Origin of the sequence: Bacillus sp. B25(2016b) (genome assembly GCF_001679765.1) — a bacterium.
Classification (GTDB): Bacteria; Bacillota; Bacilli; order Bacillales; family Bacillaceae_G; genus Bacillus_A; species Bacillus_A thuringiensis_K.
On the sequence record NZ_CP016285.1, the window covers coordinates 3,594,601 to 3,709,943 of the forward strand.

Sequence of the window (115,343 nt, forward strand, 5' to 3'; positions counted from 1 at the left end):
CATCCAAAAACAACTACATAATTACGGAATCGACGGGTTACTTATTACAAAGAAAGAAAACCGTCAATATGCAACAGGCTTTACAGGTAGCGCTGGCGGCGTCTTAATCTCTGCCGATCAAGCTGTTTTTATCACTGATTTCCGCTATGTAGATCAAGCGAAATCACAAATAAAAGATGCTGAAATTATTATGCATAAAGGAAATTTAGAAAAAGAAATTGCACATCAAGTATCGAAATTAAACATTCAAAAACTTGGAATTGAAGAAAACAACATGATATTGCAACAATATAAAAACTTGCAAAAATACGTGCAGGCGGAAATGATTCAAGTGTGCGAAATTATCGAAAATATTCGTATCATTAAAGACACGCCTGAAATAGAAACAATGAAAATTGCAGCTAATATCGCGGACGAAGCATTTCACCACATTCTTACGTTTCTAAAACCAGGAATAAGTGAAAATGCTGTACGAGATGAATTAGAATTTTTCATGCGAAAAAAAGGGGCTACATCTTCTTCATTCCAAATCATTGTAGCCTCAGGCGTTCGTTCTTCACTTCCCCATGGAGTTGCATCAAATAAAATAATCGAACGAGGGGATATCGTTACATTAGACTTCGGTGCACTTTACGACGGATATTGTTCCGATATAACACGTACTGTAGCAATAGGGGAACCATCGGAAGAATTCAAAAAAATATACAATGTTGTACGAGAAGCGTTAAAACGTGGGACTGAAGCGATTAAGCCTGGAGAAACTGCGAAAAGTATCGATGATGTAACAAGAAAATACATTACAGATTGTGGATATGGTCAATATTTTGGACACTCTACTGGTCATGGTCTTGGGTTAGAAATACATGAACCTCTTCGCTTATCTCAAGAAAGTACGGCTACTTTAGAAGAAGGTATGGTTGTTACCGTTGAACCTGGTATTTACATTCCGAACTGGGGCGGTTGTAGAATTGAAGACGATATCGTCATTACAAAAGAAGGCTATGAAGTTATTACAAAATCAAATAGAGAACTAATTGTTATTCCTTGTTGAAATCACGACCTTTTTTAAAGGAGTTTTTCGTTGCACATAGAATTCTTTCTCTGGAGTCATCGTTTAAGAGGGGGAATTTAAATTGAATTTTGTAATTGATAAGATAGATGGGTTACAGTCTGAATTTTCAAATCTTGTTTCCATGATGAATTACGCTCGCTATACAACAATGCAAGCGGTGGAAGGTTTAACAATTGAGGAACTTGATTATTTATATGATAAGGACACAAATTCAATTGGCATGTTATTGTACCATATGGCCGCTATTGAATTTTACTACCAGATTCATACTTTTGAAGACCGTGAACCAACGGAGGCTGAATTAGAACGCTGGTTACCTGGCATTGAATTAGGCGATCTTGGACGTGAGAAAATAAAAGGAAACGCTATAGAATTTTACATCAATACATTACAAGAAGTACGTTCCAAAACAATCGAGACTTTTCAATCGTTACCTGATGAATGGTTATTTAAAACGACAGACTTTTGGTATGACAAACCAGCAAATAACTATTTTAAGTGGTTTCACGTTTTTGAAGATGAAATCAATCATCGTGGACAAATTCGTTTAATTAAAAAGATGCAAAAAGCTCATGCAGTAAAATGAGGAAATGCCACCGAATAAGGTGGCATTTTCTTTTATTCATTAACGAATAGCTTTTCGTTTACTATTTTAGTGACTACCACTACCAACATTAAAATGCATATTAAATATAGCATTTTCGCAATAAACAACCACCCTTGAAACATTACAATTCCATCTATTATCTCATTTCCTTTCCATAACAAAAACGGAATTGTGCTGATTATAATGACAAATTCGATGCTGAAAACCATTTTCTTTTTTCGACTATATGCTTTCCATTCATTCCAGCGATACATAGGAGCAAAAATCAATACGCCTATACATAATATAACTGGTACCCATTCACTGTTAAGAAATTGTCCTGAAATAACTGATAATAGTAAACAAACTAGCACACCATAATATCCTATTTTTTCTCTCATTCGTACTCCCCCATTCCCCTTCTCCTCAAATCCCATTTTTAGGATTAATTGTATTGTATCATCCATTTTTTATTCTTATCATTACAGTACATGAAATTTCACTTTTTTCTTTTTCCTATACTCACATACTTTCACCGCTTTCATACAATACACTACACGAATGCCTAAAGGATGTGAATGTTATGGGAGTTGAATTAACGCTATTACACGCTCTCTACATTATTTGTTTACTCACTATTATTACCTTTTTTATTCTCCGAAAAGATACGACTATCATTTGTATCGTTTTTATCTTTTTATTAGCATTAACTGCAACAAGTTCTATCCCTCTTGCCATTAGCGGAATTTTTCAAAGTTTCATTTACGCCATTACTGAGCTATTACCAACTATATTAATCATCTCCATTATCGTATCAATGAGCAATTTACTCGTTCATACTGGCATAAATGATACGATGATTTCACCATTTACAAAAATGATTCGTACACCTACACTCGCCTACTGGATTATCGGCCTTTTAATGATGACCATTTCTTTCTTCTTTTGGCCTTCTCCAGCTGTCGCCTTAATGGGAGCTATTTTATTACCGGTTGCTGTACGTGTCGGCCTTCCTCCAATTGGGGTTGCAATTGCTATGAACTTATTCGGTCATGGGATTGCTTTATCCGGCGACTTCGTTATACAAGGCGCACCAAAATTAACCGCAGACGCTGCTGGTCTCCCTGTTTCCAGCGTCGTATCTGCAAGTGTTCCACTCGTTATCGTTATGGGCGTTGTGACAACTTCCGTCGCTTTTTTCTTCTTACGAAAAGAGTTTCATACAGGCTTAGCTATACAAGAATCTATTCTATCAACTGAGTCTTCTAAAACGCTCACTTCATTATCTCCTCGCACAAAGAAATGGCTCGCTATTTGTATCCCTATCGTATATATCATTGATATCCTTTGCATGATTCAATTTCAACTACAAGGAAGCGACGCAACTGCACTTATCGGTGGAACAACTGTTATTATGATTATCATCATTTCTCTCATCGCCTACAAAGGTAATGGACTGAATAAAACGACCGATTATTTCATAGAAGGGCTCCAATTTGGCTTTAAAATTTTCGGACCAGTTATTCCTATCGCTGCACTCTTTTATTTAGGAGATAGTGGCTTTGTGAAAATTATCGGGGACTATTTACCGAAAGGTTCACACGGAATCATTAACGACTTAGGCATCGCTTTATCTCAAACTGTTCCTTTAAATCAATATGTATCGGCAGGGACATTAACCATCGTTGGTGTCATTACCGGCTTAGATGGATCAGGTTTTTCAGGTATATCACTTGCTGGTTCCATTGCCAATCTTTTTGGAACAGCACTTGGCCATGGAACAGCTACATTAACAGCACTCGGGCAAATTGCAGCTATATGGACCGGGGGCGGGACGTTAATTCCTTGGGCACTTATTCCTGCTGCTGCGATTTGTAAAGTCGATCCATTTGAACTTGCACGCCGAAACTTTTTACCGGTTGTTATCGGTTTAATTGTCACCACGATCGTTGCGATGTTTATCCTATAACGTAAGCAAGTGTTCTCTTGCTTACGTTTTTTGCTTGTAAAATTCATCATGAATTATCAGTTTTCAAGAGGGATTCGTTATTACTTAGCGAAATTATATTAGGAGAGTAATTATTTCAAAACGTTTACGAGAAACAGATTACTGCAATTAGAAAAGGGGACATACCTATGAATGAATTGATTTTCGTCTTATTAATTTGTCCATTATTTATCTTTATCGTATCTGTTATTGGAACACGCAAAACGAAAACGTATTACGTAATGCCGATTGTAACGTTTGCTAGTTTTTTAATAATAGGTGTTATCGCCTTTACTCCAAAATTTTTCTTTTGGGTCGGCATGTATAGCATTTTCTCATTTATTGTTTCTTATGTGACTCTATTGTTTGTAAGAGGATATAAGCTTGCAGAAAGCACTAAGTAGTTAAGGAGATTGTAATATGATTTTCTTTAATATTGATGGAACTTTACTTGAATTTTTAACAATAATATAAAAAACGACCGCGTTCCCCCGCGGTCGTTTTTTTGTATTACGCTGTGATCCAAGCTTCGTTAGCTGGATTTTTACGCCACTCTTGTAATTTTTTCGTTTCAGCTTGTCCGATCATACCTTTTTCTGCTGCAACTTCAGTTAATGCACTGTAATCACTTAAAGAATATGATGCTACGTTAGCTGCTTCTAGCTTTTCTTTTCCTGCTTCTAGCTCGTATGTGAAGATTGATACGATTCCTAATACTTCACATCCAGCTTCGCGAAGTGCTTCTACACATGTAATTGCACTACCGCCAGTTGAAATTAAGTCTTCTACTACTACGACTTTTTGACCTTTTTCAGTTTTTCCTTCGATTTGGTTCCCTTTACCGTGCCCTTTTGCTTTACTACGTACGTAGCACATTGGTAAATCCATACGATCGCTTACCCATGCAGCGTGCGCAATACCAGCAGTTGCTGTTCCTGCAATAACTTCTACAGTTGGGAAGTGCTCTTTAATTAACTCTTCTAATCCAGCTGCAATCGCTTGACGTACTTTTGGATAAGATAAAGTTAAACGGTTATCACAATAAATTGGTGATTTCATACCTGAAGACCAAGTGAATGGATCATTCGGTTGTAAAAATACTGCTCCAATTTCTAATAAATGCGATGCGATTTCTTTTTTCATACTGTTACACCTTCCCACTGTTGTTTTACTGTTTTATACGCTTCAAGCGGATTTTCTGCTTTTGTAATACTACGTCCGACTACGATGTAGCTTGAACCAAGTTCCCTCGCACGTTTCGGTGTTGCTACGCGCACTTGGTCATTTACATCATCGCTTGCAAGACGAATCCCCGGTGTTACTGTTACAAATTCATTTCCGCATACTTCACGTAATTTTGGAACTTCAAGTGTTGAACAAACAACGCCATCAAGTCCACTTTCTTTCGTTAGTTTTGCATAATGAGCAACCGCTTCTTCTAACGTTTTCTCAATGCCAATCTCTTTTTTCATCATAGCTTCCGAAGTGCTTGTTAGTTGTGTAACTGCAATACAAATCGGTCTCTCTTTTCCTTCTTGCTTACCTTCCTCTAATCCCTCAATCGCAGCTTTCATCATGCTGCTTCCCCCAGCAGCATGAACATTTACCATATCGACATCTAGACTAGCTAGGCTACGCATAGCGCTTTTTACTGTATTCGGAATATCATGAAGTTTTAAATCTAAGAAGATCTTATGTCCCTTTTCTTTTAAGTACGTAATAATCGCAGGGCCTTCTTTGTAAAATAACTCCATACCTACTTTGACAAATAACTCTTCCCCTTCAAAGTGTTGTAAGAATTGTTCTACTTCTTGTTTCCCTGGAAAATCTAGTGCAACAATTAACGACTGTGACATGTTTGCTTCCAGCTCCTTCCTTGACATTCCGAAATGTGATCAAATCCTAACTCATCTAATAATGCTGGTAACTCTTCAATAATTGTCGGACATACGAACGGATCGATAAAGTTCGCTGTACCTACTGCAACTGCGCTTGCGCCAGCATAGAAGAATTCAATTACATCTTCAGCTGTTTCAATACCACCCATTCCGATAATTGGAATGTTAACCGCTTGGCTTACTTCATGGACCATGCGAATTGCTACTGGCTTAATCGCAGGACCTGATAATCCGCCTGTACGGTTTGCTAAAATTGGTTTAGCTGTTTTTAAATCTAGACGCATACCAAGCAATGTATTAATCATCGTTAAACCATCTGCACCTGCATTTTCAATCGCTTTTGCAATTTCCACTATGTTTGCCACGTTCGGTGACAATTTCACGTATACAGGCACTTCAGAAACCTCTTTTACTCGCTTCGTTAAATCAGCAGCAATTTCAGGATTTGTACCAAAAGCGATACCACCTGTTTTTACGTTCGGACAAGAAATGTTTAATTCTAGTGCATGGACATTAGGCGCTTTAGAAATTTCCTTCGCAACCGCTACGTAATCCTCAGCTTGTGAGCCTGCAACGTTCGCAATAATTGGAAGGTCAAATTGTTCTAACCATGGTAATTCCGAATTCATTACTTTGTCTAATCCCGGGTTTTGAAGTCCAATTGCATTTAGCATGCCGCCTGGTGTTTCAGCAACACGAGGCGTTGGATTTCCATAACGTGGTTGTTCTGTCGTCGCTTTAATCATGATTGATCCTAGTACACTTAAATCGTAAAACTGTGCATATTCACGACCAAACCCAAAGCATCCAGATGCCGGTATAATTGGATTTTTTAATGATAATCCTGGTAATTCAACTTGCAATCTGTTCATAGTACAACCTCCCCGATTGGAAATACTGGTCCGTCGCTACACACCTTCTTGTAAGAATGTCCACTTGGATCTTCTTGTAAGTGGCATACACATGCGAAACAAGCTCCAATACCACAACCCATACGCTCTTCTAATGAAATATAGGCTTTTTTCTCTTTGTAACGTCCTTCTAATGCACGAAGCATCGCTAACGGGCCACATGAGTAAAGAATATCAAAGTCGATTCCGTAATTATCAATTACATCTGTGACAAATCCTTTTGTACCGTGTGTACCGTCTACTGTCGCAACGTACGTATCACCAAGTTCTGCAAATTTTTCTTCATAGAAAACAACATCTTTCGTTTGAAAACCTAAGATGTGAATAACACGTACACCCCTTGCAACGAGGCGCTGTGATAATTCATAAAGTGGTGGTACACCAATTCCCCCGCCTACTAATAAAGCTGTTTGGCCAGCTTCTGCTTCTTCTACAGGAAAACCGTTTCCTAATGGTCCCAGTACATCTACCATTTCACCTTGTTTTCTAGTTGCTAATGTTTTTGTCCCTTGTCCTTCGGCACGATATAGCATTGTAAATTCGTTCTTCTCTTGATCTACATTACAAATACTAATTGGGCGGCGCAGAAGGGGCGCAATGCCCTCTGCTACCTTAATGTGTACAAACTGCCCTGGTTCGTTCATTTGCTGTACTAACGTTCCTTGAAGCACTAATTCGTAAATATTTTTTGCGATTTCTTTTTGGTTAACGACGATCATATTTTGCTTTTGCATCATGCATGTACCACCTCGTGACGCTTTGTTTGCGTAATTTCTTTCATTGAATGAGCTGAGAATGTCATAGATTCTAATACTCGTAAGATTGCTCTCGTTGTATCAAGTGATGTTAAGCAAGCTACACCATTTTCTACTGATTCACGGCGAATGCGGAAACCATCACGCGCTGGTTGTTTTCCTTTTGTTAATGTATTGATTACAAACTGCGCTTTTCCTTGACGGATAATATCAAGTAAGTTGTAGTCTTCAGAATCAATTTTGTTTACAACTTGCACTGGAATATTTTGCTCCGCTAACGATTTTGCTGTTCCAGCTGTTGCTAATAAGTTATAACCGATTTCGTGGAAACGTTTTGCAATTTCCATTGCCTCTTCTTTATCTTTATCCGCTACTGTGATAATTACTGATCCGTGCGTTGGGATGTTAATTCCAGAAGCAACTAATCCTTTGTATAATGCTTTTTCAAGTGTTAAGTCTTTACCCATTACTTCCCCTGTTGATTTCATTTCAGGTCCTAATGTTGTATCAACTGAGCGTAGTTTCGCAAACGAGAATACCGGTGCTTTTACATATACTTCTTTCTCTTCTGGGTGATAACCAGTTCCGTATCCTTGCTCAACTAAGTCTTGACCTAAAATAACTTTCGTTGCAACATTCGCCATAGGTACGCCCGTAATTTTACTTAAGAACGGTACTGTACGACTCGCACGTGGGTTTACTTCAATTACGTACACTTGATCTTTGAATACTACAAACTGGATATTTAGTAATCCAACAATGTTTAAACCTTTTCCAAGTGCAATTGTATGTTCAATAATTTGTTCTTTTAGTTTTTCAGATAAGCTTTGTGGTGGGTATACTCCAATTGAGTCACCAGAGTGAACTCCAGCGCGTTCAATATGTTCCATAATACCTGGAATGAATACATTCTCGCCGTCTGAAATTGCATCTACTTCAATTTCTTTACCAACCATGTAACGGTCAATTAATACCGGATGCTCCGCATGAACTTTAACTGCATTTTTCATGTAGTGCAGTAGTTCTTCTTGACGATATACGATTTCCATCGCACGTCCACCTAATACGTAAGATGGTCTTACTAATACTGGGTAACCAATTTCTTCAGCGATTGCTACCGCCTGTTCTACAGTTGTTGCTGTTTTACCAACTGGTTGTGGGATACCTAATTGTGTTAGTGCAGCTTCGAATTTATCACGATCTTCTGCACGGTCTAGATCTTCAAGTGATGTTCCTAAAATTTTCACACCGTGTTCTTCTAGTTTCGCTGCTAAGTTAATTGCCGTTTGTCCACCGAACTGAACGATAACACCTTCTGGTTTTTCTAAATCGATAATGTGCATTACATCTTCAATCGTTAATGGTTCAAAGTATAATTTGTCAGAAATACTGAAGTCTGTTGAAACTGTTTCTGGGTTGTTGTTAATAATAATTGCTTCATATCCAGCTTCTTTAATTGCCCATACTGAGTGAACTGTTGCGTAGTCAAACTCAACACCTTGACCAATGCGGATCGGACCAGATCCTAGAACTACTACACTCTTACGATCTGTTACAATCGATTCATTTTCGTCTGCATATGTGCTGTAGTAATATGGCGTTGCAGATTCAAACTCTGCCGCGCAAGTATCTACCATTTTGAATACTGGCATCATATTATTTTCTTTACGCATATCATAAATTTCGCGCTCCGTTTTGTTCCAAGCTGCTGCAATGTAGTGATCGCTGAAGCCCATTTCTTTTGCAGTTTGTAGTACTTCCATATTTCCTACATTCGCTTTTACTTCACGTTCCATATTTACGATGTTTTCAACTTTTTGTAAGAAGAAGAAGTCCATTTCACACCATTCATTGATTTCTTCTTTCGTTACACCTTGGCGAATTGCTTCTGCTACAATAAACAGTCGTTCATCATCCGCTTTAATGATACGTTTTTTCATCGTTTCTTTATCAAGTTCTTTTAAGTGGTCTAATTCTAAGTGATAAATGCCAAGCTCTAAAGAACGAACTGCTTTTAGTAATGATTCTTCTAAGTTACGTCCGATTGACATAACTTCACCAGTTGCTTTCATTTGTGTTCCAAGCGTTCTGTTCGCTGATTCAAACTTATCAAACGGCCAACGTGGAATTTTTGAAACAACATAGTCTAACGCTGGCTCGAAGCAAGCGTAAGTTTTTTGTGTTACTGGGTTTACGATTTCATCTAACGTTAAACCGACTGCAATTTTTGCTGCTAATTTCGCAATTGGATATCCAGTTGCTTTAGATGCTAGTGCAGATGAACGACTTACACGTGGATTTACTTCGATTACATAGTATTGGAAGCTATATGGATCAAGCGCAAGCTGAACGTTACATCCGCCTTCAATTCCTAGTGCACGAATAATTCGTAATGAAGTGTTACGTAACATTTGATATTCACGGTCGCTTAGCGTTTGGCTCGGTGCTACTACAATCGAATCACCTGTGTGAACACCAACTGGATCGATGTTTTCCATGTTACATACTACAATCGCGTTATCATTTGAATCACGCATTACTTCATATTCAATTTCCTTACAGCCAGCAATACTTTTCTCTAATAAACATTGTGTTACTGGACTATGTTTTAAACCGCTTGTTACGATTTCAATTAGCTCTTCTTCGTTATGGCAAATTCCGCCGCCCGTTCCTCCTAATGTGAACGCTGGTCGAACGATTACTGGATAACCAATTTCATTTACAAATCCATATGCTTCATCAAGGTTATGAATAATTTCACTTGGTGGTGTTGGTTCATTTAAATCTTGCATTAATGTACGGAATAAATCACGATCTTCCGCTTGCTCGATTGCTGATAATTTTGTTCCTAAAATTTCAACTCCGCACTCGTCAAGTACGCCTGATTTTGCAAGTTCAACAGCCATGTTTAAACCTGTTTGACCACCTAATGTTGGTAGGATTGCATCAGGACGTTCTTTACGAATAATACGGCTTACGAATTCTAATGTTAATGGCTCGATGTATACTTTATCTGCTGTTGCAGTATCCGTCATAATTGTTGCTGGGTTAGAGTTAACAAGGATTACTTTGTAACCTTCCTCTTTAAGAGATTGACAAGCTTGTGTGCCAGAGTAGTCAAACTCCGCTGCTTGCCCAATTACAATTGGTCCTGATCCGATTACTAAAATTGTGTTAATGTCTAGGCGTTTTGGCATAACTCTTCCCCTTCTTTCTTGAAGTTTTCAATCATTGTTAAGAAATCTTCGAATAAATCATTTGCATCTTCTGGTCCCGCTGAAGCTTCTGGATGGTATTGTACTGTAAATGCTGGGAACTTCTTATGACGAAGACCTTCTACCGTTCCATCGTTTAAAGCAACATGTGTAATTTCAAGATCTGTATTTTCAACTGATTCTTCTTCTACTGCGTATCCGTGGTTTTGAGATGTAATTGCTACTTTTCCAGTTGCAAGATTTTTTACTGGATGGTTTAAACCACGGTGACCAAATTTCAACTTACTTGTATTTGCACCTGATGCTAGAGCGAACAATTGATGTCCTAGGCAAATTCCGAATAAAGGAACTTTACCGATAATGTCTTTTAACATTTCAATTGCTTCTGGTACATCTTTCGGATCTCCAGGTCCATTACTTAACATAATTCCATCTGGGCTAAGGCGTAAAATTTCTTCTGCTGTTGTGTTGTAAGGAACTACAATTACATCACAGTCACGCTTATTTAATTCTCGTAAAATACCATGTTTCATACCGAAGTCTACTAGTACAACTCGGTGACCACGACCTGGGCTTGGGTATGGATCTTTCGTTGATACGCGTTTTACATGATCTGTAAATACTGTCGCTTTTAATTGGCTTACAATGTACTCTACATCTGCATCCATGTTACAAAGGCGTCCGCGTAATGTACCGTATTGACGAATTTTTCTCGTTAATTTTCTCGTATCAATCCCTGCTAATCCTGGAATATTTCTTTCTTTCAAGTAATCATTTAACGAAATTTCATTACGGAAGTTTGATGGGTGATCACAAATTTCGTTTACGATTAAACCATTTACAGATGGGTGAATGGATTCAAAATCGTCACGGTTAATGCCGTAATTTCCGATTAATGGGTACGTGAATGTTACGATTTGACCGCAATATGATGGATCAGATAATGTTTCTTGATATCCAGTCATTCCTGTTGTAAATACAACCTCACCTGACTTTTCGATTTCGCCTCCGAAACCTGTTCCAATTAATACTGTTCCATCTTCTAAGATAAGTTGTCTTTTCATACTAATGCACTCTCCTTTTGCCATGCGATCTTACCACCAACGATTGTCATTACCGGCCATCCTTGGCATTTCCAACCTGCGAATGGTGTATTTTTTCCTTTTGATAAGAATGTTGTTGGGTCAATCTCTTCTTCTTGTTCTAAATCAATGATTGTAATATCAGCTGCTCTACCTTCTTTTAGGCGACCTGCTTCTAAGCCGAATGTATCAGCTGGCTTTTCTGTTAAGAATTGAATTAACTGTTCTAGCGTAATGACTCCCTTTTTCACAAGGTTTGTGTATAGAAGCGGGAATGCTGTTTCAAAACCAGTAATTCCAAACGGTGCTCTTTCAATTCCTTGTGCTTTCTCTTCCGCTGTATGCGGTGCATGGTCAGTTGCGATCATATCGATCGTTCCATCTAATAAACCTTCAATTAATGCTGCATGGTCTTCTTTTCCACGAAGTGGTGGGTTCATTTTAAAGTTAGGATCAGCTGATGGGATATCATCTTCACATAACACTAGGTGATGCGGTGTTACTTCTGCTGTTACTTTAATTCCAGCGCGTTTCGCATCACGGATTACACGTACAGAACCTTTCGTACTTACGTGACATACGTGATAGTGGCAATCTGCTGCTTCAGCAAGCAGTATATCCCTTGCAATATGTACAGATTCACATACTGATGGGATACCGTTTAATCCGTGTTTCTCAGAAAACTTCCCTTCATGTACACAACCTTTATTAATAAGCGTATTCTCTTCACAGTGCGCAACTACTGCCATATCTAATTTTGCTGCACGTTTCATAGCCGCTAACATCATGCTCGCATCTTGTACGCCTACGCCGTCATCTGTGAAAGCAAATGCTCCAAGTTCTTTTAATGTTTCGAAATCTGTCATTTCAGAACCAGCTTGACGTACTGTAATTGCTCCGTATGGTAGTACGTTAACATGAGCTTTTTCTTCAATACGTTTTTGCAAGTCTTCCATATGTTCTCTGCAATCTGGTACCGGGCGTGTATTTGGCATTGCGCAAATTGTAGTGAATCCACCTTTTGCCGCTGCTAGTGTACCTGTTTCAATTGTTTCTTTATGTTCACCACCTGGTTCACGAAGATGTACGTGTACATCTACTAATCCAGGTGCGATTAACTTTCCGTTCACATCGATTACTTCAGCATTATCTGCCGTAATATTTTCTGCTACCTTAGCGATTTTACCGTCTTGTACGAGAAGATCCGTTGCTACGATTTTTCCTTCTTCATTCATATAACGACCATTTTTAAACAAATAATTCATGTTTCATTCCTCCTAATACATTTGGTAAGGCGCGTTTTAGTACAGCCATTCTTACGTAAACTCCATTTTCCATTTGTTTAAATATGCGTGAACGCTCACACTCAACAAGTTCACTTGCAATTTCAACATCACGGTTTACAGGAGCTGGATGCATAATAATGCTTCCTTCTTTCATACGCTTTTCTCTTTCTACTGTTAATCCGTGTTTCTCATGATATTCTTTCATAATGTCTGTTTCATAATGATCATGACGCTCATGTTGTACACGGAGTAACATCATTACATCAACTTCTGGAACAAGTTCATCTAATGGTTTGTATGTTCCAAATGTGTTGTCTTCATCTTTCCACTCTTCTGGACTTGCAAAGTAAATCGTTGCACCAAGCTTCGTTAATGCTTCTGCATTAGAACGTGCTACTCGGCTATGACGAACATCTCCTACTATTGCAATCTTCAAACCTTCAAATCTTCCAAAATCTTGTTTAATTGTAAGAAGGTCCAGTAGGCACTGTGTTGGGTGGTTTCCGCATCCATCTCCAGCGTTTAAGATTGGAATATTCACCTGATCTTTTAGTTCATCGAAGTAGCGATCTTGCTCGTGGCGGATGACCACTGCTTTTGTTCCGATTGATTCTAGTGTTCTTATCGTATCGTATAGAGTTTCTCCTTTTTGTACGCTAGATGCATCAGCTGAAAAGTTTAAAACATCAAGTCCTAATCTCTTCTCAGCAACTTCAAAGCTAAATCTCGTTCTCGTACTATTCTCAAAGAACAAGTTCGCAACAAAAGTTTGCTCTGTCGTTTTGCTCTCTTTTCCATTCACAAAATCTTCTGCATCTTTTAGGATTTCTGAAATTTCTACTTCTGATAATTCACTCATCGTTAACAAATGGCTCATCGTCATCCCTCATCTTTCTGATTTTTATGTTACCACTTTTGAATTTTTATAACAACCTTTGCATAAAAATACCCTAGTCATGTGAGACTAGGGTGCAAGAAAGAAGCCACCCTTTTCGGTCTCACAGGACTGAATTAAAAGGTTATTATTATGAAGCAATCTGCTTAGATTGTTTTATTTGTTTCGTTTCCGGTAGTAGTAGATTTAACAGTACACCTACAATTGCTGCTAGTGCCATTCCTTCTACTTGGAATGATTCTCCTACGTGAAGTACCGCTCCACCAATACCGATTACTAATATTACTGATGCAATCATTAGGTTTCGTTTGTCACTTAAATCTGTTTTATCATCTACCATCATGCGTAATCCGCTTGATGCGATTACACCGAATAGTAAGATTGATACACCACCCATAACTGTTGTTGGGATCGAATGAATCAGTGCAGAAATCTTACCGATAAATCCGAACATGATTGCGAATACTGCTGAACCGATGAATAAGTATACACTGTATGCTCTCGTAATTGCTAGCACACCGATGTTTTCACCATACGTTGTATTTGGTGGCCCACCGATTAGTGACGCGATTAATGTTGCTACTCCGTCACCGAAGATTGAACGGTGTAAACCTGGTTTTTCAATTAAATCTCTTTTAATAACATTTCCAAGAACAATTTGATGTCCGATATGTTCTGATATTGTTACTAGTGCAACTGGTACCATCAAGAGTACAATCTTCCATGAAAACTCTGGTGTGTATGTTACAAATGGTACTGTGAAATCTGGTACAACAAACCATTTTGCCTCAGCTACCGGCTTTAAGTCTACTAGCCCTTGGAAGTAAGCGAAGATATATCCGCCGATAATGCCAAGTAACACTGGTATTATACTGAAAAATCCTCTTCCAAATATCGAGCATATAATTGTAATTGCTAATGTTACTAACGCTACTGAAAAATGTGTAAAGCTATATTTGCCATCCGCATCGTTCATCGCCATGTTAACTGCTGTATGTGCTAAAGCTAGACCGATTACCATTACTACTGGACCAACTACGATTGGTGGTAGTAATTTCATAATCCACTCTGATCCTGATTTCTTAATTCCGAGTGAGATTAAAATGTACACAAGTCCTGCTAGCAAACCACCAAGCATTGCCGCTCCCGGTCCACCTGCCGTTTTGGCTGTTATAATCGGTGCGATAAAGGCGAATGATGATCCTAGATAAGCAGGTACTTGGCCTTTCGTTATAAGAAGGAACGCTAACGTTCCTAATCCACTTGATATTAATGCTACTGATGGATTCAATCCTGTTAAAAATGGAACAAGCACTGTTGATCCAAACATCGCGAACAAATGTTGTATACTTAAAAATAACCATTTTCCCGGTTTCGGTACTTCATTAACGTCTAACACTGGCTTTTGTTCCATTGTTACATCCTCCTTCAGTTTAAATCTTTGCAATAAAAAAACTCTTTGTGCCTGTGCACAAAGAGTCCTACACTTTCGTATGCCAAATTTGACATATGAAAGCCAAGACCCTTTGGCAGCCTCACAGGACTACATTTAAAAGGGCTTTACTTATCGTATATGCTTACTCGATCTTGTTGATCTGTCTCTTGCAAATCAACTTCGATACGCTCTTCACTTGATGTTGGAATGTTCTTCCCTACATAATCAGCGCGAATTGGTAATTCGCGATGACCTCTATCAACAAGAACCGCCAATTGGATTTGAGATGGTCTACCTAAATCCATAAGAGCATCCATTGCTGCTCGAACTGTTCTTCCTGTATATAATACGTCATCCACAAGGATAACTTTTTTCTTCGTAATATCTACAGGGATATCAGAACCTTTTACAAGTGGTTCTTTATTTTTCGATTGTAGTGTTAAATCATCACGATATAACGTAATGTCTAACTCTCCAACTTCCATTTCTTTTCCTTCAATTTGACCAATTCGTTCTGCCAAACGTTGTGCAATAAAAATTCCACGAGTTTTAATTCCGACAAGAACACAATTATCGACACCTTTATTTCGTTCCACGATTTCATGACTAATTCGTGTTAAAGCGCGGCGAATCATTTGGTCATCTAAAACGACAGCTTTCTCTTGCATGCTCTACACCTCCAAGCTTTTTTCTTGCGTGAGAGTAATGGTATAAAAAAAGTCCTCTCAGCGTGTGCGAGAGGACTTTTGAAAAAAGGGTACAACATACCCTAAGTATTTCAAACCGTTACCTTCTCAACCTCACGGGGCTGTGTTAAAGGATCGTTATTTAACTGTTGTCAGTATCTCAGTTTTCTTATGATTTGTCAATACTATTTTCGTAAAATATTTAATGCGTCTTCAAACACTTCTGGAATTGGTGCCTCAAACTGAATATATTCACCAGTACGAGGATGATCAAAGCCTAAAATACCCGCATGAAGTGCTTGTCCATTCATATCTAACGTTTTCTTCGGACCATACTTCGGATCTCCTGCAAGTGGATAGCCAATATATTTCATATGAACACGAATTTGGTGCGTACGTCCCGTTTCTAAGCGACATTCTACAAGTGTAAAGTCTTTAAAGCGTTCTAACACTTGGAAGTGCGTAACAGCGTTCTTACCATTTTCATCAACTGTCATACTTTGACGCTCTTTCTTATCACGAGCAATCGGAGCATCAATCGTTCCCTTATCATGCGGAATCACACCGTGTACAATCGCTTTGTAACGTCTCGTTACTGTTTTTGCTACAAGCTGATTTACAAGCGATTCATGTGCCATATCATTTTTAGCAACCATTAATAGTCCAGATGTATCTTTATCAATACGATGCACGATACCTGGACGCATTATACCGTTAATGCCTGATAAGTCTGTACAATGGTGCATGAGGCCGTTTACAAGTGTACCACTTGTATGCCCTGGTGCTGGATGTACAACCATACCACGTGGCTTATTTACAACAAGCACATCTGCATCTTCATAATAAATTTCTAAATTTAAATCTTCTGGTTGAATATCTAACTCTTCTGGTTCAGGAATTGTTACTGTAATTTCATCTTCTTCTTTTACTTTATAATTTCCTTTTACAGCTTTCCCGTTTACTGTCACAACGTCATCTTTAATCCATTGCTGCACTTGCGTACGTGACCATTCGTTATTTATCCCTGCAACGAATTTATCAATTCGCTCGTTTTTTTGCTCTGCTGCAACTGTTACTTGTACTACTTCACTCATTCAATTACTCCTTCGCTTTCTTGCCTTCTAATAATGTTTGAATAATAATTAATACAACACCAATACATAATGCTGAATCAGCTATATTGAATACTGGATAGTTGTACGAGAAAATATACACGTGAATGAAATCCACTACTTCTTGTCTAAATACACGATCAATAAAGTTACCAATTGCCCCGCCCAAAATTAGGCCTAACGAAATACCTAGAAGCTTGTCTGTTTTCGCATACTTTTTCATATAAAATACAATAAATACTACAAAAACAACTGTAATAATGTAGAAGAACCACATTTTATTTTCTAAAATACCCCAAGCAGCACCTCTATTTCGATGTGATGTTATGTATAATACATTGTCTATAATCGGAATACTCGTACCCAATTCCATGTTCTTTACAATTAACCACTTCGATATTTGATCGATAGCAATGACGAATAACGCTATTACATAATATATCATTTTCATTTCCCCCACAAAGACAGTGTACCTCAAAATTTTAGCATAGCTGCTACCTTTTCACAATGAACCTTTATAGAAGAATAAAATAAATTAAAAAAAGGTAATATAATATCGTTGTGCGTATTCATACATTTACCTTTTCATAGAAGAATTCATGAATCGTACGGGCAGTCGGCATTGTCTTCATTTGCTTTGTCGAAATTAATCTCCCCGTCTCTTCACAAATACCATACATGTCTATTTCCATCTTAAATAATGCGCGTTCTACATCCTTTAAATCCTCTTTTATATCATGTAATAGCAATTTTTTCTTTATCTCTTCCTTAATTTCATATCCAAGTTCTTGGCTGAACTCGACATCATATTCGTGCATTACTTCTTTAGCTAGTCTCTCTTGCAACTCTTTTCTCATCAATTGCAATTCTTCTTTTATTTCCATGTAAATTTCATTCACGTGTACATTCCTCCTAGCTGTAATGTACAGTTAGTGTGTCCGAAATTTATTTGCTTACCTCACACACATTTTTCCTTCACAGGAAAGAGTCTGAAAGTGATTTTGATATACCATCAACAAAAAAACTGACTGCATCAATAGCAGTCAGCTTTTTTATTATTTTACATAGTTTTCTTTAACAACTGTTGCACAACGCTCACATAATGTTTCATGTTCAGTATCTTTACCAATTGTTTCTGAAACTACCCAACAACGTTCACATGTTTCACCAGTTGCTTGGGCAACAACAACCGCTGTATGTTCATACTTCGGTGCATCTGCTGGCGCTTCATCCATCATACCACCAAGTTTATACTCAGAAACGATGAATAATTGCTTTAAGTCTTCGCTAATAGACTCCAACATAACTTTCATTTCTGCAGTTGGATATAGTGTAATGCTTGCATTTAATGACTTACCGATTACTTTTTCATTACGAGCTACTTCTAGTGCTTTTAACACGTCATCACGTAATGTCATAAATGCATCCCATTTTGTTTTTAACGCTTCCGCGTCATCTAATTGTACAGCTTCTGGCATATCAGTTAATTGTACACTTTCTTCTGTTACGCCTGGAATATATGGCCATACTTCATCAGCTGTATGCGGTAAGATTGGTGTTACAAGTTTCGTTAACGCAACAAGAACATCATATAATACAGTTTGAATTGCACGACGATCTTCGTGGTTTGCACCTTCAATGTATAAAATGTCTTTTGCAAAGTCTAAGTAGAATGAACTTAAATCAATTGTACAGAAGTTATGAATTGCATGATATACAGCAGCGAAGTCGTATGTCTCATATGCTTCTTTTACTTTTGTAATTAAGTCATTTAATTTCACTAACATGTAACGATCTACTTCACGAAGTTCAGCTACAGCTACTGCATTTTCACTTGGATTAAAGTCGTCTAAGTTTCCTAATAAGAAACGGAATGTGTTACGGATTTTACGATACACTTCTGCTACTTGTTTTAAAATATCATCTGAAATACGTACGTCAGATTGATAGTCAACAGAAGATACCCATAAGCGTAAAATGTCTCCACCTAATTGATCCATAATTTTCTTCGGTACGACGATGTTTCCAATCGACTTACTCATTTTACGTCCTTCACCGTCTAGTACGAAACCGTGGCTTAATACGCCTTTATATGGTGCTTTACCTGTTACAGCAACTGCTGTTGATAATGAAGAGTTAAACCAACCACGATACTGGTCAGATCCTTCTAAATATAAATCAGCTGGACGCTGTAAATCTTCGCGCTCTTCTAATACCGCTTGGTGAGAAGAACCTGAATCGAACCATACATCCATGATGTCTGTTTCTTTACGGAATTCGCCATTTGGGCTACCCGGATGTGTAAACCCTTCTGGTAATAGATCTTTCGCTTCACGCTCGAACCATACGTTAGAACCGTGTTCACGGAATAAATCTGCTACATGGTTAATTGTTTCATCCGTAATAATTGGATCACCATTCTCAGCATAGAATACCGGAATTGGCACACCCCATGCACGCTGACGAGAAATACACCAGTCACCACGGTCACGAACCATATTATGAAGACGAGTTTCTCCCCATGCTGGTACCCATTTTGTTTCCGCTACAGCTTCTATTAATTCTTTACGGAATGCTTCAATAGACGCAAACCACTGTGCTGTCGCACGGAAAATAATTGGTTTTTTCGTTCTCCAATCATGTGGGTATGAATGTGTAATGAATGTTAGTTTCAGTAACGCGCCGACTTCTTCTAATTTTTCTGTAATTGGTTTGTTAGCTTTATCATAGAATAAGCCTTCAAATCCAGGTGCTTCATTTGTTAACACACCTTTATCATCGACTGGGCAAAGTACTTCTAATCCATACTTTTTACCAACAACGAAGTCATCTTCCCCGTGTCCTGGTGCTGTATGAACACAACCTGTACCTGCATCTGTTGTTACGTGATCTCCTAGCATAACTAATGAATCACGATCGTAGAATGGGTGTTTTGCAACTGTGTACTCAAGTTCGCTACCTTTTACTGTTTTCACAACTTCAGCATTTTCCCACTCTAACGTTTTTGCAACTGTCTCAAACAGCTCAGAAGCAATGATATATTTCTCATCATTTACTTTTACAATGCTATATTCAAGCTCTGGGTGAACAGAAATACCTAAGTTTGCAGGTAATGTCCAAGGTGTTGTTGTCCAAATGATGTACTTTTCATCACCTTCTAATACGTTCTTTCCATCTTTTACAGGGAATGCTACGTAAATAGATGCTGATTTTTTATCTTGATATTCAATTTCAGCTTCCGCTAAAGCAGATTCACTCGTTGGAGACCAGTAAACTGGTTTTTGACCTTTATAGATATAACCTTTTTTCGCCATGTCACCAAACACTTTAATTTGTTGTGCTTCATAAGCTGGCTCTAAAGTAATATATGGATTATCCCAATCTGCACGTACACCTAGACGCTTAAATTGTTCACGTTGACGTTCTACTTGTTCATATGCATACTCTGCACATAACTTACGAAACTCAGCAACTGTCATTTCTTTACGTTTTACACCTTTATTTGTTAAAGCTTGTTCAATTGGTAAACCGTGCGTATCCCATCCTGGAACATATGGTGCACTAAAACCAGTCATTGATTTATAACGAACAATAAAGTCTTTTAATACTTTATTTAATGCATGTCCCATATGAATGTCACCATTCGCATATGGAGGTCCATCATGCAATACAAATAAAGGACGACCTTTTGTATGTTCTTGTACTTTTTCGTAAATATTCATTTCAGCCCATTTTTCTTGCATTGCAGGCTCACGTTTTGGTAAATTCCCACGCATTGGGAACTCAGTTTTTGGCATCAGTAATGTATTTTTGTACTCCATGCTCAATTCCTCCTTACATGTATAAAAGAAATACTTAAAAAACGGAATAAAAAAGAGACTTTCTCATCCCAAAAAGGGACGAGAAAGTCTCCCGCGGTACCACCCTAGTAGATCATATACATATGTATAGAATCCTCTTTATATTCTTAACGCGAATACACGCCTACGCTTACTCTATTTGTTCAGCGCGGAACTCCAGGGTGATATTCCCACTATCTCCTTATCCTGAGCTTACACCATCCTCAGTTCGCTATATAAGGTTTGAAAAGGTACTTATCCCTATCTTCGTTTTTCTTAATAAATATGTTGTTTAAAATTATATGTAATAATGAGAAAAACGTCAAGCTTACACTGTTTCTTCTTTTTTCAACAGTTCATCTACTTCGTCTTCTAATTCAATTAGTTTATCCCAATCATCGTTGTTTAACATCTCAAGCTGTGTTTCTAATAACATACGGAAACGAGTTCGGAATACTTTCGCTTGTTTCTTTAGCTCTTCAATATCAAAAGCAACTTTTCTTGATTTTACTAATGCTTCGTTAATAATACGATCAGCATTCTTTTCAGCTTCACGCACAATTAATTTCGCTTCTTTTTGCGCATTACGTTTTACTTCTTCCGCTGCTTCTTGTGCAACAACGATAGATTTGTTTAACGTATCTTCAATATTAGAGAAATGATCTAACTTCCCTTCTAACTGCGCAACTTTTTCTTCTAAAGCTTTTTTCTCACGAATGACCAATTCATAATCTTTGATAATTTGATCAAGAAACTCATTTACTTGATCTTCATCATAGCCACGGAATCCGCGACCAAATTCTTTGTTATGAATATCTAATGGTGTTAACGGCACAACGCCACCTCCAAGTAGTTATCTAAATTTCCTCTTTCAATTATATCTTTTCTTCGACAAAATAGGAGGATTTCCTTCTAAAAAACCAATCATTTTAGTATACCATACAAAATTCTCCATTTGTCGCGTTTTGTTCTACCTTCTACAGAAAATAATTTACTTCGGCCATATCCTCTAACAGAAAAAACATCTCCTGGATAACATTCATACGAAGTTTGCTCCACTGTTTTCCAATTGACTTTTACTAAACCATTTTTTATGAAAGGTTGTACTTTCTGTCTAGATAAATGTAACATTTCAGCTAACATAACATCTAAACGAAGTGAAGAAACCGTTCCAGATTTCTCTCCCCACGTTTCATGTATCTGTAGAATTTTTTCTCCTTGCACTGACGCTAAAGAGACTTTTACTTTCCCTATTGATTGTAAGTTCATCTCAATATACGATACAATTTCTTTCGCAACTACAATTTGTGCACGATTTTCTCGCAGCAAAATATCACCACATTTTTCTCTTGTTAAACCAAGAGACATAAATGTACCTAATATTTGCCTATGTTCTAGCGTATAAAACTTGGAAGGATAGTCAATTTCTAATACTTCTACTTGAAATTCTTCTTCATTTAATTCTAGATAGTCTGGATAAATAAGTGCTCTTTTACGCTCTGCATTAGGCGTTGCACCACCAAATTGCACAGCAACATCACCTTGTCCTATTACCATAGAAACAATTTGTTGTTGCCTAGGATCAAGAAAATCCGTTAACTTCACTTGATGGTACTCCGCCGCTCGCTTCCACTCTAGCACTTTATCCACAAAGACCTCCTCATCAGGCCTAAAATGTTCGTAGATGCTCATGTATTTACCTTCTTACTATAAGAAATAGCTTAATAAACTGAACAAACCAGTTTTAGCAAGTTTCAACGCAAAGATTGCAACGATTGGAGAAATATCAATCATTCCAAGCGGCGGAATAAAGCGGCGGAATGGTTCTAAATACGGTTCACAAATACGTGCCAGGAACTCTCCAAAAGATGATTCCTTTGCACCAGGAAACCATGATAGGAGAATGTAAATAATAAGTGCCCACGAGTAAATCTCGATAGCATAACTTAACACTATAAAAACTGTTGTCATGGCGTATTACCACCTCTTTATATTTGTTTCTTCTTCTTCACCGAATAACTCTGAAATTGCACCAACAATATCTACATTTTCAGGTGTACACATAAATGTTTTCGGTCCTATTTTTTGAATGTCCCCGCCTATAGCGTATACAGTACCACTTAAAAAGTCAACGATACGCACCGCTTGATCAGTAGACATTCTCTGCAAATTAATTACAACAGCTCGTCTACCTTTTAAGTGGTCCGCAATCCCTTGCGCTTCCGAATATGTGCGTGGTTCTAATAAAACAACTTTTGAAGATTGTTTTGCTGTTTCAATACTAACAACATTTTGCTTCGGTTGTGCTTTCGGAAACGTAACGTCTTGTTGTTCTGGTGGATCTTGCTGCTTTTTCATGTCTGTTTGCTCCTTTTCATAACCATATTGAGCTGCTTCTTTTTCTTCCGGTGTATCAAAAAAGAAGTATTTTACTTTTGACCAACTCATAATAAGATTCTCCTTCCTTTTACGCTTTTCCTACTAAAATCGTTCCCAAACGAATATATGTAGCCCCTTCTTCAATTGCAATCGTGTAATCGTTGGACATTCCCATTGATAATTCTTTACATGGCGCATGTAATAACTCTAGCTCCTGCACCTCTGTTTGCAGCATACGTAATTCCTTAAAACAGCATCTGATTTCTTCCTCTTCTTCTGTAAATGGAGCCATCGTCATTAGTCCAACCACTTCAATTTTATCGAATTCTTGCAAACTTTGAATAAAAGAAACAACCTCTTCTATTGCCAATCCTTGCTTCGATTCTTCAGATGAGGTTTTCACTTGAATAAAGCATTTTACTTTCTTATCAGCACGTTTCTGAATTTCTTTCGCCAGGGAAAGACGATCTAACGAATGTAAATAATCAATTTCATTAATAATTTCTTTTACTTTTCTCGTTTGTAATGAGCCAATAAAGTGCCAATTAACTTTTGAACCGAAATGCTCGTATTTCTGTAAGAAACCTTCATTTCTATTTTCACCTAAATCGATAATTCCAGCTTCAATTACTTCGTTTGTTTTTTCAATCCCTACAGTTTTTGTAACTGCAACAAGTTTAATATCTTGCAACGAACGTCCAGCTCGAGCGCAAGATTCTTTAATAGCTTCGTTTACAATTACTAAATTTTCTTGTACTGTCACTTGCTTCCTTCCTCCTTAAAACCTATGAAACTCAACATTCTTCCTGTCTTACCTTGATCACGACGATGAGAGAAAAATAGTTGCTCTTCACAGCTTGTACAAAGAGATGACATTACAATATGCTCTTCTTTTATGCCTGCTTGTACACATAATATACGATTAATTTCTTTTAAATTAATTGCGTACTGCCCGTCAGAAATTTTTTGATGAGGAACAGCACCGCTAACTACTTCCTGTGCTGCTGTTAATACACGATCATCCACAACATAACAACAAGATCCGATCGACGGCCCAATTGCAACATGAATTTCATCACTTGAAATACCTTCTGCATCCCACTTTTGAATCATTTCCTTTGCAATCTCTTGTACAGTGCCTTTCCATCCAGCATGCGCAAGTCCTATCATACCATGTGATGGTGCATAAAAATAGAGCGGAACACAATCCGCGTAACAAGACGTTAACAGAACATCTTCATTACTCGTATAAATGCCATCTGTTTTTGAAATGCCGTCCTCATATGAATAGACGCCACTTCCCTTTTCCTGTTGCCCTACTTTTTCAACATGATGAGCATGAACTTGTTCAGAGCAAATCCAGTTTTCTAATGGTTTTTGTAACTTATTTGCTAAAATGCGTCTGTTTTCATGAACGTTCTCCACGATATCATTCACATGTAATCCTAAATTCATCGTATGAAAGGAGCCCGTACTTATCCCACCATCTTTTGTCGTAAATCCAGCAGTAATGTTTCCAAGTTCTTTCCACGCTTGTAAATACAGTATACCGTCCACATATTTAAATGGTTCTCTCATAATAAAGCGGCTCCTTTTAATTAAAATAACAGAAAAAAGCATGGTACTTCCTGTCTATTTTACCATACTTTTATTTTTTCATAATCCTAACAGAAAAAAAAGAGGAATTTGTAATATTCTTTATGAAATTGTCGGTGTTTGTATTGATTCTGTTACAGTATTAACAGGATTTACTCTTACAAGTATGACATCCTCTCCAATCTTCACAATTTCCTTCCAAGGAATTACAATCTCAACATCTTTTCCAAAAATACCTAGCATACGTGTCTGTTTGGAAATAATAACAGAACAAACTTTCCCTGTGTTCATATCAATTTCAATATCTCCAATATTCCCAATCCTTTTTCCATCTGAAATATTTATAACATCCTTCATCTGTAACTCTGAAATTCGTATCACCATTTTTATCCTCTCCCTTATATGACGAATTGGAAACTGTTTCTCATATTTACAGGAAGCCACCTATACGAAACACCATACTAGTTTCATTATATGAACACTAATCCCCTACTATGAGCACAAACTATATTACATATAAAAAGGTCTCACCATAATTGGTGAGACCTTATCCTTGAATCGTTTTATTCATTTGTTTAATGGCTGACTTCTCTAAACGTGATACTTGCGCTTGCGAAATCCCAATTTCTTCTGCAACTTCCATCTGTGTCTTTCCTTGGAAGAAACGTTTTCTAATAATCATTTTCTCTCTATCATTTAAACGCTTCATTCCTTCTTTCAATGCTAATTCTTCAACCCACTGCTCGTCCTTTTGTTTTTCATCACTTAACTGATCCATAACAAAGATAGGATCTCCTCCATCATTATAAATCGGTTCAAATAATGAAACTGGGTCTTGAATCGCATCTAAAGCAAATACTATCTCTTCATGAGTTACTTCTAGCACTTTTGCAATATCCATTGCTGTTGGTTCTTTTGAATTTTCTGCAATCAACTTTTCTCTTACTTGCAAAGCTTTATACGCAATATCTCGCAATGAGCGCGATACGCGAATCGGATTATTATCACGCAAATATCTGCGTATTTCCCCAATAATCATCGGCACAGCATACGTTGAAAATTTTACATTTTGGCCTAAATCAAAATTATCAATTGATTTCATAAGTCCGATGCAACCAACTTGAAATAAATCGTCAACATATTCTCCTCTGTTATTAAATCTTTGGATGACGCTCAGTACAAGACGTAAGTTTCCATTCACTAATTTTTCTCTTGCGCTTATCTCTCCACTTTGCATTTCACGAAATAATTTACGCATCTCTTCATTTTTTAATACTGGAAGTTTAGCTGTATCAACACCGCAAATTTCTACTTTGTTTCTCGTCAAAGTGTTCCCTCCTATCGGGAGTTGCTGTACAGTGTAAAGTATTTCCTTTGAAGGGGATTTTATGCATGTGGTTTTTTCACGATTTGTTATTTAAATTATCTTTCCTAATACAACTAAATAGAATAAGACCAGCCTACATAACGGCTGGTCTTATTCTTTACACCATTTTATTAAATTCTTTTCGTAATCTTTTTATAATTCTTTTTTCTAAACGCGAAATGTATGACTGTGAAATCCCAAGCATATCAGCCACATCTTTTTGCGTCTTTTCCTCTCCTCCAGCAAGCCCAAACCGAAGTTCCATAATTTGTTTTTCACGATCATTTAATTGGTGTAATGCTTTCATTAAAAGGTGACGATCTACAGTAGCTTCTAAATCTTTTGTAATAATATCATCATCTGTACCTAACACGTCAGACAATAACAGTTCATTCCCATCCCAATCAATGTTTAGCGGTTCATCAAAAGAAACTTCCGAACGATTTTTGTTATTTCGACGTAAATGCATTAAAATTTCATTTTCTATACAACGAGATGCATATGTTGCTAATTTTATTTTCTTTTCCGGATTAAATGTATTTACAGCTTTAATAAGGCCGATTGTTCCTATACTAATCAAATCTTCAATATTTATCCCTGTATTTTCAAACTTTCTTGCTATATATACAACGAGCCTTAAGTTACGTTCAATGAGTAATGACCTTGCTGCCTGATCTCCTTTTGGCAATTTATTCAAAAGAACTTCCTCTTCTTCTTTTGTTAACGGTGGTGGCAACGCTTCGCTTCCACCAATATAATAAATTTCATCGGTCTTAATTCCTAATTTCAGCAATACTTTATACCAAAGGTATACTAAATAAAATTTTAATTTCATCATATTATCCCGCCTCTCATTATTAAGCGATCACCATTTTTTGTGAAATCAACATTTTTGGATGCACAATACATTGATACTCCCCATTAGTAGACAGCTGTTGTGTATTTAATCCAATTAATACTTTGTTTACAACAATAGAACTACCTTCATGGTCAACTTGCACACTGTCAGGCTTAATTGCCCACAAAAATTGACTCTCTACTCCTACTGCACGGAAAGGAATTAAGCGTAATTTGGTCGCCCAACCAGAATCATTTTCTGGTATTTGAGGAATTTCTGTTTTGGAATAAATTTGCTCTGTTAACCAAGATGGTAAGCAATGTTCTAATGATGAAACATGCATAATCATAACGGGTGTTTTTGTTAATGGGTCGTAAAGTTGGTTCCCACTGTCAATAAGGCCTGCCAGTTCTAGTTCTTCTTCGGCTAATTGAATTTTTACTTTCACAATTTGATCATAGTGTATTTTCGTGACCTCTACGCTTTCAATACGCTTTTTAGAAAAATAATAAATTACTGGAAAACCAAAAATAACAAATAACCAACTAATTGGATCACCGTAAGAAATTGACTGAGATTGAACCAATCCATTTACCATTTCATTCGTTTGCAAAAAGAAATGAGTTCCAATTAATCCTCCGCCAACCATAAAGGTTACAAAGTAAAAAGTAAAAACAGTTTGTGCATAATTTCTAAATGTTGTAAACCCAAATGCTGTATACACAATAAGTAACGAGTACAGTAGTTTCATAATTGGATGTGTCATCATAGAAGCAAAAGGAGTAAAGGCAAAAATAACAATAGTTGAACCTATAAATGCCCCTAGCACAAGCCTCCATCTTTTGATTTTCTTTTTTAACACGGTAGCTGTTAATAAAAGCAAAAGAAAATCAATGCAGGCGTTTAACAACCAAACAACGTCGGCGTAAACAACCAAACAATTCACCTCTTTTTTCAAGTTGAGACTAGTATAATGCATATCCAATAGGAAAGTGTGTCAATTTGCGGAGGTGTTTTTTTGTTATTTTGTGATTTCTAGACATAATCTGTCGGTAAAAAATAAAAGTACAAATTCATAGAATGATATACTCTTATTTTCACCAACAAAATATATTGAAATATACGAAATAAAAAAAGACCTGCTTAGCAGGTCTTTTCCATTTAAAAAACAAAAAAGGAGCATGAAAGCTCCTTTTTTTATCGTCTACGACGGTTACGTAAAAATGCTGGAATATCGATATCATCTGAATCTGAATGACGCTCATGTACAACTGGCTCTTCACGCTTCATTTCGCGTTTTACTTCACGCTGTTTTGAAGGTTGAGCTACTGGTTGTTGCTGTTGTTGCGTGTGGTTCGCATTCGGACGGATAATTGGTTTTGGTGGTTGAGTTGCAATGCTATCATCAAAACCAGTTGCAATTACAGTTACAACGATATCATCTTTTAATCCTTCGTTAATAACAGAACCGAAGATCATATTTACTTCTGGATCTGAAGCTGAAGCTACGATATCTGCCGCTTCTTGTACTTCATATAAGCTTAAGTTAGCGCCACCCGTAATGTTCATGATAACACCTTGAGCTCCATCAATAGATGTTTCTAGTAATGGACTTGAAATCGCTTTTTTCGCAGCTTCTGCAGCACGATTTTCCCCGTTACCAGAACCAATACCCATTAAAGCAGAACCTCTATTAGACATAATTGTCTTTACGTCTGCAAAGTCTAAGTTAATTAAACCTGGCGTTGCAATTAAATCCGAAATACCTTGAACACCTTGACGTAATACGTTATCAGCTTCACGGAATGCTTCTAACATTGGCGTATTTTTATCAACAATCTCTAATAAGCGATCATTTGGAATTACAATAAGAGTATCTACATTTTCTTTAAATGCTGCAATACCAGATGCTGCTTGCGTCGCACGCTTACGTCCTTCAAAAGTAAATGGACGTGTTACAACACCAACTGTTAAAGCACCTAATTCTTTTGCAACTTGAGCAACAACTGGAGCTGCACCAGTTCCAGTTCCACCACCCATACCAGCAGTTACGAAGACCATATCCGCACCACGAAGTGCTTCTTGGATCTGTTCTTTACTTTCTTCTGCAGCTTTTTTCCCTACTTCAGGGTTTGCACCTGCACCAAGTCCACGCGTTAATTTTCCACCAATTTGCATTTTTGTTTCAGCTTTTGATAGATTTAACGCTTGTGCATCAGTGTTCACAGCGATAAAGTCTACACCTTGTACACCGTGTTCAATCATACGGTTTACAGCATTGTTTCCGCCACCGCCGACACCGATAACTTTTATATTCGCTAATTGATCTTGAGTAGTATCAAACTCTAACATGTCGAAATCCCCCTAGAACCTCATTTTTCGTGTCCAATTTTAATCCCATAAATAACGGAATACACGTTTTACTTTTGACATCATGCGGTCATCATTTTGATTATTATTGTTTTGATTACGAGTTTTTTGTTTCGCGGGTTGCTGTTGTACCGGCGTTGGTGCTGGTGCTGGTACTGGTTCAAAATGCTCTTGCTTTTCCTGCACATTTTTCCCACGTAATTTAGCTTTTTGATAAGAATGTTTAATTAATCCAACTCCACTTGTATATTGGGGCTCACGCACACCAATATAATCAGGAGTTGCTACACGAACATTTTCATGTAAAATATCATATGCAAGATCAAGAACACCTGGCATAGAAGCAATTCCGCCAGTTAGTACATAACCAGAAGCCACTTGCTTTACTCCTAACTTACGCACTTCATCTTGAACAAACATTAAAATTTCCTCTACACGAGCCTCTATTATATCCGATAATTCCAACTGAGAATATTGTTCTGTTTGGTCGCTTCCCATAATAGGAACCGTAAACATCTCTTCTTCAGATGCTGTATCATAAAAAGCATGTCCATATTTCAACTTAATTTGATCTGCATTTTCTGTTGAAGTTTTCAACCCAATCGCAATATCTTTCGTTATATGGTCTCCACCTAATGGTAATACGCTCGTCGCTTGTAACTCTCCATCTTTAAAAATAGATAAAGTTGTAGATCCTCCCCCCATATCAACAAGGGCTACTCCTCTATTTTTTTCATCTGAAGATATAGCAACTGTTGCAGCCGCTAAAGGTTGAAGACAAATATCAACAATTTCAAGACCTGCTTTTTCTACACAACGAAGTAGGTTATGTAGTAAAGTTCTCGAGCCTGTAATAAGTGTACCTTCCATTTCTAATCTTACACCGATCATCCCGCGTGGATCGTTAATCTCGTCAAGACCGTCTACGATGAACTGTCGAGGTACCACATCAATAAACTCACGTTCTGGAGCAATTGACACAACTTGTGCTGCATCTAGAACGCGTAAGACATCTTCATTCCCGATTTCACGATCTTCATTTGAAACAGCGACTACTCCGTGACAAGGAAGTAGCTGTACCTGGTTTGCATTGACACCTACTACAACTTGCTCAATGTGGATTCCCACCATACGCTCAGCTTGTTCAATTGCTTTTTTAATTGATCGAACAGTCTCATCTATATCAACTATCGATCCCTTCTTTAAACCATTTGATTTTACATTTCCAACACCAATAATGTTTAAGCTGTCATTAACCATTTCACCAATGATGACTTTAACATTGGATGTACCGATGTCAAGACTAACATATATTTCATTGCTGTTCATTCTTTGGCACCTCCTTCTTTATTTATACCATACAACTCAATATATGGAACAACAATCGCAACTTTACTATTTATAAGAAAAATATTCAACGTCTTTATACGTTTCCCTTTTTTAACCCTATATTTTTCTTATTTTTATTTAGCATTCAATTAAGAATATCGCAGTAAACTATGAATAACTGCTTATCTTGAAATAATTCTATTTCGAGTGTAAAGTTTACCGCCAAGTATAAGTCTACACTAAGATGTACTCATAGAAAAGTGAAACTTGTACCAATACTAGTATGAATCTAAGAATTTTTACATATTTTTCATCAAATGAACCATTCTTCTAAATTCATATACATATAACAGAACATTCGTTCTGTTTTTTTCTGCTATAACCAGCGAAAACTACCATTCTATTCTTTTTTTTCTTCCACACCTAATTCTTTCGTATATGCACCTACTTCTAAGTCAATTAATACCTTCTTACCTGGCTCAATTGTTTTTAAAATAAGCGGATAGGTTTCCATACGTTTTGCGAAATTTCGAATCGTAGTGCTCACTTCATAACCCTCATTCATATATAAAGTAAGATGATCTTCATTCGCATTCGTTGGTGAATAGCGAATTTCCGAAATAGATTTTAAAATAGCTGGTGTTAATTTTTCTAGTTCAGTGATTAACTCCTTCATTTTCTCTTCTTTAAAAGGTTCAAAAATCGGTGCTGCAACAGGAAGTTTTCCATTAGGTAGTACATCAAGCGTTTTTCCATTCTCTAATAACGGTTGTAATTTTCCCTCTTTATTTATATAACCAATCGTTAAATATTCTTCGATATGAATATCAATCTTGTTTGGAAAACGTTTTTTTACATTTACTGCTTTAATTTCTTTTCGCTTCGTTAAGTTTTCTTCAGCTTTATGTGCTGTCACTCGGAAATAACTTGTATCATATGTCACGCCCGAATCCTTCATTACTTGTTCATCCGTCATATAGTGATTTCCAAACACACTAATCTTTTTTATATTACTAAGCGGAGACCGAAAATAAATTAAAAAGAGCACTAATAAAAATAAAATTGATATGTATAAAATCAATCGATGATTAACATTTTTTTTGTTTTTTTTCTTTTGATTTTTCAATTTTGGTACACGATCTTGTAGTTTAATCACTTTACTATTATTCATGTACGATCCCCCTATGTAACATAAAGAACGGCATGTTCCTCATGCCGTTCTTATCTTCTTATTATAACATAAATGATAATGAGCGGAATGAATAACCGTTATCTTCCAATGATTTCTACTTCTGTGTGCATATCTACATCAAATTTATCCTTAATTGTATGTCTTATTAATTCAATTAAGGACAATACATCTTGCGCTGAAGCTCCCCCGGTATTAACAATAAAATTGCCATGCATTTCAGAAATTTGAGCTCCACCAATCCTATAACCACGAAGCCCTGCTTTTTCTACTAAATCTCCTGCAAAATGTGGGATTGGATTCCGAAATACACTTCCTGCACACGGATAATTCCATGGTTGCGTTTCACGGCGGTAATCTTTATTATTTTGCATGCTACGTACAATTTCTTCACGTTTTCCCGCCTGTAATTGAAACTCCGCCTCTAAAACAATACCAGGACGTTTCGTTTGCAATACAGATGCCCGATAAGAAAACTCCAGTTCTCTATTCGTTAACCAGTCAATTGTACCGTCTTCAAACAGAATGAGAGCCTTCGATAATACACTCGATATATCTGATTTATGTGCACCTGCATTCATATATACTGCACCACCGACACTTCCTGGAATACCGCTTGCAAACTCCAATCCAGCTAACCCTTGACGACTAAGTAAAGTTGACAATTTAATAAGAGGATATCCACTACCAACTCTTACCTTATGTTTTTCGACCTCTAAGTGATCTAATCCTTCTCCTAAACGAATAACAACACCTTCTATGCCTTGATCAGATACAAGAAGGTTTGAACCGCGCCCAATTACAGTCCACTTCGTTTTGTATCGCTTTACTAACTGTAATGTTTTTTCAATACCGGCTACATGCTTTGGCACAATTAAAATATCCGCTGGTCCACCTATTTTCATAGTTGTATAACGTGCTAACGACTCGTTAACTAAAACACGACCAACGTCTGCTTCTATAAGCTCATTTACTAATTGTTCCATAGACAATCTCCCCCATATTAAGTCTCCTTATGACAATAATATGCAGGGCGTTCACCTAACGTTATCCCTCTATTTACGGGCAGTACGACTCCTAAATCAAAATTCGGTAGAAACAAAGAAAGTAGGCGGAATCGGGATGCCCGTAAATATCCGATTAGTGAAGGGTAATAATCAATGAGAGAGAATCACTCCCCACTGATTAAAGCCTCACTTTATTTTTTTACAAGCTTATTCATTACTTCATACAGCTTATTTGCTGCATCTGGAATACCTAGTTGCTTAGCAGCTAGCTTCATATTTTGTAATGTTTGTGCATCTAATAAAATCTCATCAATATCACGAATAAGTGTTTCAGCTGTTAAATCTTTTTCAAGTAACATTTTTGCCGCTCCTTTATCAACAACTGAACGTGCATTCTTTTCCTGATGATTATTGGTTACATACGGACTCGGTATTAACACACTTGGTTTTCCTAACGCTGTTAATTCTGCAAGTGTTGTTGCCCCAGCCCTTGAAACAACAAGGTCTACACCAGTTAGTACCTCTGGCATATTATGAATGAACGGCTTAATAATAACATTGCTTGGGTTCCCTTTTTGCTTAACGGCTTCCATCACTTTGTCATAATGTACTTCACCTGTTACATATAGTATTTCGTAGCTTTTGTTCCCAAACTGTTCAATTGCTTCAACGAAGGCATCGTTAATCGGTCTAGCCCCACGACTTCCACCAAATATAAGTACAGACTTTTTAGGAAGAGAAAGCCCAACTGAACGTTTCCCTTTCATTCCATTTTGATCCATTACCTCTGATGCCCGCGGATTACCTGTCATTACCACTTTTGACTCTGGAAAATGCTCTATAGCTGCTTCAAAACAAACAGCAACTTTATTTACATAACGGCTTAAAAATTTATTCGTTACACCTGGTACACTATTTTGTTCGTGTACAATAGTTGGAATACCTAATTTGGCTGCAGCGTATACAACTGGCCCACATACATAGCCACCCGTTCCAATTACGATATCAGGATTAAAACGACGAATATATCGTTTACTATCCTGTACACCTTTTAGAAAACGCATTACTGTTTTCACATTATCTAATGATATTTTTCGTTTAAATCCACTTATAACAATAGATTGAAATGGTACACCTGCTTTTGGAACGATTGTACTCTCTAGTCCATTTTCCGTACCAATATATAAAAATCTTGCTTCTGGATTTAACTTTTTTATTTCTCTAATTAAAGCAAGAGCTGGATAAATATGACCACCAGTACCCCCACCACTCACTAATACACGCACTACTAACTCCTCCGCTTCTTATTTCCATTATATTTATTTCTATATACATATTGCATTTTTACACACATACGAAAAACCCTGTCTTATAAACAGGGTTTAGTAGCGAGAATGGCGACTTATATTTAATAATACACCTACTGCCATTAACATTAATGTCAAACTTGATCCACCATAACTTAAAAACGGCAAGGTAATACCCGTAACAGGCATCAGTCCTGTTACAACACCAACATTAATCATTACTTGAATCGCAATCATCGCCACAATACCTACTGCTAAAAACGTACCATATAAATCTGGCGCTCCTAATGCGATACGAATCCCGCGCCATAATAATAGACTAAATAATAATAACACAAATGAACCGCCAATAAAACCTAATTCCTCGGATAAGATTGCAAATATAAAGTCAGTTTGTGGTTCAGGTAAATAAAGGAATTTTTGTCTACTTTGTCCAAGTCCAAGCCCAAATAATCCACCAGGTCCAATTGCGAGTAATGATTGGATAATTTGAAATCCACTTCCGAGCGGATCTGACCACGGATCTAAATATGATGTAATGCGTTTCATTCGATACGGTGCTGATGCAATTAACCCTATAAATCCTGCTACACCAATCAAACCAAACATTGCAAAGTGAAAGACCCTCGCTCCCGAAATAAATATCATAATGATACATGTCCCAACCATTACCGTTCCTGTCCCAAGGTCTGGTTGTAACATAATCATCCCAAAAGCAAGAAACACAAAACTAAGTGCCGGTAATAAACCACGTTTAAAAGATGTAATCAATTTTTGCCGTTCTGCTAAAAACTTTGCCAAGAAAATAATCATCGCAAACTTCATAAATTCTGACGGTTGAATCGAAAATGCACCGATTCCAATCCAACTTCGTGCTCCTCCTCGAACAAGACCTACTCCAGGAATAAGAACGAGAATAAGAAGAATGAAGCAAACTAGCAAAATCACTTTTGAATACGTACGCCACACCCAATAATCAATTTTCATAATAAAAAACATAGCTACTACACCAAGACCCGCAAACAGTAATTGTCTTTTTGCAAAAAAGAATGAGTCCCCCATTTTATAAGAGGCCCAAACTGCACTCGCACTATAAACCATAATCATTCCGATTGTCAACAATGAAAGTGTTACGATGATGAGAATAAAATCAGGCGTTTTCTTCATTACCCACAAACACCACCTCTTTAGGCAGAACCTTTTGCCCTATGTAACAAAACATCAGTAGGTGTTAGCCTACTGATGTTTTGATTTACTTTATATAAGTTTATGCACAGCTTGTATAAAAATGTCTCCTCTTTCTTCAAATGTTTTAAATTGATCCCAGCTTGCACACGCTGGAGAAAGAAGAACGACATCACCATCTTTAGAATGAGCATAAGCTTTCACCACTGCTTCATCTAAAGTATCGACACTTTCAATTATATCTAATCCCGCTTTTTCTGCCGCTCTTACTAGTTTAGGAGCTGTTTGTCCAAATGTTACAATCGCTTTTACATTTTTGAAATACGGAATTAGATCATCGAATTCATTTCCTCGATCAAGCCCACCTGCTAGTAACACAATCGGTTGTGTAAACGCAGATAGCGCTTTCTCAGTCGCTAACATATTCGTTGCTTTTGAATCATTATAAAACTTACGGTTGTTAATCGTTGTTACATATTCCAAACGATGTTTTACACCCGTAAAACGTTTTAACACGACCGTAATTGCTTCATTAGAAGTACCTAATAATTTCGCAATACTCATCGCAGCTAAAATATTTTCTAGATTATGTTGACCAGGTAAAACGATATCGCTTACTTCAACAACTTTTTCACCTTTGAAATAAAGAGCGTTATCTTTTATACACGCGCCATCTTCAATTTCTTTCGTTGTCGAAAACAGGATTTTTTGACCTTTAGAATACGCAGACAAAGCCATCACATCTGCATCATCCGCATTTATTACACTATAATCATTTTCTGTTTGATTTTTAAAAATATTTGCTTTCGCTAAACCATATTCTTTCTTCGTCCCATGATAATCTAAGTGGGCCTCAAATAAATTTAAAAACGCAACAATTTTAGGTTGGAACAATTCTACTCCCATCAATTGAAACGATGAAAGTTCTGTAACTACAACTTCATTTTCTTTTGCATCCTGTGCTACTTCACACGCTACAGTTCCAATGTTCCCTGCAATTACAGGATGCTTTTGTCCTTCTTTTAGCATTTCAAATGTCAGCATTGTCGTCGTCGTTTTACCGTTAGACCCCGTAATCCCAACAAATGGTGCTTCTGAAATACGATATGCTAATTCAACTTCCGTAACAATCGGAATTTGCTTTTCTTTTGCAGCAACTAGTATTTGATTAGAATACGGGATTCCTGGATTTTTTACTACAAGAGAAATATTTCTCTCTAATAATTCTAAAGGATGGCCACCGCATACAACGTCCATTCCTTTTGCTTGTAATTCTGCAGCAAGTACATTCTCTGCTAAAGGCTTTCCGTCATTTACAATAACATTTGCCCCTAACTTTTGTAACAATGTAGCTGCTGCATAACCACTTTTTGCAATGCCTAATACAAGAATATTCTTATTTTGAAATTCAGTTACAGTTTTCAATTACATCCACACCCCGATATAAATTCCTAACACAGCTAATAAAAATCCTGCAGACCAAAACGTCACAACAACACGCCACTCTGACCAACCACATAATTCATAATGATGGTGTAATGGACTCATTTTAAAGACACGTTTTCCTGTTGTTTTAAATGAAATGACCTGAATGATAACCGATAAAGTTTCCATTACGAATACTCCGCCAATAATTACAAGTAGCAATTCTTGTTTTAATAAAATCGCTACAGCTGCAATGGCTCCACCTAAAGCTAATGAACCTGTATCTCCCATAAACACTTTTGCTGGATTCGCATTGAATACTAAAAATCCAAGTACAGCTCCTACAACTGCCATACAGAATATCGCTACTCCAAATTGCTCTTGTGCCACAGCAATAATACTAAATGCTCCAAATGCAATAGCAGCTGTTCCTGATAATAAACCATCTAAACCGTCAGTTAAGTTAACTGCATTCGATCCACCAATAAGCATAAATAGTACAAGTACAAAATACGCCCAACCTAATTCAAACTTAACATCCGTTCCTGGAATCATGATGTATGTGTGGAACGCTTGCCCTTTTCCAATTAAAAAGAATGCAATAGCAATAACAAGCTGACCTACTAATTTTTGTTTTGATGTTAAACCAAGATTTCTCTTCTTAACTACCTTTATGTAGTCATCTAAAAATCCGATCAATCCGTAACCAAATGTCACTAATAGTAATAACGAAACCTCTGCACCTAAATGATTAAACTTAATCGCCATAATAAGTGAAGTTACCATCATAGATACGTATATGACGATACCACCCATTGTCGGTGTCCCTGATTTTTTTTGATGTGACTTCGGTCCCTCATCACGAATACTCTGTCCGAACTTTAATTTTCTTAAAAATGGAATAAACAATGGCGAAAGGGCAACAGAAATTAAGAATGCTACCCCAGCCGTTACTAATAAACCTTGCTCAAGCACATGTAGTCCTCCTCTCACGTTGTTACTCTTCGTTGTTTAAACGCCCTGTAATTGCTTCTTTTGCAACTTCACGATCATCAAAATGATGAACTTCTTTACCAATAATTTGATACGTTTCATGACCCTTACCAGCAATAATAATGATATCATCTGCTTTCGCTTTAGCGAGTGCATGGTGTATCGCTTCTTTTCTATCAATAATCACTTCATAATTATTTCCACGTGCACCATGTACCATATCATCTAAAATAACCGCTGGATCTTCACTTCTTGGATTATCTGATGTGTAAATTGCATGAGTTGCATATTTTGTTGCAACACTTGCCATTATCGGTCTCTTCGTCCGGTCCCTATCGCCGCCACAACCAACGATACAATACACATCACCTTTTGCAAATTGTTTTGCAGTTTTTAATACATTTTCTAAACTATCCGGCGTATGTGCGTAATCAACAATAACTGTATAATTTTGCCCTCCATCAACAACTTCAAAACGCCCTGGAACCCCAGCTAGTTCCTTTATAACAGCAATGATTGTTTCTAATTTCACACCCGAAACAAGTCCTGCTGCTGTTGCTGCAAGTACGTTATATACATTAAATTTACCTATTAATTTCATCGTAACATTTACACTTTCATACGGTGTGACAAGCGTAAATGTAGTCCCGCCACTCGTCATAACGATATTTTTTGCCATAATGTCACTTGTTGTATCAATACCATATGTTACAACTGTTGCTGCAGTACTTCTCATATACTCTTCTGTTACATTATCATCGCTATTCAGCACAGCGTACTTTTCACGATTATGATTATAACTATTGCCAAGCTGTGCAAATAGTAACCCTTTTGCATGTTTATATTCTTCCATCGTTTTATGATAGTCTAAATGATCTTGTGTTAAATTCGTAAACACCGCTACATCGTAATCACATCCGTGTACACGACCAAGATCTAACGCATGTGACGAGACCTCCATTACCGTGCTGTCCACACCTTGTTCAACCATTTTTGAAAACGTCTGTTGAAGTGTTAGTGCATCTGGTGTTGTATTTTTCACCTCAAATGTTTCATCACCGATTTTCATATTAATCGTTCCAATTAGCCCTGTTTTATGACCATGTGCTCGCATAATCTCATCCATAATATGCGATGTTGTTGTCTTTCCATTTGTACCTGTAATTCCGATTAAATGTAACTTGTGTGTCGGTTGACCATAAAAATAATCAGCTAAAACCGCTAACGAACGAAAAGTATTTTTCACAAGTACAACTGGAACGTCAACATCAATTGGTCTTTCCGCAACAATAGCAGCCGCTCCTTGTGCCGCTGCTTGCTTAGCAAAATCATGGCTATCAACCGTATATCCTTTCATACATACAAATAAGCTTCCCTCTTTCACTTTACGTGAATCAGCTTCTATAGATGTGATTTCTGGATTTTCTTTTGGAACAACTGGAAAATCATGCAAACATGATACAAGTGTATGCAACTTCATTTCACTAAACCCTCTCTACATTGTTTATTTATCTTTTTTCAGTAAGCAACACATTACCTCCTATATAAGGAGGTAAGTGCTACTGACCTATTTATGAATGAGACACTTACTGTCTCAAATTAAGTAACTGTTCTATAAAGAACTCACTTCCACCAATTGTACCATAAAACGTACTATGTTACCTTTAATTCCCGAAGTAAATTCTAATTTTTGAGCCTTCTTTTACTTTAGCTCCCGCTTCTGGTGATTGTTTAATTACTTTCTCTCCATCTCCACTTATATCAAGCTTCAAATCGACGAGTTGTGTTTGTAAGTCTTTCTTTTTCATTCCAATTAAATTCGGAACTTCTACAGTTGGTGTATCGCCCCATTTATATTCTTTCTCAACTTGTTCTTTTCTCGGTTTCACTCCCATAACAGGAAGCGCATCTCGAAGGATATTCCCGACAATTGGAGCTGCTACCACTCCACCAAACTGTGTAACCCCTTTTGGATTATCAACAGCTACATACACAACAATCTCTGGATCATCCGCTGGAGCAAATCCGATAAAAGATACTATATAATTATTCTCTAAATATTTACCATCTTTCACCTTTTGAGCAGTACCCGTTTTTCCACCTACACGATACCCATCAATATAAGCACCTTTACCAGAACCTTTCGCTACAACATTCTCTAATGCATAACGAACTTTTTCTGAAGTTTCCTTGGAAATAACTTTTCTTTTCTCAACAGGTGTCTTTTTACTAACAACTTGATTATTTTTCGGATCAATAAACTCCTTAGCTATATACGGCTGATACAATGTTCCACCATTTACAGCCGCCGCTACAGCTGCTACTTGTTGAATCGGTGTAACAGAAACCCCTTGGCCGAATGAAGTTGTTGCTTGCTCTACTGGACCAACTTTATCTAAATTAAATAAAATCCCACTGCCTTCACCTTGCAAGTCAATTCCAGTCTTCTGCCCAAAACCAAAGTTACGAATGTATTTAAATAATCGGTCTTTACCAAGGCGATCACCAAGTTCAATAAATCCCGGGTTACATGAGTTTTGAACGACTTCTAAAAACGTTTGACTGCCATGACCTCCTGCTTTCCAGCATTTCAATCTAGCTCCACCTACTTCAGCTGCTCCATCATCATAAAACGTATCCTTCTCTAAGTCTACTAAATTTTCATTCAATGCTGCAGCTAATGTAATGATCTTAAATGTTGAACCAGGCTCATACGTACTCCATACAGGTAGATTTCTGTTATACACTTCTGGAGAGACACTTTGAAAATCCGCTGGGTCAAAACTCGGTCGACTAGACATGCCTAAAATTTCACCATTTTTAGGATTCATTGCAATCGCAATCATACCGTCAGGAGTATAAGTTGACTCCGCAATATTCATTTCTCTTTCCATAATCCTTGTAATACGCGCATCGATTGTTAATCCTAAATTTAAACCAGCTTCTGGTTTTTTGAAATCATCACCAACATTAGGCATCCTTTGTCCTTTCGCATCTGCAAAAAAACGCACATGACCTTTGTCCCCATTTAGCTCTTTATCATAATATTTCTCTAGTCCCATAAGACCTTGGTTATCGCTACCTGCAAAACCTAATACATGTGATAAAAAGTTTCCAAATGGATAGTACCGGATAGAATCCTCTGCGATATACACGCCCTTCAAACTTAATCCTCGTACTTCTTTCGCTTTGTCATGTGATATTTTCCTTCCGCCTTTATCTAACCTTACAATTGATTCTTTTTTTGTAATCCTTTTATAAATCTCATCTTTTTCCACACCTAATACTGCAGCTAACTTCTCTGCAGTCTCTGCTGGTTTTTCAATTTGCCTCGGTACAACAAAGACAGTTGGAGCACTTTTATTCGTGGCAAGTTCCACACCATTTCGGTCTAAAATTTTCCCACGTTCGGGTTCAAAAGTAATATTACGACTCCATGAATCTTTCGCACGATCCGTTAACATATTCCCAAGAAAAAATTGCACATATCCAAGACGAATATCGATAATAGTGAAAATAAGTATACCTGATATAAGTATAAAAATAAGTCGTTTTCTAACTGTTACATTTGATACACGCATATCGGAACAAGCCTCCCTTACGCCTAGCTTGTTCCAATATATGCTTGTACTTATTTAATTAGAACTTATTCTCTTTTACCATTACGGCTTTTCTGCTTCTTGCTGTGGTTCGAGTGGCGGTACGAGTGTGACACCTAATTCTGTACCAGGTTGTAATAATGTTCCTTCCGCCACACTTTGTTCTGTTACGTATCCTGTACCAGAAGGTTTCAAGTTAAGCTGTAATGTCTTCGCTAAATTCATAACATCACGCAGTGCCCATCCTTGTATATTTGGCATTGTAGGCTTATCTCCTACCAAGAAGACTCGGTCGCCTTTTAATGTTTGTTCAGTCGCTTTTGGTACTTGTTGCTGTACTTTCCCTTCACCTAGTACGATTGGACGAAGTTTTGCTTTATCAATCGCTTTCCCCGCTTCAGCCATCGTTTTACCAGTTACATCTGGAACAGTAGTTTGTTGTTCTTTCAGATGTTTTTTCGGATCTTTCACTTCATTTGGCTTAATCTTTAAATACTCTAAACTATTTTTTGTTACATATTTAAAAATATCAGCTAAAGGTTGTGCACCGTTCTCATCATCTTTTAATTTCGGCTGTTTAACAGCTACATACACAACAAGTTGTGGATCGTCCATTGGTGCCATACCTAAGAATGAGAATATATAATTCTGTCTTCCTGTCATATAGCCCCCTTTTCCATCCGGAATTTGCGCTGTACCTGTTTTACCACCAACTGAATATCCATCAATTTTATAAGCTGTCCCTGTACCTTTCGGAGATGTAACAACACGTTCTAATAACTGTCTTACTTGCGCTGCTGTTTCCTTTGTAACAGGTTTTCCTACTTCTTCTGGCTTATGTTCTAATTTTACTTTGTCTGTTATTGGGTCTACAATTTTATCAATTGCATAAGGTTTCATCATTTTTCCATCATTTGCAATGGCCGTTGCAGCTTGTACAAGCTGAATTGGTGTTACAGTGGAACCTTGTCCAAAAGCTGTTGTCACTTGTTGTATTTGCTGATCAAATAAAATTGTATTCGATCCTTCACCTGATAAATCAATGTTCGTTTTTTCATCTAATCCAAAACTATGAATATATTTTCGGAAACGTTCTGGACCAAGTTTTTGATCTCCTAAAATTGCAAACGCTACGTTTGAAGAACGCTCTACCCCTTCATCAAACGTGATAGAGCCCCAACCAGCACCGCCGTTATGATCTTTTATTTTCCTATTTCCGACTTGATATGTCCCAGATTGATAATAATCTTGTCCTTTGTACACACCTTCATTAATAGCTGCCGCTAACGTGAAAATTTTCATTGTTGATCCAGGTTCAAATGCATTGGCAATTGCGTCATTGAAGAAATATTTAATTTGGCGATCATTAGGGTCATAACTAGGTTTAGTAGACATCGCTAATATTTTTCCGGTTTTCGGATCTGCAACAATCCCTATTAAACTTTCTGGCTCATATTGCTTACTTGCTGCTTTCATCGCATCTTCTAAATAACTTTGGACACGTTGATCAATTGTCAAATACGCGTTATCTCCATTTTTAGGTGCCTTTACATTAACTTTTCCACCATCAAGGGACACACCTTTACGATCACCTGTATATGCTACTTCTCCATTGGAAGCACTTAAGTATTTATCCAAGCTTTTCTCTATGCCAAATTGACCTACCGAGGTTCCATTCTCATTTGGTTTTGCATGACCTATAACGTAAGATGCAAAATCACCGTTTGGATACACCCTTGCATTTTCTGTAATAAAAGATATTCCCGGCAACTTCAACGCTTCTATTTGTTCCTTCTTTTCTTTCGTCAAATCCTTACCTAACGTTCCAAATTCGACTTGACTTCTACCTTCCTTATTTAAAGAAGCTAAAATATCCTCTTCGCCTTTTCCAAGTACTCCTGCAATTTTCTTTGCAGTATCTTCTTTATTCTCAACAGAGTTAGCTCCTTTTAGCGCAGCTACTATTTTATAAGAGTTTGCGTCTTGCGCTAACACATGACCGTTTTGATCATAAATAGTTCCTCGGTTCGCTTCAAGAACTCCTTTTTTACTATGCTTTTGTTTAGCAAGTGCATCTAAATCCTGATTATGAACTGTTCCTGTTGATTGTATGTAAAAAAATCGGGCTAATAACAGCAAAAAGAGCAGGAGGAAAAATATCATAAAATAACCTGCTCCCTTATTGGTATGAAATTTAGTCATATTCTTCTTCATCGTTCCTTCACACCTATTGCCTTATTTGAGGCCTTTCACATTATTCGCATTAATTTCTAGCCCGTGTTTTTTTGCAACTTCAGCGATTCGTTCATAGCGACTTAACTTCTCTACTTCAGCTTGTAATTCTTGATTTTCTTTTTGCTGCTGTACAATTTTTTCTTCTATCGTCGCTGCTTCTACATTAACTTGATAAAGGCCTGCTTTATTTCCAATAAACGCGACACAGGCATACAATAAAAAGCCAATAAACGCTACATACAACAGTTTTTCGATTCTTGTAATTTTCGCTTTAACCTTCGGCTTAGCCATCTGCTGTGGGGGCGTTTGAATTTGCACCTCTTCTTGCGCTTGTTGTTTGTACTTTACAGCTAAATTAGTCATACCTCTCTCTCCCTTTTATCGTTTTTCAGCGATTCTCAACTTCGCAGAACGCGCACGATTATTTTCTTCTAGCTCTATATCAGAAGGTAAAATCGGTTTTCTTGTAATAAGCTTTAATTTCGGCTTAAATTCATCAGGAATAATCGGTAATCCTGGCGGCAATTGTGGCGTTGTACTATTTCGCTTAAACGTTGTTTTACAAATACGATCTTCTAATGAATGGAATGTTATAACACTAACCCTTCCACCTGGCTTAACCATCTCAATAGCAGATTCCAATGCTTCTTCAAATACTTTTAATTCATCATTTACAGCTATACGAATTGCCTGAAACACTCGCTTAGCAGGATGCCCACCCGTTCTACGAGCTGGAGCCGGAATACCTTCTTTAATTAGCTCTACTAATTCTCCTGTCGTTTCAATAGCTTTATTCTCACGATAAGCTTCAATTTTTCTTGCAATTTGTTTTGAAAATTTTTCTTCACCGTATTGGAAGAAAATCCTTACAAGTTGTTCATATGACCAGCTATTTACAACATCATACGCTGTTAATGGGGCATCTTGATCCATCCGCATATCTAGCGGTGCATCATGATGATAACTAAAGCCTCGTTCTGGTGTATCTAATTGTGGGGATGAAACACCTAAATCAAATAAAATACCGTCTACTTCTGTTATACCTATTTCCTGCAGTTTTTCAGCTAAATAACGGAAGTTACTCTTTACTGTTATAAACTGTTCACCGTATGAAGAGAACTTTTCTTTCGCGTTTTGAATCGCTATCTCATCTTGATCAAACGCTATTAATTTTCCACCTTCAGTTAATTGGGATAATAAATAAGAACTATGTCCTCCTCCCCCCAGTGTACAATCTACATATGTACCATCTGGCTTTATATCTAAGCCGTCTACTGTTTCCTTTAAAAGCACTGTTACGTGTTTAAACATTGTTGCACCTACTCTTTTTCCAATTAATTATGTTGAATGTATCCCTTCCTCTAAACACATATTTCACGCTTAGAGAATGAAATAATACGAAAGAACGACTCATTTAACTTACCAACAAAGGCAACATACTATACAAATCGCTATTTTCTTTTATTATATACTAAATTTTATCATCTTTTGCGGGAATTTAAATAAAAAACTGTCGAAAAAGCGAATAATACGTTTACATTTTGTGCTATTTTGTCATATATTTAAGTATCCAGCACAATTACCATATCCAACATTTTTTGATTGATAATTCAGAAAAAAAATCACTTCACAGTAAATTCAACGGAATAAAAATAAAATCCTGCTCCAAAGAGCAAGATTTTATAGTTTTATAACATGATGTTTTCCGTCCCAAGAAAAAGGGTTTTCCATTACACGATCAACGAAATCCAAACCAAACTGATTTAAATAATAACATACATTCCACACACGTTCTTGTGGTGCACCTAATGGACGAAGTGCGAATTGTATACGACGGAATTTATTTAGCTGAACCTCATACTTTTTCTCAACATTTCTTTTCAACATTCTTTCCAGCAGTTCAATTTGTTCATTAATTTTCAATTCGTTTTTCCCTGCAAACGCACCTAACCCTGGCTCTATTTTCTTTACAAATTGCTGTAAAGATGTATGAATATCAGCAATTTCTTTTTTCGCCTTTTCAAAATGATCATCAATCGGTTCCTCTATTTGATTGGACAACCAGTTTTCACGCAATTTATCGACATCATTTAAAAATGGATCACTTTCTCTCAATTGCAAATCAAATAAATCTGTCGCTATATCTCTCTCCATATAAGTAATTGTAAGACGAGGAACGACAGGTGGCATTTGAAAACCGACAGTATGGAATACTTGTTGTAATTCACTCCAATAAGCTAATTCTCCTGGACCTCCAATAAATGCGAGCGTAGGAAATACATACTCTTGCATAAGAGGACGTGTTACAACGTTATTACTAAAACGCGCCGGATTTCTCTCCATCTCTTCAATCAACTCTTCGTATGAAAAGGAATGCGCCCCATCCTTTCCAACAAACTTACCTTGATGCTCTTCAAGCAATACTCGTTCATTATTTATTTCCATGAATATATGCACTGCATGAGACTTCGTTTCAATAATCGGTTTGTATCCTAGTTCTTTAATTACTTCCTGCTGATTTCGAAGGCCCTCTTGTACCTCTTTATACTTACTTATAACTCGCTTAAAAAATGGAATTTCTAACTTTCTTAATTCAGGATGATGTGAATCAACAAGGATTAAACCAGAATTAGCAAAGATTTTCGTAATAAGATGAGCAAAGAAATCTACATACGTATTCGATTTTTTCAAAGCATCATCAACAAATTTTAATACATCCTTCGTAAAATTTGTTTCTGGGTATGTTTTAAAAATCTCTTCAATCCAATTTCTACAATCTTCAACAGAAAGTTCAGACTCAGAAGCACTCGCCTTTTTCGGATTACGGTCATAAAAAATTGTTTTTTTCAACTTTTTATTTTTCGCTACGAAAGTATGGTTAATCTCATCCATATCATGATCTTCACCCGCAATCCAGAAGACAGGGACAACTTTAACTCCTAAACTTACTTCCTTTTCCTTTGCAAGCTGTAAAATTGAAATAACTTTATGAATTGTATAAAGCGGTCCAGTTAATAACCCCGCTTGTTGTCCAGCTATAACAACATATGTATTTTCATCTCCAAGCGCTTTTACATTTTGAATTGTAGATTCTCCCGCTTGTAATTTTGTATTATATTCTAATAAATGCGCTACTAAATCTTGGCGGAAAAACTCCCTTTCACGCAAATCATGTAAACGTTGTTTAAAAGCATCTTCTGTTAACACATAATCAAAACATGACTGTATCTCTTTTTTACCGTTCATATAGTCCGCTACAACACCTTGTTGCGGAACAGAGATTTCTTTTATCTCCATATAATTCTTCCTTTCGTATCCAGTTCTCTCACCAATCCACATTGTAGTCAATGTTTCACGTAAAAGCAAAGAATAACACTTATACTCTTGTTTCTAAACCTTTTATTGCATCGAACAAAAATTGAAGTGTCGGAGCTGTTCGTTGCTGTTTCTTAGCTTCTTCTAATACATATCCAACAATCGCATTAATTTCCGTCTGTCTATTCGCTCTTACATCCGCTAACATAGAGGATGTATTACGAGACGTTCCTTCACACACATTTCGTACCATTTGCCATATCATTTCTTTTTCTCCTCTAATAAGAAATGCGACCTCCTGGAACACTTGCTCCATCATTTGATAAAAAAAACGATTCGTGATTAATTCACCATTCTTAACTCCCAATAATGCTGTCAACGGATTGATACATACATTTACTACTAATTTTTTGTGCATAATCTCTTCCCAATCCGTTTCTATTTGAACTGGAAAATAAGCAACAGGAAAATAATTGAATATTTTTTTAAAATGTATAGATTGACCACAAACCACTCCAAATTTTGTTACCCCTATCCCAGTATGATGAACGATATGCCCTCCCTCTTTTTTCGCACCATGTTCTACAATACCAACAGCTATATTTTCACTCCCTATGTTCAGCATCTTTTGAAGATGCGACATTCCGTTTTGCAAAAAGATTAATGATGATGCCCCTTCCACAAACGGTAGTATGTCATCTATATGATATTGCTTCACAGCAACAAATATATAATCTAAATTTTGCGCTACCATACTTTCTATCGGTAAAACAGATGGATATACTGTTTCACATCTTCCATCTCTAATACAAGTTACACCTGTTTCCTTCAATTCTTCCGCCTGCTTAGCCGTCCTAGTAAACAACGTAACATCTTGGTTATTTTTTTGTAAATAAAATGTATACAATAGACCAATAGCACCTGGTCCGACAATTCCAATTTTCATTTTCACACAAGGAATTCACATTAAGTGCCCTTGCCTTCCCCCCTTTATATCTTTTTAAAGCACATGAGCACGCCCTATAATTCCGCTGTCCTTTGCCCAACAAATACACTCTCATTTTTCACTATGTATGTACTACCTATTAATACGCTTCTACTCTTAGTTTAGCAAATCCTCAAAAAAATAAAAAAAGAAATATACTATCTTCTTCATAAAAATAAAAAAATGAGTTATAATATTATTGTAAATATTTTTACTTTTCTGCATTCAACGAGACAAGAAAAGGATGTGATGTAATGGGATTCCCAAAAGTTGAGCGCTTGCTCATCAATTATAAAACGTTAGATGAATTCAAAAAATTTAAAGGGTGCGGAGCCCAGGAACTATCTATGCTGGAAGAATTACAAGCAAACATTATTGAAAACGACAGTGAATCTCCATTTTACGGTATTTATTACGGTGGATCACTAATTGCACGTATGAGTCTATATATGAAAAGAAATGGCGGAGAACCATTCGAAATTACAGGTCCCTACCTCGAACTTTATAAACTTGAAGTATTACCAACTTTTCAAAAACAAGGATTCGGGCAAATGCTTGTAAATCATGCGAAACAAATGCAATTCCCTATTAAAACGATAGCACGTATTCATTCAGCTGGTTTTTGGGATAAATTAAATTTCAATCCCGTATCAGTAACTGATGGAGATTTTTATATTTGGCATCCAGAAGCAAATTTGAATGCGGTTACAAATGAAGAATCAGCTTAAGAAATAAAAAAACAGCTGTATAACAGCTGTTTTTTATTTCTTAAGCTTCTCTAACTTCTCATTCGAGCGAGCATTGTTTCTTTCCGCTACCATTACACTTCTTTTTTGATCGATATAATCAAGTAATGTTCTATACTCTTCTTCATATACTGATAACCGCTCCAGAAGACGCTCTCTTTCTGTTTGTAATGATTCAACTTGTTGTTGCAACACCGTTAAAGAGTTTTCATCTTTATAATTTTGCAAGAAATCAATAACATCATTCAACGTAATTGACATAGGTTCTAACACCTTTGTCTCTTTCACTTCATAATTTTCTACTTTACGAAGTTGCTTTGCTTCCTCAATACGTTCTTTAAATTGCTTTCTTACGTAAGAATTCCATCTAAACCCACATGCTGCTGGTGTACGAGATAAATTTTTTCCCACTTCCTTAAAGGCAGAAAGTTGTGTTCCACCTTCTCGAATATGCCGGAGTACTACTTCTGCCAGAAGCAAATCTTCATCATCAGTCCAAGCATCTTGTCTTGTTGTCGCCATCTCTCTAGTCCTCCCTATGCATTTTTTATTAAGCATATGCAGTTACTAGAAAAGATAGAATACAACAACTAAAGATTAAGACAAAAAAAATAAACGCAGAAGATATCTTCTGCGTTTATTTTCCCGCAATTACTTGCTGATTACTTCTTTACCTTTGTAAGTACCGCATGCTTTACATACACGGTGAGCTAATTTCGCTTCACCACAGCTTGGGCACTCTACCATACCAGGTACTGATAATTTGAAATGCGTACGACGCTTTCTTTTTACTGTTTTAGAAGTTCTTCTAAAAGGTACAGCCATTCTTCCCACCTCCTTAAAAGAAATAGTTATTTTCATATGAAGGCCTGAACCAGTCTTCCGATTATTTGTCAAAAAACTTTGCAAGTCCTGCCAATCTTGGATCAACAGTCTTTTCTTTGTCTTCTTCCGAAATCACTTGCCAGTCTTGACCTTGCGTCGGTGCTCCACCAGAAACATCATCACTGAAAATTTGCATTGGAATCTCCAAAAGTATATTTTCCTTGATTACGGGCAGTAAGTCAAGTACTTCTCCTTCTAAAGAGTGAATTTCAGCTTCAGTTTCAAATTCTTCTTGTGAAGTTTGGAACACCTCAGTTGTTTTAATGTCAAATGGTAATGTCACATCTACTAAAGAGCGAGAACATGGTAAAACCATGCTTCCAGTTATATGTAGATGAAACGTAAACTTACCGGAGCCAAAATCAACTCTTCCCGTTACATGAACAGGATTAATTTCACGAATATCTTTCTCGACCTCTTTTAGCTCACTTACATCTACCATCTCATCCAATGTCAATCCTTTATTTCTCAATTTATTCAATTGATGGATGGACCATTTCATATCATATCACCTCAAGGCAACAAACAAAATTATAGCTAGCCATTTTATATTTGTCAATGTTTTTTCTTTACACTATAATGAAGTCATCATAGTAAATAATATATAGAGTATCACGTTTTTCAAAAAGATGCTACATCGAAAGGAGAGATTACCATAAAAGCTGGTGGTATTGTTGTTGAATATAACCCTTTTCATAACGGTCATCTTTATCATGTGCAACAGACAAAAAAGTTAACACAATCCGATATAATAATTGCCGTTATGAGTGGTCCTTTTTTACAGCGTGGTGAGCCCTCACTCATTTCCAAATGGTATCGCACTAAAATGGCCTTAGCAAACGGCGTAGACCTTGTTGTAGAGCTTCCATACGTCTTTGCAACACAAAAGGCTGAAACCTTCGCAAATGGTGCTATTTCCATTTTAAATGCTCTACGTGTTTCTGAAATTTGTTTCGGTAGTGAGGATGGACAAATCGAAAATTTTTATAATACCATCTCTGTACAAAAAAACGAAGAAGAGACTTTTAACTGCCTTGTAAAACAATTCATGGGCGCTGGTAATAGTTATGCAAAAGCAACATCGGATGCTTTCTCACACATTTTAACATCCGAAAAAAACATAGATATGTCACAACCAAATAATATTTTAGGCTTCCAATATATGAAAGCAATCCTGTCACAAAATAGCTCTATACAAGCTCAAACTATAAAAAGATTTGCCGCTCATTATCATGATGAAACATTTAGTGACCAACATATTGCAAGCGCGACAAGCATCCGAAAACAACTCTTTAGCGAAGAAGGATCATTTACAGCAATTGAACCTTTTCTCCCACAGGCAACCACTTCGCTTTTAGCAAATTACAAACAAAACTACGGGATATTACATAATTGGGAACAATACTTTTCATTTTTCAAATATAAACTCATGACGATGTCTCCAGGGGACTTACGACATATATATGAAATAGAAGAAGGTTTAGAGCATCGTATTTTATCAAAAATACAAAACAGTTCCTCCTTCTATTCATTCATGGAAGCATTAAAAACAAAACGTTATACATGGACTAGATTACAAAGAGCTTGTACACACATTTTAACAAACACAACAAAAGAGGAAATACGTAGCGCAAATATAGAACAACACGCACCATATATTCGCCTGCTAGGCATGTCACAAAAAGGACAAACTTATCTTTCAAAAAACAAGAAAAAAATCGAACTTCCAATCCTTACTCATACAAAAACATTTGACCATGCCGCTTTAGATATAGAGAAAAAAGCAAACTCTGTATATTTCTCCATCATGCACGAACCGTTACGCACGCAACTATTAAAACAGGATATAACACACCATCCTATTCGCTATGATGAAACATCTACAAAATTCCTATAAAAAAACCTCTCTATTTCAGAGAGGTTTTTCCTTATCCATCTTTTCTAAATATGTTAACGCATCATCCAGCGTATCTACTGGTACAATTTTCATTTTTGTTTTAATATCCTTTGCAGTCTCAAGTGCATCTTTATAGTTCGATTTCTCCGCACCTTTTTCATTTGGCGCAAAGAACACTTCAGCCCCGGCATCGCTAGCAGCCACCACTTTTTGATTTATACCACCAATCGGGCCCACTTCTCCTTTTTCATTAATTGTACCTGTTCCAGCTATTTCATGTCCTTTGGTTAAGTCTTCTTCCACAAGTTGATTATATATTTCTAATGTGAACATTAAACCTGCAGATGGTCCACCAATTTCATGAGAATTAATTTTCACTTTCGGATCGACCACTAATTCTCTTTCCGTAACGATAGAAACACCTATACCGACACGTCCATTCCCATTAGGAATCGTCTTTACATTTAAATTCTCTTTCAATTGTTTTCCATTTCTCATGTACTCAATACTTACAGCATCGCTTTCTTTTTTTCCAGTCATATATTCAATAAATTGCTCCGTCTTTTCAAATGTCTTTCCATCAACAGCTATAATAACATCACCAAGCTTAAGCTTTCCTTCTGACGGCATTCCTTTTGCCACACCAGCAACTAATACACCTTTATTTTCAAAAGATACTGAGCGATTTGCACGTTTATATGCATTATAAATTGCTGCATTTTGTGAATCTTTCATCGCATAATTTTGGCGAAATTGATATTCTTCATCACTCTCACCTTTTTGCAATATTTCTTCCGCTTTCGAAATATGTGTATATTTATTAAACTGTGCCGCTATTAAATTCACCACATTTGCTGGTCCCATTGAAACCGTAACAAGCATAAAATCACCAGATTCTTTCGTTCCACCCTCAACTTGAACGTAAGGCTCTAATTTGGCAGCCATTCCTGGTTTTGTTACATAATACGGTAAACGTACGTAAACAAGTAACATCGCCAATATAACCCCTATTAAGATTGCATATATAAACCGAAAACGCTTAAACATTATGTTTCTCCTTCCACTGCTCAATTAATAAATAAATATTTGAAACATGTTTTTCTGCTTCTACTTCTCCAACTCGAATAATATCTTCAATGTTTGTAAAAGCACGTGAACTAAATTGCTCTACAGCTGGTCGCATCATTAAATCCGATGCAATTTGCCGATTCATTACAAGCTCATGCTGCATAATTTCAATACTTTGCATGATTACGTCATAAATGGACGTAACATCGCCATTCACCTTAATTGGAGATACATCAACAGCGATAACAATATCGGCCCCTAACTCTTTCACAACCGATACTGGGATGCGATCAATGACTCCACCATCCACTAATAATCGTCCATCTATTTTTTCTGGTACAAACACTCCAGGAACAGATATGCTAGCCCTCACCGCATCTGCAACTGGCCCACTTGTAAAAACCACTTTTTCCCCCTTCAATATGTCAGTAGCCACAACAGCCGTCGGGATATCTAACTCTTCTAAATTTTTATTATATGTAAACATTTTAATCATATCTTTGACACGTTTTCCAGCAATAAATCCCATTTTCGGTACCGTGAAATCTAAATAATACTTCCGCTTAAAAACAGATGCCAATTTATACAATCTTTCAACGTTACTACTTGCCGCATAAAACGTACCTATTAACGCCCCCATACTACTTCCTGCAATCATGTGAATAGGGATACCCGCTTCCCTTAAAACCTTTATTACACCAATATGAGCAAACCCTTTCGCTCCTCCAGACCCAAGTGCTAAACCAATCTTTGGTTCTTTCATTTTTCTCACCCTTTAATTTTTTTCATTCCTTTTTCATACTTATGGTCTAAATTCACTACGTATCCACGTATACTGAAATGAACGTTTTTTGGGACAAAGGGGGATTTACTTACATGTATGAAAAATGGAAAACCGCTTTCCTTACCATATCAACGCTATTTTTAACCTTTTCTCTTGTACTCCACCCCCAAGCCGCTTTGCAAGCTTCTATTCGCGGGTTAAATATATGGTGGGAAGTTGTATTCCCTTCACTACTACCGTTTTTCATCATTGCGGAACTTCTAATTAGTATCGGTGTTGTAAAATTTATTGGCGTTATATTAGAACCACTCATGCGCCCACTTTTTCGCGTTCCAGGGATAGGCGGATTTGTTTGGGCGATGGGAATGGCTTCTGGTTTCCCTGCAGGCGCCAAATTAAGCGCTAGACTACGAAAAAGCAATCTTTTAACTCAGATTGAAGCGGAGCGCCTCGTTTCTTTCACAAATTCTTCTAATCCACTTTTTATTTTCGGTGCTGTTTCTATCGGTTTTTTTAATAATCCGAAATTAGGAATTATATTAGCCGCTGCCCATTATTTCAGTAACTTTGCTGTCGGATTAATTATGCGTTTTCACGGCGATAATACCGCTTACAAAAATAATACACACACTACAAAAAAACGTCGTTTTCAAAACCCTTTTTTAATTCTCCACGAGACGCGCTTACAAGAAAAAAGACCAATTGGTAAATTACTTGGGGATGCTATTGTTTCTTCTATTCAAACATTACTTATGATTGGTGGATTTATTATTTTATTCTCTGTGTTAAATAAAATGATTACTGTATTCCACATTACAGCAGCTCTTTCTTTTATTATGCAATATATTTTATCATTCTTCCAACTAAGTACAGATTTTAGTATACCTATATTATCAGGTATTTTCGAAATGACACTCGGAAGCCAAATGATTAGTCAAATAAATGAAACACCGCTCTTACAACAAGCTATGGTAACAAGCTTCATTTTAGCATTTAGCGGTCTTTCTATTCAGGCACAAATTGCTAGCATATTAGCTGAAACAGATATCAGATTTAAACCCTATTTTTTCGCACGAATTATTCAAAGTATCCTTGCCCCTATTTTTACATTTGTATTTTGGACACCGTTTTATGAGAAAGTGAGTTCTTTCTCACCTATGCCACAAGATATTCCTGTATTTTTATCCAAGCACCCTTCTATACTACATGAAATTTGGACATCTTTTATACATTACGGACCAATTTTCACATTATTTTGTCTATACTTATATGTAATTTTATTATTTTTGCGCACGTATAAAGAAAAACCCCGTTCACTTTAACGGGGTTTGAAACTTTTCTTTTAAAGCACGCTCTACAATAGGAGGTACAAGATCTACTACACTTCCTCCATACCTCGCAACTTCTTTCACAATACTCGAACTTAAAAATGAATATTGGTTGTTTGTCATAATAAAAAATGTTTCAATATTTTCATCTAATTTTCGATTCATAGAAGTAATTTGCATCTCATATTCAAAATCAGAAACTGCTCGTAAACCACGTAATATTGCATTTGCATTACGCATCTTTGCATACTCTACTAATAGCCCACTATGCGAATCTACTTTTACATTCGGGATATCTTTTGTCGCTTCTCGAATTAGTTCTAATCGCTCTTCAACTGAGAAGAATGGTTTTTTTGATGAATTGTTTAAAACGACTACGTACACTTCATCAAATACTTTTGCTCCCCTTTTAATAATATCCAGATGCCCAAGGGTAATTGGATCAAAACTTCCTGAAGAAATAGCTATACTTGTCATTCTGTCCCCTCACCTTCATACTTATAAATCGATATTGCAGTAATCCCATAATTCTCAGCTCGTACTTTTACAAGCCTACCTATTGAATTAGGTAAAACCACATCATTACCATGCTCTGCCATAATTAATCCATCACTATGCAGCAATCCATGTTGATCCATTACACTAATTAAAGATACAATTTTTTGCTCTTTATATGGAGGATCTATTAATATAAGATCGAATGACATTTCACGTTTTATTAACGCCTTTACTGCACGTTCCGCATCATTTCGATATACTTCAGCTTGTTCCTGTATTCTACAACTTTCTAAATTTTGATGAATTACTTTTATCGCTTTACTATCCCGATCAACAAAAATTGCTTTATCGATCCCTCTGCTCAAAGCTTCAATTCCAAGACCACCGCTACCACCAAATAAATCAAGGGCGATACCACCATCAAAATAAGGACCTATCATATTAAAAATAGATTCTTTTACTTTATCTGTCGTTGGACGTGTTGTATTACCAGGAACCGCTTTAAGTGGGTGTCCTTTACATTTTCCTGAAACTACTCTCATCTGTTGTCACTACCTTTATTTCAATCTATCGAGGGATTATTGAAAGCCATTTCCACTTCGGTAACCGCTAACAAACCACATTCACCTAACTATAGGAAAACTCGGCCTTAAATAACCTCTCGTTATTTATATATATTCATCTCATCATTCACTAATATGAACCCAATATGTATATTAGTTCCACTTTATCTTTTTTATCCTATCACAAAATAAAAAAAAGAAAAATAAAAAGCCCAACATAAAATTTAATTTCATTATGTATATCTTCATTTAGATTGGACATAAATAATTATAACAACATCACCTTCGATGTTGTTGCCAACCGCGGAGAAGACTTACGTTTCCCCATAAGTTCTTCCTCCGGTTTCTCCTCTCCCTTTGCCTTCTTACTAGTACATGCTAGTATAAGAAGGGCCCTGCTATGCAGGGTTTTTTTTCTTTGTGTGCTTTTCATTTAAAAAGTGAAATGGTACAGTAAAAGAAAGAGGAGGAAAAGATATGATTCAACGCTTTATAGAACTTGGAGAAGGCTACTCTGATTTATATGAATTACTTGAAATTGCCAAAACAAATCAAGAACGTATAGCACATATGTTACAATTTGAAACGATAAAAAACGATAAAAAAGTGTGTTCGCTTGTTGTAATATTAAAACCAACTACTACTGGTGATTTCCAACCATTATACATATGTCGTGAAGGCATTCCTGTATTTGAAAATAAAAAAAGTAAACGTGTCATTTTATTTGAAGAAACGGCAGAACAACTTGGGAAAAAAGTGGCTACCTTTACTGTAAAACCATCTACAACTTTCCCAGAAAAAGAACTATTTTTTAATCATTTAATTGGTATTTTACGAATGAACAATTTCATTCCTCCGATGAAATAACACGTTATTTCAAGTGAAAAATCCCCCGCTAAATTTAGCAGGGGATTTTTTCTATTAGCTATAATCGTATTCTTTTGCTCGATCAGGACGGGAATTTTCAAATTCCGTTTTTAAATACGGGCGATACGACTGTTCTATCTTTTTCACAAAAGGAAGTTTGTTCAACTTATGCATCATATGCTCAATTTGTTCCATATCACAATATACTACAGCATATTTTAATCGTTTTGATATGTAATGTATGTTACCATATTTCCTTAAAATCTTGGCATGTTTCAATGAATGTAAATAAACAATCATACTTTGTCGTTGCCCGAACATAATCTTCTCCATCTTCTCCTTTTAAAAACATATATTTTATATTCTATGAAAACCGATCAGAAATTTATAACATTACAGGACAAACTCTGTATACGTTTTCTTCCAACTTCTAAAAAACGGGGTACATCACCCCGTTTTTTTACAACCACAACCTCCGCCAGTACCACAACCTCCACCACAGCCACCAGCATCAAAGAATGGATTTCCTGTTGGCACTTTAATGGAAGCAGACACTTCCGAACCGATTGCTACACTAACTTCGTCTAATAACTTCTGCAAAGCAGTTTCTGCTCTTTTAAAAGCTGCAACCTTATCATGTAAGTCCACAGAACGCTTTAATTCTCTCATTTTCATCGAAACGGTAGTATAGTCAGGATGGTATTTTCCAAAACGCTGTACTTCCTCATACCGTTCTTTCATCGCTGTAAATTGCTGAATTAGCTTCTGAAGTTCCATATCTTCATGTAATTCTCTATAATACTTACGATAATCTTCTGCTATATCTGAACAGATAATCGCTTTTGCAAGCTGCTCTGCCTTATCTAATATTAATACGCTTTCTAGCGTCGCTACAATCATGAGAGACACCTCCGAGTATCCATCATACCACATTTAGATTAGAACTACTAATTGAAGTGACTTACTCAAAAGAAAGATATAATGAAACTATTTTTACACTATATCCGTACACACTTATACATTAATATGTTCCGCTATATTATATTTAAGAACATCCCATTTTCCACTATTTTGTTTCACATAACTAATGCACGCATTTTTTAATGGTGTCTTAAATGTAATTTCATCTGGTTCAATGGCATGTAAAATCGCTTTTATCGCGTGTGAGTGAGCAACAATAATAATACGTTTGCCAAAATGAGTTGTCGCAACATCTTCTAAAGCAGCAAAGCAACGAGCTACAATCTCTTCATCTCGCTCCATACCTTCTACTTTACCTTCAGCAATCAACTCTCTAACAGCCGCAACCGGCTTCCCTGAAGCTTCCCCAAAATTCCGTTCAACAAATCGCTCATCTAATAAAATCGATTGTAATCCAGCTGCCTTTGCAATTTCATTAGCCGTTTCTTGCGCTCTAATTAACGGGCTACTTATAATGATATCCCACGTTTCTTTTTGTAAAGCAGCTGCACTTTGACTCGCTTGCTTCTTACCAACTTCATTAAGCGGAATATCTTCTCGTCCCTGAATAATTTCTTGAAAATTCCAATCAGTTTGTCCATGTCGTACTAAACAAATTTCCGTCATGCTGCAACTCCTTTTTAAATAATCAATCTCTATTGTAACAAAAGTTCTGCATGACGGACATATTTTTCACTTCCAATTAGGTTGCATTTTGTTGCTTCATATACTGAAACATATCAATCATAATCGAAGCAACGGCCAATTGATTTTGAAACTTTTCCACTTTATCTGGTATTGTTTTTTTGAAATGTTGCATCGCCGCTAACTCAAAAGCCTCTTTTTCTTCAGGATTTCGTGTTAATTTTCTATACCAGTATGGTTGTTCTCTAATATAGCGAGATAAATCCTCATCAGCCTTTATAAACTCCATAATTTCTGCTCTCATCATCTTTCCCCCTAATCCTTTTGAAAGAAAAACGGGTTATTTTCTGAAGTACTTTGCTCTTGCTGCGTACGGTTACCTTGAAATTGCTGAATAACTTGTTGCACGCTCCCAATTGCACTCGTCACATTAGCTAAATGGTTCTGCATTTGTTCCACGTCCAACTTTTTAAAAAAAGAAAGCATTTGCCCCATCACATCAGCAGTTTTTTCCTCTTCAGTTCGATTATCTTTTTCTTTTTTATTTTCTTTTACCGAAGAAAACGCAGGCGCTCCATCCGGTCTATACGTTGCCCATATTGGGTCCTCTTCACCAAGTAAGTACCATTCTTCATAAAATTGTCGCCATGTTTTGTGACCACTTCTAACCTCATGAACCATTTTAGGGTGATGGTTTACAAATTCTTTAAACTGTTGAACCGATGGATGTAACGGTCCTTTTGTTGTTGGCATAATCCTCACCTCTCCATGTATATCTACTATATAGTAAGAAAAAAAAGGCGCATGGTTCGCCTATTTTTAGACGATTCATGCACCTTTTTTTCTCCTATTTGCATACGGTCAGATTCCCACCTACAATTCAGTGAATACGAAGTAACTAATTTGGTGATGTAACACCCCACCGCTTACAGTTTCGCTTTATTTTCGAATAAAGTTTTGTGTATAAAATTTATCGTATACACCAACACCTAATCCTGTAAATTGTTCATTTAATAAATTCTTTCTATGCCCCTCACTATTTAACCACCCTTGCACTGCCGCAATTCCATCACTATGTTGCGCCGCTATGTTCTCACCAGCAAGTTGAAATCCTACTTTCCCGCGCTGCAAACGATCTCCTAGCGTACCTAATGTAGGTGAGTCATGAGAAAAATAATTATTGTCTTTCATATCTTTACTGTGACCAACAGCAACATCTGCTGTTTCCTGATCCCATGTTAGTAATGGTAATTTATGACGACTTCGAATGATATTTGTTAAATCAAAAATTTGTTGCATATTCCCATTTTCTACTTGTTTTATTTTTTCCGGAGTCAATGGTTGTTCTGCTATTAATTCACCTGAATAAACGAGCTGATACGGTCTTTGGCGTAATAAAGTTTCATCATCCATATAACGAACACCAACAAGTTCATGTGTAAATTGATCAAAATACAATTGCGCCCATCCATCTTCTACAGGTATTAACGGTTGTTCCATGACTTCGGTATCAGATAGCTCAAATTGATAACTATTTTTCCCTCTTTTTAATGAAATTTCATGCGAAAGCGGACTTTTTTTATATACTTCTTCATATTTTTCATTTATATAATAAGGTAGAACCTTAACTTGTTCACCAGCTGCGTACGCCGTTACAACTTTACGTTCAGAAACTCCAAATTGAACATACTGAGTTAAATCCTGGTTGTATACCCACCATTCATATCCGTATGCAGATGGCTCTATTCGAGAGGGTTCTCCCCACTTCGCTAATAAGTTTTCAGAGTCTTCACCAATCATATTTAAAACAGTATCTGGGGAGTCTTCCTTCATTTGCTTTTTCTTTTTCACAATTTTATTTTCTTGCTTTGATTGAGATGGGGTTAATATATATTGTGAAACGAGTAATTTCCCGTATAAATCAACAGCTAAAATTAAAAATGTAATCATTACGATACGCAATAATTTCTTCAAACGATATACCTCCTGAACAAAACATAAAATTGAGATATACACAAATCCATTTCTTTCTTTTTGTGTGTACCGTACTCTTTTCACTATATCATATTTTTGTGAAAAAAGTCTGGATTATCCCTTTTCTCTCAATATGAATTGCACTTTCTTATTATTCATACTATTATAAAAATAATGGTGTAACATTAAAAAAGGAGGTATTATATGCAATTTACAAATACGAAATTTAATGGAGCCGTCGTTGAATTAACTCTTTTAACTGAAATCATGGAAAACAACCACTTCGTACTTGCTGGACAGTGGGATTATGAACGGGTTACATACGATTATAAATTTGAAATATTAAAGGATGTTTATTATTTACGAGTACAAGGAGTTGCTATTGAAGGTGACATTGGCAGTAGACATGCTGAAGTAAAACTACTTCCCCCCTTATTAGGAAAACATTATTATCCTCACGGCGTTGAATATGGTGATGATGAGACTTTCCCAACGAATGTACTTCAAAAAAGCGAACAACTCCTACAAAATGTCGAAAAAGAGTTAAAAGAATTTCAAATTATTGATTAACAAAAATAAGCGCATCAATATGATGCGCTTGTTTTATTTCCCTTCCCTAAGAATGAATCGTTTTTTTTACTGGATATCCATAAATAGATCCATCTTTTACTTTAATCTCCTCTTCCCAAGGAACCTTATATTTACCTTCAGCTAAATCTTTTACAAACGTATATGGATTTTCTTTCACCCCACCAGGAGTTGCTACATATCCTCTTGAACCTAGATTATATATATTATTTTCCAATCCCCATCCTAATCTAGCTTGATCTGCTAGTTCTGGATATACTTCAGCAGTAACAATCTCCCAAGGATTTCGATGTCCCTGTACTAAAGTAGTCCCATCAAAATTACATACTTGTCCTTCACCAAAGTAATAAAATACACCATCATAACCCGCTAAGTTTACCGACAATGTATACATTAAATTCTGCCATGCATTTGAACGATTGGTTAGCATCCATTGTTCACTAACTTGTGTACTATATCCAGAAATACGAATTAAGACATTTGCACCTTTATAGGCCGCTTCACGAGCTACTTCAGGGAACATACCATCATGACAAATACAAACAGCTAATTTACTTCCTCCAGGTCCATCACAAACAGGTAAGCCTAAATCTCCAGCTTTCCAAGGCTCGACTGGCACCCAAGGATTTAGCTTACGATACTTCAAAATCATCTCACCTTGTGGATCAATAATAACTGCGGTATTATATGGCTCTCCACCATCAGGATTTTTCTCCATTATTGAAAAAACACCATATACTTTAGATTCTTTACATGCCTCAGCAAATAAGTCTGTTTCCGGCCCAGGCACTGTACATAAAAATTCTTCTGTAGTCCATTTTTTTGTATTTAGCCCTTGTGTACTATATTCAGGAAATACTATCAATTCTAATCCAGGGTAACCTGATTTGGTCGAATGAATTGTTTTTATGATTTGTTGAATTTGTTTATCAATGTCTGCACGTGACTCTACTACTGGTACTGGATATTGAATTAGTGCTGTCAAAAAACCACTAATCGGCTTTACCATACTTCCACTACTACCCATTTAAACTCCCCCTTAAAATAGTTCGTATTTATTAAATATAACAATATATATTTGTAACTCTCTAAAAAACTTGCACTACACATGGAATTATTACGCATGAAAACTAGTAGTAAATTTTATATCCACTTTTAGTACACGCCTACACTAACTTAACATTAATAGTTAGAAAATTCAATCTTTTTAAAGTGACTAAGTAAAAAAGCGTATGGAATCCCATACACTTTTTTACTTAGTCTGTAAATATGGCGGCAATTGTTGCAACTGCTCCTTATCCTTTTCACGTTCTCTACGTGCCCATCTAAAGAATACATAACCTATAATTGTACCGTACACTATTTCCTGGACAATTTTCATTATGATACCACCAGTTTGCTGGTCTTGTACGACTGGCATCCAGTGCAAAAATTCTGGTCCCGTTATATTTAAATCAGATAAAGTACCCGCTGGTACACATAGTTCCATCGCTTTCATCCAAGCAGCCGGATCCGTATACGTTGCAAATAGCGGGGCTGTTGCAAAAATGATTAACGCACAAGCAGGCGTTAATAATATGCCGTTAGCAAACATATAACCAAGTTTCTTTATATCACTTAACGTTTGATATTCTGGTAATGGATTTAACATCGGCCACCACATCATGATTGCTGTAAAAAACAATATAGCGAGACAAATAGGATGAGCTATTTGACTTTGTTTTACTGTATCAAAAACAACTGGTAAATGATAAAAAGAAAACAGGCCGTTAAATACAAACAACGCAATAAGTGGTTTAGCAAATGCCTTTAATATAACTTGAACGAACTTAAAAGAAGTAATATAACGATATAACCAAATTGGTATACCAAGCAACAGTAACGGTGGAACCGCAATATACATGACTGCCATTTCAAACATATGAGCACTAAATATAATATGGCCAATTAAATCAATAGGCCCTCCCTTTACAAAATACAAAAGAACAATACCAGTCGTAAAATAAAAAATTTGCTTCTTACTTACCTTCGTCGCATTTTCAAATCGCACTCTATATGGCCCAATAATTAAGAAGTACCCAATAAGAATCGAAAGCATAAATAATAAAAAGATTGGACTCCATAAAGCCTGAAAACCAAATATCCACAAGTTACTCATTTTCACACCGACCTTCGTAAGGTTATCTCATAATATGAAGAGGGAGCTGTGACAACACAAGCTCCCTTATTTTTCACTTTTCAAATCCACACGATTGTCATAAAAGCTAAAATTGTAATTAACCCTATTAGCAGACCAGAGTAAAGAAAGAAACTTGCTGCTTCATGTCCTTTATGACTCATATGCATAAAATAATACAATTGAAAAATTACTTGTACCACTGCTAATAGTAAAATAAACGGTACAGAGAAAGTCGGACTAAAAGTTTTTGGATACGCCACCGCTACAAATGCAACTAATGTTAAAAAAATCATTAATGCAAACGTAATAACTTGATGCCTCATTTCCTCCGCACTTTTTCTCTTCCGATAAACAAGATCAACTTTAGGATTATTCGTTTGCTTTATCGCCATTGTTTATCCCACCATTCCCATTAAATATACTACAGTGAAAATAAACACCCAAACTACGTCAATAAAGTGCCAATAAATCGATGCAACATAAAACTTCGGTGCATTGTATAAATTTAGACCTCTCTTCGCATTTCTAAAGATTAATGTTAAAATCCAACATAACCCAAACAATACGTGGAGTCCATGTGTACCAACAAGAGCATAAAACGCAGAGCCAAAGGCACTACTTCTCATAGTATGCTTAAATTCATGTGTATAATGATAAAACTCATATATCTCAAACCCTAAAAACCCTAAACCTAGCAATACAGTTACTAGTAACCAAAGTTGCATTTTCTTAAAGTTAAAGTTTTTCATGTGATACATCGCATATACACTCGTTAAGCTACTCGTTAATAAAAGCATCGTCATAATAAAAACGAGTGGCATTTGGAACATCTCTTGAGATGTTGGTCCACCATTTGTAGAATTCTTTAACGCTAAATATGTGCCAAATAAGGAAGCGAACAACACTGTTTCGCCTCCAAGAAATAACCAAAAACCGACAAACTTATTTTTCCCTTCAAGGGTTGCTTTTTCAGGCTCTGCTGGAAATGTTTCATTCGTTAATTTTTCATCTACATGCATTATGCCTTGCCCCCCTTATCATCTAAATCTTCTTTATGAATATGATATCCATGATCATCGATTACTGAACGTAGGAACATTGCGCCAAATGTAATGATTAAACCAATAATTGCTACTAATAACCAAAACTTATCTTTTCCGCCCTGCATATACATCGCACCAAATGCCGCTATAAACAATCCGAAAGAAATGACAAATGGTGAAAACGAAGGATTTGGCATATGAATATCACCAACTGGTTCCGCTGCTGTCATCTCTTTATTACCTTCACGTTTTTCAATCCAAAACGGATCTAATCCGCGAACAAATGGTAATTGTTTAAAGTTATATTCTGGTGTCGGTGCCGGCATTGTCCATTCTAATGTACGTGCATCCCACGGATCACGACCAGCTTTTTCTTTTGATACTGTCGTTTTAATTACATTGAATAAAAGAACAATCGTTCCAAGAGCCATAAATACCGCTCCGATAGAACTAATCATATTCCCCATTTCCAACCCTTGCCCTTCAAGATATGTGTAGTAACGACGCGGCATACCAATCAAGCCAAGGAAATGCTGAATAAAGAACGTTAAATGGAAGCCGATAAAGAATAGCCAAAACGTTATCTTTCCTAATGTTTCATTTAATACTTTATTAAACATCAGTGGCCAATAATAATGAGCTCCTGCAAGTAAACCAAATACAACACCGCCAACGATTACATAATGAAAATGCGCTACTACGAAATAGTTATCATGAAATTGATAATCAGCTGGTGCAGATGCTAGCATAACCCCTGTAACTCCACCCATTACGAATGATGGAATGAAAGCTACTGCCCACATCATTGGTGTCGTGAAGCGAATACTTCCGCCCCACATTGTAAAGAGCCAGTTGAATATTTTAATACCGGTCGGAACTGCAATCGCCATTGTTGCAACTGAGAAAATAGCATTTGCAACTGGACCAAGCCCAACTGTAAACATATGGTGAGCCCATACCATAAATCCTAAAAATCCAATTAATACTGTCGCAAACACCATCGACGAATAACCGAATAATCGTTTTTTCGAAAATGTCGCGAAGATTTCCGAGAATATTCCGAAAGCTGGAAGTATAAGAATGTATACCTCTGGATGACCAAAAATCCAGAATAAATGCTCCCATATAATTGTATTCCCGCCCAGCGCTGGATTAAAGAAACTTGTTCCAAATAAGCGATCTAACATTAAAAGTCCTAATCCTACAGTTAACGGCGGAAAAGCAAATAATATAAGCGAAGATGTTACAAATGTCGTCCATGTAAACATCGGCATACGCATATACGTCATCCCTGGCGCACGCATATTAATAATGGTTACAAGGAAGTTGATACCTCCAATTAATGTACCAATACCTGAAATTTGCAAGCCAAGTACATAGAAATCAACCCCATGACCTTTAGAGGCTAAAGCTAAAGATGCATAAGATGTCCATCCTGCATCAGGTGCTCCACCTAAAAACCAACTTAAATTTAAAAATACTCCACCAAAGAAAAATAACCAAAATCCGAGTGAATTCAAAAACGGGAACGCAACATCACGTGCACCAATTTGAAGTGGTACAGCGGCGTTCATAAATGCAAACACGAGTGGCATAGCTGCGAGGAAAATCATTGTTGTACCGTGCATCGTTAATACTTGATTATAAGCATCCCCAACAAGAAAAGCGTTGTTAGGAATCGCTAATTGAAGGCGAATAAATAGAGCTTCTATTCCGCCTATTACAAAAAACAATCCACCTGCAATTAAATAGAGAATGGCAATCTTTTTATGGTCTACTGTCGTTAAATAATCCCATATGACAGCACCCATCCCCTGTTTTTTTGCTACAGAACTCACGTTTTCAACCTCCCCTTCGCGAATAATCCCTCTTTACTTTTCAACTTTTAACGTTTGTAAGTATGCATTTAATGCATCAATTTGATCATCCGTTAAGTTGCCATATTTGCCAGTCATTTTGTTTCCTGGCTTCATATTTTCAGGATCTTTCAGCCATTTTTTTAAGTTTTCTTCATTGTTTTCGGCAATACCGGCAACCATATCGCGATCCGCAAAGTTTGCTAAGTTTGGTGCGATACGAGCGGAAGGTGGTCTACTATCATTAGATCCAACTGCGTGACAACCAATACAGCTTTTATTAAATATTTCTTGGCCCTCTTGCGCCTTTGTTGAAGCTACTTCTTTCTTCCCATCAATCTTCTTCATATCAGCAAGCCATTTTTTGTACTCGCTTTCATCTAAAGCTTTCACTTTAAATTGCATTAAAGAATGTGATGGACCGCAAAATTCGGTACAAAAACCATTATAAGTGCCCGATTTATCTGCCTTTAACCACATTTTGTTCACATTGTCTGTATTTGTATCCATTTTCCCTGCTAAAGATGGAACCCAAAATGAGTGTTTAATATCGGCACCCTTCAAATTTAAATACACTTTCTTACCTGTGGGGATGACCAAATCTTGCGAAGTTACTATCTTTTCTGATTTGTAAGAAAATTCCCACCAATAAAGATTCGCTGTTACATCAACAACGATAGTATCTTTATCAATATTCTTTTTCTCCATCGCACTTACATCAGCAAGTTTGAATGTATATGTAACCGTTGGAACAGCTAAGATTAGTAAAAGAATAATCGGAATAACTGTCCATATAATTTCTAGCTTGTGATTCCCTTCAACTTGCTCTGGAATATGATCTTCCTGGCCTTTCTTTTGGCGGAAACGCACAATTACATACAAGAAAATAATAGTAACTACTAGCACTACTCCTACCATGATTGCACTCGCCAGTAGAAGTAAATCATATTGCATTTTTGCTACTTCTCCTTGCGGAATTAAAGTAGATTGAAAGGCTTTACCGCATCCCCCTAACAGTAAAGCCAGCAGTGAAACGAACGAAAGCAGTCGCCACTGTTTCTTCATACAAACAACCCCCACTTTCCTTGTGAATTAGATTGTACTTTATAGTTAAGTAAAGTAAATCTCAACGTAAAGAAATCCAATTATGTCGTTGTCTTAGAAGAATGTAACTACAATCATTGATACAAATAAGATTGTTAAATAATTTAGGGAATAAACAAACATTTGCACGGACCATTTGATGTCATCTTTCTTACGGAAGCCATAAAATCCTAAAACGATCCATCCGATGTTAAGCAGTGTTGCAATTACCATAAATGTTATCCCTAGTCCACTCATATAAAATGGTAGTGGTAATAAACATACTGTCCAAATCATAATTTGGCGTTTCGTAATTTCAAATCCATGAACTACAGGAAGCATTGGAATTCCTGCATTTCGATATTCATCAACACGTTTCATCGCTAATGCAAGGAAATGTGGGATTTGCCAAATAAACATAATTAAAAATAACATCCAAGCAATTGGATGACCTAAAGATGGATCGATTGCTGCCCATCCAATTAAAGGTGGAACTGCTCCAGATATACTACCTACAACAGTATTTAGTGTATACTTTCTCTTTGTCCATAAAGTATATAGGACAACATATGTGAAAGCACCAATAAATCCCATTAAAACTGCCATTGGTGTTGTTAATAATAAGAATACAAATCCAAGAAGTAATATAACTAGTCCAAATGTAAGTGCAAATCCTGGTTTATACTTTCCAGTAACCGTTGGACGTGTCTTTGTTCTTTCCATTAACGGATCGATGTCTCTATCGATGTAGTTATTTAAACAACATACCCCCGCCATAATTAATCCTGAACCAACGATTGTAAAAAATAGCTTATCCAGATTGTCCATCACACTTAATCCATTAAAGTGTAATGCCAACCAAAATCCTGTAAATACAGTAAGTGTATTTGAGTTTACAATCCCCATTTTAACGAGTGCTGATAAATCTTGTAACCGAGTTGTTTCCGGTACACTTGTAACAGCGGACTCATCATGCAGCTCACTTGTTGCATGGTTCATCACTCTAACCCCCTCTTAAAACTTTCATCTTTCTTTTTGCGCCTATTTCAAATGAAATGATTCGCTTCTATATAGCAATATTATTACAGTAGAAACATTGTTAACCCATTCTACTACTAATCTACGCCCATACTCCAATATATTAAATCATATTTCCCGAACATTTTGTGAAGAAAACATGAACTTTTTGTGTCGAATATAAAAAACATCATTCTGACTTGTCCTTATCATAACATGATGTTACCTTCTATAATAAACTATTTTGTCCTATTTAACACGTATTCTCCCCATTTCTTTTCAAAATAGCCTATTTTCCAACCAATTTTTTCCTTGTGAACCCTGTTTTTACACCTATTTTCTCTCCCTTTCCTTCCCCCTCCATTTCTTTGCTATTTTATTATTTTTTATATATCATAGGAACTAGCGCGTTTTATTCTATACATAATGGAATGAAAATATTTCGCAATAACTTCATAGCAGAAAGATGGTGAAAGAGATTGCAACGCTTTATTAAATGGTTAGCAGTCATTACAAGCCTTGATTTATTAATAGTTTTATTAGGAGGCGCTTTAGTTACAAAAACAGGTTCTGGTCAAGGTTGTGGTAAATCATGGCCACTTTGTAACGGTGAATTTGTTCCATCTAATTTATCAATGGAAACTATTATTGAACTTAGCCACCGATTAACATCCGGATCAGCTGGAATTCTTGTCACACTCCTTTGTATTTTGTCCTGGAAATATTATAAACATGTGCGTGAAACAAAAACGTTAGCAATTTTATCCTTCGTATTTCTAGTTGCACAAGCATTAATGGGAGCAGCAGCAGTTGTTTGGGGACAAATGCCAGCTGTACTTGCTATCCATTTCGGTATTTCCTTAATTTCATTTGCTTCTGTCATTTTATTAACGTGTCTTATCTTTGAAATTGACCAAAAATTTGATGCACGTTCACTTATTATGGACAAAAAAATGAAATTTCATATTTATGGTGTAACAATTTACAGTTATATCGTCGTCTACACAGGCGCTTTAGTACGTCACGAACGAGCTAGCTTAGCCTGTCCAGACTTTCCTTTATGTAGCAAAAACAGACCTATGCCAACTCAACTACATGAATGGGTTCAAATGGGCCATAGAGTTGCAGCGATGTTAATTTTCGCTTGGATACTATACGCGATGATTCTCGCTATCCGCCATTACAAACAGCAACCTGTAGTATATTGGGGATGGATCATTTCATTTATCCTTGTTACACTTCAAGCTGTAGTAGGAGTTTTAGTTGTATTTACAAACGCTAGTTTAGCAATGGCATTGTTACATTCTCTATTCATTTCTTGCTTGTTTGCCGTACTATGCTATTTAGTTATGTTAGGAACAAGAAGTAAAGTGAATGCAAAAGAAGCCGAATCAACTTCTAAACAAACAAAATAATTTAAAACTAAAATCCCTTGCCAATTCGGCAAGGGATTTTTTGCAATAAGAAAAGAGCTGTATTTACACAGCTCTTTTCTTATTTTAGTGATCTAATTCAATAAGTAAATCACCTGTTTGAATTGCATCACCATCGTTAACATATACTTTTTTCACTTTACCATTAAACGGCGCTTGAACTGTCGTTTCCATTTTCATCGCTTCTGTAATTGCCATAGAATCGCCTTTTTTCACTTCATCGCCTTCTTTTACAACTACTTTAATTACCGTTCCTGGCATCGTTGCACTAATATGATTTGGATTCTCACGGTTTCCTTTCACACGTTGTGCAACTGTTGCTTTTACACTCTCGTCTTTCACGATAATTTCACGTGGTTGACCGTTAAATTCCAAGTAAAGAACACGGTGTCCATCCGGCTGTGGTTCTCCAATTGATACAAGTTTAACCATCAATGTCTTACCCTGTTCAATTTCTACATCAATTTCTTCACCTAGTCTCATACCATAGAAGAACGTCGGTGTATCAAGTACAGATACATTTCCATAAAGCTCAGCAACTTTTTCATAGTCCATAAATACTTTTGGATATAAAGCATATGCAACTACATCAAAAATCGTTACTTCGCGTCCAATTTTATGGAATAATTCTTCTTTTAACGCTTCAAAGTCTACTGGCTCTAGTAATTCACCTGGTCTTACTGTTAATGGCTCTTTTCCTTTTAAAATAATCTTTTGTAATTCTTTCGGGAAACCACCGTACGGTTGACCTAAATCACCCGAGAACATTTCAACAACAGACCCTGGGAAGTCCATCGCATGCCCACGCTCTAAAACATCCTGTTCTGTCAGATGGTTTTGAACCATAAATAATGCCATATCACCAACAACTTTTGATGATGGCGTTACTTTTACAATATCTCCAAACATGTCATTCACACGGCGGTACATTACTTTCACTTCATCGAAACGATCTCCTAAACCAACCGCTTTCGCTTGTTGCTGAAGATTACTATACTGCCCACCCGGCATTTCATGCATATATACCTCTGTATGAGGCGCATTCATACCACTTTCAAACGGTGCATAGTATTTGCGTACATCTTCCCAATAATGAGATAGTTTTTCTAAAGAATCTATATTAACATCTGGTTGTCTTTCGTTTCCGCCTAACGCATAGTATAGCGTGTTCGCACTTGGTTGTGACGTTTGACCAGCCATAGAACTCACTGCTACATCGACGATATCAACACCTGCTTCAATTGCCTTCGTATACGTTAATATACCATTTCCACTCGTATCGTGCGTGTGCAGATGAATTGGAATCGACACTGTCTCTTTTAATGCAGAAACTAAATCATATGCTGCATTTGGTTTTAGTAAGCCCGCCATATCTTTAATACCTAAAATATGAGCTCCTGATGCTTCTAACTCTTTTGCTAAATTTTTATAGTAATTTAAATCATATTTACTACGCAGTGGATCATGAATATCTCCTGTGTAGCACATTGTTGCTTCTGCAATTTTACCAGTGTCTCGTACAGCATCAATTGCAACTCTCATGCCTTCCACCCAGTTTAAGCTATCAAAAATACGGAATACATCAATGCCAGCTTGAGCAGAACATTCCACAAATTTTTGGATTAAATTATCTGGATAGTTTTTGTATCCAACTGCGTTTGAAGAACGAAGTAACATTTGGAATAACACGTTCGGCATTTTTTCACGAAGATCTAGTAATCGTTCCCATGGATCTTCTTTTAAGAAACGATACGCAACATCAAACGTTGCACCGCCCCACATTTCCGCTGAGAATAGGTTCGGTAACATTCTCGCTGTTGGCTCCGCAATTTGATGTAAATCTTTTGTACGAATACGAGTTGCAAGTAATGACTGGTGTGCATCACGGAATGTTGTATCCGTTAAAAGTACACGTTTTTGATCCTGTACCCATTTTACTAATCCGTCTGCTCCACGCTCGTCCAAAATTTGTTTCGTTCCATTTTGAATTGGCTCTGAATGTTTTAAACATGGAATACGAGCATCTGGGAATATTGGTTTTTCTTTTTTCCCTACTCCTGGGAAACCATTTACTGTTACTGTGCCAATATAATTTAACATTTTTGTTCCACGGTCTTTACGTTTCGGGAACAAGAACAGTTCCGGTGACGCGTCAATAAACGACGTATCATATTCCCCTGATAAGAAGTTTTTATGTTTTACTACATTCTCTAAGAATGGAATATTTGTTTTAATACCACGAATACGGAATTCTTTTAAGTTACGTTCCATTTTTGCAGCAGCTTGCCCAAAAGTAAGTGCCCAAGTTGTAACTTTTACAAGTAAAGAATCGTAGTACGGTGTAATAACTGCACCTTGGAAGCTATTTCCTGTATCAAGACGCACACCAAAACCACCGCCTGATCGATACGCCATAATTTTTCCTGTATCCGGCATAAAATTATTTAGCGGATCTTCAGTTGTTACACGAGATTGAATTGCAAATCCATGCACAACTACTTCCTCTTGCTTCGGCACACCTACCATTTTGCTATGTAATGAATGTCCATCAGCTATTAAAATTTGTGATTGAACGATATCTACTCCTGTAATCATTTCTGTAATCGTATGTTCTACTTGAACACGTGGATTTACTTCAATAAAGTAAAACTCATCATCTTTTACAAGGAATTCTACTGTTCCTGCATTTAAATAGTTTACATTTTTCGTTAACTTCACAGCAGCATCACAAATACGCTGACGCAAATCATCTGAAAGTGATACACTCGGTGCTATTTCTACAACTTTTTGATGACGACGTTGTACAGAACAGTCACGCTCGTATAAATGAACAACATTGCCTTCTTCATCTGCTAAAATTTGTACTTCTATATGTTTAGGTTTTTCAACGAATTTTTCGACGTAAACTTCATCATTACCAAAGGCTGCTTTCGCTTCTGATTTCGCTCGATTATATGATTCTCCTAATTCCTCACTAGTACGCACAATACGCATACCACGACCGCCACCACCAAGGGACGCTTTAATAATAATCGGGTAATCATACTTTCCAGCAAATTTTTCGACTTCTTCTAATGAATCTACTGGACCATCACTACCAGGTATAACTGGAATTTGTGCTAGCTGCGCTTGTGTTCTTGCTTTCACTTTATCTCCAAACATATCTAAATGCTTACTTTTTGGACCGATAAAGATAATTCCTTCTTCTTCGCAACGTTTCGCGAATTGAATATTTTCTGACAAGAAACCATATCCAGGGTGGATTGCATCTACATGATTACTTTTTGCAATCTCAATAATGCCTTCAATATCTAGATAAGCATCAATTGGTTTTTTTCCTTCCCCAACTAAATAGGACTCATCGGCTTTATAGCGATGATAAGAACCACTATCCTCTTTAGAATAGATTGCAACTGTTTTTAATCCTAGTTCCGAACAAGCTCGAAACACACGAATTGCAATCTCTCCACGGTTAGCTACCAATACTTTTTGAATACGTTGCAGCTTTGTCATGATTTTCCCCCTCTACTTTCCTACCACTCTAGAGATAAAATATACACACCTTAAAAAGCGTGAAGTTCTTCACTTTCCACATTATATTATACTTAGAAAGCTTCACTTTATTTTTATCCATCATACCTTATTTTTTAACAAATGATAAGTTTTCTGTACAATTTGTTTCACAAAAATAGTATAGCATACCTCCTCCTTTTCTAACAACTTAATTGTATATCACATTAAACTTAATGTGATATATTTTTTAACTGAAAGATATATTAATACATCACATTTAAAACTACTTAAAAATAAAAAACACATCATGCTCTAAGCACAATGTGTTTTTATTTTACAACTACAAGATGTGGTCCATTTTGTTCTCTTTCTTTCATTACACCATTCTGTTGTTTCTCTTGTCGTTTCACGTGACTAGCAATATTGAGTAGTATTCCCATTGCAAGTAGATTAGCTATTAAGGAACTCCCGCCATAACTAATAAACGGTAAAGGTACTCCCGTAAGCGGTATTAATCCAGACATACCACCAACATTAACAAAAGTTTGTACTCCTATTAAACTTGCAATTCCGATTGCTATTAAACTTCCAAATGGATCTGTACACTTTTGTGCAACTCTAAATGACCGAATAATAATTAGTAATAAACAGATTAAAATGATAGCTACACCTATAAAACCAAGTTCTTCAGATATAATTGCCATTATAAAATCCGTTTGCGGTTCTGGTAAATAACCATATTTTTGCACACTATTTCCTAATCCTCTACCATTAAGCCCTCCTGAAGCAATTCCAATAAAAGAATTTACTAATTGGAATCCATCATTTTGAGGATCATTGAATGGATCAAGGAAAACTGAAAAACGTGCCTTTTGGTATCCACTTAATTTATAATTAGCCAAAAAATATAGAGCTGGAATCCATACTATAGAAGTTAAAACAATTCGTTTAATCCATAAATTAATCCGTACTCCTGAACAAAGAAACATAATCCCTACTGTTGCTGCAATTAACAAATCGGTACCTAAATCATTTTGCTTTAAAATTAAAAACATTGCCATTCCAACAAAACCAAGTGTAAGTCCCGACCCTTTAAAAACAGGTGTATTTGTCTCTTGTCTCCTTGCAAAAAAGCGAGCTAATATAATAATAATCGATAGTTTAACAAATTCAGCGGGCTGTATACCTAATATCCAACCTTTTGCACCATTTATTTCCTTACCAAAAATCAAGGCTGCTGCTAGTAAAGCAATACTCCCTAGCCCCATCGCCGATAAAATTATTCGTTTCCTCCAAAACTTATAAGGTAACGAAGCTACAATCACTAACAATACCGTTCCGATAGCTAAAGTTATTAATTGTTTTTTAAAAAAGTAATTTGCCGGCCAGTTATGCCTCGAAATCGCAACAATGGAACTAGAACTATATACCATTATTACTCCCAGCACACATAAGATAACAAGAGGAAGTAATAATGAATAATCCATTGATTTCCATACTTTTTTCATTTCATTTCCTCTTTCTGTTTCAATTTAATTATTGTTGTATTCCATATGTACATTGATTCTTCCTGCTTTATTATACAAATAAAAAGCTCAAACTAATTTAGTTTGAGCCCCCTTATTTGAACCCGTTATTGTTGTTTGTTTGTAAACGCTTCATGAAGTGCAGATAACTCACGTTCGAGCTCACCTAACATTGCTTTCCCTTGTTCTTCTGCAATAAGACCAAGGCGAACTGCAAAATCGACCTCGCGGGATAGTCCAAACATTTGTGTGTCTAACACTTCTTCATATAATGGACATTGCGGCATTGTAAGATGGTCCATTTGCACCTTAATAAGTCTTAAAATCTTCTCTGCATCCGCTTGTAGAAGGGCTAGTGCCTTTTCCTGATGATTTGCTACTGTCTCAGACGCCAAATTGATTCCCTCCGTTTCCGTCCTACTCTCCTATATCCTATCTATTAATATTAGCGATAGTTTTAATAAATTGCAATAGAAACATTTTTTGTGACAACAGTGTCTAATACTATTATACTGAAAAGTGGGAGTATAACACAAATGGGGGAACAACAATGAGCGAAATTTTATTTATTAACGGAAAAGTACGTTTTCCAATTACTATTGATCCAACTGTTTGGATCTTTGATGATCGAAAAGTAGATTTGACAACTTACTTTGATGAAACTAGAGAAAACACGTCTGAACTAGAAACTTATTTAAAAAACACTTCAGAACATTGGGATCGCGAAATCCGTGATGGTGCCGCTTTTCCCCCAATACAGCAAAGTGTGAAGAAATATAAAAAAGAACAGCTGATTACTGGAACATTTGGTATACCACTTCATCCATTCCTTGCTAACGCTGAAATTTTAGAGGACGCTACGCAAGTTGAAATTGAAACAGTAGAACAAACATTAATACTTCCATTAGAAACTGTCGAAAATGCTATTCTTGGTTTTTCAAAAGAAGGGAAGCCATTAAAAGAGGATGGACCTGTTCATCTATATTACAATGATGGATCTAATAGACAAAATCCAATCCGTAACATCCGTAAATTTACAATTATTTAAAGAAAAGGAGTGAGCTTAAGCTCACTCCTTTTTACAATAAATCTGCTGCTAGTTGAGCTAAATTAGATCGCTCCCCTTTAACAAACTTCACATGACCACTAATACGCTGTTCTTTAAACTTCTCTACAACATACGTTAAGCCATTATTATATTCATCTAAATATGGGTGATCAATTTGCTGAGGATCTCCCATCAATACAATCTTACTCTTTTCCCCTACCCTAGTTAATATCGTTTTCACTTCATGCTTTGTTAAATTTTGTGCTTCGTCAATGATAATGAACTGATCTGGAATACTTCTCCCGCGTATATAAGTAAGGGCTTCTACTTCAATCGAACCCATTCCAGCTAAAATAGCATCTAACTCTCCTGGCTTTTTCGTATTAAATAAATACTCTAGGTTATCAAAAATTGGCTGCATCCATGGTCTTAACTTTTCTTCTTTTTCTCCTGGTAAATAACCGATATCTTTTCCGACTGGAACAATTGGTCTTGCCACAAGTAATTTTTTATATAATCCTAAGTCTTCTGTTTGCATAAGTCCCGAAGCTAACGCAAGTAACGTTTTTCCTGTGCCGGCTTTCCCCGTTAACGTTACAAGCGGAATATCTTCACGAAGCAACAATTCTAATCCCATAATTTGCTGCACGTTTCGTGGTCGTATCCCCCACACTTGTTCATTGTGAAAAATAAGTTTCTTTACCTTTTTACCTAAGTGATCCACAATGCCAAGCGCAGAACTAGAGCCTCCCAATGCATCTTTCATTACTACAAATTGATTTGGGTAAAAAGGATGATTCGCAATTTCAGATAGAGGCAATTCACCTTTCTCATAAAAATAATCCAATTGTTCTTTTGATATATATCCTTCTAAAAAGCCAGAATATATATTTTCTACTTCAATTACGCGATCACTTAAATAATCTTCAGCCTTCAAACCAATTGCATCAGCTTTTACCCTTACGAGTACATCTTTACTTACTAAAATAACAGACTTCCCGTCCTCTTTTTCCTGTTCTTCTAAAGATAGATTTTTTGCTACAGCTAAAATTCGATTATCATTTGTTTTTTCTACAAAAATATCTTGTAGTTGCACAAATGAACGATGGTTCAATTCAATACGAAATGTTCCGCCGTTTTCTAGCGGGATACTTTCATGCAGCTTTCCTATTTCACGAAATTTATCTATTAACTTAGATACATAACGAGCGTTTCGTCCTACTTCATCCATATAACGTTTTTTCGAATCAACCTCTTCTAATACAACTGCTGGAATCACTACTTCATTGGTTTCAAATGAAAAAATAGATAAAGGATCCTGCAAAAGTACATTCGTATCTAACACATAAATTTTATCCAACCTGTTACCCCCTGACTCCACTTTTAAATTTGTAGAACAAGGGTTTCATCCATAAAATATGGACGAACCATTGTTATAATTATATGTACCGTGTAAACGAGGTAGAATCGAAAATCATAGTCATTAAACCTTTTATTTATTCTTTATTCATTTCTATTCAATATATTACTTTTTATTATAATTATTAACGTTAAATCACAATAACCGATTACAAAAGTGAATAAACGAATTTCCTATTTAGCATCTTTATAATTCTCTTATCCCTACTAACACTTCATTATCCAGCTTTTTCGCTGCCCGAAGATCATATGTTTTTTCATATGTTGGTTCAATTGCAAGTTTCGCTCCATAAAACATAACATCACGCACTTCTTGCACATTTACTTCTATTACAGTTAATTTTAGAGAAATACCTTCCATTCTATCTGTCAAAATTTCACTTGCACCACTTATAGAAAATACGGATTCATTCGCCATTATAGTCAATACCACACCTGTATTATGACGTATATTTTCCACAATACGTGAACGTTGATCTACTGCAAATCGAATACTAGTTTTACTCACTGCATACACCCAAGAAATAGCACTTACGTTAGGAACTTGTTTTTCGAAATCTGTCGTTGCTATCATAACAATACACTCTTTACGCAACGTTTGTACTAAATCCTCTGTTAAGGTAGGCTCTACTACATTCGCCATATTTTCACCTCCAAACATACTTGGTATATCCTTATCATAACTTATTTTTTGAATTGCGAAAATATTATTTTTTCCCGCTATTATTCAAAAACATTATACTTCCATGATATACTTATACTGATAGAATTCGTATTGAGGTGACGAAATGAGAGTCAAATGTATGATTTGTGATAAAAAAGATATGTTAGATGATGAAAATCCTATGGCAAAAAAACTGCGTAATCGCCCTATTCATACATATATGTGCATGGAATGTTCGGAACGAATTGCAGAGCGTACAATGGAACGTCATGCAAGTGGTAATTTCCGATTATATCGTGATAAAAAAATCGAAGATGATTGGTAAAATGTAAATAAGTCCTTACTCATATAGATAAGGACTTATTTATATTTTTCTGGTTCACGATTCATCTGATCCAAAAAACAATCAATGGCTTCTAACGGAAACCTTGCAGATTTCCGTTCTCCATTTATTTCATATGTAATTAAATACATTTCCTCGTTCTTTTCGACTTCCACATTTCTTAATTTATGTTCTTCATATATCATATTTTGAAATAACAAATATGTTTCTTTTGCAGCACTATCATTTGGACGTGCTTCCGCAACTGTTTTAATTGTTAACCAATTATATAGTGCATCTTGTACTGAACGCATGAAAACTCCCCTTCCTCAGCCTGCTTTTTGTTGTTTCGCTTGACGCAAACGCAATCTATAAATTCCAAGTACAATTGCCGCTACAACTAGTCCTTCTCCAACAGGTAAAAACACAGCAAAAAAGGTTAATACTGTACATCCAATTGCTAATGATATGTATATCACAATATTTTTTAGTACAGACAACTTTCTAGCAAATCCTAAATTATAAACGAGACCACTTAATATAATAATCGTCCCATAAAGTAACCACATTCCTAACTCTGGATTTTCATCTACCTTACACAATTTTGCAAAAAAAGACATCCTTTCTAACACACTCTTCCCCCCTAGCAGTAAAATGCAATTTTCTTTATATACTTAATACAAGAGTAACTCGCAAAAAAAATACTGTCCACAAAAATGAGTAAATATTCTAAAAAATAAACAAAATAAAAAAACAACGACCTTTATAAAGGTCGTTGTTTTTTTATTTTTACGCTTCAACAGATTTCTTTTTCTTAGCAGCTCTTTCGCGCTCACTCTTATCAAGAATCTTTTTACGTAGACGAATTGATTCTGGAGTTACTTCACAGAACTCGTCATCGTTTAAGTACTCTAATGATTCTTCTAAAGTCATTAGGCGTGGTTTCTTCATTGTTGAAGTTTGATCTTTCGTCGCAGAACGAATGTTAGTTTGTTGTTTCATTTTCACAACGTTAACTGTTAAGTCGTTCTCACGAGTGTGTTCTCCTACAATCATACCAGCATATACTTCTGTACCTGGTTCAACGAAGATTACACCACGGTCTTCAACTTGCATAATACCGTATTGTGATGCTTTTCCTGTTTCAAGTGAAACTAGAACACCTTGACGACGTCCACCAACTTGTCCAGCGTGTACTGGTTGGTAGCAATCGAATGTATGGTTTAAAATACCGTAACCACGAGTTAATGTTAAGAATTCTGTTGTGTAACCAATTAAACCACGTGCTGGAACCATGAAAGTAAGGCGAACTTGACCGTTTCCGTTATTCACCATATCTAACATTTCACCTTTACGTGCACCCATAGATTCCATAATAGAACCAGTGTATTCTTCAGGTACATCGATTTGTACACGCTCTACAGGCTCACATCTTACGCCATCAACTTCTTTAATGATTACTTCTGGCTTAGATACTTGTAATTCATAACCTTCACGACGCATGTTTTCAATTAAGATAGATAAATGTAGTTCCCCACGTCCAGATACGATCCACGCATCAGGAGAATCTGTATTATCTACACGTAAACTTACATCTGTTTCTAATTGTGAACGAAGACGCTCTTCAATTTTACGAGATGTAATGTATTTACCTTCACGACCTGCAAATGGGCTATTATTTACAAGGAACGTCATTTGTAGTGTTGGCTCATCAATACGTAATAATGGTAACGCATCTTGATGTTCAACTGGACATACTGTTTCACCTACGTTAATGTCTTCCATACCAGAAACGGCTACTAAGTCCCCTGCTTTTGCTTCTTCAATTTCTTGTCGTTTTAATCCCATGTAACCGAATAATTTCGTTACGCGGAATTGCTTCACGCTTCCGTCTACTTTCATTAAAGCAACTTGTTGTCCAACCTTCATTGTACCGCGGAATACGCGACCAACTCCAATACGTCCAACGTAGTCGTTGTAATCAAGAAGTGCTACTTGGAATTGAAGTGGCTCTTCGCTGTTATCAATTGGTGCTGGAATATGTTCGATAATTGTATCAAATAATGATTTCATATTCTCTTCTTGATTTGCTGGGTTTGAATCTAAGCTTGCTGTTCCGTTCATTGCTGATGCAAATACAACTGGGAACTCTAATTGATCTTCGTTTGCACCAAGCTCAATGAATAAGTCGATTACTTCATCAACTACTTCATCTGGACGAGCGAAGTCACGGTCAATTTTGTTTACAACTACGATTGGAGTTAAGTTTTGCTCAAGAGCTTTCTTTAAAACAAATCGTGTTTGTGGCATACAACCTTCATATGCATCAACAACAAGTAAAACACCATCAACCATTTTCATGATACGTTCTACTTCTCCACCGAAGTCAGCGTGACCAGGTGTATCTAAAATGTTAATTCTTTTATCTTCATAGTGAATCGCTGTATTTTTCGCTAAAATTGTAATACCGCGTTCTCTTTCTAGATCATTTGAATCCATTGCGCGTTCTTCAACGTGTTCGTTCGCACGGAAAGTCCCCGCTTGACGTAATAACTGGTCAACAAGTGTTGTTTTACCATGGTCAACGTGGGCAATAATTGCTATATTACGTAAATCTTGTCGTTTTTTCAACATGTCCAACTCCTAATGTCTTTTTAATCCTTCTCTATTATAAGAGCGAAGGGGATACAATAGCAATTAAAATAAAAGCAAGAATGAAAATATAGTTGTATTCTTACTTTTGTGAAAGTAAAATGAGATTGGAGGGTGAAGAAATGGAACACATTCAATATCGCTTTTTATTAACTGCAATTATCGGTGTTATTTTCTTAATCGGTATCGGCATTATGATTGCTGAAAATAGTCCAATCGGTATTATTATTTGCATTATCGGCACATTTGTTACAGTTGGATACGGTTTTGTAACAAAAAGAAAAATGCGCAAATCACAATAACGCTAAAAAGTAAGAAGCTTATACACAGCCTCTTACTTTTTTTGTTGCTCTCATATAAACGATAACACTTCTTCATACACTCCTGGTTTTGCAACTAACACACTGCTCTTCTCTATGATAGAAAGTGGCGCTCCAGAGAATGTCGTCACCTTACCTCCAACTTCTTCTACAATTATCTGTCCTCCGCCAAAATCCCATGGTGATAATCTCGGCGTTATATATGCATCTATTCTTCCTGTTGCAACGTATACCATCTCTAACGCTGCACAGCCATATGATCTTGTGCCCCTTGCTTTCTTAACAAGTGCCATCATACTTTCCATATTAAGCAATGGATTATCTGTAAGCCATATCGCATTTAAAGCTACAATACCTTCCTCTACAGTTCCTTTTTTCAATGGAGGAATTGATATATCATTACAAAAAGCTCCAGATCCCTTGACTGCATGATATAGTTCATCATGCACTGGATCATATATAAGTCCAATCTTTCCGATACCGTTCTCATAAATCCCAATTGAAATCGCAAAATTTCTTTTTTGATGAACAAAGTTCATCGTGCCGTCAATTGGATCAATTAACCAAACAACCCCGTCAGAAGACGTTATCTCGTCTCCATAACCCTCTTCTCCTAAAATACTATGATTCGGGAATGTTTCTTTAATTTTCCCAATTAAAAACTGTTCTATCTCTCGGTCCATATTTGTAACTAAGTCAGCTGCATTTGATTTTGTTTCTATAATAAGTGCTTTTTTCATTGATGCCATTAAATGCTCTCCTGCATCCCGAATCCACCGTTTGGCGTGTGCATCAATGTCTTTCCATACTTCTTGCATGTTTAAACACTCCGATCTATACTGTTCACAGAAAAAACGAACCCTTTATAAGGTTCGCACCAACTAATTTTTTATACATATACTATTATTACGCTTCTAAACGAATCATTTCAAGTCTTAACACTTCTAACTTTTGTACACACTCTTCTTTTTTCTGTTTATCATCTTCCATCATCGCATCATATAAAGTTGCTAATTCATAATCTAGCTCCAAACGTAGCACCGGTATTCTCTTTTCAGCATCTGTTCTCTTTAACGCATTAATCACCTGTCTCATATTATTTGCCTCCTCCCAATATTCGTCTGCCCTCGGACTAGAATTAATTCAATTTTCTGATTTTTTGTTTTATACTATACTATGTTGGATAAATCATCTATGCAACAAAATTATATTTTTTTATTTAAATTTTTTTGTGCTGTTTTTTTTATGAATAGTACAAGCTATGCTAAAATAAAAGCAAAATAGGAGTTGGAGGAACAATCATGACAATACAAACATTCAAGTCAACTGATTTTGATGTCTTTACAGTTGATGGTCTCGAAGAACGAATGAGTGCAATTAAAACGAACATTCATCCTAAGCTAGAAGCTTTAGGGGAACAATTTGCAGAATACTTATCCAAACAAACTGATGAGAACTTTTTTTATCATGTTGCAAAACACGCACGCCGCAAAGTCAATCCACCAAACGATACTTGGGTTGCTTTTTCAACAAATAAACGAGGATATAAAATGCTACCGCATTTCCAAATCGGCTTATGGGGTACTCATGCCTTCATATACTTTGGTTTAATCTATGAGTGTCCACAAAAAGTTGAGACGGCTCATGCCTTCTTAGAACATTTAAATGATTTAAAAACAAATATGCCAAATGACTTCGTTTGGTCCATTGACCATACTAAACCAAGTGTGAAATTACATAAAACACTTGAAACCGAAGACTTACAAAAGATGATTGAACGACTAGCTACTGTAAAAAAAGCAGAATTATTAGTTGGTATTCATATATCACCAGAGGAGTTTTCAGCAATGACCAACGAACAATTCCTTGCTAAGATTGAATCTACGATGCAATCACTCCTTCCTTTATATGCACTTTGTAATCGATAGTAGAAAACGGACAATTTATATTGTCCGTTTTTAGTTGTTATCACATTATATCACTTCAGTTTTTATTTTTCAAAATATTTTTTACATTTTTACAAGCTTTTGTTCTTCGACTTCTTTTGCCCTTTGAATAGCACGATATATAGAGTATCCACTTACTTCTTGAAATTCTTTATCAATTTTCTTTTCTTCTGCTTTCGATGGAACAATCTCTTTAAAACGACGATATAAACCCATTAATTCTTCTCTTACAATCCCTTTTTCATAAGCTTTCTCAATCGCTTCATAAAACTTAACAATTGTAACCATTTCCTCATTTGACCAATCATAATCTAACGGATATTGATATTCCATTTCGCACCTCATTTATCATTTCTTCTTGTTTCATTATGCTATCTTAAAGAGAATATTTTATTCTTCATTATAGCCACTCTGCATTATACACTATTTATTCATTTTAATGGAATTGTCTTCCTCTATTCATTAGTTGAGGCTAACTATTAAACATACTCACCTTAAAAACATTTTTTTCTATACATCTATAATTATTGGTGATATAATGCTTTTGTTTTATAGAAAATAAAGTGAAGCTACCATCTCAAAAACGATTTTTTGAATGGCAGAAAAACAAGCCTTATTCTAAAAAAGACTAAACTTTTTTAGAGCAGGATTATATAAAACAAATTACACTAAATATTATGAAGAAGAAGGGGTGTATAGATTGTCCCAATACGAAACACCATTGTTTACCGCTTTAGTTGAGCACAGTAAGCGAAATCCAATTCAATTCCATATTCCTGGTCATAAAAAAGGACAGGGCATGGATCCTACATTTCGCGAATTTATTGGGCATAATGCATTAGCAATTGATTTAATTAATATTGCGCCACTCGATGATTTACATCATCCAAAAGGTATGATTAAAGAAGCACAGGATTTAGCAGCCGCTGCATTCGGTGCAGATCATACTTTCTTTTCTATTCAAGGTACAAGTGGCGCTATTATGACAATGGTGATGAGCGTTTGCGGTCCTGGTGACAAAATCCTAGTACCACGAAACGTGCATAAATCAGTAATGTCAGCTATTATTTTCTCAGGTGCAAAACCAATTTTCATGCATCCTGAAATCGATCCGAAGCTCGGTATTTCTCATGGAATCACAATTCAATCTGTCAAAAAAGCACTTGAAGAGCACTCAGATGCAAAGGGCTTACTTGTTATTAACCCAACGTACTTTGGGTTTGCTGCAGACTTAGAACAGATTGTACAATTAGCACATTCTTATGACATCCCTGTACTAGTTGACGAGGCTCATGGTGTTCATATTCATTTTCACGATGAATTGCCGATGTCAGCGATGCAAGCTGGGGCAGATATGGCAGCAACAAGTGTTCACAAATTAGGAGGCTCTTTAACTCAAAGTTCTATTCTTAATGTGAAAGAAGGCTTGGTGAATGTAAAACATGTCCAATCTATTATTAGCATGCTTACGACTACATCAACTTCTTATATCTTGTTAGCATCCCTTGATGTTGCGAGAAAACGTCTTGCTACAGAAGGAACAGCACTCATAGAACAAACAATACAATTAGCTGAACATGTTCGTGATGCTATAAATTCTATTGAGCATCTTTACTGTCCTGGAAAAGAAATGTTAGGTACAGATGCTACCTTTAACTATGATCCTACAAAGATAATTGTATCTATAAAAGATTTAGGTATTACCGGCCACCAAGCTGAAGTATGGCTTAGAGAGCAATATAACATTGAAGTAGAACTCTCAGATCTATACAACATACTATGTCTTATCACTTTGGGAGATACAGAAAGTGATACAAATACACTTATTGCAGCATTACAAGATTTAGCAGCAACATTTAGAAATAGGGCAGATAAAGGTGTTCAAGTACAAGTAGAGATTCCAGAAATTCCAGTGCTAGCACTTTCTCCCCGAGATGCTTTTTATTCGGAAACAGAAGTCATTCCATTTGAAAATGCAGCGGGGCGTATTATAGCTGATTTTGTTATGGTTTATCCGCCAGGGATTCCAATCTTTACTCCGGGGGAAATTATTACACAAGAAAACTTAGAGTATATTCGTAAAAACTTAGAAGCAGGTTTACCTGTACAAGGTCCTGAAGATATGACATTACAAACATTACGTGTTATTAAAGAGTACAAGCCTATCAGTTGATAGGCTTTTTTTTCACCTTTTCTCCTTTTCTTCATACGATACTAAAGAATGTAACGTATAGGTGGGGATACTATTATGATTGTAATAGGCCGTTCTATTGTACATCCTTATATTACAAATGAATATGAGCCATTTGCAGCAGAGAAACAACAAATTTTATCAATAATGGCAGGAAATCAAGAAGTTTATTCCTTCCGAACAGCTGATGAACTCAGCTTTGATCTCAATTTACGAGTTAATATTATTATCTCTTCACTAGAGCTTTTTCAAAGTGGTTTTCAGTTTCGTACATTTCAACAATCCTTTTGCAACCCCCAGTATTGGAAAAGAACATCCCTTGGAGGATTCGAGCTTCTTCCAAACATACCACCTTCTATTGCCATACAAGATATTTTCAAAAACGGAAAACTATATGGAACTGAATGCGCAACCGCTATGATCATTATTTTTTATAAAGCTTTATTATCATTGTATGAGGAAGAAACTTTCAATCGTCTATTTGCAAACCTTTTACTTTACACATGGGACTACGATCAAGATCTAAGACTCATAACAAAAAACGGTGGCGATCTTGTTCCAGGTGACCTCGTTTACTTTAAAAACCCACAAGTGAATCCAGCTACGATTGAGTGGCAAGGAGAAAACACAATCTATTTAGGAAATTTCTTTTTTTACGGACATGGCGTAGGTGTAAAAACAAAAGAAGAAATTATTTATTCATTAAATGAACGACGAGTTCCTTACGCTTTTATTTCAGCTTTCTTGACCGATACTATTACCCGTATCGATAGTCGTATAATGAGCCAATACGCTTCTTCTAGTACACCACAGACCTCCATAAGCTTTATTCCGATTAGGGATGATGCAATCGTTGCAACAGTTGGTCATACAACTACAATTTATTAAAAAAGCGCCTACACATGTAGGCGCTTTTTCTTATTATTAAGCTTTTGTATGTTCTTTATGGTCACATTCGCAATGAGATCCACATTTCCCGTATAGTACTGTTGATTTTTCATCTTCAAAATGTCCAATTGTTCCTTCACATACTTGGCATACGATTGTTCCCATTTTCATTTCCCCCTGAGTTTTAATAGTAATCTATTTATTTATCATTAAGCTTTCGCATTATCTTTTCTAGCACAGTCACAATTTGTTCCACATTTTCCGTAAAGTACTGTCGTTTTCTCATCTTCAAAATGTCCGATTGTTCCTTCACATACTTGGCATACGATTGTTCCCATTTTCATTTCCCCCTAAGTTTATGGTCCTAAAAACTTTTAGCTGTCCATTTCCTATCAATTATTGGGCTTTTGTATGCTCTGTGTGATCACATCCGCAAGATCCACATTTCCCGTAAAGTACTGTTACTTTCTCATCTTCGAAGTGTGCAATTGTACCTTCACAATCTTGACATACGATTGTTCCCATTTTTCATTTCCCCCTAAGTTTATAATCCCAAAAACTTTTTTGTAACCGCTTAACTTTCTGTCTTTATTTTAATATGTTATACTTTTTACGTCAATAGGTTTTTAGTATAACACATTAAATATTTTCAATTTAAATTAGTATGCAATATTCAAATGAAAAAACAGCCATATTTATAAGTACGACTGTTTCACATTAATTATTCTTCATATTCCGCATGTAAAGAAGTTGACGGAACTAGAAATTTGAAAAACTGAGCTAACTCCTTTGCTTCCTCTTCTGATCCTAATTTAAAAATCTCCTGTATATATTGAACATTCTCTACATCATCTCGTCCGAGTAAAGTAGACCTTCCTGTTTGCATACAAACAATGAGCGGCTTTCCAAAAAACATATTTGTATAAATAACACCAAAATCATAACGTGTATCATGTGTCATAAACCCTAAAAATCGTACCTTCACACTTTCATGCTCATCATACAATTTTTCAAACATTGGTTTCCACCTTTCTATATCACGTTTCATTACTAGTATATTAAACAAAACATGTAATACTCCTTTTAATTGTCAAAAAATTCAGTAGGATGTAGAATGATAGTATTCTACTAAGTTAGGGGGAACTTATATGCAACACGCCTTTATTACGCTTGTACCTAAATCCAACCAACAATCAGTTTCAATAGATGATATAAAACAACTTTTTCATTATTATAAAACAGTTACTTCTAAAACTGGTGCCCAAATTAATTACACGTATACAAATACCGCTTTTCCTTATGAAATTTTAGATACATCTACAACAACATTAAAACTTCAATCCAATCACGACCGCTATGACTCAATTTATATTGGTGTTGGTATAGAAAATGAACAATCTTTCATCCAAGTTTCTTTACCACCTAATGCAACATTTGGTGACAAAGGGAAAGCAAATGAATTTTGCCGTTTTTTAGCGAAGAAATTAGAAGGAGAGTTACAATTATTTAATGGAAGAACAATGTATTTTTATAAACGCTAATTTAAAAAATAGATAATATGATTAAAAATAGTATACAATTTGAACATGTAAGAAATAAAGCTTGCTTTCTCACGTGCAATACAAAATATGCTATTACATAGGCTAGATATAGGAATACGAAAAAAAGAATAACTTTATAATGAAACTTATCACCATTCGATAATGTTAATACAGTGGAAAAGCCACTCCATAGTAGTAAATGATAAAATATAACATGTAATATTTTCATGGAACCTTCTCCTTTGACATGCTCTATTTTATTAATATATGGGGTTAAGTTTGAATCAATTACATATTATAGGATGATATACATTACCTTTGAAGTAAGTTACGCCTGAATCATTTGTTAAAGTATTATATATTCATTCGACAAGTACGTTTAAAGACCTTGCAGGTCATTTGATGAAAATAAAAATAGCCCCTCTCTTACAATAAGAGAGGGGCTATTTACATTACTTAATTATTTTACAATGTGAATTGGCATTCCAAGAGCAACTTCAGCTGCTTCCATTGTGATTTCACCTAATGTTGGGTGAGCATGGATTGTTTGAGCGATATCTTCAGCTGTCATTCCAGCTTCGATAGCTAAACCAATCTCAGAGATAATATCAGAAGCACCTGCACCTGCAACTTGAGCACCTACAAGAAGACCATCTTCTTTACGTGTTACAAGTTGTAGGAAACCGTCAGTGCTGTTTAATGATAATGCACGACCGTTAGCAGCGAATGGGAACTTAGATACAGTTACAGTCATTCCAGCTTCTTCAGCTTGTTTTTTAGTGTAACCAACAGATGCTAATTCTGGATCAGTGAAGCATACTGCAGGAATTCCGATGTAATCGATAGCTGATGCATGGCCACTAATTGCTTCTACAGCTACTTTACCTTCGTAAGAAGCTTTGTGAGCTAATGGTGGTCCAGGAACGATATCACCGATTGCATAGATGTTTGGTACATTTGTACGACATTGCTCATCGATTTCGATGATGCCGCGGTCAGTCATTTTAACTCCAACTTGCTCAAGACCGATTTCTTGAGTGTTTGGACGACGACCTACAGTTACTAATACGTAATCTGCTTCTACAGTTTGGATTTCACCGTTAACTTCAAAGCTAACTTTTACGCCAGTTTCTGTTTCTTCAACGCCTTTAGCCATAGCTTTTGTATGGATATTTACGTTACCTTTTTTCTGTAGAGCACGTTTAACAACAGAGCTCATAGCTTTTTCGAAACCAGCTAAGATTTCATCGCCAGCTTCTACTACAGTAACTTCTGTACCGAAGTTAGCATATGCAGTACCTAATTCCATACCGATGTAACCGCCGCCGATTACAACAAGTTTTTTAGGAATTTCAGGTAAGCTTAAAGCACCTGTAGAGTTGATAACACGTTTAGAGTATTTGAATCCTGGAATTTCGATTGGTGTAGAACCAGTTGCAAGAACAGCATTTTTAAACGTATAAGTTTGAGCTGCATCTTCAGTCATAACGCGTAATGTATTAGCATCTACGAAGTAAGCTTCACCGCGAATGATTTCAACTTTGTTACCTTTAAGAAGGCCTTCAACACCGCCAGTTAATTTCTTAACTACGCCGTTTTTCCATTCTTGAACTTTTGTAAAGTCAACTTTTACGTTTTCTGCAGTAATACCCATGTCATCAGAATGCATTGCATTCTCATAACGATGACCTGCATTGATTAACGCTTTTGAAGGAATACATCCAACGTTTAAGCATACGCCACCAAGGTTAGCTTTTTCAATGATTGCTACCTTTTGACCTAATTGTGCTGCACGAATTGCCGCAACGTATCCACCAGGACCTGCACCAACAACGACTGTATCTAATTCAATTGGGAAATCTCCTACTACCATTGTTATTACGCCTCCATTACTAATAATTGTGGGTCATTCAATAGACGTTTAATTTGGTTTAACGCTTTTTGAGCAGTTGCACCGTCAATTAAACGATGGTCAAAGCTTAGAGATAATGCTAATACTGGAGCTGCAACAATCTCACCGTTTTTCACAACTGGTTTTTCAGCGATACGGCCGATACCAAGGATTGCTACTTCTGGGTGGTTGATAACTGGAGTGAACCATTGTCCACCTGCAGAACCAATGTTTGTAATTGTGCAAGAAGCACCTTTCATTTCAGCTGGAGCTAGACGACCTTCACGTGCTTTACCAGCAAGATCATTGATCTCGTTAGAAATTGTGAAGATAGACTTACGATCTGTATCTTTAACAACTGGTACTAATAGACCTTTGTCTGTATCAGCTGCGATACCGATGTTGAAGTAATGTTTATGAACTACTTCTTGAGATGCATCATCTAAAGAAGTGTTTAACATTGGGTATTCACGTAATGCAGATGTTAAAGCTTTAACAACGTACGGAAGGTAAGTTAATTTAATACCTTTGTCAGCTGCTACTGCTTTGAACTTCTTACGGTGAGCAACAAGTTCTGTTACATCTACTTCGTCCATTAATGTTACGTGAGGAGCTGTGTGTTTAGAGTTAACCATTGCTTTCGCAATCGCTTTACGGATACCACTCATTTTCTCACGAGTTTCTGGATATTCACCAGCTGGGATTGGTTGTGCTTTTGGTGCTTCTTCTTTCGCTGCTGCTGGAGTAGCTTCTACTGCTGCTGGAGCCTCAGTTGCTGCTACAGTTTGTCCACCATTTGCAAATGCATCGATGTCAGCTTTTACGATACGGCCATTCTTACCAGTACCAGCTACTTTATGAATGTCTACACCTTTTTCACGAGCGTATTTACGAACAGATGGCATAGCGATTACGCGCTCATTTACTACTTCTGCAGTTGCTGCTGGAGTAGCTTCCGCTGCTGGAGCTTCTACTGCTGCTTCTTCAGCTTTTGGAGCTTCATCATGATCGTCACCTTTAAATTTAAGGTTTTCGTATCCAGGAGCATCAAATTTAATTAATGTATCTCCTACGATTGCAACTGTTCCTTCTTCTACAAGTACTTCAAGTACTTTACCTTTAACAGGAGAAGGGATTTCTACTACTGCTTTATCATTTTGTACTTCAAGAAGTACATCGTCTTCGTTTACTTCATCGCCTGGTTTAATAAACCATTTTACGATTTCACCTTCGTGGATACCTTCACCGATATCTGGTAGTTTAAATTCAAATGCCACGGAATTCAGCCCCCTGATTCATTTCATTATTATGGAATATGTACAAAAGAAACCAGCATGTGCTGATTTCTTTTGCACATGAAAAGCTAAAAATTAGAAGTTCATTACTTTGTTTACAGCTTCAACAATATCTTTGTGGTTTGGTAACCATACGCTCTCTGCTTGAGAGAATGGGAATACTGTATCAGCAGCTGCAACACGTACAACTGGAGCTTCTAAGTTTAAGATTGCACGGTCGTTAATTTCCGCTACAACGTTAGCTGCAATACCAGCTTGTTTTTGAGCTTCTTGAACTACAACTACGCGACCTGTTTTTTCAACAGAAGCGATGATTGTTTCGATATCTAATGGTTGAACTGTACGTAAGTCAACAACCTCTAAAGAGATACCTTCTTTTTCAAGTTCTTCAGCAGCTTTTAATGCAGCGTGAACCATAGCGCCGTAAGCGATAACAGATACATCTGTACCTTCACGTTTGATATCAGCTTTGCCTAAATCAATTGTGTAATCACCTTCTGGTACCTCTTGACGGAATGAACGGTACAATTTCATATGCTCTAAGTAGATAACTGGATCGTTGTCACGAATCGCAGAGATTAAAAGACCTTTAGCGTCGTATGGAGTAGATGGAATAACAACTTTTAGACCAGGTTGTTGAGCCACTAATCCTTCTAAGCTATCAGCATGTAGTTCAGGAGTATGAACACCACCACCGAATGGAGAACGAACTGTTACTGGAGCAGTCCAACGTCCACCAGAACGGTAACGCATACGAGCTAATTGACCAGAAATTGAATCCATTACTTCATAAACGAAACCGAAGAATTGGATTTCTGGAACTGGACGGAATCCTTCAAGTGCAAGACCAACTGCAAGTCCACCAATACCAGACTCTGCAAGTGGAGTATCCATTACACGATCTTCACCAAATTCAGCTTGTAAACCTTCAGTAGCACGGAATACACCGCCGTTTACACCAACGTCTTCACCAAATACAAGTACGTTAGGGTCATTTTTCATTTCAACGCGTAAAGCATCAGTGATTGCTTGAATCATTGTCATTTGAGCCATGGCTTACTTCGACTCCTTTTCTTTGTAGATTTCATATTGTTCAGCTAAGTTGTAAGGCATTTTTTCGTACATGATTTCCATTAAATCAGTTACTTTTTGTTTTGGAGCTTGGTCAGCCTTAGCAATTGCTTGTTTGATATCTTCTTTTGCTTCTTCGATTACTGTCTCTTCAACTTCTTGAGACCATAGGCCTTTAGCTTCTAAGAACTTACGGAAGCGTACGATTGGGTCTTTTTGTTCCCATTCGTTTTCGATATCTTTTGTACGGTAACGAGTTGGGTCATCACCAGCCATTGTATGTGGACCGTAACGGAATGTTAAAGTCTCGATTAAAGTAGGGCCTTCGCCATTTACTGCGCGCTCACGAGCGAAAGCAGTCGCTGCGTATACAGCTAGTGGATCCATACCGTCTACTTGAATTCCGTAAATACCTGCTGCTACTGCTTTTTGTGCTACAGTTTTAGCTGCAGATTGCTTTTCTACTGGAGTAGAGATTGCATAACGGTTGTTTTGAACAACGAAGATTGCTGGAGCTTTAAATGCACCTGCAAAGTTCATACCTTCGTAGAAGTCACCTTGTGAAGCACCACCGTCACCAGTGTAAGTAATTGCAACAGATTTTTTACCACGTAGTTTCATACCTAACGCAACACCAGCAGTTTGGATGATTTGCGCACCGATAATGATTTGTGGAGCTAATGCATTTACATTCTCAGGCATTTGGTTACCCATGAAGTGTCCACGAGAGAATAAGAATGCTTGGTATAATGGTAATCCGTGCCATACTAATTGTGGTACATCACGGTATCCTGGTAAGATGAAATCTTCTGCTTCAAGTGCGAAATGACTTGCTAATTGAGAAGCTTCTTGTCCAGCTGTAGGTGCGTAGAAACCTAAACGTCCTTGACGGTTTAAAGAAATAGAACGTTGATCTAATACGCGAGTATACACCATACGACGCATTAATTCTTTTAATTGATCATCAGATAATTCAGGCATAGCTGCTTCATTCACAACTTCACCGTTTTCATTTAAAATTTGTAATGTTTCAAATTGAGCTGCGATAGCTTTCATTTGCTCATCAACATTAAATAGGGTCTTTTTTGTTTTAGTACCCATTCCGTTCACCTCTTCCTCTCTTGAACCATATTCTGAAACGCTTTCACTGGCTATTTTCCAGTTTAAAAAGCGCAACGATGTAAACCAACATGTTTGTCTGTCGGTTGAGAATAATTTTGTGTACCTAACAATCTGTACTAATGTTTTTTCAGAAACATATTAATACAATCTTGATCACGTTTTTTAGTTTACAACTATTCTAATTACGATGTCAATTACTTTGAATACGTTTTTTTATAAATAATATGCAGGTTTCTACTACACAAACGTGTTTTTATTTTTTACATCTGTATTAGTAAGCATTGACCTACTGTTATATTATTCCCTTTTTCACTTATTTTTTCTCTTAGAATAATATGTAAACGATTTAATTCTCTTTAGTTTTTCTCTCTTCGTAACAAAAATATACAAACTACTCTTCCTTTTTTAGGTAAATACCTATACATTTCCACCCTCTCTTCCATACATTATAGTAACCGCAGTATTAGCGGGAAATGATAAAGGAGGTCATCTCATGTACGGATACTCATATTGCTATCCAACTTGTTCATATCCTTCCTACGGTTATGGCGGTTCTTGTGGCGGATCTGGACGCGGCTTCGCCTTAATCGTTGTGTTGTTTATTCTTTTAATTATCGTTGGTGCTGCTTGCATTCGCTAATGTAAAACGAAACAACTATGGAAAGAAAAAGACGGCTTTGCCGTCTTTTTCTGTTTATCACATACATAAATACTCTATAATAGAACGATTTCCAAAATGCCTTCCCTTTCTTGCCGATGACTTTTTCCATCTCCTTTGGTAGACTAAAGAGGAAAGGAGAGATTACATATGCTTACAATGAAAGATGTTATTCGCGAAGGAGATCCTATTTTGCGCAACGTTGCAGAAGAGGTGTCATTACCGGCAAGCGAAGAAGATACAACTACCTTAAAAGAAATGATTGAATTCGTAATAAATAGCCAAGATCCTGAAATGGCTGAAAAATATAGTTTACGCCCTGGAATCGGATTAGCGGCTCCGCAAATCGGTGTTTCAAAAAAAATGATTGCAGTTCATGTAACCGATGCGGACGGTACATTATATAGCCATGCATTATTCAATCCAAAAATCATTAGCCATTCTGTTGAACGTACATATTTACAGGGTGGTGAAGGCTGTCTATCTGTAGACCGCGAAGTACCTGGTTATGTTCCTCGTTATACAAGAATTACAGTAAAAGCAACTTCTATTAACGGAGAAGAAGTAAAATTACGTTTAAAAGGTTTACCAGCAATCGTATTCCAGCACGAGATTGACCATTTAAATGGAGTTATGTTCTATGACCATATTAATAAAGAAAATCCTTTTGCCGCTCCTGATGATTCCAAACCTCTAGAGCGATAATAAAAAGGCGGAAGTTAACTTCCGCCTTTTTATTATGAAATGGGTTCCATATTCACCTACAGCAATCCAGCCCACTTTAGTCCATGATATATACCGTCTTCACTAACATCCTTTGTCACATGATTTGCAAGTTTTTTTAAGTCTTCATGGCCATTTCCCATCACAATACCTGTGCCAACGGCTTCGATCATTTCTAAATCATTTAAGCCATCTCCGAATGCATACACTTGATCACGATTAAAACCTAACTTTTCAATATATTTCTCAATTCCTTTTGCCTTAGAACCACCATTAGGAATGATGTCCATTGAATATGCATGCCAACGAATAAAATGAAAATCTGGATAATGATTAATAAACTTTTCCTCTTCATTTACTTCACAAAAAAGTAGTGTTTGATAAATATTACGTTCCTCATAAAAATTAGGCTCATATGCTGGATGCTCAAAGTTTAAGCTTCCGAAGCCTTCTTTCACATAATCATGATATTCCACTGATGCTCTCATATTTTGATGGTCAAGGTATACAAGTGGATATCCTTCTTGTTTTGCAAACTGAGTAAACTTATGTAAAGCATCTGGATGTAACGGATTATCAAATATTACCTCATCTTCAAAGACAACATATTGTCCATTAAAACTAACATAATTATGTATATCAAGTTCCTTGCGAATATCTTCGAACATAAATGGCGCGCGCCCTGTCGCAATTGCTACATGTACACCTTTCTCTTGTAACTGTTTTACTGCATCTCGTGTAGATTGTGGAATTTTTTTATCATGATCTAATAACGTTCCATCAATATCAAAAAAGACAATTTTATCATTCATTTGTCAAAATCCTTTCTGGCACTCTATATTCCTATTTTGAATATCACTTTTCAAATTCTAAAAAAAAGTATAACATATTAAACATCTGTGAAGAAAGCGTTCCCTTTCTGACCTTATTTGTAAACTTTGCATATATATATTAGTAAAACATGTGGATACTTGTTCGGATGAATTTTCTTTTCCATTCTTCCTCATACTATACCTATAACTAACGGCTACTAATCGTTACTATAGAATAACTTTCACTGTATGGGAAAGGACAAGATTCACCATTCACTTTTGTCCTATCTCTTATATCAGAGATAGAGTTTTCACTAGTAATAGGCATGTTTAAAATAAGGAAAGGAAGGAGTAATCATGCTGAAGAAGCTGAAGAAAAAGATCAAGCGTTATTTAAACGGTCTAGTCCGTAAAAAGACAATCGCTTAAATTATGCCCATTTAGGGCTTTTTCTTCATTCTCATTCGAAAAAACATGAAAATCGTGACTGTTTGCTTTATAATAAGTAACAGATAATGCAAAACATAGACAAGGAGAGGTTTTCCAAATGATTTTTAAAGTATTTTATCAAGAAAAATTAACTGAGGTTCCAGTACGTGAAAATACAAAAGTTTTATATTTAGAGGCTACGTCTGAAAAGGATGTTCGTACAAAATTAAATAAGTTCGCATATAATATCGAGTTTGTTCAGTCTGTTACTGGCGCTCATCTTGAATATGAAAAAGAAAACGCTGATTTAACATTAGCGGAAATCGTATAGCGATATGAAATTTCTAAAAAACGACCAAGTTGCTGTATTTGCTCTCGGTGGGCTTGGTGAAATCGGTAAAAATACATACGCTGTTCAATTTCAGGATGAAATTATTATAATTGATGCTGGAATTAAATTTCCAGAGGACGAACTTCTCGGAATCGATTATGTAATACCAGACTACACTTATTTTGTGCGAAACGAAGATAAAATTAAAGGGTTATTCATTACACATGGTCACGAAGATCATATCGGTGGAATCCCTTACCTATTACGTCAAGTGAACATTCCAATTTACGGTGGAAAATTAGCAATTGCGCTCATCAAAAACAAATTAGAAGAACACGGCTTACTTCGTAAAGCAAAACTTTACGAGATTCAAGAAGATGACGTTATTAAATTCAAAAAAACGTCTGTATCCTTCTTCCGTACAACTCACAGTATTCCAGATTCGTACGGCGTTGTTGTGAAAACACCTCAAGGTCAAGTTGTTCATACAGGTGACTTCAAATTTGACTTCACACCAGTTGGTGAACCAGCTGATTTAACGAAAATGGCTGAAATCGGTAAAGATGGCGTATTATGTCTATTATCTGATAGTACGAACAGTGAAGTTCCAAACTTTACTATGTCTGAGCGTCGCGTTGGTGATAGCATTCAAGACATTTTCCGTAAAGTAGAAGGACGGATTATATTCGCAACCTTTGCATCAAATATTCACCGCTTACAACAAGTTGTTGAAGCTGCTGTTGAAAACAACCGTAAAGTAGCTGTGTTTGGTCGAAGTATGGAAGCAGCGATTGAAATTGGACAAAACCTTGGTTATATTCGTTGCCCGAAAGATACATTCATAGATGCATCTCAACTAAACCGCTTACCAGCTAATAAAGTTGTTATTTTATGTACAGGTAGTCAAGGTGAACCGATGGCAGCACTTTCACGTATTGCAAACGGTACACACCGCCAAATTCAAATTATTCCTGGAGATACAGTTGTTTTCTCTTCTTCACCAATTCCAGGAAATACAATTAGCGTAAGTCGTACAATTAACATGTTGTACCGCGCTGGCGCTGATGTAATTCACGGTAAACTTTCAAATATCCATACAAGTGGACACGGTGGACAAGAAGAACAAAAGTTAATGTTACGTCTAATTAAACCGAAGTACTTCATGCCAATTCATGGTGAATATCGTATGCAACGTATGCACATGAACATAGCAAATGATTGTGGCATCCCTGAAGAAAATTGCTTCATTATGGATAATGGCGATGTTCTTGCTTTACGTTCGGATGAAGCTAGCGTAGCTGGAAAAATCCCATCTGGTTCGGTCTACATTGATGGAAACGGTATTGGAGATATTGGCAATATCGTATTACGAGATCGTCGTATCCTTTCTGAAGAAGGACTTGTAATTGTAGTTGTAAGCATTGATATGAAAGAATTTAAAGTTGCAGCAGGACCTGATATCATCTCACGCGGTTTCGTTTACATGCGTGAAAGCAGCGATTTAATCAATGATGCACAAACATTAATTACAACTCATTTAGAAAAAGTAATGGAGCGTAAAACAACACAATGGTCTGAAATTAAAAATGAAATTACAGACACATTAGCTCCATTCCTATATGAGAAAACGAAACGCCGTCCAATGATTTTACCAATCATTATGGAAATATAAGAAAAAGGACAATGCCATGAAGGCATTGTCCTTTTCTTTTCTCTTATCTTAAAAAGTGTTTAAATCGATCCACTTCATCGTCATGACCAATGACAATTAATATATCTCCTGCTTGAATACTCTCCGTAGCTCGAGGGGATACTATAACTTCTTTACCTCGTTTAATTGCTACAATATTCAATCCAAACTTCGCACGAATGTCTAATTCAATTAAAGAGTGCCCATCAATTTTTTTATTCGCAATAATCTCTACAATACTATGCTCATCTGAAAGCTCAAGGTAGTCTAACACATTGCTTGATGCAATATTATTAGCAATCCTTTTTCCCATATCACGTTCTGGATGCACAATATGATCTGCACCTATTTTACTTAACACTTTTTCATGATAATCATTTTGAGCTTTTACAGTAATATTTTTTACACCCAGCTCTTTCAAAATCAAAGTCGTTAAAATACTTGAATTTAAATTATCTCCAATAGCAACGACTACGTGATCAAAATTTCGAATACCGAGGCTTTTTAATACCATCTCATCTGTTGAATCTGCAATTACAGCATGCGAAGCTATATTTGCAAATTCATTAATTTTATCCTCATCTGAATCGATTGCCATTACTTCCATACCTAATTGAGCTAGTTCTCGGCAAATACTTCCACCAAAGCGACCAAGTCCAATGACAGCAAATTCTTTTTCTTTCTCACCCACAGGAATTCCTCCAATAACTTCAAGTACTATTTATTTTCAGTGTAACACACTTTATATGCGTCACAAAAACTGTAATTAGCTCTTATTTTTGTTTTTGTATATAAAAATATTGTTGCAAGTAAAAAGCGATACCAACAAGTAACATAGCAAATACAAATATATTTCCAAACGAACTAAATGTTTCAAAAACGAATAATAATGTTTCTTGACCAAAAAAGGCAAATAGAAGCTGTGTGAAGGCAAATAATAATGCCCATATGTAATGATGTTGATGGAATAAATAATGCGTTGCACCTAAAAAAGCAATAAATGAAAAGATAAAGATCCACCAGTTTTCTAAAAATAGTTGCCAATTAAAAAATTGATATCCATTTACTAATATCGCAATAAGCGCGATAACTGCCATCGTCGGCACACTCCAAAATAATGCCCGTCCTCTAAAGAAACGAGTGCCTTTAACGTCTCCTTTTTCATGTGCAATATATGTTAGTACTACTGTGCTTATATACAAAACAGAAAGAATTGTTAAAACGATAATGAGCCAAAAATGTAATTGATAATATTCATGCTCTATATTTGTCACGATTGCAGCTAACATGCACGGAATTAACATTCCCGTCCAACCATCTACTTTTCTTTCATTCCAAAAGACCGTATTACCAATCCTTATTCCTAACAACATAAAAATAATGATACCCAATACAAATAACGTAGTTTTATTCCCTACTAAACTCGTTGAGAAAGCAATTAATCCAATAAATAAAAAGAGCACAAACCCATTCATAATTTCTAGTACAGGTGATAAATATCTCTTTACCCATTTGTATGTTTCGTCATATTCATTATTATCTACTAGACGATAGGCATAAAAACTTATCCCAAAATAAACCGCCGCAATAATAACATACGCATATAAGACGAAACATAAAATCGCACTGCTAATTTGCACGTAATTCCCCACCCTTTTTTCTATGTTTCACATTGATTTTACACACTTTTCATACTAAAAGTAAACATATATAAGTTAGTCAGATAATTAATAATGAGCAGTGGCTAAAACCCCCTGCTCATTATTAAAACAGTACAATTAACTTTAATTCTTTTATTTGTATGTAAATGTCTAAAATCAATCTATACGAGCGTTACTTACACCTCAAAACAAAAAGTTTTTTGGAACCTTCATGAAAGCGGAAGTTTTATTTTCTATTCCCTTTCCACTTTACATATTGGCTTAGAAATGTAATTGCCTTTTCAATCACTTCTTCGTCTGGTTTTAATTTTGCATGATGTAAACCATATTCTGAATTTACTCCAAGCCAAAACATAAATCCAGGGATTTCTCGAAGCATATAACCAAAATCTTCACCTGTCATTGCCTCAGTACATGTAATAACATTCATATCAGTTTGTTTATGTACAAATTGCATAAACTCTCTCGTTAACTCTTCATGGTTATATACTTGATGATACATTGCTCCGTAATCTATAATCGCCTCACACTGGAAAGAAGCTTCGATACCTGCAACAATTGCCTCAATTCTGCTTTTCACACGCTTCATTGATTCCACTGATAATGTTCGAATCGTTCCTTCTAAACGAGATTTTTCTGCAATAATATTTTGAACCGTACCACCTGTAATTTTCCCGATTGTAATTACTGCACTATCAAGAGGATTTACATTGCGACTAATAACAGATTGAAGCTGTGTAACAAGATGACTCGCTGCAACAATCATGTCATTTGCAGTATGCGGATAGGCAGCATGGCCACCTTTTCCTTTTAAATCAATATATAATTCTGAAGTATTGGCAAATAACAGTCCTTCTTTCGTTGCAATTGTCCCTACAGCGTATTCTGGTGCAATATGAAGACCAAGAATTATATTTGGTTTCCATTCTTTTAACTCTTCACTTTCTAACATAGGAAGAGCACCGCCTGGTCCTTCTTCTGCTGGCTGGAATAGAAATACAAGGTCATCATCTATTCTTTCGCTCACAGCTTTCGTTAGAAGGCCTAAACCGATCGCTGTATGTACATCATGGCCACATGCATGCATCATTCCTTCATGAATAGAAGCAAACTCGTATCCAGTTTCCTCTGTAATTGGTAAACCGTCTATATCTGCACGATAACCTATTATTTTTTCGGGTTTTTTTCCATTTACTTTAACGATTACACCCGTTTTCCATGTCTTCACTTCCACAAATTCATGAGAAAGTGTTCCTATATAATCTAAAATATACTGTTGCGTTTTCCATTCCTTAAATCCGATTTCTGGAATTCTATGTAGATCTCTACGAATTTGGACAAATTTGCTTACTGTCATTTTTGCACCTCTATCTATAAAAAGCGTAAGAGCCCATTTACGCTCTTACGCTTTTTTACTTTTTATTTCTCTGGGTTTAATTGACGAAGCTCTTGTTTAATTTCTGTTTTTGCTTTTGTCTTCTCATCAATTTCTTTAATTACACGTGCTGGAGTACCTGCAACAACTGTGTATGGAGGCACATCTTCTGTTACAACAGCTCCCGCTGCCACAACTGCACCTTTACCTACTGTAACACCCTCTAAAACAACTACGTTTGCACCGATTACTACATCATCTTCAACGATAACTGGTTTTGCAGAAGGTGGCTCAATAACACCTGCAAGTACAGCACCTGCACCTACGTGACAGTTTTTACCGACTGTTGCACGTCCACCAAGTACTGCGTTCATGTCGATCATAGAACCTTCACCAATTACAGCACCAATGTTAATTGTTGCATTCATCATAATTACAGCGTTGTCACCAATTTCAACATGGTCACGAATAATAGCACCTGGCTCGATGCGAGCTTTAATACCTTTTAAATCAAGCATTGGGATTGCAGAATTACGACGATCGTTTTCTACAACGTAGTCAACGATGTGCTTATTATTCTCATCAAGAATTGTCTTAATTTCAGACCATTCTCCGAATAATACACCTGATTTTTTATTCACAAATGCTTGTACTGTTTCAGGGAATGTTACTTCTTTTAAATCCCCTTTTATGTATACCTTTACAGGAGTTTTCTTTTCACTTTTTTGAATAAACGAAATAATTTCGTTAGCGTCCATCATTTTCATTCTTGTTGCCTCCTAAATCCATTTATAATGTTACTCTACCAAACGAAAGAGCGAGTAGCAAGATAATAATCTTATTTTTCTCTTTGAATTTCTTCTATAATTTCTAAAAATGCTTGTACTTGTTTCAACTGCCTTGCCGAGTCACTTGTTAACAACCATGTTTCTCTCGTCAGTTGAACAGGTGTTTTATACATATTTTCCTGTACTTCCTTTAAAACAGTAGAAGGTAAAAGGGCATAACCTATACCATTTAAAACAAGTTGTTTACATGTTTCAATTTGGTCAACTACAATCGTTCGCTTAGGCGGATTAGAAAATAAACCATACCACCAATTTTGTATTTGTCCATAATAAGTCGAATCACTTTTAAATTGAATGAACGGCCTATTTGTTTCTTTTAACATCGAAATATCTTTTATTTCTTTATCAACTAAATACAGTTCATCTTCAAATAATTGTTGCTTCTGACCTTTATATTCTTGTGTTCCCCTCAGTATAGCAACATGAACGTCTCCTTCATAAAACTGCTTTTGCACTTCACTACTCCATCCAGTAAACAGCGATATCTTTACAGAAGGATATTTATGCACAAACTTTTTCAAAACAGGAGGGAGCCAATATTGACCAATAACTGATGCAACAGCTATTTTTAACGTTCCATGAGTTTCCGTTCTAAAAACAGCTAGCTCACTTTTTATATCTTCTTCCCTTTGCAACATTTCTTTAGCATAATTTGCTACTTTTTCCCCTTCAGGTGTAATTGTCAATCCTTTTTGTGAGCGAATAAAAAACTTCATTCCCCATTGTTTCTCCATAGATTGTAATCGTTGACTCAGCGCAGGTTGGGAAACAAATAAACGTTCCGCCGCTTTTCTCATATTTGATTCCTGAGCTAACACAACCATCATTTGAAAATCATCAATTTGCAACTTTCTCCCTCTTTCCTTAGCTTCCATACACCTTATTTCAATAAGCTTTTCATCCTTAATTTAGCCGAATGCTTTCATTCAGAAAATACAATTTCCGAGCGCAAACTTCCTTATGTTTTATGTCTTTTTAAATATAATACATACACAAGTGATATGCACGAAAAAAAAGTGACTTCTTCGTTTCTATGAAGTCACTTTTCTCACGTTATCGATTATGTTGCCTTACTTTCTTATTCAACAATTTTAAAATAGCCCGACGTGTTAAAATCCCCTCAAAATAGCCTTCTTCATTAACAGCACAAATAAAAGGATGATCAATTGTCATTTCTAAAGCTTTTGCAAATGAATCTTCTAATTTAAGAACAGGTATATCTTCCTTCATCACCTGCTCTACTTTCATATCATCAAGTCTTTCAAACTCAATACGCTCTAATCCTAACATACCATCTAATATCATGGCAGTACTAATCAAACCATGTAGTTTATACATTGGATCTAAGACAGGTATCGCCGAATATCCAGATTTCACAAGAACGAGTAAACCATGTTCTAAACTATTTCCAATTTGGACATGAGCTACTTTTTCCGATGAAATCATTAAATCCTTCACAAGAATTTGTTGAAATTCGTCTTTCGGAATACTAATCATATTACATCCCCCATTTTCCCTTTTTCCTGCTTATGTTCACAACTCTATTCACATTTTATGACAGCGTTTTCATATTATTATTTTGTCCTAAATTTATTTTAATAAAAATACAATCACACAGCTATTTTAGCATACAGTACAAAAAAAAGACTACCATTCCGGTAGCGCTTAATACCCTTTATTTTTTAATCTGTAAAATAACCTTGTGATTTTTTTATATTGCATCACATCTGTCTGTTTCAAACCATTCTCAATATCTGTAAGTTCCACAGCTAAAATTTCACTTGCATAATTTTGCTGAAATAAAATATCTAGTAGCAAACTTTCTTCTTCCTTCGTTAAAACAACTTCCCTTTGCATATACCCCTCTCCTTACACTCGCATCGTTACTCTTATTATATAAAAAATTCAACCTATTTAATAGATGTAATATTCAGTTTTTACTAAAAGATATGTAGCAATCGTAAATAGACAAAAAATCATTTCGTATATCGATTTGCATAGCTAAATGCCGCATAAGCATCCGGCTTAATTTTTGCAGTTAATCCCATCGCTCGAATTTTTTCTGTCATATCTAAAATAAATTCTTTTGTTAAACCATCATTCCCAATGTCTAAATGAATTTCCATTATGAATCCAGCCCCATCTTGAGCATAAGGGTGCAATAACTCCCATATTGTTTGTATATGAGTAGGCGTAAATAGACATGCGATTTCTTGACTAAACTGTGTTTCTAAATATATTTTCTCACGTAAGGTTGTTGGCTTATCTTTTACTGATCTATGGTGTAAACAACCCCAGGCACCTTTTCCAACACGATGAATATGGATTGCTGTAATAAACCTCGTATCCTTTTGATGGGCTTGCGAGTCTGTCCCAATGGATAATCGATATAAATTTCGTGGATCCTTTTCAATGAAACTACAAATACGGTTAAAAACCATATCGAAATTTAAATGTCTCTCTGAAACATTGTAAAATTTATGTGCACCGTCCATAGAGTCACGTCCTTTCAATTAGACAGACTTTTTGTATTCTCATTGTATGGGACAAAAACTAAAATTATAACTTCCTATCCTTTATTCGTTTCAATATTTCGAATTATAAAGTGACAAACTTGGCACGTATAAATTACATTTTGATTAGATTGAGCCGTTAATACATGAATAATCTCAGCAGAACTTTGACAATTAGGACAAATCACAACTGGTAAACGTTCCATACGATAACCTCCTAGTTATATTTCCCCCGCTATTTGCAGAACCCAGCGATTGTGAGAAATTTAGCTTCACATATTCAGCCGGTTGACGGGACTAATTATCCACATGGATAAGCAAACTTGCACGGATTAAATTTTCATTTTAATACCATTGTAGGAAAAATAAAAAACTTCTATACATTACGCCGGAAAGTAATAGAACTAAAAAAGGTACTGCCATGTGGCAGTACCTTTTTTATATGTATCAAGAAATGATATCGTAAATCTCAATTGCAACCATGTCGATATTATCGAATTGATACACTTGAGGTTTTTCACCTTGTTGATACACTTCTAACTCATACATTTCACTTTTATCGAAAAATTTCACGCTACATTTGCGCTCACCGTTCACTTCAAAATAGCGTTGTGCTACTTCACCGCTTTCAGCTTGTTCTTGTAGACTAACAAGTCGAGTTAAAATTCCTTGGAGTAGAGACATGAAATCTCTCCTTTCTCTGATCTTCCTACCAATAGGTTTTACAGCTATACTCATTCTATCCGTCATAACAGAAAAAATGTTCCACACTCTAGGATAAAGGTTATTGGCCAGAAACTCAACTAAAAATTTGTCGAAATGCGAAGGAAAAAACAGAAAGAACATATTTCCCCTTCTTTATTGCGGTTTTTATATTGGAAGAATATAATAAAAAACAGAAAAAAGGAGGAATTACAATGAAAAAAATTGAGGTTTATACACAACCCGATTGTCCGCCATGTGTTATTGTAAAAGAATTTTTGAAGCATAATAACGTTGCATATGAAGAATTTGACGTAAAAAAAGACGCTGCTGCTCGCAATCGTCTTTTAAACGACTATGATTCTTATTCAACTCCAACAGTCGTAATTGATGGCGAAGTAGTTGCAGGTTTTCAAATTGAAAAGTTACAAAAACTACTCAATATAGAATAGGAATAGGTAAATACCTATTCCTATCCCGCTATTTGTAGGTAATAAAACTCCCACCCAAAATTTAGCTACAGCAAAGAAGTTAGATGGAAGAGTAATCCCTCCCACTGATTAAAAGTTTCACTTTATAATTGTTGCAACCTTTTTATTTCAGTTAAAAGTTCCTGACTTTCATGATATCCTGCTAACTTCCATTTATCTTGATCCCTTTTCAATGTTACAATTTGATATTGTCCACTTTTTGTCCGCTCATATACATATAAATTTTTATGTTCTTCATCATACGACATTTTCGTTTCTGAATTAAAAGAAAACGGTGCTTCTTTTGCCGGAAGTAAATATTCACCACTTTGTTTATCACTTCTGCTATTTTCATCTGTAAATACTTGAAGGAAATTATCTGTAAAATACGGTGATAACCTCTCTATCATCTTATTCATCGGCAAATTCTTCCCACGAATTGAAAATTGGGTTTCATAGCCTTTTTGTATCGTTGTAAATACTTCTTTCCGATCGACTTCCACTTCCTCTTTTCCTAAAACAGTCGTAACACTATAACCAACTAGAAAGGCAACACATACAAATAGAACAAGCCATATTCCATATTTCCTCATTTTTTCACCTTCCTTTTAAAAGAACTTGTCTTTGTAGTATTCATTGTAACAATGATTATGCAAAGAAAGGACAGGTTTCGTTCGTAAAATCTTTACAACGATAGACAGCATTTTCATCACCATTTTCACTATTACCAATTTATGATAAAAACAAACAAAAAATGCACGAATCTCTTCGTGCATTAAAATAAAACATCTTCTTCATATAAATATTCATAAGATAAATCTATAAATAAAAAGTTGTCATCATCAATCGGGAAAGAAAATGTTCGTACCATTTCTCCCGTTTCAATATCTGCATATAAATCTGAAAGCCTCGCCTTATTCTCAAAACGCATTTTCATGATATTCTCGAGAAAATACGGACGCCAACTCCAGTTCTTCATATAATAATCCGGCATCACAATCCATTCTCCATCTTTTTTCATAACATTTCCTGATTGCTGGAAACCATCTTCATTACAAATAAATATACGAAAACTACACTGTGATACACTTTGACTAAATTGTAATAACCAATCATTTATATCTTCATTCTTTTTTTGTTTTGATAAAACATCGCCAATGCGATCGCGTAACATCTCTGTTAAATTATAAATTTTTTGTAACTTCTTCTTTTCATGCTGAATAAACTGATGACATTCATTACCAAGTCGCTCTTTCAAAACATTCGTTTCAATAAAATCAGGTAAACATTCTTTCAAATAATTACCTTGATAATATCTTCCGCCGTTCTTCCAAGCATATTGCAGTTGATAAAAAGCATCTATTTCTTCATATAACAAAGTTGCACCAATTCTTCTAGCAAGTAATGATAAAGAATATAAAATATCTTGATAAGATTGTAAAAGTGCTGTTTGCCTTAAGTTCGTTAAATCTACTTTTAAAATATCAGGTGCTAACACGCTAATACGCTCTAAATTACTTGTGCCCGTTCCGACTTTATTAATTGAAATTTGAATACCATATGTACGATAATACATAAGCAAATGATTAAATTGCTCTATATCTTCTTTACATTCATGCTCTGTAATCTCTAAAACAATTTGTTTTAAATTTAAACCTTGTTCTTCATACCTCAATAAAAGTTGAAGCAAGCTTTCATCATCATCATTCATTAATACATTAGCATTCCGATGTATAAATAATAATAATTTTTGATCGCTTTCTAAATAACGATTTAAAGCTTTTTCTACTATAATATTATCCGCTTCCAGTTGAAATTCACTTGGAATTGAATCATCGTGAAAGAAAGAAGCTAAACTTTGTATGCCCTCTTCTGTTTGAATACGTCCTACTACTTCGTATCCAATTACAGTATGCTCATCAGCACTAAAAATAGCTTGATAATAAGGAAGGACTTTATCCAAGTTACTCATTACATCTAATGCATCTATCAACGTGCTTCCCTCCCTTTACTTTTCAAAAATTATAACATGATATTTACGGAAAAATAATAAAAAATCCCTTCAGTTTTCCTGAAGGGATTAGAGGGGTAAAATGCTAAGGGGAATTAGCAATTCTACTATGAAGAAAAAAGAGGTCTTAAATATAACGTATATATGACCTCTTGTAAACACTTTTCTTTCATATGTCACAATTCCGTCACATTTAACCATAAAAAATGAATCAAACATTCATTTTTTTATCCCTTTTAAAATGGATATTGATGTAAATGTTGTCCTCCATCCATTGTCATGCAAGTTCCATTTATGTACGCAGCTTCATCTGAACATAAATAATAAGCTAGACCAGCGATTTCTTCTGGCGTACCCAGCCTTCCAAGCGGAACACTTTGTATCGTACGCTTAGCCATTTCTTCTGAAATCCATAATTTATCAGCACCGCCCGTACGTTCAATTGGTCCTGGCGCGATAGCGTTAACTCGTATTCCATATTTACGTCCCCACTCAACAGCGAGCGTCTTCGTCATCGCTAATACTCCTGCCTTCGCTGCAGCCGAATGAATAACTCCTGGACCAGCATCCCATGCATATGTTGCTACCATGTTAATGATATTCCCTTTTATCCCTTTTTTAATCCAATATTTTCCAACAGCATGGCTACAGTAAAATGTACCGTTTAATACAATATTAATGACTGAATTCCAACCATTCACGGATAAATCTTCTGCTGGACAAATAAAGTTTCCAGCTGCATTATTTATTAAAACATCAATTCGACCAAACTTCTCATCAATCTGTTCAATCATTTTCTGAATGTCATCCGTATTTCTTACATCCATTTGTACAGGTAATACTTGCCCTGGAAATTGTTCAATTTCCAACTTCGTTTCCTCTAGTTTTTCCTTCGTACGTCCTGTAATAACAACTCGTGCCCCTTCTTTTGTAAAACGAGTCGCCATTCCTTTTCCCATTCCACTCGATCCACCTGTTATAATAACTACCTTTTCTTTCACATACATCCCCTCCAAAAAATGAATACATATTCATTTTATCACTTTATTTAATAGAAATCTTTATATTTTTAAAGTTTTCTGATATTTTAACGTAAAGAACTTTCTTTTCATTCATTTTTTTTCGTAATCTATACTAATTTTTTATTATGTAAAGTATATTTTTAAATAAACTGAAAGGAGATTTGAGTAGCCTATAAATGGAATAAAAACCTTGAGGTATACTCATATTTTTATGAAGCACATTACAAGAAGAACTTTTTTGAAAATTGGTATGCGTACTTGTCTCTATTCATTTATAACCAGTAGCATCGGATACTACTATGCTAAATATATAGAGCCCCATTTCATTTCTTTTACACAGCACACATTAAAATCACAACTCATCCCAAAAAGTTTTCATGGTATGAAAATTCTTCAATTCAGCGATTTACATCTCGGATACTATTTCTCGCTCCAGCATTTATCTCAAGTTGTTTCTAAAATTAATGCTGTAAATCCAGATATTGTCCTTTTTACTGGAGATCTCATTGATAATTATCAAACGTATACTGACACTCCTTTCGTCGCATCCATTTTAAAAAATATACAAGCCCCCTTTGGTAAATTCGCTATTTATGGTAACCATGATCACGGTGGATATGGAACTGAATACTATGAGCACATCATGCGTGAATCAGAATTTGAACTATTGCTCAATAGTGAAAAAAGAATTCGTCTAATGGATAATAGTGAAATTTCTATTTTCGGTCTCGATGATATACTACTAGGCAAACCAAAAATAGAGAAAACATTACAACATGCACGGCAAAATACTTATAACATCGTTCTTGTTCACGAGCCAGATATCGCACCGCAAATTTCCAAATATCCAATCAACTTGCAACTTTCTGGTCATAGCCATGGCGGACAAGTACAAATCCCTTTTTTAGGAGCTATTATTACACCATCACTCGCCAAAGACTATATTGAAGGCTTCTATACGATGCAGGATTTAACCCTCTATGTCAATCGAGGCCTCGGAAGAACACGTGTTCCATTTCGTTTTATGTCAAAACCTGAAATCACAATTTTTACACTCCAACATTCGTAATAATTCGCCTATTTTCTTACATATCCTTTCTTGTACGCGCTCATCCACGTTTTGTTTACCATATGATAAAAGTGAGTCCAATAAAGGAGGTATGTTCATGTATCCATATTATCAACCAATTCCAGTCCGTTCAGCACCTATTGGTCCAGTAGGCGACTCACGCTTCTTCCCGTTTTTTGGCGTTCCCTTTCTAGCTGGAATTGCTGGTGGATTGCTCGGCGGAGCATTAGCTTTCGGCCCTCGACCATTTTATCCACCTTATCCACCACCTTTCCCGCCGCCAGCACCTTATCCTTGTTACGGTGGACCATGTCAGCAACCATACTATTACTAAGTTAAAATAACGATTCTTTCAAATGTTATTCTCTCAACGAGCCACCTCATTACACGCTTATAATAAAACTATTGTTTCTACCCATCCTTCCATTTTTGGAGCATATGAGTAGAAAAAAGTAAAAACCTCTTATGGACATAAGAGGTTTTTACTTTTTTCATTATTCAGCGTCTGTATTTTGATACGCCATCTTAAACAACTTCACTTGGCTATCAATTTCTTCTGTACTACCATTAATAACATAATAGTAATCACCATCTTTATTTTGTTCACGTGTCTTCACATTATCAGCTAATGTAAGCTGTAAAATCGCCTTAATTCGTGCCTTCATTTCAATATCTAATATCGGGAAAGATATTTCCACTCGCTTCTCCATATTTCGCGTCATCCAATCAGCTGAAGATAAATATATTTTCTCCTCTCCATTATGATGGAAATAATAAATACGGCTATGTTCTAAATATCTTCCCACAACACTAACTACACGAATATTTTCACTTACATTTGGAATACCAGGTCTTAAACAACATGTTCCTCGAACAATGAGCTCTACCTTTACTCCAGCTTGCGATGCTTCGTACATTTTTTTTATTAACGGTTTATCTGTTAATGAATTCATCTTAGCGATAATATATCCATTTCCATATTGTCTATGATAACGGATTTCTTCATCTATTAAATCCATAAACTGCTCTCTTATATCAAATGGAGCAACCGATAAATGATGAAAATGTGGCTTTGTTGTATAACCACTTAAATAATTAAAGAAATTGGTTGCATCAACCCCAAAATCTTTTCTTGATGTAATATATCCAAAATCAGTATATAACTTCGCTGTTGCATCATTATAATTTCCAGTTCCGAGATGTACGAACCTTTCGATTTTTCCGTTTTTTCTTCTTACAACTAACGTAATTTTACTATGAGTTTTCAAGTGACTTACACCGTAAATAACATGACAGCCTGCCTGTTCCAATTCTTTAGCCCAATGAACATTGTTTTCTTCATCAAACCTTGCCTTTAATTCAACTAATACCGTCACTTGTTTTCCCTTTTCAGCCGCTATTTTTAACGCCTGAATAATCGGTGAATCACCACTTACACGATATAACGTTTGTTTAATCGCAAGTACATTCGGATCGTCTGCCGCATCACGGACAAAATCAACTACCGGCTGAAATGATTCAAAAGGATGATGTAATAAAATATCATGCTCAATTGCTTTTTCAAATACATCTTCTTCATCACCTAAATCTTGAGGCGGTTGCGGAATAAGAGCCGGATATACAAGATGTTCATATAAAGGAGCTAGTTTTTTATATAAAGAAAACAAACATGTTAAATCTAATGGACCATCCATTATATATACATCTTCATCTTTTACTTCCAGAACCTCATATAATAACGCTAATACTCTTTCATCAATGTGTTCTTTCCCAACTTCTAAACGAACAGCAGCCCCCCACTTACGCTTTTTTAATTCTTTTTCAATTACCTTTAATAAATCTCTCGCACCTTCTTCATGAATCGTTAAATCTGCATTGCGTGTAATACGGAAACGAGTAACAGATGATACTGTATATCCCGTAAATAATTTATGAGTAAAGCTACTAATTACGTCTTCTAATAAAATAAATTTATGCTTTTGCCCTTCGCTCGGTAAAATTATGAAGCGCTCAAGTAATGAAGGAACTTGTACAATCCCTAACTTCGTCCTGTTTTCTTCTTCCGCTTGCTTCTCATCATATAAAAGAGTAGCCAAATTCAAACTTTTGTTTAATAACATTGGAAATGGGCGATATGCATCAATAGCTACAGGAGTTAACACCGGGAAAATTTGCTCGTCAAAATACTCTTCTATAAATTCTCGCTGCTCTTTCGTCAAATCATTGAATGTTAAACGTTCAATTCCCTCTAACTCAAGCGCTGGTAATACATAATTTTTAAATGTATCATATTGTACTGTCATTAGTGCATGGGCTTTTATCGCAATTTTATTTAATTGCTTTTTTGGTGTTAAGCCAGCTTTATTTTCTGGCTGATTAAATCCAGCACTCACTTGATCCTTTAATCCCGCTACACGTACCATAAAGAATTCATCTAAATTCGAACTAAAAATACTAATGAATTTCAATCTTTCCAAAAGTGGATTATTTCCATCTTGCGCTTCTTGTAGTACACGTTCATTAAATGCTAGCCAGCTTAACTCTCGATTATTGTAATAAGCTGTATCATTTAAATCTACTGCATTCCCCTTCGATAATTCCATTCTCTTCACACTTCCCCTTGAAACTTTTTTACTATAATTTAGTTAATTTCATTTTATCAAATTACAATATTACAAAGTGTAAATTTTTCGTAAAGACATCCGTACAACCTAATGTTTTAATTCAAATAATAAATTAATATTCGTTTTTAATACTCTTTCTAACTGTTTTTTTTGTTTTTCAGCTTGCACTTTTTCTGCTAATGCAGACTGTTCACATAAAACTTTAAACGTTAATCCCTCTTCGCTTTCTGTTATAGATATGGTATCAACAAGCGATCGTTGCCTTACATTTAAAGCAGCTGAAAATTGTAAAACAGCTCCTAATAGGCGGATTTTTTTTTGTTCACTTTTATCAAACCAACCTTCAAATGGAGATAAATGTTGTTTAAATAGCATTTTTGATTTATAAGATGCAATAAGTGCTAACCTCACTCTATCTTTATGCATCATGCCATCAATTGTCTTATTCGCTAATAAATAAAACGTATGTAAACGACTCGCTTCTTCGTCTATATATTTGCCTATATTAAATACTTTCGCTGCTTGATGGAACACTTCCCAGTCTTTTACTGACATAGAAATAAGCCCTATTTCCTCAAGTTGTTTGCAAATTAGTCTTCCATGTTTAATAAGTTGAATAACAAATTCCATGTCCATTTCGTATTCATATGATAGTAAATGCAAACTTTCTTCAACTACGTTCGGATAATATGAAATCCCCAAATCTTTTGTCAACTCTTCATAGAAAACACCTTCTCTTAACCCTTTTCTACTTAATACAAATGCCGGTGCCTCTATAACATTAACAAGTGTATGAAATACTTCAACCGCTGGAATAATCGTATCTGCTCGATCTTTTGCCAATCCTTCCAATTTCTGAAGTTCTATGAACGACAATTTTTCTAATTCCTCTTTTACACTTTCAATATCTTCTTCTTTCATCTTGTATAAATGTAATCCTGCTATAGGATAACATATTAAATTTTGATGGATTTTTACTAAGTTCCTAGCACTACCACCAATTGCAATAAGAGGCAATTTCTTATTGATTAACCATGGTAACGTTCGAAATTGAGACTCTAAATACTGTTGCATTCCCTCTAACTCATCTTTAATAGGAATATCACCTTTAATAAATTGTTGCTTTAAAGAAAGTGCCCCAAAAGGAAAACTATGGTACTCTAAAATCTCTCTATTTCTAAAGTATGTAAATTCCGTACTTCCCCCACCAATATCTACCGTTATTCCTTCTGAAAACGATGTAGAATTCATAACCGCCAAGTATCCGTAACGCGCTTCCTCATACTCTGATAATACTCTAAGAGTAAAGTCTGTTTGTCCTTCAACAAGCTTTTTAATTTCCTCTTGATTCTCCGACTGTCTAATTGTTGCTGTTGCAACACAAAGTACATGATGCAACTGATGGAATCTTGTACTTTCTTGAAATTGAAATAATGTCTGTAATAATACTTCTATTCCCTCTTCATTCAACACACCATCAATTAAGTAATTCCTTAACCTCGCAACAACTTTCGTATTTTCAATCTCTTTATAATAACCTCCATTTTGCTTTTCATAAATAACTAAACGCATTGTATTAGATCCAATATCTATAATGGCATACTGTTGTTTTAATATTTCTTTCAAACTTCTCACTCTTTCATTATCAAATTTCAAAAACATATTCTATTACTATTATACAAAATAGTTGTTTTTTGTAACAATATTGCTTTAATATTGAAAATATATACAATCACTTTTTGCGTATAATAAATACCTATTTTATTTATGGTATAATAATGAAAAATTGAAAGGAGATTCAATATGAAACCTTCACAACCACAATCTCAATTACAAAATCAACATTCTATTAATCGACTAGCTCAATCTATTTTCGTTGTGAATCGTCATGCTAAAGCAGCTACTAATCCTAAATATTTATACTGGTTAAAAAAGACAGCTTTAGAACGTTTGATTGCTGAAAAAAAAGCAATTAAAGAAGGATTACATTTTTCTAGAAACCCACGTTTTAGCCAACAACAATCTGATGTCCTTATACGTTTAGGCGATTATTTTTTCCACATCCCTCCTACGAAAGAAGATTTTCGAATTCTACCGCATCTTGGTCATCTTGAATCCTCCTATCGAAATCCGAAAACAACCTTATCATTAACAGTAGCAAAAAAAACACTTCAAGATTATATTGGTCCTGAAGCATTAAAACAAGAAAAAAAATTAAGTGAACCTGTTCCATGGTATAGTCGTACTTATACAAAAAAATAAAACAGTTTGGCCTACACTTGGCCAAACTGTTTTATTTTTTCTCTTCTTTAATTTTAATATTTGCTTGTTTATAAAAAGCTACTTTTTCTGTATTATAAGACTTTGTGAATTCATTAAATTTATCTTTTTCTGACTCAATATCCTTATAAGACTGATTTACTACTTTTACTTTTTCACTAATATCTTTTAATTTAGTACCTTTATCTTGTAACATTGTATATAACTCTTTTTCTTGTTTTAAAGATTTGTCATAGCTGTCATACATTTTATTAAATGAATCGTGTCGTTTCTCATACGTGCTTTTCACTTTATCAGCTTGATCTTTCAATTTCTTATCTTCAATTTTCTTCACATACTTATCAGCTGACTTCACTTCTTCTTGCGCTTTATTTAAAACTTCTTTTTCTTTTGTAAGCACTTTTTCTCGTTCAGTTGTATTTTTCACTGCTTGATTCAGTTTTTCTTTAACAGTTTGATTATTATCTTTTCCTTCTTGCACAATTTGGTTATATAATTCTTGTCCTTCTTTCTCTAAAGTCTCAAGTTTTTTTGCATCTTCAAACATTGTTTTTTCTTGTTTAGCAGCGTTTTCAAACGCTACATATAATTCTTCTTCTGGTTTCGGACCGAAACAACCGGCTAATAAAATCATTGATAATGCAGTTACAATTGCTAATTTACTATATTTCAACATCTCTTCCTCCTACTTATAAACGACCATCGTGTAATATAAAAAAGTTATAAAATATGTAATTGTTCTATACACTCGCATCTTTTTTACGAAGATCATTAATATTGTTTGTACAAATTATTACTTGATATTACATTCTTCTTTTTGAATTATTTAGCAATTCCATATCCATCTTTAAGTATACTACTTCGTGTTTTTTAAGGCCTGTTCACACTATGTATTACTTTAATGTCCACGGAATTTCACCTCAGTCTTAATAAGACTATAATAATTCACCTGATAAAAGGTGATTACTCCGCTCTCACGTCTATCATTCCCTTTCCAGCTTTCTATCAATTAATCTCTTTGTTCATTTTACACAGTACAATCGATGTCTCGCAACAACTTACAAATATTCTTTTCATTTCCTAAAAAGGAAAAGTGTAGAGCTTGCTTTCCTCTACACTTTTAAAATAAAACACACTGTGCAAATTGCATTGGCATTACCATCATAATTATATGCTTATTTCATATATTTTTAAAGACTTTTATTACAAACGTGGCGTTTTTTGTAATAAAAGTCAAAAAAATGTTACAAACAAAACATCTTCCTATCATATATCTTCAAATCAAAGCTTCACTCATTTTCTTGCAAATTTCTATACTGGTACAATTGATTTTGCGACTTTCTCAACAGTTCTTCAAACGTTTTTCCTTCTACTGGATAGCTAGCTGCTCCAAATAAAAGAGTGACACTGAGTAAATCCCCTTCT

General features: G+C 35.9%; 123 protein-coding genes and 1 other annotated feature (2 of these 124 only partly in view). Of the genes, 25 read left to right on the forward strand and 98 right to left on the reverse strand.

Annotated elements, in window-relative coordinates:
- A protein-coding gene (locus BAQ53_RS18185) for a M24 family metallopeptidase (RefSeq protein ID WP_001026207.1) crosses the window boundary here: on the forward strand, positions 1-1,051 show its 3' portion. It extends 20 nt beyond the left edge of the window; the window shows 1,051 of its 1,071 coding nt (coding positions 21-1,071); the start codon falls outside the window, past its left edge; its stop codon occupies positions 1,049-1,051.
- Between the two features lie 82 nt (positions 1,052-1,133).
- The gene (locus tag BAQ53_RS18190; protein ID WP_001012046.1) at positions 1,134-1,658 is read left to right on the forward strand and encodes a DinB family protein; all 525 of its coding nucleotides are present in this window, start codon (positions 1,134-1,136) and stop codon (positions 1,656-1,658) included.
- 32 nt (positions 1,659-1,690) lie between these two features.
- Here BAQ53_RS18190 and BAQ53_RS18195 read toward each other — a convergent pair whose 3' ends face one another.
- The gene (locus tag BAQ53_RS18195) at positions 1,691-2,059 is read right to left on the reverse strand and encodes a YoqO family protein (RefSeq protein WP_002181188.1); all 369 of its coding nucleotides are present in this window, start codon (positions 2,057-2,059) and stop codon (positions 1,691-1,693) included.
- A 182-nt stretch (positions 2,060-2,241) separates the two neighbouring features.
- Here BAQ53_RS18195 and BAQ53_RS18200 point away from each other — a divergent pair, with 182 nt between their 5' ends.
- Complete coding sequence (locus tag BAQ53_RS18200) at positions 2,242-3,627, forward strand: membrane protein (RefSeq protein WP_046946437.1); 1,386 nt, start codon at positions 2,242-2,244, stop codon at positions 3,625-3,627.
- Between the two features lie 167 nt (positions 3,628-3,794).
- Positions 3,795-4,049 carry a YbeF family protein gene (locus BAQ53_RS18205; protein ID WP_001003920.1) on the forward strand — a complete coding sequence of 85 codons (255 nt, stop codon included), beginning with the start codon at positions 3,795-3,797 and terminating at the stop codon, positions 4,047-4,049.
- Between the two features lie 106 nt (positions 4,050-4,155).
- Here the strand turns inward: BAQ53_RS18205 and pyrE are convergent, their stop codons facing one another.
- From pyrE to panE, 39 genes are all read right to left on the reverse strand, one after another.
- Positions 4,156-4,788, reverse strand: a complete 633-nt coding sequence (gene pyrE, locus BAQ53_RS18210) for an orotate phosphoribosyltransferase (RefSeq protein WP_208906153.1) — start codon at positions 4,786-4,788, stop codon at positions 4,156-4,158.
- A complete protein-coding gene (pyrF, locus tag BAQ53_RS18215) occupies positions 4,785-5,501 on the reverse strand; it encodes an orotidine-5'-phosphate decarboxylase (protein WP_000083512.1) in 717 nt (238 codons plus the stop codon). Before pyrF ends, pyrE begins: the two co-directional genes overlap by 4 nt.
- Positions 5,486-6,415, reverse strand: coding sequence for a dihydroorotate oxidase B catalytic subunit (pyrD, locus tag BAQ53_RS18220; protein ID WP_001081049.1), 930 nt, complete (start codon positions 6,413-6,415; stop codon positions 5,486-5,488). The genes pyrF and pyrD overlap by 16 nt, the downstream gene beginning before the upstream one ends.
- A complete protein-coding gene (pyrK, locus tag BAQ53_RS18225; RefSeq protein WP_000983365.1) occupies positions 6,412-7,191 on the reverse strand; it encodes a dihydroorotate oxidase B electron transfer subunit in 780 nt (259 codons plus the stop codon). The genes pyrD and pyrK overlap by 4 nt, the downstream gene beginning before the upstream one ends.
- A complete protein-coding gene (gene carB / locus BAQ53_RS18230) occupies positions 7,188-10,406 on the reverse strand; it encodes a carbamoyl-phosphate synthase large subunit (RefSeq protein ID WP_001126102.1) in 3,219 nt (1,072 codons plus the stop codon). Before carB ends, pyrK begins: the two co-directional genes overlap by 4 nt.
- Positions 10,391-11,488, reverse strand: a complete 1,098-nt coding sequence (locus BAQ53_RS18235) for a carbamoyl phosphate synthase small subunit (protein WP_000828680.1) — start codon at positions 11,486-11,488, stop codon at positions 10,391-10,393. The genes carB and BAQ53_RS18235 overlap by 16 nt, the downstream gene beginning before the upstream one ends.
- Positions 11,485-12,771, reverse strand: coding sequence for a dihydroorotase (pyrC, locus tag BAQ53_RS18240; RefSeq protein ID WP_001108367.1), 1,287 nt, complete (start codon positions 12,769-12,771; stop codon positions 11,485-11,487). Before pyrC ends, BAQ53_RS18235 begins: the two co-directional genes overlap by 4 nt.
- Complete coding sequence (pyrB, locus tag BAQ53_RS18245) at positions 12,755-13,669, reverse strand: aspartate carbamoyltransferase (RefSeq protein WP_208906154.1); 915 nt, start codon at positions 13,667-13,669, stop codon at positions 12,755-12,757. Before pyrB ends, pyrC begins: the two co-directional genes overlap by 17 nt.
- A 148-nt stretch (positions 13,670-13,817) precedes the next feature.
- The gene (gene uraA / locus BAQ53_RS18250) at positions 13,818-15,101 is read right to left on the reverse strand and encodes a uracil permease (RefSeq protein WP_208906155.1); all 1,284 of its coding nucleotides are present in this window, start codon (positions 15,099-15,101) and stop codon (positions 13,818-13,820) included.
- 146 nt (positions 15,102-15,247) lie between these two features.
- The gene (gene pyrR, locus BAQ53_RS18255; RefSeq protein ID WP_001156491.1) at positions 15,248-15,790 is read right to left on the reverse strand and encodes a bifunctional pyrimidine operon transcriptional regulator/uracil phosphoribosyltransferase; all 543 of its coding nucleotides are present in this window, start codon (positions 15,788-15,790) and stop codon (positions 15,248-15,250) included.
- A 203-nt stretch (positions 15,791-15,993) separates the two neighbouring features.
- Positions 15,994-16,902, reverse strand: a complete 909-nt coding sequence (locus BAQ53_RS18260) for an RluA family pseudouridine synthase (protein WP_000005828.1) — start codon at positions 16,900-16,902, stop codon at positions 15,994-15,996.
- A gap of 4 nt (positions 16,903-16,906) precedes the next feature.
- Positions 16,907-17,365 (reverse strand): lipoprotein signal peptidase LspA, encoded by a 459-nt coding sequence (gene lspA / locus BAQ53_RS18265; RefSeq protein WP_000642180.1) that lies wholly within the window; start codon positions 17,363-17,365, stop codon positions 16,907-16,909.
- Between the two features lie 124 nt (positions 17,366-17,489).
- The gene (locus BAQ53_RS18270) at positions 17,490-17,819 is read right to left on the reverse strand and encodes a TraR/DksA C4-type zinc finger protein (RefSeq protein ID WP_046946433.1); all 330 of its coding nucleotides are present in this window, start codon (positions 17,817-17,819) and stop codon (positions 17,490-17,492) included.
- 156 nt (positions 17,820-17,975) lie between these two features.
- Positions 17,976-20,741, reverse strand: a complete 2,766-nt coding sequence (gene ileS2 / locus BAQ53_RS18275; protein WP_074593575.1) for an isoleucine--tRNA ligase — start codon at positions 20,739-20,741, stop codon at positions 17,976-17,978.
- A 71-nt stretch (positions 20,742-20,812) separates the two neighbouring features.
- Positions 20,813-21,036, reverse strand: a binding site (T-box leader).
- A gap of 51 nt (positions 21,037-21,087) precedes the next feature.
- On the reverse strand, positions 21,088-21,594 hold the full coding sequence (gene divIVA / locus BAQ53_RS18280) for a septum site-determining protein DivIVA (RefSeq protein ID WP_001131611.1): 507 nt from the start codon (positions 21,592-21,594) through the stop codon (positions 21,088-21,090).
- Between the two features lie 89 nt (positions 21,595-21,683).
- Positions 21,684-22,451, reverse strand: coding sequence for a YlmH family RNA-binding protein (locus tag BAQ53_RS18285; RefSeq protein WP_046946431.1), 768 nt, complete (start codon positions 22,449-22,451; stop codon positions 21,684-21,686).
- Positions 22,452-22,466: 15 nt separating this feature from the next.
- Positions 22,467-22,730, reverse strand: coding sequence for a YggT family protein (locus BAQ53_RS18290; RefSeq protein WP_000214233.1), 264 nt, complete (start codon positions 22,728-22,730; stop codon positions 22,467-22,469).
- Positions 22,731-22,736: 6 nt separating this feature from the next.
- Positions 22,737-23,207, reverse strand: coding sequence for a cell division protein SepF (locus BAQ53_RS18295; RefSeq protein ID WP_000119129.1), 471 nt, complete (start codon positions 23,205-23,207; stop codon positions 22,737-22,739).
- A 19-nt stretch (positions 23,208-23,226) separates the two neighbouring features.
- Positions 23,227-23,901, reverse strand: a complete 675-nt coding sequence (locus BAQ53_RS18300; RefSeq protein ID WP_046946430.1) for a YggS family pyridoxal phosphate-dependent enzyme — start codon at positions 23,899-23,901, stop codon at positions 23,227-23,229.
- The gene (pgeF, locus tag BAQ53_RS18305) at positions 23,898-24,716 is read right to left on the reverse strand and encodes a peptidoglycan editing factor PgeF (protein ID WP_001209016.1); all 819 of its coding nucleotides are present in this window, start codon (positions 24,714-24,716) and stop codon (positions 23,898-23,900) included. Before pgeF ends, BAQ53_RS18300 begins: the two co-directional genes overlap by 4 nt.
- Positions 24,717-24,836: 120 nt before the next feature.
- Positions 24,837-25,118, reverse strand: coding sequence for a YlmC/YmxH family sporulation protein (locus BAQ53_RS18310; RefSeq protein ID WP_000236748.1), 282 nt, complete (start codon positions 25,116-25,118; stop codon positions 24,837-24,839).
- A 163-nt stretch (positions 25,119-25,281) separates the two neighbouring features.
- Positions 25,282-26,061, reverse strand: a complete 780-nt coding sequence (gene sigG / locus BAQ53_RS18315) for an RNA polymerase sporulation sigma factor SigG (protein ID WP_000197755.1) — start codon at positions 26,059-26,061, stop codon at positions 25,282-25,284.
- 157 nt (positions 26,062-26,218) lie between these two features.
- Positions 26,219-26,938, reverse strand: a complete 720-nt coding sequence (gene sigE / locus BAQ53_RS18320) for an RNA polymerase sporulation sigma factor SigE (protein WP_000976948.1) — start codon at positions 26,936-26,938, stop codon at positions 26,219-26,221.
- 19 nt (positions 26,939-26,957) lie between these two features.
- Positions 26,958-27,875 carry a sigma-E processing peptidase SpoIIGA gene (spoIIGA, locus tag BAQ53_RS18325; RefSeq protein WP_000261975.1) on the reverse strand — a complete coding sequence of 306 codons (918 nt, stop codon included), beginning with the start codon at positions 27,873-27,875 and terminating at the stop codon, positions 26,958-26,960.
- A 260-nt stretch (positions 27,876-28,135) separates the two neighbouring features.
- On the reverse strand, positions 28,136-29,290 hold the full coding sequence (ftsZ, locus tag BAQ53_RS18330) for a cell division protein FtsZ (RefSeq protein ID WP_000888984.1): 1,155 nt from the start codon (positions 29,288-29,290) through the stop codon (positions 28,136-28,138).
- 39 nt (positions 29,291-29,329) lie between these two features.
- The gene (ftsA, locus tag BAQ53_RS18335; RefSeq protein ID WP_001087557.1) at positions 29,330-30,637 is read right to left on the reverse strand and encodes a cell division protein FtsA; all 1,308 of its coding nucleotides are present in this window, start codon (positions 30,635-30,637) and stop codon (positions 29,330-29,332) included.
- 400 nt (positions 30,638-31,037) lie between these two features.
- Entirely contained in the window at positions 31,038-31,808 is a 771-nt protein-coding gene (gene divIB, locus BAQ53_RS18340) for a cell division protein DivIB (protein ID WP_001065790.1), read from the reverse strand.
- A gap of 98 nt (positions 31,809-31,906) precedes the next feature.
- Positions 31,907-32,812: a UDP-N-acetylmuramate dehydrogenase gene (gene murB / locus BAQ53_RS18345; RefSeq protein ID WP_208906156.1), complete on the reverse strand. Its 906-nt coding sequence runs from the start codon at positions 32,810-32,812 to the stop codon at positions 31,907-31,909.
- Positions 32,813-33,024: 212 nt separating this feature from the next.
- Positions 33,025-34,119, reverse strand: coding sequence for an undecaprenyldiphospho-muramoylpentapeptide beta-N-acetylglucosaminyltransferase (gene murG / locus BAQ53_RS18350; protein ID WP_001265422.1), 1,095 nt, complete (start codon positions 34,117-34,119; stop codon positions 33,025-33,027).
- 96 nt (positions 34,120-34,215) lie between these two features.
- Positions 34,216-35,307: a stage V sporulation protein E gene (gene spoVE / locus BAQ53_RS18355; protein ID WP_000753519.1), complete on the reverse strand. Its 1,092-nt coding sequence runs from the start codon at positions 35,305-35,307 to the stop codon at positions 34,216-34,218.
- A gap of 90 nt (positions 35,308-35,397) precedes the next feature.
- A complete protein-coding gene (gene murD, locus BAQ53_RS18360) occupies positions 35,398-36,750 on the reverse strand; it encodes a UDP-N-acetylmuramoyl-L-alanine--D-glutamate ligase (protein ID WP_208906157.1) in 1,353 nt (450 codons plus the stop codon).
- Positions 36,751-37,725 (reverse strand): phospho-N-acetylmuramoyl-pentapeptide-transferase, encoded by a 975-nt coding sequence (gene mraY / locus BAQ53_RS18365; protein ID WP_000893057.1) that lies wholly within the window; start codon positions 37,723-37,725, stop codon positions 36,751-36,753.
- Between the two features lie 22 nt (positions 37,726-37,747).
- Positions 37,748-39,223, reverse strand: a complete 1,476-nt coding sequence (gene murE / locus BAQ53_RS18370; protein ID WP_000766318.1) for a UDP-N-acetylmuramoyl-L-alanyl-D-glutamate--2,6-diaminopimelate ligase — start codon at positions 39,221-39,223, stop codon at positions 37,748-37,750.
- A gap of 184 nt (positions 39,224-39,407) precedes the next feature.
- Positions 39,408-41,324 (reverse strand): stage V sporulation protein D, encoded by a 1,917-nt coding sequence (locus BAQ53_RS18375; RefSeq protein ID WP_001266238.1) that lies wholly within the window; start codon positions 41,322-41,324, stop codon positions 39,408-39,410.
- 81 nt (positions 41,325-41,405) lie between these two features.
- Positions 41,406-43,556, reverse strand: coding sequence for a penicillin-binding protein (locus BAQ53_RS18380; RefSeq protein WP_000739955.1), 2,151 nt, complete (start codon positions 43,554-43,556; stop codon positions 41,406-41,408).
- Between the two features lie 21 nt (positions 43,557-43,577).
- Positions 43,578-43,940 carry a cell division protein FtsL gene (gene ftsL, locus BAQ53_RS18385; RefSeq protein WP_000182804.1) on the reverse strand — a complete coding sequence of 121 codons (363 nt, stop codon included), beginning with the start codon at positions 43,938-43,940 and terminating at the stop codon, positions 43,578-43,580.
- 15 nt (positions 43,941-43,955) lie between these two features.
- Positions 43,956-44,888: a 16S rRNA (cytosine(1402)-N(4))-methyltransferase RsmH gene (gene rsmH, locus BAQ53_RS18390; RefSeq protein WP_000472508.1), complete on the reverse strand. Its 933-nt coding sequence runs from the start codon at positions 44,886-44,888 to the stop codon at positions 43,956-43,958.
- Positions 44,889-45,257: 369 nt separating this feature from the next.
- The gene (gene bshC, locus BAQ53_RS18395) at positions 45,258-46,874 is read right to left on the reverse strand and encodes a bacillithiol biosynthesis cysteine-adding enzyme BshC (protein WP_000403070.1); all 1,617 of its coding nucleotides are present in this window, start codon (positions 46,872-46,874) and stop codon (positions 45,258-45,260) included.
- Between the two features lie 79 nt (positions 46,875-46,953).
- Entirely contained in the window at positions 46,954-47,838 is an 885-nt protein-coding gene (gene panE, locus BAQ53_RS18400) for a 2-dehydropantoate 2-reductase (RefSeq protein ID WP_002164156.1), read from the reverse strand.
- A 293-nt stretch (positions 47,839-48,131) separates the two neighbouring features.
- Here panE and BAQ53_RS18405 point away from each other — a divergent pair, with 293 nt between their 5' ends.
- Positions 48,132-48,605 (forward strand): N-acetyltransferase, encoded by a 474-nt coding sequence (locus BAQ53_RS18405; RefSeq protein ID WP_000506692.1) that lies wholly within the window; start codon positions 48,132-48,134, stop codon positions 48,603-48,605.
- Positions 48,606-48,638: 33 nt separating this feature from the next.
- Here the strand turns inward: BAQ53_RS18405 and BAQ53_RS18410 are convergent, their stop codons facing one another.
- The 3 genes from BAQ53_RS18410 to BAQ53_RS18420 form a co-directional block, all read right to left on the reverse strand.
- Positions 48,639-49,145 (reverse strand): RsfA family transcriptional regulator, encoded by a 507-nt coding sequence (locus BAQ53_RS18410; protein WP_000246464.1) that lies wholly within the window; start codon positions 49,143-49,145, stop codon positions 48,639-48,641.
- A 129-nt stretch (positions 49,146-49,274) separates the two neighbouring features.
- Positions 49,275-49,448: a 50S ribosomal protein L32 gene (gene rpmF, locus BAQ53_RS18415; protein WP_001984764.1), complete on the reverse strand. Its 174-nt coding sequence runs from the start codon at positions 49,446-49,448 to the stop codon at positions 49,275-49,277.
- Between the two features lie 61 nt (positions 49,449-49,509).
- A complete protein-coding gene (locus BAQ53_RS18420) occupies positions 49,510-50,010 on the reverse strand; it encodes a YceD family protein (protein ID WP_000872149.1) in 501 nt (166 codons plus the stop codon).
- 213 nt (positions 50,011-50,223) lie between these two features.
- Between BAQ53_RS18420 and BAQ53_RS18425 the strand changes: the two genes are divergently transcribed.
- The gene (locus tag BAQ53_RS18425; RefSeq protein WP_002164157.1) at positions 50,224-51,405 is read left to right on the forward strand and encodes a nucleotidyltransferase; all 1,182 of its coding nucleotides are present in this window, start codon (positions 50,224-50,226) and stop codon (positions 51,403-51,405) included.
- Positions 51,406-51,420: 15 nt separating this feature from the next.
- On the opposite strand, the gene BAQ53_RS18430 is transcribed toward BAQ53_RS18425, so the two are convergent.
- The gene (locus tag BAQ53_RS18430) at positions 51,421-52,452 is read right to left on the reverse strand and encodes a SepM family pheromone-processing serine protease (protein ID WP_000476298.1); all 1,032 of its coding nucleotides are present in this window, start codon (positions 52,450-52,452) and stop codon (positions 51,421-51,423) included.
- Positions 52,445-53,236 carry a patatin-like phospholipase family protein gene (locus BAQ53_RS18435; protein WP_000662590.1) on the reverse strand — a complete coding sequence of 264 codons (792 nt, stop codon included), beginning with the start codon at positions 53,234-53,236 and terminating at the stop codon, positions 52,445-52,447. The genes BAQ53_RS18430 and BAQ53_RS18435 overlap by 8 nt, the downstream gene beginning before the upstream one ends.
- Before the next feature lie 113 nt (positions 53,237-53,349).
- Between BAQ53_RS18435 and ylbJ the strand changes: the two genes are divergently transcribed.
- Positions 53,350-54,579 (forward strand): sporulation integral membrane protein YlbJ, encoded by a 1,230-nt coding sequence (gene ylbJ / locus BAQ53_RS18440; RefSeq protein WP_000273081.1) that lies wholly within the window; start codon positions 53,350-53,352, stop codon positions 54,577-54,579.
- Here the strand turns inward: ylbJ and coaD are convergent.
- Together coaD and rsmD are read right to left on the reverse strand one after the other, a co-directional pair.
- Positions 54,571-55,062, reverse strand: a complete 492-nt coding sequence (gene coaD / locus BAQ53_RS18445) for a pantetheine-phosphate adenylyltransferase (protein WP_000200601.1) — start codon at positions 55,060-55,062, stop codon at positions 54,571-54,573. The genes ylbJ and coaD overlap by 9 nt on opposite strands.
- Positions 55,059-55,625, reverse strand: coding sequence for a 16S rRNA (guanine(966)-N(2))-methyltransferase RsmD (gene rsmD, locus BAQ53_RS18450; RefSeq protein ID WP_001266977.1), 567 nt, complete (start codon positions 55,623-55,625; stop codon positions 55,059-55,061). The genes coaD and rsmD overlap by 4 nt, the downstream gene beginning before the upstream one ends.
- A gap of 498 nt (positions 55,626-56,123) precedes the next feature.
- Here rsmD and BAQ53_RS18455 point away from each other — a divergent pair, with 498 nt between their 5' ends.
- Complete coding sequence (locus BAQ53_RS18455; protein WP_000616017.1) at positions 56,124-56,513, forward strand: DUF7147 family protein; 390 nt, start codon at positions 56,124-56,126, stop codon at positions 56,511-56,513.
- A gap of 54 nt (positions 56,514-56,567) precedes the next feature.
- Here the strand turns inward: BAQ53_RS18455 and BAQ53_RS18460 are convergent, their stop codons facing one another.
- The 6 genes from BAQ53_RS18460 to BAQ53_RS18485 form a co-directional block, all read right to left on the reverse strand.
- Complete coding sequence (locus tag BAQ53_RS18460; RefSeq protein WP_002082261.1) at positions 56,568-56,834, reverse strand: YlbG family protein; 267 nt, start codon at positions 56,832-56,834, stop codon at positions 56,568-56,570.
- Positions 56,835-56,960: 126 nt separating this feature from the next.
- Entirely contained in the window at positions 56,961-57,413 is a 453-nt protein-coding gene (locus BAQ53_RS18465; RefSeq protein ID WP_000634363.1) for a YlbF/YmcA family competence regulator, read from the reverse strand.
- 114 nt (positions 57,414-57,527) lie between these two features.
- Positions 57,528-58,100 (reverse strand): histidine phosphatase family protein, encoded by a 573-nt coding sequence (locus BAQ53_RS18470; protein WP_000134949.1) that lies wholly within the window; start codon positions 58,098-58,100, stop codon positions 57,528-57,530.
- Between the two features lie 76 nt (positions 58,101-58,176).
- A complete protein-coding gene (locus BAQ53_RS18475; protein WP_001200990.1) occupies positions 58,177-58,422 on the reverse strand; it encodes a YlbE-like family protein in 246 nt (81 codons plus the stop codon).
- 11 nt (positions 58,423-58,433) lie between these two features.
- Entirely contained in the window at positions 58,434-58,871 is a 438-nt protein-coding gene (locus BAQ53_RS18480) for a YlbD family protein (RefSeq protein WP_208906158.1), read from the reverse strand.
- Positions 58,872-59,057: 186 nt separating this feature from the next.
- The gene (locus BAQ53_RS18485) at positions 59,058-60,092 is read right to left on the reverse strand and encodes a CAP domain-containing protein (protein ID WP_000735380.1); all 1,035 of its coding nucleotides are present in this window, start codon (positions 60,090-60,092) and stop codon (positions 59,058-59,060) included.
- A gap of 204 nt (positions 60,093-60,296) precedes the next feature.
- Here BAQ53_RS18485 and BAQ53_RS18490 point away from each other — a divergent pair, with 204 nt between their 5' ends.
- The gene (locus BAQ53_RS18490) at positions 60,297-60,662 is read left to right on the forward strand and encodes a YugN family protein (protein WP_001160946.1); all 366 of its coding nucleotides are present in this window, start codon (positions 60,297-60,299) and stop codon (positions 60,660-60,662) included.
- Positions 60,663-60,708: 46 nt separating this feature from the next.
- On the opposite strand, the gene BAQ53_RS18495 is transcribed toward BAQ53_RS18490, so the two are convergent.
- The 7 genes from BAQ53_RS18495 to ctaB form a co-directional block, all read right to left on the reverse strand.
- Complete coding sequence (locus BAQ53_RS18495; protein ID WP_000535803.1) at positions 60,709-61,707, reverse strand: formamidase; 999 nt, start codon at positions 61,705-61,707, stop codon at positions 60,709-60,711.
- A 225-nt stretch (positions 61,708-61,932) separates the two neighbouring features.
- Positions 61,933-62,838: a cytochrome c oxidase assembly factor CtaG gene (gene ctaG, locus BAQ53_RS18500; RefSeq protein WP_208906159.1), complete on the reverse strand. Its 906-nt coding sequence runs from the start codon at positions 62,836-62,838 to the stop codon at positions 61,933-61,935.
- An 80-nt stretch (positions 62,839-62,918) separates the two neighbouring features.
- Positions 62,919-63,251, reverse strand: a complete 333-nt coding sequence (gene ctaF / locus BAQ53_RS18505; RefSeq protein WP_000985708.1) for a cytochrome c oxidase subunit IVB — start codon at positions 63,249-63,251, stop codon at positions 62,919-62,921.
- Between the two features lie 3 nt (positions 63,252-63,254).
- On the reverse strand, positions 63,255-63,878 hold the full coding sequence (ctaE, locus tag BAQ53_RS18510; protein WP_000557861.1) for a cytochrome c oxidase subunit III: 624 nt from the start codon (positions 63,876-63,878) through the stop codon (positions 63,255-63,257).
- The gene (gene ctaD / locus BAQ53_RS18515) at positions 63,878-65,713 is read right to left on the reverse strand and encodes a cytochrome c oxidase subunit I (RefSeq protein WP_153577875.1); all 1,836 of its coding nucleotides are present in this window, start codon (positions 65,711-65,713) and stop codon (positions 63,878-63,880) included. Before ctaD ends, ctaE begins: the two co-directional genes overlap by 1 nt.
- Before the next feature lie 60 nt (positions 65,714-65,773).
- On the reverse strand, positions 65,774-66,823 hold the full coding sequence (coxB, locus tag BAQ53_RS18520) for a cytochrome c oxidase subunit II (RefSeq protein ID WP_000745265.1): 1,050 nt from the start codon (positions 66,821-66,823) through the stop codon (positions 65,774-65,776).
- A 93-nt stretch (positions 66,824-66,916) separates the two neighbouring features.
- Positions 66,917-67,840, reverse strand: a complete 924-nt coding sequence (gene ctaB / locus BAQ53_RS18525; RefSeq protein ID WP_001015061.1) for a protoheme IX farnesyltransferase — start codon at positions 67,838-67,840, stop codon at positions 66,917-66,919.
- 497 nt (positions 67,841-68,337) lie between these two features.
- On the opposite strand from ctaB, the gene ctaA reads away from it, so the two are divergent.
- Complete coding sequence (gene ctaA, locus BAQ53_RS18530) at positions 68,338-69,273, forward strand: heme A synthase (protein WP_001188744.1); 936 nt, start codon at positions 68,338-68,340, stop codon at positions 69,271-69,273.
- A gap of 84 nt (positions 69,274-69,357) precedes the next feature.
- Here ctaA and pyc read toward each other — a convergent pair whose 3' ends face one another.
- The 3 genes from pyc to BAQ53_RS18545 form a co-directional block, all read right to left on the reverse strand.
- Positions 69,358-72,804, reverse strand: coding sequence for a pyruvate carboxylase (gene pyc / locus BAQ53_RS18535; protein ID WP_208906160.1), 3,447 nt, complete (start codon positions 72,802-72,804; stop codon positions 69,358-69,360).
- Between the two features lie 329 nt (positions 72,805-73,133).
- On the reverse strand, positions 73,134-74,312 hold the full coding sequence (locus BAQ53_RS18540) for an FtsW/RodA/SpoVE family cell cycle protein (RefSeq protein ID WP_208906161.1): 1,179 nt from the start codon (positions 74,310-74,312) through the stop codon (positions 73,134-73,136).
- A 125-nt stretch (positions 74,313-74,437) separates the two neighbouring features.
- Positions 74,438-74,725, reverse strand: coding sequence for an Fpa/YlaN family protein (locus BAQ53_RS18545; protein WP_000135694.1), 288 nt, complete (start codon positions 74,723-74,725; stop codon positions 74,438-74,440).
- 155 nt (positions 74,726-74,880) lie between these two features.
- On the opposite strand from BAQ53_RS18545, the gene BAQ53_RS18550 reads away from it, so the two are divergent.
- A complete protein-coding gene (locus BAQ53_RS18550; protein WP_001289812.1) occupies positions 74,881-75,378 on the forward strand; it encodes a hypothetical protein in 498 nt (165 codons plus the stop codon).
- A 31-nt stretch (positions 75,379-75,409) separates the two neighbouring features.
- Here the strand turns inward: BAQ53_RS18550 and BAQ53_RS18555 are convergent, their stop codons facing one another.
- Both BAQ53_RS18555 and BAQ53_RS18560 read right to left on the reverse strand, forming a co-directional pair.
- Positions 75,410-76,738 carry a PhoH family protein gene (locus BAQ53_RS18555; protein ID WP_000358083.1) on the reverse strand — a complete coding sequence of 443 codons (1,329 nt, stop codon included), beginning with the start codon at positions 76,736-76,738 and terminating at the stop codon, positions 75,410-75,412.
- Positions 76,739-76,984: 246 nt separating this feature from the next.
- Positions 76,985-77,440, reverse strand: a complete 456-nt coding sequence (locus tag BAQ53_RS18560; protein WP_000024598.1) for a pyridoxamine 5'-phosphate oxidase family protein — start codon at positions 77,438-77,440, stop codon at positions 76,985-76,987.
- 145 nt (positions 77,441-77,585) lie between these two features.
- Here BAQ53_RS18560 and BAQ53_RS18565 point away from each other — a divergent pair, with 145 nt between their 5' ends.
- Positions 77,586-77,786 carry a YlaI family protein gene (locus BAQ53_RS18565; RefSeq protein WP_002082250.1) on the forward strand — a complete coding sequence of 67 codons (201 nt, stop codon included), beginning with the start codon at positions 77,586-77,588 and terminating at the stop codon, positions 77,784-77,786.
- Positions 77,787-77,821: 35 nt separating this feature from the next.
- Here BAQ53_RS18565 and BAQ53_RS18570 read toward each other — a convergent pair whose 3' ends face one another.
- From BAQ53_RS18570 to typA, 3 genes are all read right to left on the reverse strand, one after another.
- Complete coding sequence (locus BAQ53_RS18570) at positions 77,822-78,097, reverse strand: hypothetical protein (protein WP_001258154.1); 276 nt, start codon at positions 78,095-78,097, stop codon at positions 77,822-77,824.
- A gap of 15 nt (positions 78,098-78,112) precedes the next feature.
- A complete protein-coding gene (locus BAQ53_RS18575; protein ID WP_000893665.1) occupies positions 78,113-78,415 on the reverse strand; it encodes a YlaH-like family protein in 303 nt (100 codons plus the stop codon).
- Between the two features lie 157 nt (positions 78,416-78,572).
- Positions 78,573-80,417 carry a translational GTPase TypA gene (gene typA, locus BAQ53_RS18580; protein ID WP_000914762.1) on the reverse strand — a complete coding sequence of 615 codons (1,845 nt, stop codon included), beginning with the start codon at positions 80,415-80,417 and terminating at the stop codon, positions 78,573-78,575.
- A 140-nt stretch (positions 80,418-80,557) separates the two neighbouring features.
- Between typA and BAQ53_RS18585 the strand changes: the two genes are divergently transcribed.
- Positions 80,558-80,737: a DUF5325 family protein gene (locus BAQ53_RS18585; protein WP_000400127.1), complete on the forward strand. Its 180-nt coding sequence runs from the start codon at positions 80,558-80,560 to the stop codon at positions 80,735-80,737.
- A gap of 50 nt (positions 80,738-80,787) precedes the next feature.
- Here BAQ53_RS18585 and BAQ53_RS18590 read toward each other — a convergent pair whose 3' ends face one another.
- Both BAQ53_RS18590 and BAQ53_RS18595 read right to left on the reverse strand, forming a co-directional pair.
- Entirely contained in the window at positions 80,788-81,573 is a 786-nt protein-coding gene (locus tag BAQ53_RS18590; protein WP_001158708.1) for an inositol monophosphatase family protein, read from the reverse strand.
- A gap of 88 nt (positions 81,574-81,661) precedes the next feature.
- A complete protein-coding gene (locus BAQ53_RS18595; protein WP_001250164.1) occupies positions 81,662-81,850 on the reverse strand; it encodes a hypothetical protein in 189 nt (62 codons plus the stop codon).
- A gap of 206 nt (positions 81,851-82,056) precedes the next feature.
- Here BAQ53_RS18595 and BAQ53_RS18600 point away from each other — a divergent pair, with 206 nt between their 5' ends.
- Positions 82,057-82,683 (forward strand): YktB family protein, encoded by a 627-nt coding sequence (locus BAQ53_RS18600; RefSeq protein ID WP_208906162.1) that lies wholly within the window; start codon positions 82,057-82,059, stop codon positions 82,681-82,683.
- 81 nt (positions 82,684-82,764) lie between these two features.
- Here the strand turns inward: BAQ53_RS18600 and BAQ53_RS18605 are convergent, their stop codons facing one another.
- Positions 82,765-83,034, reverse strand: a complete 270-nt coding sequence (locus BAQ53_RS18605) for a UPF0223 family protein (protein WP_000456557.1) — start codon at positions 83,032-83,034, stop codon at positions 82,765-82,767.
- A gap of 367 nt (positions 83,035-83,401) precedes the next feature.
- On the opposite strand from BAQ53_RS18605, the gene speA reads away from it, so the two are divergent.
- Both speA and BAQ53_RS18615 read left to right on the forward strand, forming a co-directional pair.
- Positions 83,402-84,874, forward strand: a complete 1,473-nt coding sequence (gene speA / locus BAQ53_RS18610) for an arginine decarboxylase (RefSeq protein ID WP_208906163.1) — start codon at positions 83,402-83,404, stop codon at positions 84,872-84,874.
- 75 nt (positions 84,875-84,949) lie between these two features.
- Entirely contained in the window at positions 84,950-85,780 is an 831-nt protein-coding gene (locus tag BAQ53_RS18615; protein ID WP_000635343.1) for a protein-glutamine gamma-glutamyltransferase, read from the forward strand.
- A 36-nt stretch (positions 85,781-85,816) separates the two neighbouring features.
- Here the strand turns inward: BAQ53_RS18615 and BAQ53_RS18620 are convergent, their stop codons facing one another.
- The 4 genes from BAQ53_RS18620 to BAQ53_RS18635 all read right to left on the reverse strand — a co-directional run bounded on the left by BAQ53_RS18620 (position 85,817) and on the right by BAQ53_RS18635 (position 86,798).
- Entirely contained in the window at positions 85,817-85,945 is a 129-nt protein-coding gene (locus tag BAQ53_RS18620) for a GapA-binding peptide SR1P (RefSeq protein ID WP_000536796.1), read from the reverse strand.
- Between the two features lie 44 nt (positions 85,946-85,989).
- Positions 85,990-86,118, reverse strand: coding sequence for a GapA-binding peptide SR1P (locus tag BAQ53_RS18625; RefSeq protein ID WP_000536803.1), 129 nt, complete (start codon positions 86,116-86,118; stop codon positions 85,990-85,992).
- Between the two features lie 58 nt (positions 86,119-86,176).
- Positions 86,177-86,305, reverse strand: coding sequence for a GapA-binding peptide SR1P (locus BAQ53_RS18630; protein ID WP_000536778.1), 129 nt, complete (start codon positions 86,303-86,305; stop codon positions 86,177-86,179).
- Between the two features lie 196 nt (positions 86,306-86,501).
- The gene (locus BAQ53_RS18635) at positions 86,502-86,798 is read right to left on the reverse strand and encodes a DUF3055 domain-containing protein (RefSeq protein ID WP_000462038.1); all 297 of its coding nucleotides are present in this window, start codon (positions 86,796-86,798) and stop codon (positions 86,502-86,504) included.
- A gap of 130 nt (positions 86,799-86,928) precedes the next feature.
- Between BAQ53_RS18635 and BAQ53_RS18640 the strand changes: the two genes are divergently transcribed.
- The gene (locus tag BAQ53_RS18640; protein ID WP_001163299.1) at positions 86,929-87,321 is read left to right on the forward strand and encodes a DUF1885 family protein; all 393 of its coding nucleotides are present in this window, start codon (positions 86,929-86,931) and stop codon (positions 87,319-87,321) included.
- A gap of 1 nt (position 87,322) precedes the next feature.
- Here the strand turns inward: BAQ53_RS18640 and BAQ53_RS18645 are convergent, their stop codons facing one another.
- From BAQ53_RS18645 to pdhA, 5 genes are all read right to left on the reverse strand, one after another.
- Entirely contained in the window at positions 87,323-87,550 is a 228-nt protein-coding gene (locus tag BAQ53_RS18645; RefSeq protein WP_000697469.1) for a hypothetical protein, read from the reverse strand.
- A 231-nt stretch (positions 87,551-87,781) separates the two neighbouring features.
- The gene (gene lpdA, locus BAQ53_RS18650; protein ID WP_000260108.1) at positions 87,782-89,194 is read right to left on the reverse strand and encodes a dihydrolipoyl dehydrogenase; all 1,413 of its coding nucleotides are present in this window, start codon (positions 89,192-89,194) and stop codon (positions 87,782-87,784) included.
- Positions 89,195-89,199: 5 nt separating this feature from the next.
- A complete protein-coding gene (gene pdhC, locus BAQ53_RS18655) occupies positions 89,200-90,489 on the reverse strand; it encodes a pyruvate dehydrogenase complex dihydrolipoyllysine-residue acetyltransferase (RefSeq protein WP_000863419.1) in 1,290 nt (429 codons plus the stop codon).
- Positions 90,490-90,582: 93 nt separating this feature from the next.
- Positions 90,583-91,560, reverse strand: a complete 978-nt coding sequence (gene pdhB, locus BAQ53_RS18660; RefSeq protein WP_000068168.1) for a pyruvate dehydrogenase complex E1 component subunit beta — start codon at positions 91,558-91,560, stop codon at positions 90,583-90,585.
- Between the two features lie 3 nt (positions 91,561-91,563).
- Positions 91,564-92,679, reverse strand: coding sequence for a pyruvate dehydrogenase E1 component subunit alpha (gene pdhA / locus BAQ53_RS18665; RefSeq protein WP_000536895.1), 1,116 nt, complete (start codon positions 92,677-92,679; stop codon positions 91,564-91,566).
- Between the two features lie 514 nt (positions 92,680-93,193).
- Here pdhA and BAQ53_RS18670 point away from each other — a divergent pair.
- The gene (locus BAQ53_RS18670) at positions 93,194-93,340 is read left to right on the forward strand and encodes a YjcZ family sporulation protein (RefSeq protein WP_000274562.1); all 147 of its coding nucleotides are present in this window, start codon (positions 93,194-93,196) and stop codon (positions 93,338-93,340) included.
- A 168-nt stretch (positions 93,341-93,508) separates the two neighbouring features.
- Entirely contained in the window at positions 93,509-94,063 is a 555-nt protein-coding gene (def, locus tag BAQ53_RS18675) for a peptide deformylase (RefSeq protein WP_000957048.1), read from the forward strand.
- Between the two features lie 56 nt (positions 94,064-94,119).
- Here the strand turns inward: def and BAQ53_RS18680 are convergent, their stop codons facing one another.
- The gene (locus BAQ53_RS18680) at positions 94,120-94,893 is read right to left on the reverse strand and encodes a Cof-type HAD-IIB family hydrolase (RefSeq protein ID WP_000998267.1); all 774 of its coding nucleotides are present in this window, start codon (positions 94,891-94,893) and stop codon (positions 94,120-94,122) included.
- A 547-nt stretch (positions 94,894-95,440) separates the two neighbouring features.
- On the opposite strand from BAQ53_RS18680, the gene BAQ53_RS18685 reads away from it, so the two are divergent.
- Both BAQ53_RS18685 and rnjA read left to right on the forward strand, forming a co-directional pair.
- A complete protein-coding gene (locus BAQ53_RS18685) occupies positions 95,441-95,653 on the forward strand; it encodes a DNA-dependent RNA polymerase subunit epsilon (RefSeq protein WP_000576435.1) in 213 nt (70 codons plus the stop codon).
- Between the two features lie 4 nt (positions 95,654-95,657).
- Complete coding sequence (gene rnjA, locus BAQ53_RS18690) at positions 95,658-97,325, forward strand: ribonuclease J1 (protein WP_000670377.1); 1,668 nt, start codon at positions 95,658-95,660, stop codon at positions 97,323-97,325.
- Between the two features lie 43 nt (positions 97,326-97,368).
- Here rnjA and BAQ53_RS18695 read toward each other — a convergent pair whose 3' ends face one another.
- The 10 genes from BAQ53_RS18695 to BAQ53_RS18740 all read right to left on the reverse strand — a co-directional run bounded on the left by BAQ53_RS18695 (position 97,369) and on the right by BAQ53_RS18740 (position 104,424).
- Entirely contained in the window at positions 97,369-98,034 is a 666-nt protein-coding gene (locus BAQ53_RS18695; protein WP_000504034.1) for a potassium channel family protein, read from the reverse strand.
- An 82-nt stretch (positions 98,035-98,116) separates the two neighbouring features.
- Positions 98,117-98,983, reverse strand: a complete 867-nt coding sequence (locus BAQ53_RS18700) for a hypothetical protein (protein ID WP_001167319.1) — start codon at positions 98,981-98,983, stop codon at positions 98,117-98,119.
- 247 nt (positions 98,984-99,230) lie between these two features.
- Positions 99,231-100,361: an N-acetyldiaminopimelate deacetylase gene (locus BAQ53_RS18705; protein WP_000218668.1), complete on the reverse strand. Its 1,131-nt coding sequence runs from the start codon at positions 100,359-100,361 to the stop codon at positions 99,231-99,233.
- Positions 100,362-100,423: 62 nt separating this feature from the next.
- Entirely contained in the window at positions 100,424-101,146 is a 723-nt protein-coding gene (dapD, locus tag BAQ53_RS18710; RefSeq protein WP_000783241.1) for a 2,3,4,5-tetrahydropyridine-2,6-dicarboxylate N-acetyltransferase, read from the reverse strand.
- A gap of 71 nt (positions 101,147-101,217) precedes the next feature.
- On the reverse strand, positions 101,218-102,102 hold the full coding sequence (locus BAQ53_RS18715; protein WP_001987174.1) for a transcriptional regulator CcpC: 885 nt from the start codon (positions 102,100-102,102) through the stop codon (positions 101,218-101,220).
- 178 nt (positions 102,103-102,280) lie between these two features.
- On the reverse strand, positions 102,281-102,724 hold the full coding sequence (gene cbpB, locus BAQ53_RS18720; RefSeq protein ID WP_208906164.1) for a cyclic-di-AMP-binding protein CbpB: 444 nt from the start codon (positions 102,722-102,724) through the stop codon (positions 102,281-102,283).
- A 168-nt stretch (positions 102,725-102,892) separates the two neighbouring features.
- Entirely contained in the window at positions 102,893-103,084 is a 192-nt protein-coding gene (gene abbA, locus BAQ53_RS18725) for an antirepressor AbbA (protein WP_001188692.1), read from the reverse strand.
- Between the two features lie 119 nt (positions 103,085-103,203).
- Complete coding sequence (locus tag BAQ53_RS18730; protein WP_000348491.1) at positions 103,204-103,722, reverse strand: ribonuclease H-like YkuK family protein; 519 nt, start codon at positions 103,720-103,722, stop codon at positions 103,204-103,206.
- A gap of 74 nt (positions 103,723-103,796) precedes the next feature.
- Entirely contained in the window at positions 103,797-103,946 is a 150-nt protein-coding gene (locus tag BAQ53_RS18735; protein ID WP_000440539.1) for a hypothetical protein, read from the reverse strand.
- A 241-nt stretch (positions 103,947-104,187) separates the two neighbouring features.
- Positions 104,188-104,424: a YkuJ family protein gene (locus BAQ53_RS18740; protein WP_000055151.1), complete on the reverse strand. Its 237-nt coding sequence runs from the start codon at positions 104,422-104,424 to the stop codon at positions 104,188-104,190.
- Positions 104,425-104,657: 233 nt separating this feature from the next.
- Here BAQ53_RS18740 and BAQ53_RS18745 point away from each other — a divergent pair, with 233 nt between their 5' ends.
- Entirely contained in the window at positions 104,658-104,894 is a 237-nt protein-coding gene (locus BAQ53_RS18745; protein ID WP_000717872.1) for a glutaredoxin family protein, read from the forward strand.
- 122 nt (positions 104,895-105,016) lie between these two features.
- Here the strand turns inward: BAQ53_RS18745 and BAQ53_RS18750 are convergent, their stop codons facing one another.
- From BAQ53_RS18750 to fadH, 3 genes are all read right to left on the reverse strand, one after another.
- On the reverse strand, positions 105,017-105,505 hold the full coding sequence (locus BAQ53_RS18750; RefSeq protein ID WP_208906165.1) for a DUF3993 domain-containing protein: 489 nt from the start codon (positions 105,503-105,505) through the stop codon (positions 105,017-105,019).
- 182 nt (positions 105,506-105,687) lie between these two features.
- Positions 105,688-106,905 carry an EAL domain-containing protein gene (locus tag BAQ53_RS18755; RefSeq protein ID WP_000564306.1) on the reverse strand — a complete coding sequence of 406 codons (1,218 nt, stop codon included), beginning with the start codon at positions 106,903-106,905 and terminating at the stop codon, positions 105,688-105,690.
- 254 nt (positions 106,906-107,159) lie between these two features.
- Complete coding sequence (gene fadH / locus BAQ53_RS18760; RefSeq protein ID WP_061884525.1) at positions 107,160-107,924, reverse strand: 2,4-dienoyl-CoA reductase; 765 nt, start codon at positions 107,922-107,924, stop codon at positions 107,160-107,162.
- A 232-nt stretch (positions 107,925-108,156) separates the two neighbouring features.
- On the opposite strand from fadH, the gene BAQ53_RS18765 reads away from it, so the two are divergent.
- Together BAQ53_RS18765 and BAQ53_RS18770 are read left to right on the forward strand one after the other, a co-directional pair.
- On the forward strand, positions 108,157-109,014 hold the full coding sequence (locus BAQ53_RS18765) for a metallophosphoesterase (RefSeq protein ID WP_002164159.1): 858 nt from the start codon (positions 108,157-108,159) through the stop codon (positions 109,012-109,014).
- 97 nt (positions 109,015-109,111) lie between these two features.
- Complete coding sequence (locus BAQ53_RS18770) at positions 109,112-109,348, forward strand: hypothetical protein (protein ID WP_000283738.1); 237 nt, start codon at positions 109,112-109,114, stop codon at positions 109,346-109,348.
- 160 nt (positions 109,349-109,508) lie between these two features.
- On the opposite strand, the gene BAQ53_RS18775 is transcribed toward BAQ53_RS18770, so the two are convergent.
- Together BAQ53_RS18775 and ppx are read right to left on the reverse strand one after the other, a co-directional pair.
- The gene (locus BAQ53_RS18775) at positions 109,509-111,617 is read right to left on the reverse strand and encodes a polyphosphate kinase (RefSeq protein ID WP_000423549.1); all 2,109 of its coding nucleotides are present in this window, start codon (positions 111,615-111,617) and stop codon (positions 109,509-109,511) included.
- Positions 111,618-111,725: 108 nt separating this feature from the next.
- Entirely contained in the window at positions 111,726-113,300 is a 1,575-nt protein-coding gene (ppx, locus tag BAQ53_RS18780; RefSeq protein ID WP_208906166.1) for an exopolyphosphatase, read from the reverse strand.
- A 141-nt stretch (positions 113,301-113,441) separates the two neighbouring features.
- Between ppx and BAQ53_RS18785 the strand changes: the two genes are divergently transcribed.
- Positions 113,442-113,900 (forward strand): YkyB family protein, encoded by a 459-nt coding sequence (locus tag BAQ53_RS18785; protein WP_000804864.1) that lies wholly within the window; start codon positions 113,442-113,444, stop codon positions 113,898-113,900.
- Between the two features lie 31 nt (positions 113,901-113,931).
- Here BAQ53_RS18785 and BAQ53_RS18790 read toward each other — a convergent pair whose 3' ends face one another.
- Both BAQ53_RS18790 and BAQ53_RS18795 read right to left on the reverse strand, forming a co-directional pair.
- Positions 113,932-114,594, reverse strand: a complete 663-nt coding sequence (locus tag BAQ53_RS18790) for a YkyA family protein (RefSeq protein WP_000922485.1) — start codon at positions 114,592-114,594, stop codon at positions 113,932-113,934.
- 613 nt (positions 114,595-115,207) lie between these two features.
- Positions 115,208-115,343 carry the 3' portion of a diguanylate cyclase domain-containing protein gene (locus BAQ53_RS18795; RefSeq protein ID WP_000680819.1) on the reverse strand. The gene runs 518 nt beyond the window's last position, so the window shows 136 of its 654 coding nt (coding positions 519-654); the start codon falls outside the window, past its right edge — the gene reads right to left on this strand; the stop codon is at positions 115,208-115,210.

Bases quoted from the DNA above. Each gene is read 5' to 3' on its own strand.
- pyc (WP_208906160.1), bottom strand. From the start codon at position 72,804: ATGACAAAGCTGCAACGTATTCAAAAAGTATTGGTAGCTAACCGTGGA.
- BAQ53_RS18630 (WP_000536778.1), bottom strand. From the start codon at position 86,305: ATGGGAACAATCGTATGTCAAGATTGTGAAGGTACAATTGCACACTTC.
- dapD (WP_000783241.1), bottom strand. From the start codon at position 101,146: ATGAAAATGATGGACGCTAACGAAATTATTTCGTTTATTCAAAAAAGT.
- pyrK (WP_000983365.1), bottom strand. From the start codon at position 7,191: ATGATGCAAAAGCAAAATATGATCGTCGTTAACCAAAAAGAAATCGCA.
- BAQ53_RS18620 (WP_000536796.1), bottom strand. From the start codon at position 85,945: ATGGGAACAATCGTATGCCAAGTATGTGAAGGAACAATTGGACATTTT.
- pyrC (WP_001108367.1), bottom strand. From the start codon at position 12,771: ATGAATTATTTGTTTAAAAATGGTCGTTATATGAATGAAGAAGGAAAA.
- BAQ53_RS18595 (WP_001250164.1), bottom strand. From the start codon at position 81,850: ATGAGACAGGTGATTAATGCGTTAAAGAGAACAGATGCTGAAAAGAGA.
- BAQ53_RS18295 (WP_000119129.1), bottom strand. From the start codon at position 23,207: ATGAGTTGGTCAAAAGTAAAATACTTCTTTTTTGATACACCGGAAGAA.
- abbA (WP_001188692.1), bottom strand. From the start codon at position 103,084: ATGCAAAGGGAAGTTGTTTTAACGAAGGAAGAAGAAAGTTTGCTACTA.
- pyrB (WP_208906154.1), bottom strand. From the start codon at position 13,669: ATGAGCCATTTGTTAACGATGAGTGAATTATCAGAAGTAGAAATTTCA.
- coaD (WP_000200601.1), bottom strand. From the start codon at position 55,062: ATGACAAGTATAGCTATTTCTTCAGGAAGTTTTGATCCAATTACCCTT.
- coxB (WP_000745265.1), bottom strand. From the start codon at position 66,823: ATGAAGAAACAGTGGCGACTGCTTTCGTTCGTTTCACTGCTGGCTTTA.
- BAQ53_RS18705 (WP_000218668.1), bottom strand. From the start codon at position 100,361: ATGACAGTAAGCAAATTTGTCCAAATTCGTAGAGATCTACATAGAATT.
- BAQ53_RS18635 (WP_000462038.1), bottom strand. From the start codon at position 86,798: ATGTTTGAAAAATTGTATGATGAGCATGAAAGTGTGAAGGTACGATTT.
- pyrE (WP_208906153.1), bottom strand. From the start codon at position 4,788: ATGAAAAAAGAAATCGCATCGCATTTATTAGAAATTGGAGCAGTATTT.
- BAQ53_RS18205 (WP_001003920.1), top strand. From the start codon at position 3,795: ATGAATGAATTGATTTTCGTCTTATTAATTTGTCCATTATTTATCTTT.
- BAQ53_RS18550 (WP_001289812.1), top strand. From the start codon at position 74,881: ATGAGCGAAATTTTATTTATTAACGGAAAAGTACGTTTTCCAATTACT.
- BAQ53_RS18290 (WP_000214233.1), bottom strand. From the start codon at position 22,730: ATGACAACAGTTTTTATAGTGTTAAGTTATGCTATCGAGATTTACTCG.
- ctaB (WP_001015061.1), bottom strand. From the start codon at position 67,840: ATGAACCATGCAACAAGTGAGCTGCATGATGAGTCCGCTGTTACAAGT.
- BAQ53_RS18640 (WP_001163299.1), top strand. From the start codon at position 86,929: ATGCAACACGCCTTTATTACGCTTGTACCTAAATCCAACCAACAATCA.
- divIB (WP_001065790.1), bottom strand. From the start codon at position 31,808: ATGAATAATAGTAAAGTGATTAAACTACAAGATCGTGTACCAAAATTG.
- BAQ53_RS18285 (WP_046946431.1), bottom strand. From the start codon at position 22,451: ATGAGCATCTACGAACATTTTAGGCCTGATGAGGAGGTCTTTGTGGAT.
- BAQ53_RS18195 (WP_002181188.1), bottom strand. From the start codon at position 2,059: ATGAGAGAAAAAATAGGATATTATGGTGTGCTAGTTTGTTTACTATTA.
- def (WP_000957048.1), top strand. From the start codon at position 93,509: ATGCTTACAATGAAAGATGTTATTCGCGAAGGAGATCCTATTTTGCGC.
- rpmF (WP_001984764.1), bottom strand. From the start codon at position 49,448: ATGGCTGTACCTTTTAGAAGAACTTCTAAAACAGTAAAAAGAAAGCGT.
- spoVE (WP_000753519.1), bottom strand. From the start codon at position 35,307: ATGAAGAAAACGCCTGATTTTATTCTCATCATCGTAACACTTTCATTG.
- BAQ53_RS18310 (WP_000236748.1), bottom strand. From the start codon at position 25,118: ATGGTGATACGAATTTCAGAGTTACAGATGAAGGATGTTATAAATATT.
- BAQ53_RS18615 (WP_000635343.1), top strand. From the start codon at position 84,950: ATGATTGTAATAGGCCGTTCTATTGTACATCCTTATATTACAAATGAA.
- BAQ53_RS18680 (WP_000998267.1), bottom strand. From the start codon at position 94,893: ATGAATGATAAAATTGTCTTTTTTGATATTGATGGAACGTTATTAGAT.
- BAQ53_RS18730 (WP_000348491.1), bottom strand. From the start codon at position 103,722: ATGGACGGTGCACATAAATTTTACAATGTTTCAGAGAGACATTTAAAT.
- BAQ53_RS18560 (WP_000024598.1), bottom strand. From the start codon at position 77,440: ATGGCGAATGTAGTAGAGCCTACCTTAACAGAGGATTTAGTACAAACG.
- ftsL (WP_000182804.1), bottom strand. From the start codon at position 43,940: ATGACTAATTTAGCTGTAAAGTACAAACAACAAGCGCAAGAAGAGGTG.
- ctaF (WP_000985708.1), bottom strand. From the start codon at position 63,251: ATGGCGATAAAGCAAACGAATAATCCTAAAGTTGATCTTGTTTATCGG.
- BAQ53_RS18540 (WP_208906161.1), bottom strand. From the start codon at position 74,312: ATGAAAAAAGTATGGAAATCAATGGATTATTCATTATTACTTCCTCTT.
- pgeF (WP_001209016.1), bottom strand. From the start codon at position 24,716: ATGAGAGAACCATTTAAATATGTGGACGGTATACTGTATTTACAAGCG.
- ctaG (WP_208906159.1), bottom strand. From the start codon at position 62,838: ATGAGTAACTTGTGGATATTTGGTTTTCAGGCTTTATGGAGTCCAATC.
- cbpB (WP_208906164.1), bottom strand. From the start codon at position 102,724: ATGATTAGTATTCCGAAAGACGAATTTCAACAAATTCTTGTGAAGGAT.
- ileS2 (WP_074593575.1), bottom strand. From the start codon at position 20,741: ATGGAGTACAAAAATACATTACTGATGCCAAAAACTGAGTTCCCAATG.
- BAQ53_RS18590 (WP_001158708.1), bottom strand. From the start codon at position 81,573: ATGCAAGAAGTATGGAAAGACATTGATGCACACGCCAAACGGTGGATT.
- ftsA (WP_001087557.1), bottom strand. From the start codon at position 30,637: ATGAACAGCAATGAAATATATGTTAGTCTTGACATCGGTACATCCAAT.
- BAQ53_RS18765 (WP_002164159.1), top strand. From the start codon at position 108,157: ATGAAGCACATTACAAGAAGAACTTTTTTGAAAATTGGTATGCGTACT.
- BAQ53_RS18420 (WP_000872149.1), bottom strand. From the start codon at position 50,010: ATGAAATGGTCCATCCATCAATTGAATAAATTGAGAAATAAAGGATTG.
- ctaD (WP_153577875.1), bottom strand. From the start codon at position 65,713: ATGGGTGCTGTCATATGGGATTATTTAACGACAGTAGACCATAAAAAG.
- BAQ53_RS18475 (WP_001200990.1), bottom strand. From the start codon at position 58,422: ATGAGAGCAGAAATTATGGAGTTTATAAAGGCTGATGAGGATTTATCT.
- BAQ53_RS18200 (WP_046946437.1), top strand. From the start codon at position 2,242: ATGGGAGTTGAATTAACGCTATTACACGCTCTCTACATTATTTGTTTA.
- BAQ53_RS18715 (WP_001987174.1), bottom strand. From the start codon at position 102,102: ATGGAAGCTAAGGAAAGAGGGAGAAAGTTGCAAATTGATGATTTTCAA.
- rsmH (WP_000472508.1), bottom strand. From the start codon at position 44,888: ATGTTTAAACACGTAACAGTGCTTTTAAAGGAAACAGTAGACGGCTTA.
- BAQ53_RS18600 (WP_208906162.1), top strand. From the start codon at position 82,057: ATGACAATACAAACATTCAAGTCAACTGATTTTGATGTCTTTACAGTT.
- BAQ53_RS18435 (WP_000662590.1), bottom strand. From the start codon at position 53,236: ATGAAAGAACCAAAGATTGGTTTAGCACTTGGGTCTGGAGGAGCGAAA.
- BAQ53_RS18490 (WP_001160946.1), top strand. From the start codon at position 60,297: ATGCAATTTACAAATACGAAATTTAATGGAGCCGTCGTTGAATTAACT.
- BAQ53_RS18480 (WP_208906158.1), bottom strand. From the start codon at position 58,871: ATGCCAACAACAAAAGGACCGTTACATCCATCGGTTCAACAGTTTAAA.
- ppx (WP_208906166.1), bottom strand. From the start codon at position 113,300: ATGTTTTTGAAATTTGATAATGAAAGAGTGAGAAGTTTGAAAGAAATA.
- BAQ53_RS18260 (WP_000005828.1), bottom strand. From the start codon at position 16,902: ATGAGTGAAGTAGTACAAGTAACAGTTGCAGCAGAGCAAAAAAACGAG.
- BAQ53_RS18570 (WP_001258154.1), bottom strand. From the start codon at position 78,097: ATGCGTTCAGTACAAGATGCACTATATAATTGGTTAACAATTAAAACA.
- BAQ53_RS18380 (WP_000739955.1), bottom strand. From the start codon at position 43,556: ATGAAGAAGAATATGACTAAATTTCATACCAATAAGGGAGCAGGTTAT.
- pdhA (WP_000536895.1), bottom strand. From the start codon at position 92,679: ATGGGTACTAAAACAAAAAAGACCCTATTTAATGTTGATGAGCAAATG.
- carB (WP_001126102.1), bottom strand. From the start codon at position 10,406: ATGCCAAAACGCCTAGACATTAACACAATTTTAGTAATCGGATCAGGA.
- BAQ53_RS18735 (WP_000440539.1), bottom strand. From the start codon at position 103,946: ATGGAACGTTTACCAGTTGTGATTTGTCCTAATTGTCAAAGTTCTGCT.
- ftsZ (WP_000888984.1), bottom strand. From the start codon at position 29,290: ATGTTAGAGTTTGATACTACTCAAGATCAATTAGCGAATATAAAAGTT.
- pdhB (WP_000068168.1), bottom strand. From the start codon at position 91,560: ATGGCTCAAATGACAATGATTCAAGCAATCACTGATGCTTTACGCGTT.
- pyrF (WP_000083512.1), bottom strand. From the start codon at position 5,501: ATGTCACAGTCGTTAATTGTTGCACTAGATTTTCCAGGGAAACAAGAA.
- BAQ53_RS18605 (WP_000456557.1), bottom strand. From the start codon at position 83,034: ATGGAATATCAATATCCGTTAGATTATGATTGGTCAAATGAGGAAATG.
- BAQ53_RS18645 (WP_000697469.1), bottom strand. From the start codon at position 87,550: ATGAAAATATTACATGTTATATTTTATCATTTACTACTATGGAGTGGC.
- BAQ53_RS18750 (WP_208906165.1), bottom strand. From the start codon at position 105,505: ATGAGGAAATATGGAATATGGCTTGTTCTATTTGTATGTGTTGCCTTT.
- BAQ53_RS18775 (WP_000423549.1), bottom strand. From the start codon at position 111,617: ATGGAATTATCGAAGGGGAATGCAGTAGATTTAAATGATACAGCTTAT.
- pyrR (WP_001156491.1), bottom strand. From the start codon at position 15,790: ATGCAAGAGAAAGCTGTCGTTTTAGATGACCAAATGATTCGCCGCGCT.
- lpdA (WP_000260108.1), bottom strand. From the start codon at position 89,194: ATGGTAGTAGGAGATTTCCCAATTGAATTAGATACAGTCGTTGTTGGT.
- BAQ53_RS18745 (WP_000717872.1), top strand. From the start codon at position 104,658: ATGAAAAAAATTGAGGTTTATACACAACCCGATTGTCCGCCATGTGTT.
- BAQ53_RS18670 (WP_000274562.1), top strand. From the start codon at position 93,194: ATGTACGGATACTCATATTGCTATCCAACTTGTTCATATCCTTCCTAC.
- BAQ53_RS18460 (WP_002082261.1), bottom strand. From the start codon at position 56,834: ATGTTCGGGCAACGACAAAGTATGATTGTTTATTTACATTCATTGAAA.
- ctaE (WP_000557861.1), bottom strand. From the start codon at position 63,878: ATGCATGTAGATGAAAAATTAACGAATGAAACATTTCCAGCAGAGCCT.
- typA (WP_000914762.1), bottom strand. From the start codon at position 80,417: ATGTTGAAAAAACGACAAGATTTACGTAATATAGCAATTATTGCCCAC.
- BAQ53_RS18375 (WP_001266238.1), bottom strand. From the start codon at position 41,324: ATGCGTGTATCAAATGTAACAGTTAGAAAACGACTTATTTTTATACTT.
- rnjA (WP_000670377.1), top strand. From the start codon at position 95,658: ATGAAATTTCTAAAAAACGACCAAGTTGCTGTATTTGCTCTCGGTGGG.
- bshC (WP_000403070.1), bottom strand. From the start codon at position 46,874: ATGGAGATAAAAGAAATCTCTGTTCCGCAACAAGGTGTTGTAGCGGAC.
- BAQ53_RS18785 (WP_000804864.1), top strand. From the start codon at position 113,442: ATGAAACCTTCACAACCACAATCTCAATTACAAAATCAACATTCTATT.
- BAQ53_RS18495 (WP_000535803.1), bottom strand. From the start codon at position 61,707: ATGGGTAGTAGTGGAAGTATGGTAAAGCCGATTAGTGGTTTTTTGACA.
- BAQ53_RS18585 (WP_000400127.1), top strand. From the start codon at position 80,558: ATGGAACACATTCAATATCGCTTTTTATTAACTGCAATTATCGGTGTT.
- BAQ53_RS18430 (WP_000476298.1), bottom strand. From the start codon at position 52,452: ATGTTTAAGCGTTTTCGGTTTATATATGCAATCTTAATAGGGGTTATA.
- lspA (WP_000642180.1), bottom strand. From the start codon at position 17,365: ATGATATATTATGTAATAGCGTTATTCGTCATTGCTATCGATCAAATA.
- rsmD (WP_001266977.1), bottom strand. From the start codon at position 55,625: ATGAGAGTAGTTTCAGGAAAATGTAAAGGACACCCACTTAAAGCGGTT.
- BAQ53_RS18405 (WP_000506692.1), top strand. From the start codon at position 48,132: ATGGGATTCCCAAAAGTTGAGCGCTTGCTCATCAATTATAAAACGTTA.
- BAQ53_RS18790 (WP_000922485.1), bottom strand. From the start codon at position 114,594: ATGTTGAAATATAGTAAATTAGCAATTGTAACTGCATTATCAATGATT.
- BAQ53_RS18565 (WP_002082250.1), top strand. From the start codon at position 77,586: ATGAGAGTCAAATGTATGATTTGTGATAAAAAAGATATGTTAGATGAT.
- murE (WP_000766318.1), bottom strand. From the start codon at position 39,223: ATGAAGTTGCATACACTTGTATCATGTTTGCATGATTTTCCAGTTGTT.
- murB (WP_208906156.1), bottom strand. From the start codon at position 32,812: ATGGAACAATTAGTAAATGAGCTTATAGAAGCAGACGTTGGTCGTGTT.
- BAQ53_RS18685 (WP_000576435.1), top strand. From the start codon at position 95,441: ATGATTTTTAAAGTATTTTATCAAGAAAAATTAACTGAGGTTCCAGTA.
- BAQ53_RS18465 (WP_000634363.1), bottom strand. From the start codon at position 57,413: ATGATTGTAGCGACGCTAGAAAGCGTATTAATATTAGATAAGGCAGAG.
- BAQ53_RS18410 (WP_000246464.1), bottom strand. From the start codon at position 49,145: ATGGCGACAACAAGACAAGATGCTTGGACTGATGATGAAGATTTGCTT.
- ylbJ (WP_000273081.1), top strand. From the start codon at position 53,350: ATGTATGAAAAATGGAAAACCGCTTTCCTTACCATATCAACGCTATTT.
- panE (WP_002164156.1), bottom strand. From the start codon at position 47,838: ATGAAAATTGGAATTGTCGGACCAGGTGCTATTGGTCTATTGTATACA.
- BAQ53_RS18470 (WP_000134949.1), bottom strand. From the start codon at position 58,100: ATGACGGAAATTTGTTTAGTACGACATGGACAAACTGATTGGAATTTT.
- BAQ53_RS18235 (WP_000828680.1), bottom strand. From the start codon at position 11,488: ATGAAAAGACAACTTATCTTAGAAGATGGAACAGTATTAATTGGAACA.
- pyrD (WP_001081049.1), bottom strand. From the start codon at position 6,415: ATGAACAGATTGCAAGTTGAATTACCAGGATTATCATTAAAAAATCCA.
- BAQ53_RS18455 (WP_000616017.1), top strand. From the start codon at position 56,124: ATGATTCAACGCTTTATAGAACTTGGAGAAGGCTACTCTGATTTATAT.
- BAQ53_RS18740 (WP_000055151.1), bottom strand. From the start codon at position 104,424: ATGTCTCTACTCCAAGGAATTTTAACTCGACTTGTTAGTCTACAAGAA.
- BAQ53_RS18625 (WP_000536803.1), bottom strand. From the start codon at position 86,118: ATGGGAACAATCGTATGCCAAGTATGTGAAGGAACAATCGGACATTTT.
- sigE (WP_000976948.1), bottom strand. From the start codon at position 26,938: ATGATGAAATTAAAATTTTATTTAGTATACCTTTGGTATAAAGTATTG.
- uraA (WP_208906155.1), bottom strand. From the start codon at position 15,101: ATGGAACAAAAGCCAGTGTTAGACGTTAATGAAGTACCGAAACCGGGA.
- BAQ53_RS18770 (WP_000283738.1), top strand. From the start codon at position 109,112: ATGTATCCATATTATCAACCAATTCCAGTCCGTTCAGCACCTATTGGT.